We start from the raw sequence: 113371 nt of genomic DNA, 5'->3' as shown, positions 1-113371 counted from the left end.
CCTGGCGTCTGCCCGAGATACTCGGGGAGTTGCTGCGGGCCGACGACTCCCGATGGGTCTACGGGGCCGAGCCCGGACGTCCGCGCTCGGACGCCGAGGGAGAGCTTCCCGACCCCACCCTGCTCGTCGTCCCCGTGGCCGCCCGCCGGGCGATCCGGCTCCGCCGCTCGGGGCTGCCCTTCACCCTGACCGAGGCGGCCCGCGCGGCCGCGCTCGTACGGCTCGCGCAACCGCCGGCCGAGGTCGCGCCCGACGGACCCCTGCGGCTCGCCGACGGAGCCGAGGTGCTGATCAGGCCGCTCACCTCGCTCTACCGGGAGGCGCTTCGCGACCTGCACGAGCGCTGCTCGCCCGAGACGCGGCGGTTCCGCTACTTCACGGCCATGCCGACGCTCCCGCCCCGGGTGTTCGACCGGCTCTGCGACCGCAGCCGCGGTCACTCGTTAGTGGCCGGGCACGACGGTCAGGTGGTCGCGGTCGCCTCCCTGATGTTCACCCCCGACCCGGGCATCGCGGAGATCGCATTCCTGGTCGAGGACAGATGGCAGGGTCGCGGGATCGGCACCGCGATGGCCCGCATGATCATGCAGGAGGCGCGCGACCTGGGGTTCGCGGAGGTCCGGGCGAGCCTGCTGTCCGACAACGCCCGCATGCGCAGGCTTCTGACCTCCCTCGGCGCCACGCTCACCCACACCGACGACCCCGGTGTGATCGAGGCGCGGATCGCCGTGGGTGTGATGGCGGCTTCTCCGAGCTGAGCCGTCACAGGTGATCCATCCTGGCTCGGCGAGGCTCAGGGAACGCCGGGCCAGGATGATCACTCAGAGGAGCCGGGAGGGCCGGGGTCCGGCGGCGCGCCCATCGCGTCCAGGCGACGCTCAATGCGGTCCACGGCCTCCTGCAGCCGGTCGATCCTGGACACCAGCGAAGGCCACGGGGCCGGGAAGGCGCCGGAGTGGCCGCCCGCCTCGCGCTGGCTCCGGGTCTCCTCGACGACCTTCCGCCGGACGCGGTCGAAGTCCGTGCCCCGCTCGGTGAGCACCTGGACGCCGGCCCCGCCGCCCTCCCGGATGAGGCCCAGCAGGATGTGCTCGGTGCCGATGTAGTTGTGCCGGAGGTTCAGGGCTTCGCGGAGCGAGAGTTCAAGGATCTTCTTGGCCCGCGGGGTGAAGGGGATGTGCTCGTCGGGTCCCGGGGACGGCCCCGTGCCGACCAGCCGCCTCACGTCCTCACGCAGCGCCTCGAGCTCGACGCCCTCCTCATGGAGGATCTTGGCGGCGAGGCCCTCGCCCTCGTGGACGAGGCCGAGCAGCACGTGTTCGGACCCGATGTAGCGGTGGTCCAGCATCCTCGCCTCCTCCTGGGCGAGAAGCACGGCTCGGCGGGCTCGGTCGGTGAAACGCTCGAACACGGGAGGCCTCCGTCGTTGGGCGGTGCTTCCACTATGCGTCAGGACGGTCCCGCGGCGGCGGTGCGAACCGCGGGAGAATGCCGTTCCAACGCGCGGCGAGGAGAGTCGGTGGACGTGCGGCGCGGCGGAGGGTACAGGTGGAGCCATGGATCTCGACGCGGCAGCCGACCGGTTGTACGGCCTCGCCCCCGGCGAGTTCGTCGCCACCCGGGACGCGCTGGCCAAGGAGGCCAAGACGGCCGGCGACGCGGCGCTCTCCCGTCAGATCTCCGCACTGCGCCGTCCCACAGTCGTCGGCTGGGCCGTCAACCAGGCCTCGCGACGTCATCCGGCGGAGCTGGACGAGCTCCTCGGCGTGGGCGGGCGCCTCCGCGAGGCCTGGCGGAGGCAGGACGCCGAGGCGCTGGCCGCCCTCACCCAGGAGCGGTCGGCGGCGACGTCCCGGCTCGCCCGCCTGATCAGGCAGGACGCCGAGGCGGCCGGGCAGCCGCTCGCGGGCGCGGCCGGCACCGAGATCGAGCAGACGCTGGACGCGGCGGTCGTCGACGAGACCGCGTCCGAGCAGGTGCGGGAGGGGCGCCTGGTCCGCGGGCTGAGCTACAGCGGGTTCGCCCCGGCGCCGGTGCTCAGACCGGTGCGGACGGCGGAGAAGGCCGCCGAGGCGGGGGCGTCCCCCCGCGGGCGGCGGGCGGCAACGCCCGCGGGCGAACGGGACGGGGGCGACGGCGAGGCCGCCAGGGAGAGGGCCGCGAGGCAGAAGGCCGAGCGTGAGCGCCGGGAGCGGGAGAAGGCGGCGGCGCAGGCCCGCGAAGCGGCGGCGCGGGCCGAGGAGGGCCTGTCCTCCTGGGAGGCCGAGTTCGCGGAAGCCGTACAGGAACACGACCGGCTGGCGGAGGAGGTGGCCGAGCTCTCCGGCAGGCTCGCGGCGGCGAAGGACGGCCAGGGCGCCGCCCGGCACCGGCTCGACGTCGCCAGGCGGGAGGAGGGCCGTTCCCGGCGGGCGGCGGAGTCCGCGCGCCTGCGAGCGGACCGGGCTGAGGCGGCGCTCGGTGACGTGCCGCCCACCGGCGGCTGAACCACGCGAAGCGATTCAAGTAGGCCGAGGTCATCGGAATGGCGCTGGCTTCGTATCCGCTTCGAGGCGGACAGGCCGAGCCCCGTCGGCTACCCTGAGTTCGACTAGTGGACCCAGAAGGTCGGGAGAACATCTTGGACTGGCGGCCCACCGCGTGCGTGCTCTGCGCGTGCAACTGCGGCATCGAGATCAAACTGGACGGCCGGCGATTCGAGCGGATCCGAGGCGACAAGGCGCACCCCTCGTCGCAGGGCTACACCTGCGAGAAGCCGCTCCGCCTCGATCACTACCAGAACGGCCGCGACCGGCTGACCCACCCGCTGCGAAGGCGCCCGGACGGCTCGTTCGAACAGGTCGACTGGGACACGGCCATCAGGGAGGTCGCCGCCGGATTCGCCGCCGTCAGGGACGCGCACGGCGGCGAGACGATCTTCTATTACGGCGGGGGCGGCCAGGGGAACCACCTGGGCGGCTCCTACTCGGGAGCGTTCATGCGCACACTGGGGGCGCGCCACCGGTCGAACGCCCTCGCGCAGGAGAAGACGGGGCTGTTCTGGGTCGCCGACCGCATGCTCGGCACCATCACGACCGGAGACCTCGACCACTGCGACGTCGCCCTGTTCGTCGGCAAGAACCCCTGGCAGTCCCACGGCGTGCCACGTGCCAGGCCGACCCTCCGCGAGATCTCCCGCGACCCGGACCGGTCCCTGATCGTGATCGACCCGCGCCGCACCGAGACCGCCGAACTGGCCGACATCCACCTCGCCGTACGCCCCGGGACGGACGCGTGGCTGCTCGCCGCCATGGCGGGCGTGCTGGTCCAGGAGGACCTGATCGCGCACCGGTGGCTGGAGGAACACGCCGTCGAGAGCGAGCGGGTGATCGACGCGTTGCGGCGGGTGCCGATCTCGGAGTACTCCGCCACGGCGGGGGTGGAGGAAAGGCTGGTCCGCGACGCCGCCCGCCGCATCGCCGCCGCGCGCGGCGTGGCCCTGCACGAGGACCTCGGCGTCCAGATGTCGCTGCACTCGACCGTCACCAGCTATCTCGACCTCCTGCTGATGGTCCTGACGGGCAACGTCGGCCGCCGGGGCACGAACAACCCCCCGATCCTTTTCGGCCCCCTGGTCACCTACTCCCACTGGGGACGAGGCCGTGACCGCGTCAGCCCCGTCGTGGGAGCGCGCGTCATCTCCGGCCTGGTGCCCACCAACGTGATCGCCGAGGAGATCCTCACCGACCATCCCCGGCGATACCGCGCCATGCTGGTCGAGTCCGCCAACCCGGTCCACTCGGTGGCGGACTCGCCCAGGATGCGGGACGCCCTGGACGCCCTCGACCTCCTCGTCGTGATCGACGTCGCGATGACCGAGACGGCGCGGCGGGCCGACTACGTGCTGCCCGCGCCGACGCAGTTCGAGAAGTGGGAGGCCACGTTCTTCAATCTGGAGACGCCGGACAACTACTTCCACCTGCGCCGCCCGGTGCTCGACCCGCCCCCCGACGCGGACCTGCTGCCGGAGCCGGAGATGTACGCCCGCCTGTGCGAGGCCCTCGGCGTCGTCCCCGACCTGGCCCCCCTGCGCGAGGCCCTCGCCGAGGGGGACAGGACCGCCTTCTCCGCCGCGTTCCTCGGGATGCTGGCCGACCCCGCACTCGCCAAGATCGCCTCCGTCCTGCTCTACCGCAGTCTCGGGCCGACGTTGCCGGACGGGGCGGCCGCCGCGGCCTCGCTGTGGCCGCTGGCCCACAAACTCGCGGCCGCGCACCCGGAATCCGTACGGCGGGCGGGCATCGAGGGGGAGGGACCGCAACTGGGCGAGCACCTGTTCGACGCGATCCTCGCGAGCCCCTCGGGCCTGGTCTTCAGCAAGGACGCGCCGGACGACGGGCTGGGCCGCCTCGGCACTCCGGACAAGAAGATCCACCTGACGATCCCGGAACTGGTGGAGGAGATCGAGAACCTCGGCGCCGGCCCCGCAGCGGATCCCGAGTTCCCCTTCGTGCTGTCGGCGGGTGAGCGCCGCGCCTTCACCGCCAACACGATCTTCCGTGACCCGGCCTGGCGCAAGCGTGATCCGTCGGGAACCCTGCGCATCAGCCCGGCCGACGCGGCGCGCCTCGGGCTGACCGGCGGCGCGATGGCACGCGTGACGACCCGCACGGGCAGCGTCGAGGTGCCCGTCGAGATCCACGACGGCCTGCAGCCTGGTCATGTCTCCCTGCCCAACGGGCTCGGCCTCTCCTACCCCGGGCCGGACGGCGCCCCGGTCGTGACCGGCGCCGCCCCCAACGAGCTGACGGCCGCCGGGGATCGTGACCCCTACGCCGGAACGCCCTGGCACAAACACGTGCCCGCGCGGGTGGAGGCCGTCACGATCTGAACCGGCCGAGTATCCCCCGTGCGGGGGAGGCGGTTCCCGTCGTGAGGGGAGTCGCGGCAGGCGGCCCGTGGCGATCGTGAGAGGTGCACGTCCCACCTCCCACGAAAGGACCTCGTCATGTCGACTCCCTCCATCAGTCCGTCCGACTCGGCCTCTCGGCCGCCGTCCGCCGTCGCGGGAGGCCGGCCTCCCGACGGGAGCACGGCGCCGGGGCCTGCGCGCCGAGCCGGGTGGGTCGGCCACGCCGCCGTCGCCTGGACGGCGGCCTACGGCGTCGTCGCGCTCGTCTGGACGCTGACCGGCCGCGGATACCCCTTCGGGCATGCGGGCGTCCTGCGTGTCATCACGCCAGAGGTGGGTGCGCCTCTGCTCGCGGCCACCTTGCTGGCCGCCGCCGTCGCGGCCCTGGCCATGGCCGGACGGCACGCCGTACGGCTGAGCGGCGTGCCGCGGGCGCTCCTCGCGGGCTTCGGCTACCTGGTGGCCGCCGTGCTGCTGGCGGTGGTGCCGAGCTCGAACGCGCTGGCGCTGACCGGATACGCGCCCATGCTGATCCTCGGCGCGCCCTTCGGCTGGCCGCCGGACGTCGACTACTCGCGCGTCCTGTCCTGGACGATGGCCAACGAGATCTGGTGCATGGCCGGCGGCTACCTGCTCTGGTTCGCGGTGCTGTCCTGGCAGCGCCGCAGCCGCGGAGCCTGCGTCCGGTGCGGCCGTCGCGCGGGCACGGACGACCACGCGCGCATCGTCGCCTGGGGCCGCCGGGCGACTCTGGTCGCCGTCGTGGTGCCGCTGCTCTACGCGGCGAGCCGCCTGTCCTGGCTGGCGGGCGTCCCTCTCGGAATCAGCGACGAGATGTTGCGGTCGCTTCGCGACAGCGGAGGCGTCTGGGCCGGTGCCGGCCTCGGGGCGTTCGCCGTCGTCGGGGCGATCCTGACCCTCGGGCTGATCCAGCGCTGGGGCGAGGTGTTCCCGCGCTGGATGATCGGCCTGGCCGGGCGGCGGGTGCCGATCAGGCTCGCGGTGATCCCGGCGCTCTACGTCGCGCCCATCGCCGTCTCCGCGGGGCTGGACATCGCGACCTCGTCCACGATCTGGAACGTCGACGGATACAGCCCGTTCCTGGTCGTCACGCACCTGTTGTGGCCGCTGTGGGGGGTCGCGCTCGCGTTCGCCGCCCACGCCTACCACCTGCGGCGCCGGGGGGCCTGCACCGCCTGCGTGCAGGGGACCCCTCAGCCCGCGGGGCTGACGAACCCGGACTCGTAGGCGGTGATGACCGCCTGGGTGCGGTCACGGGCGCCGAGTTTGGCGAGGACGTTGCCCACATGCGTCTTGACGGTCTCCGTTCCCACCACGAGCGCCGCGGCGATCTCGGCGTTCGACAGCCCGGCCGCCATCAGCCGCAGGATCTCGGCCTCGCGCTCGGTCAGGCGGGCCCGGCGGAGCCGGTCACCGGCCGGCCCGCCGGAGCCGTAGGCGGCGGCCAGTCGGCGGATCGCCGCGGGGAAGACGACGGACTCCCCGCCCGCGAGCACCCTGATCGCCTGGACCACCTCGGCCGGCCGGGTGCGCTTGAGCACGAAGCCGCTCGCGCCCGCGCGCAGCGCCTCGTAGACGTAGTCGTCGTTCTCGAAGGTGGTGATGACCAGCACCTTCGGCGGCTCGCCCGACGAGGCCAGCAACCGGCGGGTCGCCTCGATGCCGTCGATGGCGGGCATCCGCACGTCCATCAGCAACACGTCGGGCCGGGTGCGGGCGACCATCGCCGGCACCTCGGCCCCGTCGGTGGCCTCACCTACCACCTCGAGGTCGGGCTGCGCGTTCACGACGACCCGCAGCCCGACCCGGATCAGCTCCTCGTCGTCGGCGATCGCCACCCTGATCGTCATGGCCGCTCTCCCGTCGGCAGTCGCACCGTCACCCGCCACCGCTCCTCCTCCGGCCCGGCCGTCATGGCGCCGCCGAGCAGGCGCACCCGTTCGCGCATCCCGTCCAGCCCCCGGCCGCCCTGTCTCGGTCGCTCGGCTCCCGTGAGCGGATTGGCCACGTCGATGACGAGCAGCCGGTCGCCGACGGTGATCCGCACCACCACCGGAACCCGGCCCGCGTGCCGCAGCGCGTTCGTCAGGCTCTCCTGGACGATGCGATAGCCCTCCCGGGACACGGTCGCGGGCAGGCCGTCCAGCGGGCCCTCGACCGATGTGCGCACCTCCACCCCCGTGCCGCGCGAATGGGCCACCAGCCTGTCGAGGTCGGCCAGCCGGTGAAGCGGCGCACGCTGCGCGGCCTCGCCGTCGCGGAGCATCCCGAGCAGGCGGTCGAGGTCCTCGGCCGCGGCGCGCCCGGTGTCCTCGATCGCGGCGAGGGCACGGCGCGTGAACTCCGGATCCTCGTCGAGCACCTCCCGCGCGGCAGCGGCCTGCACGGTCGTCACCGTCAGCGCGTGACCGATGGAGTCGTGCAGCTCGCGGGCCAGGCGGTTGCGTTCGGCGAGCCGTACGGCATGGGCCTCCAGGGCGGCGATCCGCTCGGCCGGCGACGGCCCGAGCAGCACCGGGGCCATGATCGCGGCGAGCGCCCCGAGCCCCGCCACGGCGTAGCCGACACAGACGATCATCGCGGCCCCGAGCAGCGCCAGCCATCCCGAGTCGTGCTCGTCCAGCGGGCCGATCCGGAGGCCGGCGAGCGACTCGCCGCCGATGCCGAGGCGCTGCCCGATGAAGAGCACGGCCGTCGTCAGGGGGATGAGCAGCAGCACCGCCACCAGCCCGCCGATCGCGAGATGCAGCGTGAACCACAACGCCGCACGCAGCCTTGTGTCCCGCGCCTCCCGTACGGGCTCGGTCGTCGCGGGAGGGTCGGGAAGGGGCACGCCGAGCAGTGAGCGGGCCGCCACGATCTCCAGCGCGCGTGTGCCCCGCAGGAACGGCGGCACCGAAGCGATCACGAGCGCGACGGCGAGCACGAGCAGGGCCAGCGGCAGGGGCACCTGCGGAGAGGTGAGCAACTGCGCGAACGCCGCCCCCACCAGCACGTACGGCAACAGCAGCACGGCCCCGAGCAGCAGATGGACGCCGCGCCGGTAGGTCGTGCCGCTGACGAGCGGGCCGACCGACCGGCGGATCCTCACGCGAGTCATTCTGGCCGACACCGCGACGGCCGCGGCAGGCCCGGACTCAGCGGTTGCCGGTCTGGTTGTTGAGCTGCGCCACCGCGGTCTGGAAGTCGCCCACCCACTCCGAGGTCTCCTCAGCGGTTATGAGCGAGATATCGGACATGAACGACCTGAGTAGCTCAAGGTATTCGTGGACCGTCGACCGGCCGGGGCCGATGGCGTCACGGGCGTTCATCGCGGCCCAGTCGAGCTGGAACTCCACGAGCCGGTGCTGGATCCGCTGCGCGGTCACCATGTCGCGCATCCAGCCGGAGGACAGGCCCAGGAAGTGGTCGAAGGCGACGCACACCCCGGCGGCGGCCAGCAGCACGTACCCCCAGGCGAGACTTCCGTCCGAGCTGCCCGCGGTCGCCGCCAGAGGCTGGAGCGCACCCGCCGCTCCGAGCAGGATGGCGAGCCCGCGCAGGATCTGTGACGGGAGGCGCTTGCGTGCCCGGTCCTCGAGGTACCACTCGGCGTTGGCGATCGCCCGGGCCTCGGCGCCGGCGTACATCCGGCGCAGAGCCTCCTCAGGGGCGCGCCACTCCTCCGGTGTCAGGAGAGGGAACGGGGGGACGTCCCGCCGTCCACGGCGATTTCCGGCGCTCGCGGGCGCCGGTCTCGCGGGGCCGGGGCGCCGATCAGTCTCCGGTCGCGGCTCGGAGGGCCGGTCTCCGGTGGGCGTGGGCTCGTCGGGCATGGTCACTCGTCTCCCGCGGCAGGGCCGCCACAGCCGTGCCGGAGGGGGGTCGCACCGGCGGGGCAATCATAGGCGCAACCTCAGGCGAGGCGCCCATCATGGCATTGACCTGCATGAATGAGAGTCGGACGCCCGTGGGCAGACGTTCGTTTGAACGTGCCTCTGCCAGCCTGGATGGACGGGGGTGATGACGTGGACGGGATCGCCGACATGGGAGGCACCGCGGGATGGGGTCCCGTTCATCCGCCGCGCGCCGGGGAGCCGGTCTTCGCGGAGCCCTGGCAGGGCCGGGCGTTCGCCCTGGGCCTCTACTCCATCCGGGTCGCCGGATGGAACGTGGACGCGTTCAGGCACGCGACGGAGCGTCTCGACCGCTCCGCCTATCTGGACGACGGCTACTACGGCCGCTGGCTCAACTCCACCGAACTGGTGCTCACCGAGAGCGCGATCCTGGCACCGGGCGCGATCGACGCCCGGGCCCGCAACCTGCGTGGAGAGCACGTCGAGGAGCCGCCGATCCCCGAACCCGCCAGGCCCGGCTACCTCCCCTCCGCCGAGGGCTCGCTGCGTACCGTGGACGTCCCACCGGCGTTCGCCGTGGGTGAGCGGGTGCGGGCCAAGGACATGTCACCGCCCGGGCACACCAGGCTGCCGCGCTACGCGCGCGGACACACCGGAGTCGTCGAGGTCGTCCAGCCTGCCGCCGTGCTGCCGGACACGAACGCCCACTTCCTGGGTGAGAACCCGCAGCACGTCTACTCGGTGCGGTTCGACTCACGTGAGTTGTGGGGGGCCACCGCCGAGCCCTTCGCCGTCACCCTCGACCTGTTCGAGAGCTACCTGGAGAAGATCCCATGACGGGCAACGGATCCGGCGAACGCCTTCCTCCGGCACTGCGGACCGAGGCACTCGAGCAGTTGCTCACCGAGCGGGGCCTGGTCGACCCGGCCGCGGTGGACAGGCTCATCACCCAGTACGAGACCAACGTGGGCCCGCTCAACGGCGCGAAGGTGGTCGCCAGGGCGTGGACCGACCCGGAGTACCGCCGGCGGCTGCTCGACGACGGCACGGCCGCCATCGGGGAGCTGGGCTTCGGCGGACTGCAGACCGAGTGCCTCGTCGTCGTGGAGAACACCCCGACGACCCACAACGTGGTGGTCTGCACGCTGTGCTCGTGCTACCCCTGGGCGGTGCTCGGCCTGCCGCCGAGCTGGTACAAGGATCCCGCCTATCGTGCGCGGATGGTGCGGGAGCCGCGCACGGTCCTGTCCGAGATGGGCCTCGACCTCGGCGACGACGTGCGGATCACCGTACGGGACTCCAGCAGCGAGGTGCGCTGGATGGTGCTGCCCGAACGTCCCGCCGGGACCGAGGACATGTCCGAGGAACAGCTCGTGCCCCTGGTCACCCGGGACGCGATGGTGGGCGTCGCCAAGGTGGAGGCGCCGTGACCGCCCCGCTGGACACCGAGGGCCCGGCCGCGCCGCCGCGCTCCAACGGCGAGCTCGTGTTCACCGAGCCGTGGCAGAGCCGCGCCTTCGGCATCGCGGTCGCCCTGCACGAGGCGGGGGCGTTCGCATGGCCGCGGTTCCAGGCGTCGCTGATCGAACGGATCGCGGCCTGGCAGGCCATGCCCGGCGACCAGCCCTGGAACTACTACCGGCACTGGCTCGGCGCGCTGGAGGACGTGCTCGCCGGGAGCGGCACCGTGCTCCCCGGCGAGGTGACCGAGCGGGCGCACCGGCTGGCCGACCGGCCGGCTGGGCATGACCACCCGGCCGGCCACGGTCACGGCCACTGATCCCCTGGGCAGGGGCGCACGGGCCCGACGCACGGGCCCGTCGCGTATGTCAGGGAGAGGCGATGCGGCCCAGGGTGGGCGGGATCTTGGCGGCGGACCCCCGGTCGAGCAGGAAGAGCGTGCCGTGCCGGCCCCTCGCGCCGGCCGCGGGGACCTGCATCGGGCCCGCGGTCGACAGCGCCAGGTGGACGGCCTGCGCCTTCTCCGCGCCGCCCGCTACGACCCACACCTCACGCGCGGCCTCGATGGCCGGGAACGTGAGCGAGATCCGGGTGGGCGGCGGCTTGGGCGAGCCGTGCACCGCGACGACCGAGCGCTCCTTCTCGTAGAGCGCCGGCTGGCCGGGGAACAGCGAGGCCACGTGGCCGTCGGGGCCCATCCCGAGCAGCAGCAGGTCGAACGACGGCACCGGGCCGTGGTCCTCCGGCCTGGCCGCCTTCGCGAGCTCGACGGCGTACGCCTCGGCCGCCTCCTCGGGGGTCAGGCCGGAGTCCGGGCCGGGCATCGGGTGGACGCGGTCCGGGTCGACGTCGACGTGGTCCAGCAGGGCCTGACGGGCACCCGTCTCGTTGCGCTCGGGGTGGCCGTCGGGAAGGAAACGTTCGTCGCCCCACCAGATGTCCAGCGCCCGCCAGTCGATCGCGTCGCGGGCGGCGGTCGCCGCCACGGCCGCGAGCGTCGCGACGCCGACGGTGCCGCCGGTCAGCACCACGTGGGCGGAACCACGCGCCGCCTGGGTGTCCACCACCCGGGTGATCAGCCGGGCGGCGGCGGCCTGGGCCAGCACCTCGGCGTCGCGGTGGACGATGACAGTGGGAACGCTCATGACGATTTCTCTTTCACGTGCGTGGTGGCCGGGGAGCCCACGTGGGGCTCCCCGGCCCGCGGGTCAGTGGACGGACGTCTTCGCCAGCTGCTTGATCGCCGACATGTAGGTCTCGTCGGGGTCCAGCCGCCGGAGTTCCTCGGCGAGCAGCTCCGAGGTGGGCCTGCGGGTCAGGGCGACCCGCCGGTCCGGCTGACCGGGCTTCGACAACGTCGCCAGGCGGGCGTCGGACCTGGTCACCTTGAGCTCCTCGCCGTTCGCGACGGTGAGGCGCACCGCCGTGAGGCCGGGGCCGGGCGACTCCGCGACCTCCACGGGGGCGTCCAGCCGCTGCGACAACCACGCCGCGAGCAGCGGCGCGCTGGGGTTGCCGGCGGCGGCCTCGACGACTCCCGACTCGACCTTCCCGACCGGCTGGTCGAAGGCCGCGGCGAGCAGGCTCCGCCACGGTGTCAGCCGGGTCCAGGCGAGGTCGGTGTCTCCGGGGACATAACCCTGGAGCCTCGAGGTGATGGCCGAGACCGAGTCCCGCGACGCCCGGGCGTCGGTGATGCGCCGGCTGGCGAGCTGGCCGACGGAGTCCTTCGCGGGAACCGCGGGGGAGTCGCCCGGCCACCAGACGACCACCGGGGTGTCGGTGAGCAGCAACGGCGTGATGACCGAGTCGGCGTGACCGGTCAGCTTGCCGTACAGGCGCAGCAGCACGATCTCACCGGGAGAGGACTCGCCCACCCTGATCTCGGCGTCGAGCCTGTTCGCCTCGGCCGGGTCGCGGTTGATCACGACGAGTATGCGCGAAGGATGCTCCCGCGCCGCCTCGGTCGCCGCCCGGACCGCGTCGTACTGCCCGGCCTCGTCGACGACCATCACCAGCGTCAGCACCATGCCGACCGCGGGCGCGCCCATCTGGTGCCGGAGCCGGGTCAGCGTCGAGGAGATCTTCGACGCCGTCGTCTCTGTCAGGTTGAAGGTCGTCAACGTGCGCTCCGCTCGTTCAGCGTTCCTGCCGGATGGCCGGCCGTCCTCCGGTTCACATCCGCCTCCAGGCGCGCCCGTCCCTGGCCAGCATGGCGTCGGCCGAGGCGGGGCCCCAGCCGCCGGAGGCGTAGGCCTCGGGCCGGCCGTGCTCGGCCCAGTACTGCTCGACCGGATCCATGATCATCCAGGAGAGCTCGACCTCCCGCTGGTGCGGGAAGAGCGGCGGGTCGCCGATCATGACGTCGAGGAGCAGCCGCTCGTAGGCCTCGGGCGAGGACTCCATGAACGACTCGCCGTAGGCGAAGTCCATGCTGACGTCCCTGACCTCCATCGCGGTGCCCGGCACCTTGGACCCGAACCTGACGGTGATGCCCTCGTCCGGCTGGACCCTGATGACCAGGGCGTTCTGCCCGAGGATCTCCGTGTCGTCCTTGCTGAACGGCAGGTGCGGCGCACGCTGGAACACCACGGCGACCTCGGTCATGCGGCGGCTGAGCCGCTTGCCGGTGCGCAGGTAGAACGGAACGCCCGCCCAGCGGCGATTGGCCACCTCCAGCCGCATCGCCGCGTAGGTCTCGGTGATCGACTCCGGCGGGATGCCGTCCTCGTCGAGGTAACCCACGACCGGCTGGCCGCCCTGCCAGCCCGCCGCGTACTGGCCGCGCGCGGTGCCGGTGCCCAGGTCGGCGGGGAGCTGGACCGCCCGCAGGACCTTCTCCTTCTCCCGGCGCAGCGCGTCGGCGTCGAAGGAGATCGGATCCTCCATCGCGACCAGCGCGAGGAGCTGGAGCAGGTGGTTCTGGATCACGTCCCTGGCGGCGCCGATGCCGTCGTAGTAGCCCGCGCGGCCGCCGATGCCGATGTCCTCGGCCATCGTGATCTGGATGTGGTCGACGTAACCGCGGTTCCAGATCGGCTCGTAGAGCGTGTTGGCGAACCGGAGCGCCAGGATGTTCTGGACGGTCTCCTTGCCCAGGTAGTGGTCGATCCGGAAGACCGACTCCTCGGGGAAGACCGCGTTGGTGATCGCGTTGAGCTCACGGGCGCTCTGCAGGTCGTGGCCGAACGGCTTCTCGATGACCACGCGACGCCACGACCCCTCCGGGGCCTTGGCGAGGTCGGTCCGCTTGAGCTGCTCGATCACCGTGGGGAAGAACTTCGGCGGCACGGACAGGTAGAAGGCGTAGTTGCCGCCCGTTCCCCGCGTCTGGTCGATCTCCTTGAGCATCATCGCCAGCACGTCGAACGCGCCGTCGTCGTCGAACTCGCCGGGGCAGAAGTGGATGCCCTCGCGGATCTGCTTCCAGACCTCCTCGCGGAACGGCGTACGCGCGTGCTCCTTGACGGCCTCATAGGTGACCTGGGCGAAGTCCTCGTGCGCCCAGTCACGGCGGGCGAAGCCCACCAGGGAGAACCCGGGCGGCAGGAGCCCACGGTTGCCCAGGTCGTAGATCGCGGGGAGCAGTTTGCGCTTCGCGAGGTCGCCGGTCACGCCGAACAGCACGAGCACGTGCGGTCCGGCCACGCGGGGGAGCCGCTTGTCGCGGGGGTCGCGAAGGGGATTGAAGGCGATCGCCTCCTCGGTGGTGGCGACCGTCGCCACCTGGGCCGCGATCGCGGTCGAATGCTCGACCGGCGCCGCCGGATCGGTCGTGGGGGCCTCTGCTGTCACTGGTACCTCCGGCTCGGCGGTCTCCGCCGGCCCTGTCGGCTCGGTCATGGAGCCACCTCCCTGGCGATTCCTTCGCCACTTGCGCATCGCATGGTCAGAGCTCCTCTGCCACCGAGAGAAGATGCCTGACGCCGGCGATCCGGTCGGTCAGATGCAGACGTACGGCGGGGCGGTTCCTGGAGGTCAGCGCGCGAAGGTCGCCGAGCGCCTGGGCGAGCTGCAGCCTGCCCAGCGTGTACGGCCTGCCCGGCACCTGGACGTCGTCCGTGACCGCCCCCGTGATCTGGAGGAACGCGCCCACGCCGGGCCCGCCCTTGTGGAACTGGCCGGTCGAGTGGAGGAAACGCGGCCCCCAGCCGAACGTGACCGGACGGTCCGTACGGTAGTCGAGCAGAGCGCGGAGCGTGGCGACGTCGGCGCCCGCCCACTGCTCGGCCATCTCCTCGAACGAGGCGTCCCCGACCGTGGCCGCGTCGAACGCCGCCTCCCGGTCCAGGTAGGCCATGATCGCGAGATATCCGCGGTCGGGCACGGCCCGCAGAGCCCACGTCAGCACGTCCGCCAGGTTCTTCGGGTTGCCCTGCAGGTCGCCGTAGACCTCGACCGGGCCGTCCGTGAGGATCGGCGTCCCGGTGGGCAGCGGCCCGTCCCCCGCCTCCGCGAGGATCGCGGCGGTGTTCTCCTTCGACTCGGCCACGTTCGGCTGGTCGAAGGGGTCGATGCCCAGCACGCGGCCCGCCACCGCGGTGGCGTACTCCCACACGAGGAACTGGGCGCCGAGCGGCCCGTCGACGCTGTGCGCGCCGTCGCGGCCGATGTTCACGGTGTACTGGTCGTCGCCCTCGGCCGCCTCGGCTCCGACCACCGGCAGGATGCCCCGGCCCTGCTTGCCGGTCGACTCGGCGATCAACTGCTCGATCCAGTCGGGCAACCCGTTGATCTCCGACAGCGTGTCGAGCAGGATCAGCTTGTCGCGGCCCGCCCGGTGCTCCGCGCCGAGGAGGGCGCCCAGGTCGAGGCCGGGGTTGCCTTCGGCCCGCGAGAGCAGGGGGCCGACGGCTGCGGCGTCGTCGAGGAGCTTGTCGACCTGCACGCCGGCGAGCGCGCTGGGGACCAGGCCGAAGGCGCTCAGAGCGCTGTAGCGGCCGCCCACGTTCGGGTCGGCGAGGATGACCTGGTACCCCGACTCGATCGCCGTCTGCTCAAGCGGGGAGCCGGGGTCGGTGACCACGACGATCCGGTCCGCCGGGTCGATCCCGGCGTCCCGGAAGGCCTGCTCGTAGATCCTTCTGTGGCTGTCGGTCTCGACCGTGCCGCCGCTCTTGCTGGAGACCACCAGGAGCGTCCGCTCGAGCCGGTCGTCGAGAGCCCGCCGCACCTGGTGCGGGTCGGTCGTGTCGAGGACCGTCAGCGGCACGTCCTCGGTGGCGCAGATGACCTCGGGGGCGAGCGACGAACCGCCCATGCCCGCCAGGACGACGTGGTCGAGGCCCTGCGCCCGGGCGCGCTCGACCAGATTCGCTATTTCGGGGAGGAGCTCCCTGCTGGTCAGGGGGAGGTTGAGCCAGCCGAGCCGAATTCTCGCGTCGGCCTGGCTCGTCGCCCCCCACAGCGAGGGATCGCCCGCGGCGAGCGCCGCGGGCACCCCCTCGGCGGCCAGCTCCTCGCTGACCGCCCGTACGGCATCGGCCTCGTGGCCGATGCTCACCTCGATGGACATCGCCTGTTCAGGCCTTCCGGAGCTCGGAGTCGACCGTCTCGAGGAGCTCGTTCCAGGAGGTCTCGAACTTCTGGACGCCCTCGTCCTCGAGGACCTTGACGACGTCGTCGTAGTCGATCCCGGCGTCCTTCAGCGCGGCCATGACGTTCCAGGCCTGCTCGTAGAACGGCCGGATCGTGTCGCCCGAGATCTTGCCGTGGTCCGCAGCCGAGTCCAGCGTCTTCTCCGGCATCGTGTTGACGATGCCCGCGGTCACGAGCTGGTCGACGTACAGCGTGTCGGGGTAGTCGGGGTTCTTGACCCCGGTCGAGGCCCAGAGCGGACGCTGCGGACGGGCGCCGGCGGCGCGCAGGGCCTGCCAGCGCGGCGAGCCCATGACCTCCTCGAAGGCGGCGAACGCGAGCCGGGCGTTGGCGACGCCAGCCTGGCCCTTCAGCGCGAGCGCCTCCGGCGTGCCGAGCTTGTCCAGCCGGGCGTCGATCTCGGTGTCGACCCGGCTGACGAAGAACGACGCGACCGACTCGATGCCGGCGAGGTTGTGCCCGTTGGCCCGCGCCTGCTCCAGGCCGGTCAGCCAGGCGTCCATGACCGCGCGGTACCGCTCGAGGGAGAAGATCAGCGTGACGTTGACGCTGATGCCCTCCGACAGGGCCTGGGTGATGGCGGGGAGGCCCTCGACCGTCGCGGGGATCTTGATGTGCACGTTGGGCCGGTCGACCATCCACCACAGGGCGCGGGCCTCGGCGATCGTCGGCTCGGTCTTGCGCGCCAGGCGGGGGTCGACCTCGATGGAGACGCGGCCGTCCACGCCGTTGGTGGCGTCGTAGACCGGCTTCAGCACGTCGGCGGCCCAGCGGATGTCGAAGGTGGTGATGGCGCGCACCGCCTCCTCGACCGACACGCCGCGTACGGCGAGGTCGCGCAGCTGGACGTTGTAGGCGTCGCCCTTGCTCAGCGCGCCGGCGAAGATCGTCGGGTTGGACGTGACGCCCGTCACGGCCTTGTCGCGGATCAGGGCGGCCAGGTTGCCGGTGCGCAGGCGCTCCCGGCTGATGTCGTCCAGCCAGATGGAGACGCCGGCGTCGACGAGCCGCTTCAGGTTCTCACTCATCTGTCTCATCCCTCAGTTTCCGGTCGTCTCGCCCTTGTCAGCCCCGGTCTTGGCCAGGCTGGCCTTGGCGGCGGCCACCAGTCGCTCGGCGGTCAGGCCGAACTGCTCGTAAATCGTCTTGTACGGCGCGGATGCGCCGAAGTGCTCCAAACTGAGCACTTCCCCCGCATCACCGACGAACTCGCGCCAGCCCAGCGAGATTCCCGCTTCGACGGCCGCCCTTGCGCGGACCGCCGGAGGCAGAACGGTCTGCCGGTAGGCGTCGTCCTGTTCCTGGAACCACTCGACGCACGGCATCGAGACGACGCGCGTAGCGATGCCCTCGGACTCGAGGACGCCCCGGGCCTCGACGGCGATCTCGACCTCGCTGCCGGTGGCGATCAGGACGACCTCAGGCTGCCCGTTGGAGGCGTCCTGGAGGACGTACCCACCCCGCGCGACCTTGTCCGCGTCGGCGGTGCCCTCGTAGACCGGGAGGTTCTGCCGGGTGAGCGCGAGGGCCGCGGGGCGGTCGTCGTGCTCCAGGATCACCTTCCACGCCGCGGCGGTCTCGTTGGCGTCGGCCGGGCGCACCACGTCGAGGCCGGGGATCGCGCGCAGCGCCCACAGGTGCTCGATGGGCTGGTGGGTCGGGCCGTCCTCGCCGAGGCCGATCGAGTCGTGCGTCCAGACGTAGGTCACCGGCAGCTTCATCAGCGCGGCCAGCCGTACGGCGGGGCGCATGTAGTCGCTGAAGACCAGGAACGTGCCGCCGTAGGGGCGCGTGCCGTTGTGCAGCGCGATGCCGTTGAGGATGGCGCCCATCCCGTGCTCGCGGATGCCGAAGTGCAGCGTGCGGCCGTAGGGGTTGCCGGGGAACTCCTTGGTCTGCCGGTCCGAGGGGATGAAGGAGGGCTCGCCCTTCATCGTGGTGTTGTTGGACTCGGCCAGGTCGGCGGAACCGCCCCAGAGCTCGGGGAGGACCGGCGCCAGCGCGTTCAGCACCTCGCCGGACGCCTTGCGCGTGGCGACGGAGGAGCCCACCTCGAAGGCCGGCAGCGCCTTGTCCCAGCCGGCGGGCAGCTTGCGGTGGGAGATCCGGTCGAACAGCTCGGCACGCTCGGGGCTGTTCTCACGCCAGCTCTGGTAGCCCTTCTCCCAGCCGGCGTGGGCCTCGCGGCCCCTGGCGACGACCTCGCGGGCGTGCTCGAGCACCTCGGCGGGGACGTCGAAGTGCTTGTCCGGGTCCATGCCCATGACCTGCTTGGTGGCGGCCACCTCGGCCGCGCCGAGCGCGGAGCCGTGGATCTTGCCGGTGTTCTGCTTGTTCGGCGCGGGCCAGCCGATGATCGTGCGCAGCCTGATGATCGACGGCTTGCCGGTCTCCGCGCGGGCCGCCTCGAGCGCCGCGTACAGCGCGGGGACGTCCTCGTCGTAGTCGCCGGTCTTCAGCCAGTCGACGTTCTGGACGTGCCAGCCGTACGCCTCGTAGCGCTTGAGGACGTCCTCGGACAGGGCGATGTCGGTGTCGTCCTCGATCGAGATCTGGTTGGCGTCGAAGATCACCGCGAGGTTGCCGAGCCGCTGGTGGCCGGCGATCGAGGCGACCTCGTGGTTGATGCCCTCCTCGATGTCGCCCTCGGAGGCGATGCACCAGATGTGGTGGTCGAACGGCGACTCGGTCGCGGGGGCGTCCGGGTCGAACAGGCCGCGCTCGCGGCGGGCGGCCATCGCCATGCCCACGGCGTTGCCGAAGCCCTGCCCGAGCGGCCCGGTGGTCGTCTCAACTCCGGCGGTGTGACCGTGCTCGGGGTGACCCGGGGTCAGGCTGCCCCACTGGCGCAGGGACTTCAGGTCGTCGAGCGTCAGGCCGTAGCCCGACAGGTACAGCTGGATGTAAAGGGTCAGGCTGCTGTGCCCGGCGGACAGGACGAACCTGTCACGACCGGCCCACTGCGGGTCGGACGGGTCGTGGCGCATGACTCGCTGGAAAAGAAGATAGGCGGCGGGGGCGAGGCTCATCGCGGTGCCGGGGTGGCCCGAGCCCGCCTTCTCCACCGCGTCCATCGCCAAGGCGCGGACCACGTCGACAGCCTGCCGATCCAGGTCGCTCCACTCAAGGCTTTCGCTGCTCAACTGCTCGATTCCCCTCTTGTCATTGGCGCTGGTTGTGGCGATCCCGCCCACACGGGGACCCTAGTGGGTCAGCTGTGGTGCCGTTCGGCAGCCCCTCGGTCGGCCGCGGGGCACCTGAGCAGCGAGGCCTCCGGGTGTCGGGTCGAGGTGGGGTTTCGGCCCCAGTTCCTGGACCACCGGTCTCCCCGACTACAGTGATTGCTCAACTGCCGGGGTGCTGCCCGGAGATCCGCTCTAATCAGAGGTTACGCGTTGACCCCGCATGTGTTGGAAGCGCCTTGACGCTGCTGACGAACAAGCAAACGATGGCCCCGCCGGGAACCGCCGCGACGGCCGCCGCCGCCACGACCACCCGTACCCTCGGGGCGGTCATCAAGGCGTACGTGGCGCTCACCAAGCCCCGGATCATCGAGCTGCTCCTGATCACGACCCTGCCGGTGATGTTCCTCGCGGCGCGGGGTCTGCCCCCGCTGTGGACGGCCACGGCGACGATGGTCTTCGGCACGCTCTCGGCGGGCAGTGCGAACGTCCTGAACTGCTACATCGACAGGGACATCGACAAGACCATGCGGCGCACGCGCCGCAGGCCGCTCGCCAAGGCCGACGTCACCCCGCGGGGCGCGCTGATCTTCGGCATCGTCCTCGGCGTCCTGTCCACCCTCGGCCTCGGCCTCACGGTGAACTGGGTGGCCGCGGGGCTCTCCCTGGCGGCGATCCTGTTCTACGTCTTCGTCTACTCGATGATCCTCAAGCGGCGGACGTCGCAGAACATCGTGTGGGGCGGCATCGCGGGCTGCATGCCGGTGCTGATCGGCTGGTCCGGGATCACCGGCGGCCTGTCCTGGGCGCCTCTGGTGCTGTTCGGCGTCGTCTTCTTCTGGACGCCGCCGCACACGTGGACCCTCGCCATGCGCTACCGCGAGGACTACGCGGCCGCCCACGTGCCGATGTTGCCCGTCGTGGCCACCGAACGCCAGGTCGTGCGGCAGACCATCGCCTACACGTGGGCGACCGTGCTGTGCTCGCTGCTGCTGTGGCCTGTGGCGAAGACCACTCTGCTCTATCCGGCGGTGGCCCTGGTCCTCGGTGCCGGGTGCCTGTGGGAGGTGTACCGCCTGCTCGGCCGGCTGAACGCCGGCAAGACGGGCGTCGACCTGCGGCCGATGCGGTTCTTCCACTGGTCGAACATCTACCTGGCCCTGCTCTTCCTCGCCGTCGCGGTCGACGCGCTGCTCGTCTGACCATCCGGTTCCCGCCGGGCGTCCAGGCGGCGGCGCGGCGGGTTCCGCGGGCCGGCGGGTTCCGCACGGCTCAGGAAGGCGGCTCCGCACGGCTCAGCCGTACAGGTCGGCGACGTTGTCCCGCGGGGCCGGTTCGAGATCTCCCGCCGGCCCGCGCGCGAAGGATCGCAGCAGGTTCTCCGTCACCGTCGTGACGAAGCACCGCGTCCGCCGGTCCATGCCGTGCGCCACGGGACTGTCGCGGGTGCCGGCCATCAGCGCCTCCGCCCATCGCATCGTCCCCGAGGCGAAGACCCCGGCCCCGCTCGGCGCGGTGTAGTAGGCCGAGTCGGCGAAACTCGGCCTCCTCCCGCACATCAGGGGCGAGTGGGAGAGGATCTCCAGCGGCCGCGGGGTCGGCACGCCCGGGTTCACCCGGTCGTACTCCACGCCCACCAGATGGGGGAACGCGTCGCCGTACACGGCTCCCGTGCCCGCGAACAGCCAGTGATCCGGGGCGGTGACCACATAGGGCGCGTCCACGGGGAAGCCGTCGTAGTAGACGCCGACGAGCGACGACTCGGGATCGGGCATCGGCTCGGCCCGGAAGTCCGCCGTCACCAGTTCCGGGTTCACGGCGTACACGGGATCGAGGCCTGCGTCCGTCTTGTAGCAGACCATCCGGCGGCCGTCCCTCTCCAGCCGGACGCGGCGGTAACACGTGTTGGCCCCGAGGAACGCGAGGTTCGTGCCGGCGTCCCTCGCGGTCGTGACTCGACGGCGCATCTCGGGCGTCCAGTACTCGTCGTGGCCGAGGAAGAAGACCGCCCTGGCGCCCGCCAGGGCCTGATGGCGGTCGAGGTCGACCCCGGTGGTGTACGCGAGGTCGACGCCCAGCCGCTCGGCCAGCGCCACGACGGCCCGTTCGTGGACGAGGAACTTCGCCATGCCCGTCCGGTCGTACGGACGGTCGAAGCTGACGGCCAGCGAGCGGGCGTCGTAGCGGCCGCCCTCGCCGAGATAGAGGCTGCGGCCTCCCCAGCCGTTGTAGGCCTGCCAGGTGGCGGCGGCGTGGACCAGCAGGATCTTCCCGGCCACGCTCGCCGAGCGGATGATCAGGGGGACGTACCGCTGGGCCCCGCCGGCGGCGTCCAGGCGCAGGAGGTAGGCGCCCTCGGGCCAGCCGTCCGTGGGCACGGTGGCGGATCGCGGCCACGCGGCGGTGACGGTCCGGGTGAGCGGGTCCAGGCCGGCGGGGGCGTGCACCCGGCCGCGGATCCAGCCGGATCTCCAGACCCTGCGTGCGAGGGCTCCGCCGTACCAGCCCATCCGATACGCGGTGACGCGGAAACCCTCGGCGACGGTCGACACGTGGAGGCCGACCGGCTCTCCGGGGAGCACACTCACCTTGTCGCAGTAGCCGTCGACGGCGCCCGCCAGGCCGTACGAGGTGAGCCGCCAGCCGGGGTCGCCGGGAAGGAGCCGTTCGGGCAGGGGAGGCGGATCCAGCGGCAGAGCCGGTGGCACGGTGGGTGCGGCGGACGCGGTCGGCGAGGGGGCCGGGGGGCCGGGGACGGGCGCTCGTGGGCCGGCGCACCCGCCCACGGATCCCGCGACGGCCGCGGCGCCCGCCACCAGGAGGAACCGGCGCCTGCCGAGGCCGTCCTGAGGTGCCTCGCCCATCATCCCCACCTGCTCGAACCCGACATCGCGCTGGCGAAAATATCGCGGCGCCCCGGGGCGTGGGCTGCGCGTGAGGTCTGCTGTCCACCCGTTTCGTGGAAAGGCATGGCTTCCCGATGCGGGGATCTCCCGGGGGCCGGAGGGGACAGGACGTGCGTGTTCGGTTACAGTCGCGGAATGGCGAGCCTTGATCCCCGCGCGGTGCTGAAGGACCGCCCATCGGCAGGCCTGATCATCGGCCTGGTAATCGCGGGGATCTGTGCCCTGGTGTCGTTCTCCTTCGACATCCTGAACGGTGATCCGGTCCAGTTCACCCTCGCCCTCGGGCTCGCGGTCGCACCCGTTCCGCTGCTGCTCGCGGGCGTGCTCGCCCTGGACCGCATGGAACCGGAGCCGCGAACCACGCTGATCTTCGCGTTCGCGTGGGGCGCGGGCATCGCCGTCCTGCTCGCCGGCATCCTCAACTCGCTCAACCTGCTCTATTTAGAGCGCCAACTCGGCGACACGACCAGCGCGCGGAACCTGGTCGCCACGTTCGGCGCGCCGCCGGTCGAGGAGACGCTCAAGGGCCTGGTCCTCCTGGGGTTACTCCGGTTCCGGCGGCAGGAGCTGGACGGACCGACCGACGGCATCATCTACGCGAGCATGGTCGGCCTCGGCTTCGCGATGTCGGAGAACGTCAGCTACTACCTGGCCGCGCTGGACCAGAACGGCCCCCAGGGGCTGGCCGCCACGCTGGTGCTGCGCGGGGTGCTCTCCCCGTTCGCGCATCCCCTGTTCACGTCGCTGATCGGAATCTCGGTGGCGTACGCGGCCAACCGCAGGGGCGCGCCCGCGACCATCATGATCATCGCCGGATGGATCGGGGCCATGGCCCTGCACGGCATCTGGAACGGCTTCGCCTCCTTCGGCGGGTTCGGCGGGCTCGCGATCGCCTACCTGATCCTGATGGTCATCCTGGTGATCGAGATCACGGTGATCGTCAGGGACAGGAAGCGCATCGTCGGGCTGATCAACCACTACCTGCCGCCGTACGAGCACAACGGCCTGGTCAACCAGGCGGACATCTACATGTTGTCGTCGCTGCGGCGGCGCAGGCACGCGCGAACCTGGGCCAGGGCGCTCGGCGGCAAGGCCGGCGCCCGGGCCATGAGCGACTACCAGCTGGCCGCCACCGAGCTCGGCCTGCTCCATGAGCGCGCGGCCCGCGGCGGCGTCGACGAGGAGTCGTTCCGGGGCACCCAGCGCTCACTCGCCGACCTGATGGCTTACGCCCGCCTGTCGTTCCCGATGCCCGAGCGGCACCAGGCCAGAGCGGCGAAGGGAGTGCCGCCACCCGGTTACGCGCCGGGCGCGCCCGCTCCCGGGCAACCCCCTCCCGGGCAACCGCCGAGGACCCCCGGGTACGGTCCCGGCGGATTCCCGCCAGGCGGTCCCGGATCGGGATACGGCCCCCCGGGCTACGGTCCCGGCGGCACCTCTTCGTCTCCGCCCGGATACGACCACGGCGGCCACGGGTCGGGCCCGCCCGGATTCTGACCGCTCAGCGCGCGAGCGCGTCGTCCAGGGCGCTCTCGCGGGGACCGAGGAACCGGGGCGAGGAGTTCAGGACCAGGCTGTTCAGCAGCGCCTTGGCGGCCGCGGGGATCTCCCTGGCGGCGTACACGGCCGTCTCCAGCGGCCAGTCGCGGCTCGAGTCGTCGCCCACGCCGAACGTCTCCATCCCCGCCGTACGGCACAGCGCCACCGCCCGGGGGAGATGGAACTCCTGGGTCACCACGATGAGGCGGGTCGCGCCGAAGATCTTGTTGGCCCGGACACAGGAGTCCCAGGTGTCGAACCCGGCGTAGTCCAGGGCGATCTTCGTGACCGGGATCCCCCGGGTGACGAGGTAGTCGCGCATCACGGTCGGCTCGTCGTATCCGGCCCGGCTGTTGTCGCCTGACACGAGGATCGCCCTGATCTTGCCGGTCTGGTAGAGCCGGGCCGCCAGGTCAAGCCGGCTGCGCAACATCGGTGTCGGCCTGTCGCCGCCGATGCCCGCTCCGAGCACGAGCGCCGCGGGCATCACGGGCACCGAGTCGATCCAGTCCGCGCCGGGGCGCGCGACCACCCGATGGGGCGCGCTGTCCAGCCAGGCCCAGGTGATGGGGGCCAGCGAGAGCAGGCTCAGGACCACGACGATCTGGAAGGCCGTGCGCTGCGTCGCGCGAGACCACGGGGGGCGTGGCAGGCGGATCATTTGTGGTGGGTCAGGCGTTCGCGGCGTGGGGGAGAGCCCGGTCGGGCGCGGGCGCGTCCAGCGTCCCACGCGATCGCATGAGGAACACCACGCGCAGGGTCGCGATCCACACCAGGGTCGCGCCCAGCACGTGCAGGCCCACCATGAGGGCGGGGACGGCCAGGAAGTACTGGATGTAGCCGATCACGCCCTGGGCCAGTTCGACGCCCAGAAGCACCAGCGCACCCCGTCTGGCGCGGCCCGGCGAGTCGGTCACGTGGAGCGCGAACAGCAGCGCGAACGTCAGCCCGACCACGATCCAGACGACGTCGGTGTGCAACCGCACCATGCTCTCGATGTCGAAGTCGAAGCGTGAGGCCCTCTCGTCGCCCGAGTGGGGGCCGGTGCCGGTGACCACGACGCCGACGACGATCAGGACGAACACCGCGGCGGTGAGGAAGAAGCCCAGCGTCCTGATGTCCCGGTGGACCAGCCGATGCGGTCGCGCGTCGCCCTCGCCGGATCGGGCGTACAGGGTGAACGCCGCGGCGATCATGCCGATCGACAGGATGAAGTGCACACTGACCGTCACAGGATTGAGCAGCGTGCGGACCACCACGCCGCCCCAGAGCGCCTGGACGACGACCCCGATCGGCTGGAGCGCGGCCAGCCGTACGAGGACCGGGCGGGCCCCGTCTCCGCCGGGCCGCGCGAGCCGTACGGCGGCCAGGAAGCAGCCGATCGCGACGGCGAGCACCAGGAAGGTGATCAGGCGGTTGCCGAACTCGATGGCCATGTTGATGGGGGAGTGGTCGTCGTGCGGGACCGGGACGAAGCTGTCCGGAGTGCAGCGCGGCCAGGTGGGGCAGCCGAGGCCTGATCCGGTCAGCCGCACTGCGGCGCCGGTGACGGCGATGCCCGCGTTGACCACGACCGCCGCCAGGGCCCAGCGCCGCATCGTGGCGGCGGTGGAGAACCAGAACGAGCGATAGAAGGCGATCGCATGAGGGCGAAGCCGGTCAACTAGGCGGGTCACGGCAATCATCGTAGGCGGCGCGGGGGGTGGTGTCCCCTTCGACCCTGATCCTCCTATAGCAAGGGGATCTGAATTGATTTCGGGTTACGGAGATGTCAGGACCGGGCCCGGGTGGCGCCGATCGACGCCGCGACGACGCAGCCGATCGCGGCCCACTCGTGGACCTTCAGCACCTCGCCGAGGACGAAGAGCCCGACCAGCGCGGCGACGGCGGGCTCCAGGCTCATCAGGATGCCGAAGACCTGCTTCGGCATCCGCCGCAGCGCCTCGAGTTCGAGCGTGTAGGGGATGGCGGACGACAACAGGCCGACCCCGGCGCCCACGAGCAGGATGTGGGGATCGAGCAGGCCGGTCCCGCCCGAGGCGACGCCGATGGGCGTGGTGACGATCGTGGCCACGATCAGGGCGAAGGACAGCCCGCTGGCGCCGGGGAACCTGGCGCCGGTGGCCGACGACAGGACGATGTAGCCGGCCCAGAAGGCGCCGGCGAGCACGCCGAAGCCGATGCCCGCCCAGTTCGCGCCGCCGTCCTGGCTCCAGGGTGCGAGAAGGATCACACCCGCCGCGGCCAGGGCGACCCAGACCAGGTCGAGGAGGCGGCGGGAGGAGACCACGGCGAGGGTGAGCGGGCCGATGAACTCGATGGCGACCGCGATCCCGATGGGCAGGCGGGCGAGCGCCTCGTAGAACGAGAGGTTCATCAGGCCGAGACTGACCCCGAAGGCGACGGCGACGCCGAGGTCACGCCGGGTCAGCCCGCGCACCTTGGGCCGGGCGATGGCGAGCAGGATGACCGCGCCGATGGCGATCCTGAGGAACACCACGGCGGACGGGGCAAGCTGGTCGAACAGGTTCTTGGCCAGGCCGGCGCCGACCTGGACCGACAGGATCGCCAGGAGCACCAGCCCGGAGGGCGGGATCGCGTCCGACGTCGTGCGCAGCGCCCTCGCCGCCCTCATCCGGTACGGCTCGGGGGCCCCGGACAGGGAATCAGCGGTCATGCGGGCAACTCCCGAGCCAGGAAGAATGATTTACCGCCCAAAAATGGACAACCAGCACTATGCCAGACCCCGAATCGCCCACCCCGACCACACCGGGTGTGATCATGCACACATTCGGCGACGTACGCTCCCACCTGGGCGGACATCGAGCGTGATCATGCACGGGTTCGAGAGGGCCCGCCCTGACCTGGGCAGACGCCACCCGTGATCATGCGATGAAGGAGGGACTACTCCCAGCGGAACGTGCGGGCGGCCAGTCCCAGGCCGGCCACGGTCCAGCAGAGCAGGACGATCACGGGACCCGTGGGGAAGCCCGCGCCGTTCTCGAGCACCGACCGCATGCCCTGCGTGAGTGCCGTGATCGGCAGCAGCTCCAGGACGGGCTGGATGCCCTCGGGGAACTTGGTGAGCGGGAACACGACGCCGCCGAGCCCGAGCAGCACGAGGTAGACGAGGTTCGCCCCCGCCAGGGTGGCCTCGGCCCGGAGCGTCCCCGCCATGAGCAGGGCGAGCCCGCTGAACGCCGCCGTCCCGAGCAGGACCAGCAGGATCACCCACAGCGGGTCGCCGTGCGGCGACCATCCCAGGGCCAGGGCGACGGCGCCGATCACCACGACCTGCACGATCTCCACCGCGACGACCGCACAGGTCTTGGCGAGCAGCAGCCCCGCTCTGGACAGGGGAGTCGCGCCGAGCCGCTTCAGCACGCCGTACCGCCGCTCGAACCCGGTCGCGATGGCCTGCCCGGTGAAGGCGGTGGACATCACGGCGAGCGCGAGGATTCCAGGGGTGATGAAGCCGATCCGGGACCCGTCGACGTCGATCAGCGCGGCCTGGGAGAAGCCCACCAGAAGCAGGACGGGGATGATCAGCGTGAGCAGCAGTTGCTCGCCGTTGCGGAGCATCGCCCGGGCCTCGGCGCCCGCCTGGGCGAGGACCATCCGGGGCAGCGGCGCGGCCCCGGGCCTGGGGCTGAAGTCGAGCGTCGTCATCGCAGCTCCCTGCCGGTCAGTTCGAGGAAGACGTCCTCCAGCGTGCGGCGCTCGATGCTCAGGTCCTCGGCGGTGACGCCCTCCGTGGCGCACCAGGCGGTGACCGTGGCCAGCAGTTGGGGCCCGACCTGGCCCTCGATGATGTAGTGCCCCGCGGGCGACTCCTTGGCCGCGCTCCCGGGCGGCAGCGCGCTGAGCAGCTCGTCGAGGTTGAGACCGGGCCGCGCGCGGAAGCGGAGCTGGCGTTCCGCCCCCGTCAGCGTCGCGGGGCTGCCCTCGGCGACCACCCGTCCGTGATCGATGACCACCACGTGGTCGGACAGCTTCTCCGCCTCGTCCATGTGATGGGTGGTCAGCACGACGGACACGCCCGCGTCGCGGAGCCCCGTCACCACGTCCCAGCACGCGTGCCGCGCCTGCGGGTCGAGGCCGGCCGTCGGCTCGTCGAGGAAGACCAGTTCCGGCCGTCCGATGACGGCCGCCGCGAGCGAGAGCCGCTGCTGCTGCCCGCCGGACAGCCGCCTGTACGGCGTGCGCGCGTGTTCGGTGAGACCCAGGAGGTCGAGGAGGGCCCCGGGATCGAGGGGGTGGGCGTAGAAGCGGGAGACCACCCGGAGCCACTCGCCGGCCCGGGCGGCGGGAGGGACTCCTCCGGCCTGGGGCATCACGCCGAGGCGTGGCCGCAGCGTGGGGTCGGCCGGGTCGAGCCCCAGCACGCGCACCGTTCCCGCGTCGAGACGGCGGTATCCCTCGCAGATTTCGATGGTGGAGGTCTTGCCCGCGCCGTTCGGGCCCAGGATCGCCGTCACCTCGCCGCGTCCGCAGGCCATGGTCAGGCCGTCCACGGCGGTCGTCCGTCCGTACCGCTTGATCAGCCCACTGATCTCGACGGCCGCTCCGGCGCCAGAGGCGCTGCCACCCGCCCGCACGTCACGGGCCTCCCCTCAGCGAGATGAACCATCGGGGCCGGCCGGAAACCGGTCCGCCCGCATGGTCGTCGATTCGAACCGGCCGTGCCGATTCCCAACGAGTCTAGGGAGCGAGACGGCCGGTCCGGCCGGGGGATGGCCGTCCCGCGGCCGAAACACGGCCGAAGGCTGAGACACCGCCGGTGGACATCCGCCCCATTATGATCGCGTACCACTCCCGCCGATGATCTACGGGCGGGCGGCCGCGAACGGCCTCCACGGTACGTCTTCGCAGGTTAGGTAAGCCTTACCTGCGTGAGAAATTGCATTCTTCTTGTCTTTCCCTTGGTTTGTCGTCCGGGAAGGAATTACGGCACACTGATGTTGTGAAATACGTGCCTGGAAGGATGAACACCGAGGAGACCGCGGTGCCGCGGCCTTCCGTGGTGCCCTCCGCGCGTACGCAGCCCCATACTTCCACCCCCGGTACGCCGCAGGCGAACGAGGGGGCGGGGAGTGCCGTGCACCTGGGGCCCGGTGTGTCCGCCCAGATCACGGCCGAGCGCGGCACGCGTGCCCGGGTCGCGAGGCTGATCCTGGAGCACGGCCCGGTGACCGCGGCGTCCCTGGGGGAGAGGCTCGGGCTCACCCCCGCGGCGGTCCGCCGTCACCTCGACGCGCTGCTCGCCGACGGCATGATCGAGCCCCGTACGGCCCGGCCGCGCGGCCAGCGGGGAAGAGGCAGGCCGGCCAAGCTGTTCGCCATCACCGACGACGGTCGCAGCGCCTTCGTGCACGCCTACGACGACCTCGCAGGCAGCGCATTGCGCTTCCTGGCCGAGCGGCTGGGCGGCGAGGCGGTGTCGGAGTTCGCGCAGGCGCAGTTCTCGGGCCTGGTGAGCAGGCTCGAGCAGCTGATGCGCGAGGCGCCCGCCGACCAGCGGGTCCGCGTGCTGGCCGAGGCGCTGTCCGCCGAGGGCTACGCGGCGTCGTCGACGAAGACGGGGCAGGGCGGGGAGCAGCTCTGCCAGCACCACTGCCCGGTGGCGCACGTCGCCGCCGCGTTCCCACAGTTGTGCGAGGCCGAGACGGAGGCCTTCGGGCAGCTGCTCGGCACACCGGTGCAGAGACTGGCCACCATCGCGAACGGCGACGGTGTCTGCACCACCCATGTGAGTTCCCACGCGCTGGCCGCACGGCAGGCGCCAACCCAGATAACGAGCACATCGACGAGCAAGGAGTCCGGCAGGTGACTGTCACCGACCGCCCGGAGCTGGAAGGCCTCGGGAATTACAAGTTCGGCTGGGCCGACTCGGACGCGGCGGGAGCCGCGGCCCGGCGTGGCCTGTCCGAAGAGGTCGTCCGCGACATCTCCGCGCTCAAGAACGAGCCGGAGTGGATGCTCGACCTTCGCCTCAAGGGCCTTCGGCTGTTCGGTAAGAAGCCCATGCCCACGTGGGGTTCCGACCTCACCGGCATCGACTTCGACAACATCAAGTACTTCGTGCGCTCGACCGAGAAGCAGGCGGCCTCGTGGGACGAGCTGCCGGCCGACATCAAGAGCACCTACGACAAGCTCGGCATCCCGGAGGCGGAGAAGCAGCGCCTGATCGCCGGGGTCGCGGCCCAGTACGAGTCCGAGGTCGTCTATCACAAGATCCGTGAGGACCTCGAGGAGAAGGGTGTCATCTTCGTCGACACCGACACCGGCCTGAAGGAGCACGAGGAGCTCTTCAAGGAGTACTTCGGTTCGGTGATCCCGGTGGGCGACAACAAGTTCGCCTCGCTGAACACCGCCACCTGGTCGGGCGGCTCGTTCATCTACGTGCCGCCGAACGTGAACGTCGAGATCCCGCTGCAGGCCTACTTCCGGATCAACACCGAGAACATGGGCCAGTTCGAGCGGACCCTGATCATCGTGGACGAGAACTCCTACGTCCACTACGTCGAGGGCTGCACCGCGCCGATCTACTCGTCCGACTCGCTGCACTCCGCGGTCGTCGAGATCATCGTGAAGAAGGGCGCCCGCTGCCGTTACACGACCATCCAGAACTGGTCGAACAACGTCTACAACCTGGTCACCAAGCGCGCCGTGGCGTACGAGGGCGCGACCATGGAGTGGATCGACGGCAACATCGGCTCCAAGGTCACGATGAAGTACCCGGCGGTCTACCTCATGGGCGAGCACGCCAAGGGCGAGACCCTGTCGGTCGCCTTCGCCGGTGAGGGCCAGCACCAGGACGCGGGCGCCAAGATGGTGCACCTCGCGCCGAAGACCTCCTCGACGATCATCTCCAAGTCCGTCGCGCGCGGCGGCGGCCGGACGTCCTACCGCGGTCTCGTGCAGATCGAGGAGGGCGCGGCCGGCTCGGCGTCGACCGTGAAGTGCGACGCCCTGCTCGTCGACCAGATCAGCCGCTCGGACACCTACCCGTACGTCGACGTCCGCGAGGACGACGTGTCGATGGGCCACGAGGCCACGGTCTCGAAGGTGTCGGAGGACCAGCTGTTCTACCTGATGAGCCGCGGCATGAACGAGGACGAGGCGATGGCGATGATCGTCCGCGGCTTCGTCGAGCCGATCGCCCGCGAACTCCCGATGGAGTACGCGCTTGAGCTGAACCGCCTGATCGAGCTGCAGATGGAAGGAGCCGTCGGCTGATGGGTCTGGAGACCAAGCCGCTGTCGACGCTGCACGAGCGGTCGTCGTACAACGTGGCCGACTTCGCCGTGCCGACCGGCCGTGAGGAGGAGTGGCGGTTCACCCCGCTCTCCCGTCTCAAGGGCCTGCACAACGGCACGGCGGCCGCCTCGGGCACCGTCGACGTCACCGTCGACGCCGCCCCCGAGGTGACCGTCGAGACCGTGGGCCGCGACGACGCCCGGGTCGGCAAGGCGTACGTGCCCGCCGACCGGATCAGCGCGCAGGCCTACGCGTCGTTCGAGAAGGCGACGGTCATCACCGTCCCGCGCGAGGTGGTCGCCTCGCGGCCGACGGTGATCACCCTTCGCGGCGCCGGCGGCGGAGCCGCGTACGGCCACATCGTGGTCAGGCTCGAGGCGATGGCGGAGGCCGTCGTGGTCCTGGACCACGGGGGCAGCGCGGTGTACGCCGACAACGTCGAGTTCGTCGTCGGAGACGGCGCGACGCTGAAGGTCGTCAGCCTGCAGGACTGGGACGACGACGCCGTCCACGTCTCGCACCACCACGCCCAGCTCGCCAAGGACGCGACGTTCCGCTCGTTCGTGGTGACGCTCGGAGGCGACCTCGTACGGCTGTCGCCCTCGGTGGCCTACACCGCGCCGGGCGGCGACGCCGACCTGACCGGGCTCTACTTCGTGGACGCCGGGCAGCACCTGGAGCACCGTCTCCTCGTCGAGCACACGGTTCCGAACTGCCGCAGCAACGTGACCTACAAGGGCGCGCTGCAGGGTGAGGACGCCCACGCGGTCTGGATCGGCGATGTGATCATCCGGGCCGAGGCCGAGGGCACCGACACCTACGAGCTCAACCGGAACCTCATCCTCACCGACGGCGCCCGCGCCGACTCGGTGCCCAACCTGGAGATCCTCACCGGAGAGGTCGCCGGCGCCGGACACGCGTCCGCCTCGGGCCGCCTCGACGACGAGCACATCTTCTACCTGCAGGCCAGGGGCATCCCGTTCGACGAGGCGCGCCGCCTGGTCATCCACGGATTCTTCGCCCAGTTGCTCGAGAAGATCGAGGTCGAGGAGATCCGCGCGCGCGTCCTCGCCGCCGTCGAGGCGGAGCTGACGCGATGACCGAGGTCCGCGAGCAGTGGGAGAAGGTCTGCCGGGTCGGCGACATCCCCGACGAGGGCGCCCTCGGCGTGGAGGTCGACGACGTCCCGGTGGCCATCGTGCGCACCGGCGAGGAGGTCTTCGCCCTGCACGACGTCTGCTCGCACGCCGAGGTCAAGCTCAGCGAGGGGGAGGTCTACGACCACACCCTCGAGTGCTGGCTGCACGGCTCCTGCTTCGACCTGCGGACGGGAAAGCCCACCGGCCCTCCCGCCACCAAGCCCGTGAACGTCTACCGAGTAAAGATCGAAGGCGACGACGTGTACGTCTCGCTCTCGAAGGAGTAATCAAGTGCCCACCCTTGAGATTCGTGACCTGCACGTCGCCGTCGGCGACAAGGAGATCCTGCGCGGCGTCGACCTGACCGTCCGGTCGGGAGAGACCCACGCCATCATGGGGCCCAACGGCTCCGGCAAGTCGACCCTCGCCTACGCGCTGGCGGGTCATCCGAAATACACCATCACGTCCGGAACGGTCCTGCTCGACGGTGAGGACCTGCTCGAGATGAAGGTCGACGAGCGTGCCCGGGCCGGCCTCTTCCTGGCCATGCAGTACCCCGTCGAGGTGCCGGGCGTCAGCGTGTCCAACTTCCTGCGTTCCGCGATCACCGCGGTCCGCGGCGAGGCGCCCAAGCTGCGCGAGTTCGCCAAGGACCTGAAGGCGGGCATGGACGCGCTGTCCATCGACTCCGCGTTCGCCCAGCGCAACACCAACGAGGGCTTCTCCGGTGGTGAGAAGAAGCGGCACGAGATCCTCCAGCTCGAGCTGCTCAAGCCGAAGATCGCCATCCTCGACGAGACCGACTCCGGCCTCGACGTCGACGCCCTGCGGGTCGTCTCCGAGGGCATCAACCGCTTCCGCGGTCTCGACGGCGAGGGCGAGGGCGCGGGCGCGGGCGCCGACACCGGCGTGCTGCTGATCACCCACTACACCCGCATCCTGCGGTACGTGAAGCCGGACTTCGTCCACGTCTTCGCCGGCGGCCGGATCGTGGAGGAGGGCGGCCCCGAGCTCGCGGAGAAGCTGGAGAACGAGGGCTACGAGGCGTACACGAAGGCGTCCGCCTGATGAACGGTGCGGCTCCCTTCGACGTGGAGAGGATCAGGAAGGACTTCCCGATCCTGTCCCGTGAGCTGCCCGGCGGCCGCCCGCTGGTCTATCTCGACTCCGGAAACAGCTCGCAGAAGCCCACGCAGGTCATCGAGACCATGCGTGAGCACCTGGCGCAGCACTACGGCAACGTCGGCCGCGCCCTGCACGCCCTGGGCAGCGAGTCCACCGAAGCCTACGAGGGCGCCCGGGACAAGATCGCCGCCTTCATCGGCGCGCCGTCGCGCGACGAGGTGATCTTCACCAAGAACGCCTCCGAGAGCATCAACCTCGTGGCGTACGCCTTCGGCAACCCGGTCAACACCGACGAGCGGTTCAAGGTCGGCCCCGGCGACGAGATCGTCATCAGCGAGATGGAGCACCACTCCAACATCGTTCCGTGGCAGCTGCTCGCGCAGCGCACCGGCGCGACGTTGCGCTGGTTCCCCGTGACCGACGAGGGCCGTCTCGACATCGACCGTCTCGACGAGCTGGTCAACGAGCGAACGAAGATCGTCTCGATCGTGCACCAGTCGAACGTGCTGGGCACGGTCAACTCGGAGTCGCCGATCCTGGCCAGGGTCCGCGAGGTCGGCGCGCTGATGATGCTCGACGCCTCGCAGTCGGTGCCGCACCAGCCGGTCGACGTGGCCGAGCTCGGCGTCGACTTCGTGGCCTTCACCGGGCACAAGATGGTCGGGCCTTCCGGCATCGGCGTCCTGTGGGGCCGCAAGGAGCTGCTCGACGCGATGCCGCCGTTCCTGGGCGGCGGCGAGATGATCGAGGCGGTCTGGATGGACCACTCGACCTACGCGCCGGTGCCGCACAAGTTCGAGGCGGGCACGCCCCCGATCGTCGAGGCCGTCGGCCTCGGCGCGGCGGTGGACTACCTCACCTCCATCGGCATGGAGGAGATCAAGCGGCACGAGAAGGAACTGACCGGGTACGCACTTGAGGCGTTGCAGGAGATTCCCGGGCTCAGGATCATCGGGCCGCGCACCGTGGTGGCCCGCGGCGGAACGGTCTCGTTCACGCTGGAGGGGATCCATCCGCACGACGTGGGGCAGATCCTCGACGACGTGTACGGCATCGCGGTACGGGTAGGCCATCACTGCGCCCGCCCGCTGCATCTCCGGTTCGGAATTCCAGCGACCACGCGGGCGTCTTTCTACCTGTACAACACGACGGCCGAGATCGACGCACTGGTCCGCGGCCTCCACCACGTGCAGAAGGTGTTCGGCTAGAACCATGATCGCTGAAAGCATGTACCAGGAGCTGATCCTGGAGCACTATAAGCACCCTCAGGGCAGGGGGCTGCGAGAGCCGTACGACGCCGAGGTCCACCACGTGAACCCGACCTGTGGTGACGAGGTCACCATGCGGGTCAAGCTGGGCGACGGCGGCAAGGTCCTCGACGTGTCCTACGACGGTCAGGGCTGTTCGATCAGCCAGGCCGCGGCGTCCGTGCTGCACGAGCTCACCACGGGGTCGACCGTCGCGGAGACCCTGTCCGTGGTCGACGAGTTCACCCGGCTGATGCAGGGCCGTGGTCAGGTCGAGGCCGACGAGGACGTGCTCGGCGACGCGGTGGCCTTCGCCGGCGTGGCGAAGTTCCCCGCCCGGGTCAAGTGCGCCCTGCTGGCCTGGATGGCCTACAAGGACGCCCTGGTGAGGAGCCAGGCGTGACCTGCCCTACCGTCGCCGGTCGCGTCACCCGAGGCGGGTGGCGCGCGGGCGCGGGCGTTCCCCAAGGTTGTGAAGGCGGTGGCCCTGCACGGGGTGCGGGCGGGCCGCGAGGTGAGGAGACGACGTGAGCAAGCCGACAGAGACGCCGACGAGCCCGGCTCCGGCGTACGACGGGGATACCTCCCCTGACGACGTCATGGAGGCGCTGAAGGACGTCGTGGACCCCGAACTCGGGATCAACGTCGTCGACCTCGGCCTGATCTACGGGCTGAACCTCGACTCCGCGGGTGAGGGCGAGCGCCCGATCGCGACGATCGACATGACGCTGACGAGCGCGGCCTGCCCGCTGACCGACGTCATCGAGGACCAGGCCAACTCGGCTCTGGCCGACCTGGTCTCCAATGTTGTGATCAACTGGGTGTGGCTGCCGCCGTGGGGTCCCGACAAGATCACCGACGAGGGACGTGACCAGCTGCGCATGCTGGGGTTCAACGTCTGATCGTCCGTCCGGCCGTCCGGTGAGAGCCGGGCGGCCCGGCGGGGTTCCCGGGAGATCCGCGTGTCCCCAGAGGCTTCCGGGAATGATGTAAGCTAATGAGTAGTTGGTGCTTTTCTGATGGTTTCGTTGCTTTTTGTGGCCTCCCTGCCAGGTGCAACGGAACCGGGCGTCCGTGCGGCTCTCGCAGAGAGTCGGCACTTCTGCGGGGACGCCGGCACCACTGATGATCGTGAGTAGATCCTGTCCAGGGTAGACTCGCGGAAAGATCGCAGCGTTGGATCACCAGACGCGACGACCGCGTGACGCTGCCGAACGGCACGAGACCCTGCGTGCCGAGGACTGATGACCGGAAGAGCCGGACGTCACGTCCGCCCGGGAGAGAACTCCCGGAGTTCCGCCGAGTGGGATTCGCTCCCTCACGTCCTGATCGAGGCACGGCACCGCCGTGCTTGCCATGGCACGTCCTTTCGCAGAAGTGACGCGCCCCGTGTTCCGACACGTCACCTTCGACGAAAGGCACGCTTTCGTGACCATGCTCGACCCCGGCCTGCCCGCGAACCTCGACACCGAGGAGGCGACGGCCGACTTCGCCCAGCTCGGGTTGCCCAAGCCGCTCGTGGCGGGGCTGGCCCGGCAGGGCATCACCGCGCCGTTCCCCATTCAGCGCGCGGCCATTCCCGACATCCTCGCCGGTCGCGACGTCCTCGGCCGCGGCCAGACCGGCTCCGGCAAGACACTCGCCTTCGGCCTGCCCACCATGACCCGGATCGCCGGCGAGCGGGCGCTCCCGAGGCGGCCCCGCGCCATCATCCTCGTCCCCACCCGTGAGCTGGCCCTTCAGGTGGCCGACTCGCTCGAACCGCTCGGCCGCGGCCTGTCGCTGCGGATCAAGACGGTCGTGGGCGGCATGTCCATGGGCCGGCAGATCGAGGCGCTGCGCCGCGGCGTCGAGATCATCGTCGCCACGCCCGGACGGCTGACCGACCTCATGGAGCAGGGGGAGTGCTCCCTTGAGGACATCGAGGTCAGCGTCCTCGACGAGGCCGACCACATGTGCGACCTCGGGTTCTACCCGGTCGTGAGCTCGATTCTCGCCAAGACGCCCGCCCACGGCCAGCGGCTGCTGTTCTCCGCCACGCTGGACGGCGACGTCGACAAGCTCGTGCGGGCGTTCCTCACCGACCCGATCACCCACTCCCTCGACCCAGCGACCTCGTCGGTCGAGACCATGGAGCACCATCTGGTCCAGGTCCACCGGGACGACAAGGTCGACGTGACGGCCGAGATCGCCAGCCGGGAGGGCCGGACGATCCTGTTCGTCCGGACCCAGCACGGCGTCGACCGGGTCGTGAAGCAGCTGGCCCGCGTCGGAGTCCGGGCCGGCGGCCTGCACGGCGGCAAGCGGCAGAACCAGCGGACCCGGATCCTGAGCGAGTTCCGCGAGGGCAACATCAAGGTCCTGGTCTGCACCGACGTGGCCGCCCGCGGCATCCACGTGGACGACGTCAGCCTCGTGCTGCACGTCGACCCGCCGGCCGACCACAAGAGCTACCTGCACCGCGGCGGCCGTACGGCCCGGGCGGGCGAGCGGGGCAGCGTCCTGACGCTGGTCATGCCGAACGAGCGCCGCTCGACCGAGCAGATGGCCCGCCGGGCGGGCATCAACCCGTCCCGGCACCGGGTGACACCCGGCGACCCCGTGCTGGCGGAGATCGCCGGCGCCCGCCGTCCCAGCGGCGAGGCGATCCCCGTGTGGGAGCCGGACGTGCGCAAGCCGCTGCGTCCCAAGCCGGACCACGCGGGCGGCGACCGCCGTTCGCGCCGGTTCGGCGACCGCAGGGACGGTCGTTCCGGTGAGTCCAGGCCGCCGCGGCGGCGGGACGAGTCGGCCGGCACCGTGAGCGAGATCCGCGGCCGGTTCCGCGACAGGCCGTCGGAGGGCCGCGGGGAGCGGCGCGACGACCGGCCGGTCGAGCGCCGTGAGGAGCCCCGCGGCGACCGCGGGACATCCCGTGGCGATCACGGCGGAGCTCGTGGTGAGCGTGGCGGATTCCGTGGCGACCGCCGCCCCCCTCGCCGTGATCATGCAGGGACTCGGGAACTGGGCCGCTGAGCTGCTCCGTTCTTGATGGTGATCATGCACAGGTTCGGGCGATGAAGTTCTGAGCAGGCCGTTCACGGTTTGTGATCATGCGCGAATTCGTGTTTCGCAGCCCTGAGCTGCCGATTCGCTGAACGTGATCATGCAGGTGGAGAATCCCTGCATGATCACGTTTTGCGTTTCCGCCGGTCGCAAGGGTGATCGCCGAGCCTGTGCATGATCACAAACCGGGTCGTCCCCATGATCACCCCAAGGGGAGGGTGGGGATGCGGCGCGCCCCGGGCGGGACTGACCTGGATGCGGCCGTGCGGCGGATAGTCTGGACGGGCACGCCCGACGATCCGAGAGAGATCATGAAGACGTTCGAAGAGCTGTACGCCGAGCTGGCAGAGAAGGCGCGGACCCGTCCTCCGGGCTCCGGGACCGTCGCAGCCCTGGACGCCGGTGTCCATGCCATCGGCAAGAAGATCGTGGAGGAGGCCGCCGAGAGCTGGATGGCGGCCGAGCACGAGTCGGCCGACCGGGCTGCCGAGGAGATCTCGCAGCTGCTCTACCACGTCCAGGTCCTCATGCTGGCGCGGGGCATCGGGCTCGACCAGGTCTACAAGCATCTGTAGCCGCGTGATCGCGGCCACCTGCTCGTGACCTCGTCAATCCGATCCCGAAAGGTTCATCGCACGCCATGCTGCGTCTCGCCGTACCGAACAAGGGCGCGCTCACCGATGCCGCCCAGACCATCCTGAAGGAGGCCGGATACCGGCCGCGGAGGGATTCCAAGGAACTCGTGGTCGTCGACCCCGAGAACTCGATCGAGCTGTTCTTCCTGCGCCCCCGCGACATCGCCGTGTACGTCGGCGAGGGCACCCTCGACGCGGGCATCACCGGCCGCGACATGCTGTTCGACTCCGGGGCCCCGGCGGAGGAGGTCGTGCCGCTGGGCTTCGGCCGGTCGACGTTCCGGTTCGCCTCGACCCCCGCGACCTACACCAGCGTCGACGAACTGGCGGGGCTGCGGATCGCCACGTCGTACGCGGGCCTGCTGGGCAAGTACCTCGCCGACCGGGGCGTCGACGCCCGGGTGATCAAGCTGGACGGCGCCGTGGAGACCGCCATCCGGCTGGGCGTCGCCGACGCGGTCGCCGACGTGGTCGAGACGGGCACCACGCTGCGCAACGTCGGTCTGGAGGTCTTCGGCGAGCCGATCGCCCACTCCGAGGCCGTCGTGATCAAGCAGTCGGGCGCGGCGGAGACCAACGGCTTCCAGCAGCTGATCCGGCGGCTGCAGGGCGTGCTCGTCGCCCGCGACTTCGTGATGATCGACTACGACATCCGGGTCGAGCGCATCGACGAGGCCATCGCGATCACGCCGGGAATGGAGGGCCCGACGGTCTCCCCGCTGCACCGTGAGGGGTGGGTCGCCGTCCGCGCCATGATCCCGCGCAAGGGCCACCAGCAGGTGATGGACCAGCTCTGGGAGATCGGGGCCAAGGCCATCCTGATCACCGCCATCTTCGCCGCGCGGCTCTGACCGGGTCGCGGCGGAGCGGATCGCCGCCGAGGACCCGTTCGTCCGGGCAGGTGTGGCGGAATACGCCATCGTCACGATCGAGCCCGGCCGTGCACATCCTGCTCTGGCCGGGCTGCTCGCGGGCGACGACTGACTGCGGCGAAGGTCCCGGTCGCGGCAGACCGTGTGACCGTCCGGTGTCAGACGTCGGTCGCCGGACGTCCGGTGGTGGACCCCAATTGGAGGGCGGCCGGGATCCGGGTGTGGGGAACCGCCGGGGGCCGTCCGTCAATCAGCCGCATGAGCGCCTCCATCGCGGCCGCGCCCAGGCCGGCCGGGTCGAACCGCAGAGTCGTGATCTCCGGGGCTCCGAGCCCCAGGGCGGCGAGGTCGTCCGCACTGGCCACGCTGATCTGTTCCGGAACGCGCACGCCGACGTTGTGCAACTGGTACACCGCCCCAAGCGCCAGGAGGCTGTTGTAGGCCACGACCGCGGTCGCCCGCCGGTCGAGGATCCCCTGGACGGCCTCGGCCCCCGCGCGGAACGTCGGCGGCAGCGGGCCGATGACGATGAGCTCGCCGTTCGGTCCGAGTGATTCCCGGAGGGCGTCGCACCGCAGGCGGTCCATCCACGATCCTTCGGGGCCGGACAGATAGGCGACGCGGCGGTGTCCGTCGGCCTTCAGCATGCCCGTCAGGTCGCGGAGACCCGCGGGCGTATCGATGATCACGGACGTCAGTCCGGGCACGACCCGCTCGGCGATGACGGCGGGGGTGGTGGCGCCGAACTCGAGCAGGTCGGCGTCGCCACCTCGCGGCGCGACGATGATGAAGCCGTCGACCTGCCCGGAGAGCCGGGTCAGCACCTCGGCCTCGCGCCTGGCCGACCCCTCGGTGACCACGACGGTCAGGTGCCGGTCGGCCGCCTCGGCGGCCTGCTGAGCCCCCGCGATGATGGGAGCGAAGAACGGGTTGCTCAGCGTGGGCACGCACATGGCAACCAGGCCGGTCTTTCCCGATGTCAGGGCGCGTGCCGCTGGATTCACATGGAAACCGAGCCGTTGCACCGCTTCGAGGACCCGGCTCCGGGTCTCGGACGCCACCAGATCGGGACGGCTCAATGCCCGGGACGCCGTCGACATCGAGACCCCCGCCGCACGAGCGACATCGGCCAAACGCGTCATGTGACCCTCTCTCCCGGCTGTCAGAAGTGGCGCGTCCCCATCTTCCCGGTGCTTCAGCCCGCTCGCGCACTCAGCCGCGAGGCGATTTGTCCATGTTTACACAGTCTTAATGAGATATGCGCCGTCTCGAATTGACCCTGGTTCGCGGAGTTCACTAGGGTACTGCAAGCGCTTGCAAAGCCCTGACCTCTATGTTTCCATGCCGGAAAGGACGAGCGTGTCACGTCGGAACGCCGTGCTGTTACTGGTACCGGGCCTCGCACTCCTGCTGTTCGGCTTCCTGGTGCCCGCCGTCATGATGCTGCTGCATCCCCCGGACACGCCCGCTCTCGACGTCGGGCACCGGCTGGCCCAGATGCTCGCCGACCCCTTCATGCTGGGGATCATCTGGCGCACCCTCAGGATCGGGCTGATCGTCACCGCCGTGTGCCTGCTGCTCGGGTTCCCCGTCGCCTATCTGCTCTCCCGGTCGACGTCTCGCTGGTCGGGCCTCCTGCTCGCGCTGGCGATATTCCCGCTGCTGCTCAGCAACGTCGTGCGCACCTACGGCTGGCTGGTCGTGCTGGGCAGCAAGGGCGTGATCGCGCAGGCACTGACCGGGCTCGGAATCACCGACCATCCGCCGCAACTCCTCTACACGGAGACGGCGGTCGTGGCCGGGCTGGTGCAGCTCTTCCTGCCGCTGGCGATCGTCTCGTGCTATTCGTCGTTGTCCGGCATCGAGGCGAGGCTGGAGGACGCCGCCCGAGGGCTCGGCGCGAGCCGGACGGCGACCTTCCGCCTCGTCCTCCTCCCGCTCGCCATGCCCGGAGCGGTGGTGGGCGCGACGCTCGTCTTCGCCGGCGCGGCCACGGCGTACACCACACCGGTGCTGCTCGGCGGCACCCGGCAGACGATGCTCTCCCTTCAGCTCTTCAACTACTCCAGCGTGACGATCGACTGGGCAGGAGCCTCCGCCGTGGCACTCCTCATGACCGCCCTGGTCTTCGCCGTCGCGGGCGCGTCGGCGTGGGCGGGCCGAAGGCGGGTGACCGCGTGAGCCGCGCAGGACGGAGCCTGCGGCCCGCCCGCGAGCGCCGCCCGGTGCTCACGGTGCTGGCCGTCGCCGCCTACCTCATCATGCTCGGCCCGGCGCTGTTCGTCGTCGCCGTCGCCTTCACCTCGGGCAGCACGATCACGTTCCCGCCGGAGGGATTCTCCCTGCGCTGGTTCGGGGCCGCCGCGTCCTACCGCCCGTTCCTCGACGGCCTGGGGACGAGCGCGCTCGTCGCAACGGCGGCCACCGTGATCGCGCTGGCGGTCGGCATCCCGGCCACCCTGGCCGTCCACCGGGGCAGACTGCCCGGGCGGGCCGTCGTCCAGAACCTCTTCCTGAGCCCGATCGTGCTTCCCGAACTCGTGCTCGGGCTGGCGCTCTACCAGCAGCTCATGGTGGGGCTGGGGGTCACGGCCTCGGGTGTGCTGCTGATCGGCCACACCATCCTGCTTCTGCCGTACGCAGTGCGGGTGACGGGGGCGTCGCTCGCACTCGCCGATCCGGCGCTGGAGGAGGCCGCCCGGGGGCTGGGCGCGGGGCCGGTCACCACGTTCTTCCGGGTCACGCTCCCGGTTCTGCGTCCGGGCATCGCCGCCGCCGCCGTCCTCGGGTTCGTGACGTCGTTCAACAACGTGCCGTTGTCGCTGCTGCTTCAGGGGCCGGGCACCGAGACCCTGCCGGTGGCCATGTTGCAGTACGTGCAGACCTCCTACGACCCGGTGGTCGCCGCGGTGTCGGTGGTGTTGCTGCTGGCGGCCGTCGTGGTGGCCGTCGTGGCCGAGCGGCTGGTCGGATTCAACAAGATCTTCGGAGGGATCGGATCATGAGAGACGGCTCCGACGCTGTCGTCCGGCTCGCGAAGGTTTCCCGGCACTTCGGTGACGTGGCAGCCGTCGACGGCGTCGATCTGGAGGTGCCGGCAGGCTCGCTCACCGCGCTGCTCGGCCCGAGCGGCTGCGGGAAGACGACCACTCTGCGGATGATCGCCGGGTACGAACACCCAACCGCGGGCCAGATCTTCATCGACGGCCGTGACGCCACGGGGCTGGCGCCGGAGAAACGCAACATCGGCATGGTCTTCCAGTCGTACGCCCTGTTCCCGCATCTCACCGTGGCGAAGAACGTGGGCTTCGGCCTGAAGGTGCGCGGCGTCGCCCGCGAGGAGATCCGCAGGCGGGCGCACGAGGCGCTGGAGCTGGTCGGGCTGTCCGAACTGTCCGGCCGCCGCCCCCGTGAATTGTCCGGCGGCCAGCAGCAGCGGGTCGCCCTGGCCCGCGCGATCGCGATCCGTCCTTCCGTGCTCCTGCTGGACGAGCCGCTGTCCAATCTGGACGCGCGACTGCGTGTCCAGATGCGCGCGGAACTCGCCCGGATCCAGCGAGAGAGCGGAATCACCACGATCCTCGTCACGCACGACCAGGAGGAGGCACTCCAACTGGCCGACCAGATGGTGATCCTGGACTCCGGCCGAGTCGCCCAGGCCGGTCACCCGCGGAAGATCTTCCCCGCGCCCGCCAACCGGTTCGTCGCGACGTTCCTGGGCTACGAGAACTTCCTCACCCTGCCGGGACGGGGTCTGGTGACCATCCGTCCCGAGCACGTGGCGGTATTACCCGAATCGGGAACCGCCCCGGACGGCGGGCAGTCCCGGCCCGGCACGATCTCACGGATCACCTACCGCGGAACCGACTCGCTCGTGACCCTCGACGTCGAGGGCGACACCATCCTCGCCGCCGCGTCGGACCCGGACCTGCACGAAGGCTCCCGCGTCCGGACGTTCTTCCCCGACGACCGCGTCGTCCCGCTCGCCTCCTAGGCCCCCGCCCCCTCACAGACGGAGAACCAACCATGAAACGCCTCGCGATCGCCGCCCTCACCGCAGGCCTCGGCCTCGCCGCCGCAGGCTGCAGCAGCACCCCGGACGCCTCCGAGCACGCCATCACCGTCAGCACGTTCTCATTCGGCACCGAGCAGTTCAACCAGGTGGTGGTCCAGCCGTTCGAGAAGGCCACCGGCATCAAGGTGCAGGTCGAGACCGGCAACAACGCCGACCGGCTGGCCAAGCTGCAGGTCAACAAGGCCCACCCGACCGTCGACGTCATGCTCATCTCCGACTACTTCGCCGCACTGGGGGAGAAGCAGGGCCTGTTCGACAAGATCGACGCCGCCGCGGTGCCGAATCTGTCCAAGATCTACGACTTCGCCAAGAGCACGGACGGGTACGGCCCGGCCTACACGTTCCAACTGCTCGGCGAGCTCTACCGCACCGACGGGATCACCGATCCGCAGAAGGCGGCGGACTGGAAGACGCTGTGGGACGGCGGTTACAAGGGCAAGATCGCGGTGCCGGACATGGCGCCGACGGCCGGTCAGCTGTTCCTGTCCGCCACGTCCGACGTGTTCGGCTCGGGCCCCGGCGACGTCGAGAGCGGCTTCTCCAACCTCACGCAGCTCGCTCCCAACGTGCTGAAGTTCTACACGAGCACCACGGAGGTCACCAGCCTGCTCGATCGGGGGGAGGTCGTCGCCGCGCCCGCGCTCGACTCCTTCGCCGTCGACCTGGTCAAGGCCGGCAAACCCATCGCGTGGGCCGTACCGGCCAAGGGCCGTTACATGGCGACGAACGAGGCGCAGGTCGTGAAGGGAACGGCCCACAAGGCCGACGCGGAGAAGTTCATCGACTTCCTGCTCAGCGCCGATGTGCAGTCGAAGGCCGCGGCCGCCTACTACGACAAGCCGGTCAACAAGGACGCGACCGTGCCCGATGTCCTGACCAAGGTCGCGGGTGACGCCGCCAAGGACCCGGTCGCGGCCGGCTACACCACGCTGGACATGGCTCCGATCGTGGCCAACCGTACGCAGTGGGTCGAGCGTTACGCCCGGGAAGTGTCCAGCAAGTGACGCACACGAAGCCGGGGGAGCGGATCCCCGTCGTCATCGACTGCGACCCCGGCATCGATGACGCCCTGGCCCTCTACCTGGCCTTCGCGTCGCCCGAGCTGAACGTCCTCGCCGTGTCCGCCGTCGCGGGCAACGTCGGAGTGGAACGGGCGGCCGACAACGCCGCCCGGCTCCTCGACCATCTCGCAGTGCCCTCCGACGTGCCGCTCTACGCGGGGGCGGGGGCGCCGCTCGCCGGTTCCGAACGGGTTCCGGACGAGCCCGTCCACGGTCCCGGCGGGCTCGGGGGCGTCGTGTTCGCCGAGGCGGCCCGCCAGACCGCTCCGGGACACGCGGCCGACGCGCTCGCCGGGCTCCTGCGCGACCGGCCCGGTGAGATCACCGTGATCGCCCTCGGCCCCCTGACCACCATCGCGACGATGCTTCGCCGCCATCCGGACGTCGCCGGCGCCATCGGCGAGCTGGTGATCATGGGAGGCGCCGTCTTCGTGCAGGGCAATGTGACACCGGCGGCGGAGTTCAACTTCTACGCAGACCCCGAGGCGGCCCACGAGGTGCTCGCCTCCGGGGTGCCCATCCGGTTGGTCGGCCTGGACGTTACGCGCGCCGCGCTGGTCCCCGCCGAGATCGCCGATGAACTGGCCGCGGCCCCGACGCCGGTGAGGGAGGCGGGCCGGATGCTGGCCCACCTCGCCGGTGTGTACGCCGCCCGCTTCGGCGTGGCCGCCGCCCCGGTGCACGACGCCCTGGCGGTCGCCGCGGTCGTCCGGCCCGGACTGCTGGACTACACCCCGGGATCGGCGGCGGTCGAGCGCGTCGGGGAGATCACCCGAGGCGCCGTCGTGGCCGACATCCGCGGTGTCACGGGGCGCCCGGCCACGATCCGTTTCGCCACCGGCGTGGACGCGGACGGCTTCGTACGGCTTCTGTCTTCGCGGATCGCCCGTCACACGCCGGGCCGGTCCATCCCCGTCGAGTCTCCTGTGGAGCGTGCATGACCGCCCTCGGCCCGGTCGACCTCGTCATCCGTGGTGGGCGGGTGGCCTCCGTACAGACCGGCGAACTGTTCGCGGCGGAGGTGGCCGTCACCGCCGGGCTGATCCGCGCGGTGCTTCCACCGGGAACACCCGTGACGGCGGCACAGGAGATCGACGCGGACGGGCGGATCGTCGTGCCCGGATTCGTCGACGCCCACATGCACATCGAGTCGGCGCTCATCACCCCGGGGGAGTTCGCCCGCATCGCGCTGGCCCGCGGGACGACCACCGTTCTGGCCGACCCGCACGAGATCGTCAACGTCGCGGGGCGGGACGCCATGGCGTGGATGATCGAACAGGGCCGGCGCAGCCCGATGACGATGCGCTGGGCGGTGCCGTCGTGCGTGCCCGCGCTCGAGGGGTTCGAGACCGCCGGCGCGACGTTGACCGCCGACGACATCGACACGATGCTCTCCTGGGACGGTGTGACCACGCTCGGCGAGGTCATGGACTACCGCGCGGTCGTCTCCGGCGAGCCTCGCATGCGTGACATCATCTCGGCCGCACGCCGCCACGGCGTACGGCTCGACGGGCACTGCCCGAACCTGTCCGGCGCCGACCTCAACGCCTACATGTGGGCCGGCATCGACTCCGACCACACCAAGAACACGCCGGAGGTCCTGCGGGAGAAGGCCCGGCTGGGCATGTTGCCCATGCTTCAGGAGAAGAGCCTGACCTCCGAAGTGGTGGACGTCCTGCTCTCGCTGCCCGTGCTGCCGGAGTTCTGCGTCGTGACCGACGATCTTGTGGCCGACGCGATCCTCGACCGCGGGCACCTCGATCACGTGGCGAGGGTCGCGATCCGGCGCGGACTGCCGCCGTGGTCGGTGTTGCGTGCTCTCACCCTGCATCCCGCCCGGCGGCTCGGGTTGGCCGACCGCGGCGTCGTCGCCCCCGGGCTGCGCGCCGATCTCGTGCTCGTCGACTCGCTCGAACTGCTGCACCCGGCGCTCGTGATCGCGGAGGGAGTCGTCGTCGGACGAGACGGCGTCTACACGGGCCCCGAGATCCCGGTCGCGGCCAACCCGTTCGCGGGGTCGGTGCACCTGGCCCCGCTCGAGGAGATCCCCTGGAGTGTGGACCTGCCGGACGGCGATCACACTTTCCGTGCGATCCGCGTCAACGGGGTCGACACCTACACGGTCCCCGACGAGGTGGTGCTGCCGGTCCGCGACGGCGTCGTGGAGTGGGCCGGCCGTACCGCCGTGGCCGTCGTCATCGAACGGCATCGGTCCACCGGTAACCGGACATTCGTCCCCATCGTGGGGTTCGACCTCGAGGAGGGCGGATTCGCCACGACGTACGCGCACGACAGTCACAACCTGACGCTGCTCGGCACCTCGCCGGAGCATCTTGTGCGTGCTGCCAATCACGTCATCGGGTTCGGCGGCGGCATGGCGCTGGAACGGCCTGGGCATTCCGTCGTTGCGTTGCCGCTGCCGGTGGGTGGAGTCATGTCGGACCAGCCGGCGGAGAGGGTGGCGCGCCAGACGGGTGAGCTGCGGGCCGCGCTGATCGATTGGGGATGGGCGAACGCCAACCCCTTCATGAGCGTGTCGACGCTCGGCCTTCCGGTGTCGCCCGAGCTGAAGGTGACGGACCAGGGTCTGGTCCGGGTCGTCGAGCGGGCCTGGGAGCCGCAGTTGGTCGGCGGGACGCGGATCCCGTAGGCGCACGCGCGGGACCGCCTCAGGGCGGCCCGCGGCGCGGGCCTGAGGCCTGGCGGACCTGGTCGCGGGGTGACGCCGACCGCAGGAGCCGCAGGACCGCCGCGCCCGCCAGGTACATGACCAGAGCAGGCGTCGGCAACCCGAACACGGTCGGAGCGGTGCTCGGCGACAGGCTGTTGCCGAGGAGGGCGACGACGACGCCGGCGAACCCCGCCAGGGCGAGTGCGAGGCGCGTCGCCGGGTGAGCCGCCAGGGCGAGCCCGGGACGCGTCGCCCGACCCGGGAGTTGCTGGACGGCCCGCCGGGCGGCGCGGACCTCGATCGGCCCGAAGACGGCGACCAGGGGTGCCAGGGCGAGACAGCACAACATCAGCAGGGGGACGCGCCAGGCGAACCAGCCCGCGGAACCGGCCGCGTACGCGGGAAGGATCCCGGCGAGATGGAGGGCGAAGACCGCCAGGACCGCCGCGGTGACGTGCCAGAGGAAGATCGTCAAGATCACGGTGTTGACGGCGACGACCGCCGTCCACGGCCCGGTACGGCGCAGCCACCGGGCGGCCCGGTCCCGCAGCAGCAGCACGATGCCGATCTGGGCGGCCGCCACGGCGAGCAGGGCCAGGCTCGGGGGAGACATGTTGTGCAGCCGCTCGCCCGGCACGTTGAGCATGCTGACCGGATACGGGCCCACGAGGGTGAGCAGCAGCAGCGCGCCGACTCCACCGAGCAGCAGCGGCGCAGCCACGCGGGGACGGGCGGGCAGGAGCCCGTCCCGCCAGGCGAATCCCATCTGGTAGACGGCCAGCCAGCCGAACAGGTGGCTGCCCAGGCTCAACGACTGCGCGCCGAGGAGCCGGGCGACGTCGCCCGAAGCGACGAGACAGACCAGCACCACCGGGACCCACAGCCCGAACCGCCGGTGCAGGGCGTACGTCAAAGGCGTCAGCACAACGAGGACCAGGTAGACCACGAGGAACCACAGCGGAATCGAGGTGAACCACACCACCAGGCGCACCCGGGCGGGATCGGCGCCGAGCAGGTGGGCGGCGAACGCGCCCCCGGCCATCACAACGATCAGGGCCGTGGTCGGCCGGACCAGTCGCCCGCCGCGGTTGAGCAGCCACCCGGCCGTGTCCCCGCCACGCTCGCGGTGCCTGGTCAGCGAGACCGCGTTGGCGTAGCCGCCGACGAAGCAGAAGACCGGCACCACCTGGAAGAGCCAGGTGAGCGGGTGAGCCCACGGCAGGTCGGGCAGCGCCGACCTGCCCACGAGCTCGCCGTGCTCGTCGTAGCCGACCACCGTAACCAGCCAGTGCCCCAGGACCACGGCCAGGATCGACAGCCCCCGCAGCAGGTCGGCGAACCGCTCCCGTGACGGCGGCGTCTGCTCGGCGAGCCGGCGGATCCCTCGCAGCGCGGCGCCCATGTCGTCCATGTCCTCCAGGGCACCCTCGGGTCGATGGGTGCCATCGGTTCCCTACCCCGCGCTCACGGGCGTCCATCGGGAGGGGGCCCGGCCGGCGCGTCCGCACCGCTCGCGAGGACCCCGGTGGATCAGCTCGTGGCCGCCAGTCGCAGGTCGGCGGCCGCCTGGCGGAGGTGCGACACCGCGAGACCGGGAAGGTCGAGGCCGTGCGTGGAGATGCCGACGGCCAGGCAGGCGCCTCTGCCGCCGTACGGGACCGCCACGCCGGCGCACGCCACGGTGGCGCGGAACTGCCCGTGCTCCTCCACGAGCTCACCCGGATTGAGGCCGGACAACTCCGCCTCGAGGTCCTCGGGACGCGTCGGCGTGGTGGAGGTGAACGGGCGCATGCCGTACTCGGCCAGGATGCGCCGCCGCGTGCCGGGGGAGAGCGTGAGGAGCAGCGCCTTGCCGAGCGCCGTCGCGTGGGGAGCGGTCTCAAGCCCGGCCTGCAGGTCCTCCAGCCAGGGAGAGCGGGGTCCCTCGGCCACGTCGAGGACGAACAGCCGTCCATGGGAGAGCCGGGCGAGATAAGCGGTGTGCCCGGTCACCGAGGCCAGATGGTGCAGCACGGACGAGGCCCGGGGCGGCCGGTGGAATGCGCCGATCAGCTCGTGGAACCGTTCGGCGATCTGCGGGCCGATGGTGTACTCGCCGCTCGGGCACCGGGTGAGGTAGCCCTCGTAGGAGAGCGTCCGGACGAGGTGGTAGGTCGTTGACAGGTTGAGCTCGCAACGGCGGGCGAGCGCCTTCACCGTCAGCGGCCGTTCGGACCGGGTGACCTGCTCAAGCACGCGCAGAGCGCGGGAGACACTGCGGATCAGGTCGCTGGGCGCTGTGTCGGCCATCCTCACAGCATGTCCCGGCCCGGTAGCGCAAGGAATACCCGTGATGTGCGCCATCTGAAATCCCGCGGCTACCGCCCGGCGCAGCCCCGTCACACGATGGGGCCATGTCGCAGATCCCCCCATGGGCCAGTGAGGCGCTCGCCGAGGTGTTCGATCCGTGCTGCAAGGAGAAGGGCATCTCGGTCGTGGAGATGGGCCTGGTCAGGTCCGTCGAGGTCACGGACGGCCGGGCCCGGGTCGAGTTGCTGCTGACGTCGGGCTGGTGCCCCTTCGCCGCCCGGGTGCTCACCGAGGTGCGCGAGAAGATCGCCGCTCAGCCCGGCGTCGAGGACGCCGAGGTCGAGGTCGTCTGGGACGAGGCGTGGACGGTCGACCGGCTCTCCCCGCGCGCCGCGCGAATCCTGCGTTTCCTGCCGCCCCCCTCGACGGTCCGGGACCGGGAGGCGTACATCCTGGAGGAACTGTCATGATCGACGACGCGTTCGTGTTCGACAGTGTCGCGCACGTGTTCAACTTCGAGGCCAAGAACGCCTTCGGCAAGCCGGGCGAGATGTTCTCCAACCATCTCTACGCCTTCCACAACGCCCTCACCCCGGACGGGGAGACCAAGCTGCCGCCGGAGGAGTTCCTGCGGCAGTGGACGGTCGAGGACATCCGGCGGATGGTGTACGAGGAGTCCGACACCGACATGCTCGTGGCGATGCCCCTGCCGCTCACCGACCTGTACCACGACGGGCTCTCCCCGTGGACGGAGTGCGCGGACCTCGCCGCGCGGGACCCCGACAGGACCGTCTTCTGGGGAACGGTCAACCCGCTCGAGGGCCGCAAGGCGCTCGACCTGATGGAGCGCCAGGTCGGGGAGTTCGGCGCCCGGGCGTTCAAGCTGTACAACGTCCGCTACGACTACGGCTCGCCGTACCCGTGGCGGATGGACGACCCGCGCATCGCCTTCCCGATCTTCGAGAAGGCGCAGGAGCTCGGCGTGAACCTCATCGGCGTGCACAAGGGCGTCCCCCTCGGCCCCCAGCCGATCGAGCACACCCAGACCTGGGACATGGACGGCGCCGCGGCCAACTTCCCCGACGTCAACTTCGTCATCTTCCACGTCGGCCTGCCGTTCCTGGACGAGACCTGCTGGCAGCTCATCCGCTACCCCAACCTGTACGCGTCGCTGGCCGCGACGATCAACTTCGTCGTCCGGGCGCCCAGGATGTTCGCCGAGATCATGGGCAAGCTGCTGTTCTGGTGCGGGGAAGACAAGATCATCTACGGGTCGGAGGCCCCGATCTTCCATCCGCAGTGGGCGCTGCGCGCGTTCAAGGACTTCCAGATCCCCCAGGACCTCTGTGACGGGTACGGCTACCCCCAGCTCACCGAGCAGGCCAAGCGCAAGATCCTCGGGGAGAACCTGCTCAGGCTCCACGGCATGGACGTCGAGGACGCCAGGGCCAGGCTCGGCCGCTGAGACCCGTTCCCGGGCGGGGCCGGCTCAGGCGCTGAAGGAAAGTGCCGGTCAGGTCACCCGGGGACGCGAAGTTCCGCGGCGACCGCGGGTTCGCCCGCGGCCAGGGCCCCGAGGCCGCGGATGAACAACTCCAGATGGCGGCGCGCGAGCTCGTGCTTCGCCTCAGCCGGGAGCGGGCCGGGGAGAGGCCGGGCGATCCGAACGAGCATCATCCCGACGTCCTCGAAGGTGACGTCATGGGGAAGCGCGCCCGCCGTCCGGGCCCGATCGAGGATGCTCCGCACGAGGCGGGCGGACTTCTCCCGCACGGGACCGAGTTCGGGGTCGTTCCCGAGGTCGACCACGTCCATCAGGGCGGGCAGCACCGCGGACACGCGCAGCTCGAGGGCCTCGCGCAGGTAGCGCGCGAGCGCGTCGAACGGGTCGGTCTCCTGCTCCGCGGCGGCGTGCGCCGCCGCGACCGTCCTGGTCAGCGCGTCCAGTGCCAGCGCGTGCAGCAGGGCCTCCCGGTCGGGGAACCGGCGGTACAACGTGCCGATGCCCACTCCCGCACGGCGGGCGACCTCGTCGAGGGGAACGTCGGGGCCGCGCTCGGCCACGAGATCCCGTGCGGCGAGCAGGATCTGCTCCTGGTTGCGCCGGGCATCGGCCCGCATCGGCCTGGCCATCGTCGCGCCCCTTCCGGTGTTGGGAACAGCATACCTATGAAGCGGAGAAAAATGCTCCACTTCGCCTTGCCGGACATCGGCTGCCGTGTCACAGTTAATCGGAGGTTTTTTCTCCGCTTGGCCGTGAACGTAGTCGTTCCAGGAGAGCAAGGAGAGTTTCATGAGCCGGCAGCAGGTTCTCGATCTCGTCGACCGCTGGGCCCAGGCCGAGTTGCACGGTGACGTCGCCGCCTACGACGACCTCCTCACCGTGGATTTCGCGGGAATCGGTCCCGTGGGGTTCGTCCTCGGCGGGCGGCAGTGGGCCGGCCGTCATCAGGGGCCCCTGGAGAACCACCACTTCGCGATCCTTGAGCCACAGGTCAGGTTCTACGGCGACACCGCGGTCGTGTCGGGAGTCCAGGACCAGCGCACCACCGCCATGGGGCGCGACACCAGCGGCTCGTTCAGGCTCACCCTCGTGGCCGTACGGCAGGACGAGCGCTGGCTGATCGCCAACATCCAGCTCAGCGGGCCGCTCCAGGACCCCGGGGCGCCGCCGCCCTTCGCCCGCGACGCTCACGTGGCCGGGGACGGACTCCCGGTCCGGCCGACGATCTCCAGGGAGGAGTTGCGGTCCGCGATCGACACGGGCGCCGTGACCGTCGTGGACGGGTTGCCCGAGCCGGCCTACCGGCGCAGGCATCTGCCCGGAGCCCTGAACCTCACCGCCGAGGACGCGGAGAAGTCGGCGAACGATCTGCTGCCCGACCGGTCGGCCCCGATCGTCGCCTACTCGACCGACGTCGCCTGCACGCGGGGTCCCGGCCTCGTCGCGGAGTTGAAGCGGCTCGGCTACCGCGACGTGCGCCTGTACGCCGAGGGGATCGAGGACTGGGCCGGGTCGGGTCTGCCCGTGGAGAGTTCCCCGGCCTGAGCGTACGGCCCGGCCGCAGAGGCCCACACGGGTCGTCCGACAGGTGATTCACCCGGCGTCTGACAAATGTCATCCCGAAGCCCGGACGCTCGGCACTGATGATCTACCGGAAGCATGCCTAGCGTTGACCTCATGAACGCCATCGCCTTCAACGGCGTCACCAAGAAATACGGCGAAGTCGTCGCCGTGGACGGGCTCACGCTGGACATCCCCGTGGGGAGCACCGTCGCGCTCCTCGGCCCGAACGGCGCGGGCAAGTCGACCTCCATCAACATGCTGCTCGGACTGCTCCGCCCGACCAGCGGCGACATCAAGGTGTTCGGGAACGGGCCGGACGAGGCGGTCACCCGCGGGGACATCGGCGCGATGCTCCAGGAGGGCTCGCTGATCCCCGAGCTGACGGTCAGGGAGTCCGTCGACTTCATCCGCCGGCTCTATCCCGACCCGCTGCCCCTGGACGAGGTGCTGCGGATGGCCGAGCTGACCGACCTCGCGGGACGGAGGGCGGACAAGCTGTCCGGCGGCCAGACGCAGCGGGTGCGCTTCGCCCTGGCCATCGCCGGGGGTCCCAAGCTCCTCCTGCTGGACGAGCCGACGGCCGCGATGGACGTCGAGTCGCGCCGGTCGTTCTGGGACAACATGCGGGCCTACGCGGCCCAGGGCCGGACGATCCTGTTCGCCACCCACTACCTGGAGGAGGCGGACCAGAACTCCGACCGGGTCGTGGTCGTCGCCCGCGGCAAGGTCGTCGCCGACGGCACCGCCGCGGAGATCAAGGCGGGGGTGGCGGGGCACACGGTGAGCTTCCGGCTCGGTCTCCAGTCGGCCGCCGGGCTGGACGCCCTGCCCGGGGTGTCCGCCGTGGAGATCCAGACGGACCGCGTCACGGTCAGGACCGGGGATCCTGACGCCACCGTCGACGCGCTCTACCGCAAGACCACCCTCGACGTGCGCGACCTCCAGATCCACGGGGCCGATCTTGAGGACGCCTTCCTCGCTCTCACCAAGGAGTCATGACCATGGCGCACTATCTGAGGATCGAACTGCTCCGCATGGTCCGCAACAAGCGGTACATCATCTTCGTGATCGCCTTCCCCGTGATCTTCTACCTCCTCTACTCCAACCTCTGGGGGGACCAGGTAGACGAGACGACGGGGGTCAAGGGCGCGGTGGTCCTGATGGTCTCCATGGCGGCGTACGGCGCGCTCGCCGCGTCGATCATGTCGAGCGCGGTGCCGTGGGCGCAGGAGCGGCACAGCGGCTGGCTGCGCCAGCTCCAGATCACCCCGCTGCCCGGCTGGGCGATCATCTGCACCAAGCTGATCGCGTCCATGGTGCTGGTGTTGCCGTCCCTGCTGCTCGTGGGGCTGGCGGCGGTGCTGACGCAGGACGTGTCGCTCCCGGCGGGCGAATGGGCCGGGCTCATCGGCTCCCTATGGGTCGGGACGATCCCCTTCATCGCGCTCGGCCTGACGATCGGCTCGCTCCTGCCGCCGGACACGGCGCAGCCCGTCGCCATGATCGGGATGTTCGGGCTGGCCCTGCTCGGTGGCCTGTGGTTCCCTGTTGAGGTCATGCCGTCCGCCATGAAGTCGATCGCCCAGGTGCTGCCCTCCTACGATTACGCGAGCATCGGCTGGAAGATCGTCGCGGGAGACACGCCGGAGGCCTCCGCCGTCTTCGGGATCGTCGGCTGGGCGGTCGTGCTCGGCGTCCTCGCCGTCTTCGCCTACCGCCGGGCGACGGTCCGCGCCTGACCGAGGGCGGGGACGCGGTGGGAACAGGGACAGGAGGCCGAAGGATGGGCTGGTTCAGCCGCACCTTCACGTTCGGCGCGATGGACGGCAGGTCGGCGCGGTGGCGACGGTTGATCGGCGTCATGTTCGGCCTGGTCTACCTGTGTTATCCGGTGGTCGACATCGTCAGCGGCAAGGTGCCGTGGGACGAGGCCCGCTGGCAGCTCGTCGCGCTGGCGGCCTTCGTGGCCACCTACATGACGACGGTGCTGACGGCGGCCGACGACGAGGACGAGCGCAACCCGCTCACCCTGCCCCTCCTCGGCCTCCTCACGCTGATGGCCGCCGCCTACCCGCTCGTCTTCGGCCCGGGCTGGCTCGCCCTGCCGATCTACGTGTCCGTCGTCTTCTCGATGGGGCTGCGCCCGCGACTGGCCCTGCCCGCCCTCGGTGGCATGGTGGCCATCGTGATCGTGGACGGCCTGATCAAGAAGGCCGACGGAGGCACGCTCACGCTGCTCGTGATGGAGGTGCTGACGCTCGGCCTGCTGTTCATGGGAGTGCGCAACACCCGGCTGCTCGTCATCCAGGTCCGGCAGGCGCAGAGCGAGGTCGCCAGGCTGGCGGCCAACGAGGAGCGCCTGCGGATCGCCCGTGACCTGCACGACCTGCTCGGCCACAGCCTGTCCCTCATCGTGCTGAAGAGCGAACTCGCCCGCAGGCTCGCCGAGCAGGGCTCCGACCGGGCGGCCGGGGAGATGGCCGACATCGAGTCCGTGGCCAGGCAGGCGCTGGTCGAGGTGCGCGAGGCCGTGACCGGATACCGTCAGCGCTGCCTCTCCGAGGAGATCGACGGCGCCAGGTCCGCACTGGCCGCGGCGGGAGTCGAGCTGACCGTGCGCACGTCGGGCACCCCGGTGCCCGACCCCCTGGACGGACTGCTCGGCTGGGCCGTCCGCGAGGCGGCAACGAACGTCGTACGGCACGCCCGGGCGACGCGTTGCGAGATCACCCTGACGTACGGCGAGGCCGGCGCGCTGCTGGAGGTCGCCGACAACGGCGTGGCCGGACCGTACCAGCCCGGCAGCGGTCTGACGGGTCTGGCCGAGCGGGTGGGCGCGGCCGGCGGCTCCGTCGAGGTGGATTCCGCCGCCGCGGGATTCCGCATTCGGATCACCGTCCCGCGCCACCCCGCGAAGCCGGTGGCGGGCCGGACCGTCGCCGTCTGAGCGATAGGTTGGCCACGTGATCCGGGTGATACTGGCGGAGGACCAGACCATGATCCGGGGAGCCCTCGCCTCCCTGCTGAGCCTCGAGCCCGACATCGACGTGGTCGGGGAGGCCGCGACCGGCGACGAAGCCGTCGCGGTGGCCGCGGTCACGAGGCCCGACGTGGCGCTGCTCGACATCGAGATGCCCGGCAAGGACGGCATCACCGCGGCGGGGGAGATACGCCGCGAGGTCCCCGAGTGCCACGTGATGATCCTCACCACGTTCGCCCGGCCCGGCTACCTGCGGCGGGCCATGGAGGCCGGGGCGTCGGCCTTCCTCGTCAAGGACAGTCCCGCGCGCGAGCTGGCCGCCGCCATCAGGCGCGTCCTGTCGGGCGAGCGCGTCATCGACCCCGGGCTCGCCGCCGCCGCTCTCAGCGCGGGCCCGAATCCGCTGTCCCCGCGCGAGCGGGAGGTTCTGAGCGCCGCGGTCGACGGCTCGACGATCAACGACATCGCCGCGCGGCTGCACCTGTCCGAGGGGACCGTCCGCAACTACCTGTCGTCGGCGATTCAGAAGACGTCGGCGCGCAACCGGATGGAGGCGGTGCAGAAGGCTCAGGACCAGGGCTGGCTCTGACCCTCCAGCCCCGTCCCGGGCGGAACCGCGGCGCTCCGCCTCAGCGCTCCGGCTCGGCGGCGGGCCTCAGCGGCCCGCCTGCGACTCGGCGACGTGACGGATCAGGTCGCCGACCCTGACGATCCCCATGCACCTGCCGACCTCGTCCACGACCACGAGATCGTCGTACACCCGGGCGTTGTCACGCCCCGCCACCTGCATGGCGGCTATCGCGGGCGTGGTCTTCGGCACCACCTTGGCCGAGTCGGCGAGCCGGTGAGCCGGCTTCCTGGCGTGCAGCGCGTGGCCGTACGCCCCGGCCATGAACAGCAGGAAGCGGCTGCGGTCGATGCTGCCGTGCGGCCGCTGGTACTCGTCGACCAGGATGACGCTGGTGATGGAGGGCTCGGAGCTGAGCACGGACATCACGTCCTCGGCCGTGGACTCCATCGGGATGGTCACGGCGGGGAGCAGGAACTCCTGCACCCGGGGACCCAGCATCGCGGCGGCCGGCGTCGTCTCGGGGAGGGGCAGGGGCACGTGGACGCGGCTGTGGCCGAGGGAGGGCCGCCAGTCCGACGGGGCGAGCAGCGGGCCCTGCGCCAGCCGGATGCCCCAGCCGCGCACCGCGCCCAGCTGGGTCTCGTCGCGGACGCCCGGCGCCAGGACGTGCGCCCCGATGGCCTTGGCGAACGTCACCAGCGACTCGGCGAGCCCGCCCCTGCGGGGGTCGCGCGGCCCGCGCTCGACCACGTCCGGCGAAATGAGGATCACGTACGGCGAGGCGTCCGCGACCAGCTCGAGCGGGACGTAGGAGGAGCCGAGACCGCCGAACGCGATCAGGTAGCCGACGGCGCGCAGGCCTTCGATACCGGACAGGAGGTAGCGCCGGTCGCCGGGGGAGACGTCTCCCTCGATGACCAGGATCACCTCGCGGCTGCGCCGGTTGGTCACGCGCAGCGCCTCGTGGAGTGTCGCCAGCCCCGCGGAGCCGCCGAGCACGGCGGAGACCGGGATGGGGAGCAGGAGGGGAAGGAGCGCGTCCTCCTGTGCGGCGGCGTTGACGCCGTTTACCGTCGCGGCGATGCCGGAGGCGGGACCGCCGAGCGTGCTCGCGATCACCTCGACCGCGATGACGCCGCCGGTGTCGAGGTCGATGACCGGGATGAAGTGCGGCCGGCCCGGGGTGCCGGGGATGTCGAACCCCGGCATCTCGAACCCGGGCGCGACGGCCCCGGAGGTACGGCCGGAGGGCGGGACGTCCGTGGTGGGTGCGGCCGCGCCGTACGGGCGGGTTCCGGGATCCGTGGAGGGGCCGGGACCGTAGGAGCGGGTTCCGGGATCCGTCGAGGGACCGGCGCCGTACGGACGCGTCCCGGGGTCCATGTGAGGACCGCCGTAGGAGCGCGATCCCGGGTCTGTGGAGGGGCCGGGGCCGTACGGGGATGATCCGGGGTCCGCGGAAGGGCCCGGGCCGTACGGGCGGGACATCGACTCCGCCGCGGAAGGGGCGGCGCCGTACGGGCGAGCCCCCGGGTCCATGGCAGGACCGGGGGCGTAGGGGCGCGATCCCGGGTCTGTGGAGGGACCGGGGCCGTATGGGCGAGATGCGGGATCCGGTGCGGAAGGGGCCGCGCCGTAGGGGCGGCCGGGCGCAGACGCGTCCACACCGGGCGCGGGCGCCCGGTGGCTTCCGGACGTCGAGGCGTCTGGAGCGGTCTGGGCCTGTGGCATGGCAGGCGGAGCCGCCGAAGTTGAGGGGACCGACACGTACTGAATTGTCAGCCTTACTCAGCGGTCACATCAGCCACTAGCGGCAGAATTCACCCATATTTCCCCGGATGTTGAGATCTTTACTTGCGGGTGCAACCGGGAGTCGTCGTGCCTGGTGAGAACCGGCAGCCCCAAGTATGGCGGGTAATCTCTGCTGTCATGACGGCACGGCCGGCCGCGGGCGGCGGACGATGGGTGACGGTCGCGCCCGAGCGGCTCGCCGGGTGGATCCGGGGCTTCGCGGAGCGGCACGGCGCCGTCGAGGCGACCTCCGGTCCCGACCTGGTGCGTTTCGCCGCCGCGGACGGTTCGGCGGCCGAGTGTCATGTCCCCTTTCCCCCTCTGGACCTCCGCGACGTCCCGGGCGACGGTGCCGGTGGGCAGGAGGACGCGGCGGGCGCGCTCGTCGCGCACGCCCGCAGGAGCCGCACGGTCGGCGTCCTGCTCGTCCGCCTCGGGGGCTACGCGGCCGGGGTGTTCGAGGGCGAGCGTCTGGTGACGTCGAAGGTGGGATCGCGGCTCGTCCACGGGCGCAGCGCCGCCGGAGGCTGGTCGCAGCAGCGCTTCGCCAGGCGCAGGGAGAAGCAGTCGTCGGAGGCTCTGGCGGCCGCCGCCGACGTGGCGGCCCGCGTGCTCGTTCCGCGCGCGGAGGGGCTCGACGCCGTCGTGCTCGGCGGCGATCGGAGGGCGGTCGAGGAGTTGCGCGGGGACAGGCGGCTCGCGCCGCTGTTCGCGCTCGAGGCCGGCGCCTTCCTGGCGGTCCCCGACCCGAAACTGGCGGTCCTCGAAGGCACGCCCGCGTTGTTCCGCGCGGTGCGGATCCGGGTGCTCGATCCGGAGGGCTGAGGTCTCCGCTCCCGGTGGCGGGCCGCGCTCGCGGCCGTCCTCGCCACCCCTCGCCGTCCGTCCTCGCCGTTCACGACGGCGTGGTCCCGGGAGCCCGCAGGGTCACGAGCAGGTGCCTCATGCATCCCTGCCCCTACAATGACGGGTATGCGCGCTCCCGACTGATCGACATCCCGCCGATCCTGACCCCATCTTCCCGGGAGTGTTCCCCAGATCATGATTATCGCGACTGACATCGAACTGCGCGCCGGATCCCGGCTGCTCATAGAAAGCGCGTCGTTCCGGGTGAACCCCGGAGACAAGATCGGCCTCGTCGGCCGCAACGGCGCCGGCAAGACCACCCTCACCAAGGTGCTCGCGGGCGAGGGCATCCCCGCCGAGGGCACGGTGACGATCGCAGGCAGCGTCGGCTACCTGCCGCAGGACCCCCGCGCGGGTGACATCCAGGTGCTCGCCCGCGACCGCATCCTGTCCGCCCGGGGCCTGGACGAGGTGCTCCGCGAGCTCCGCGAGGCCGAGAAGGGGATGGCGGCCGAGGACACCCGCGTCCGGGACAAGGCGGTGCGCGCCTACGGACGGCTGGAGGACCGCCTGCACGTGCTCGGAGGCTACGCCGCCGAGGCGGAGGCGTCGTCGATCGCCTCGAGCCTCGGCCTGCCCGACCGCGTGCTCGGACAGCCTCTGGCGACCCTGTCAGGAGGGCAGCGCAGGCGGGTCGAACTCGCCCGCATCCTGTTCAGCGGAGCGGAGACTCTCCTGCTCGACGAGCCCACAAACCACCTCGATGCGGACTCGATCGGGTGGCTTCGTGATTTTTTGCGCTCCCACCAGGGCGGCTTGGTCGTCATCAGCCACGATGTCAACCTTCTTGAAGCGACGGTAAACCGGGTCCTGCACCTCGACGCCAACCGCTGCGTCATCGACACCTACAACGTCGGCTGGAAGGCCTATCTCGCCCAGCGGGAGACCGACGAGAAGCGCCGCAAGCGGGAGCGGGCCAACGCGGAGAAGCAGGCGTCGGTGCTGCTTTCGCAGGCCGACCGCATGCGGGCCAAGGCCACCAAGGCCAAGGCGGCGCAGGACATGGAGCGCCGGGCCCGCCGCATGCTGGCCGGCGTCGAGACCGTCCGGCGCAGCGACCGCGTGGCCAAGCTGCGCTTCCCCGAGCCCGCCCCCTGCGGCAAGACGCCGCTGACCGCGCACGGCCTGTCCAAGTCCTACGGCTCGCTCGAGGTGTTCACCGACGTCGACGCGGCCGTGGACCGCGGCTCACGGGTCGTCATCCTGGGCCTCAACGGAGCCGGCAAGACCACGCTGCTGCGCATCCTGGCGGGCATCGAGAAGCCGGACACGGGCGAGGTGCGGCCCGGCCACGGCCTGCGGGTCGGCTATTACGCCCAGGAGCACGAGACGCTCGACGGGAACCGCACGGTCCTGGAGAACATGCGCTCGGCGGGCCCCGATCTCGCCGACGTCGACCTGCGTAAGGTGCTCGGCTCGTTCCTGTTCACCGGTGACGACGTGGACAAGCCCGCGGGCGTGTTGTCGGGCGGCGAGAAGACGCGGCTGGCCCTGGCGACACTGGTGCTGTCGAGCGCCAACGTGCTGCTCCTCGACGAGCCCACCAACAACCTCGACCCCGCCTCCCGGGAGCAGGTTCTGGAGGCGCTGAGCTCCTTTGTGGGGGCGATCGTGCTGGTCACGCATGATGAGGGTGCCGTGGAGGCGTTGCGCCCGGATCGGGTGATCCTGCTCCCCGACGGGGTGGAAGACGCGTGGAGCGACGAATTTTCCGATCTTGTGGCACTTGCCTGATCTTAATTTGAGCGGGTAGGGATCTTTTCCCATGGAGTAGGTAGCCGATCGCGCCGAAATGACTGATCATGGCCTAAGTAACGCTGCGGAAGTCTGGCACTACAGGAGGTACTCGTGGCTGAGACTCTGAAGAAAGGCACCCGGGTGACCGGAGCCGACCGCGAAAAGCTGGCCGGTGATCTCAAGAAGCGCTACTCCGCGGGTGAGAGCATCCGCGCCCTGGCCGCTTCCACCGGTCGGTCGTACGGGTTCATCCACCGCATCCTCAGCGAGTCCGGCGTGACTCTGCGCGGACGCGGCGGGGCCACCCGAGGCAAGTCCAAGCGCTAGAGATCCGCCTCACAACGCGCGACCGCAGCCGCTCGTTCCCATAGCCGAAGCGGTCGCGTCCGCTGACCGAACGATGTTCGGTAAGCTCGACGCGGCCGTGGGAGAAGAGGGCGAGCCACGCACGGACGGGACGCCGCACCGGACCGGCCGTGCGAGGCGACGCCGCCTCGAGGGGAGCAGGGAACAGGCGATGGCGGAAGCGGATCTTGGGGGGAACAGGGAGCCGGCCCGTACGGCACACGGCGATCGGGGCACGGTCCTCGATCCCGGTGACACCGCCGGGGGGAGCGGCTCGCCTGGCACGGAGACGATTTCGGCGGCTGAGCTGGCTGAGATCGGGCTGCGCTTCGAGGTGGACGGCGAGATCGCGACGATCGTTCTGGACCGGCCCGGCAAGCGGAACGCTCAGACGTCCGCCACGTGGTCGGCACTGGCCCGGATCGGGGAGAACCTGCCGGAGCAGGTAAGAGTCGTCGTGGTCCGAGGTGAGGGGCCGTCCTTCTCGGCGGGGCTCGACCTGAGCATGTTCACGCCGGGGGGAACCCCCCGGCAGGATTCGCTGGCGACCGTCGCCGCACTCGACGACGACGGGTTCCAGCGGCAGGTCGCGGAATACCAGCGCGGCTTCCTCTGGCTGCGCCGACCCGACATCGTGTCCATCGCCGCGGTTCAGGGCCACGCCATCGGTGCGGGCTTCCAGCTGGCCCTGTCGTGCGATCTGAGGATCGTCGCGGACGACGTGAAGTTCTGCATGAAGGAGCCCGCTCTCGGGCTGGTCCCCGATCTGACGGGTACCAAGCCGCTTGTGGAGCTCGTCGGCGTGCCGCGTGCGATCGAGATCTGCCTGACCGCGCGCACCGTCGGCGCGGCCGAGGCCGTACAGCTCGGTCTGGCCGAGATGGCCGTGCCGGGGGACGAGCTGGCGCAGGCCGTACAGGATCTGGCGGCGGCGCTGCTGGCGACCGACCGTGCGGCGGCGACGGCGACCAAGCGGCTCCTGCAGGGGGCGCCAGGGCGGACGCTCGAGGAGCAGTCCGCCGCCGAGCGCGCCGAGCAGGCGGCGCGAATCAGAGCATTGTTCGCCTCCAGCTGATGAGGGAATCGGAGGTGACCTTCCCGGTGCTTCAGCAGCGGGAGGTACGAAACGTATGGCGATGAGTGGTGGCTACGGACCGCAGGTGATGCGGTCTCTCCGGCGCGACAGCTCGGTCGTGAAGGAGCGGATCGCCCCTGGGACGGTTCGCCGGATCGCGCGCTACGCGAGCCCGTTCAAGAGGCAGATCGTCGGGTTCCTGGCCCTCGTCGTCGTCGACGCCGTGATCGTGATCGCCAACCCGCTGCTGATGAAGGCGATCATCGACGACGGCATCGTCCCCAAGCGGGCCGACGTGGTGTTGTGGCTGGCCGGCGCCATCGGCGCGCTCGCCGTCGTCGACGCCGGGCTGGGCCTGGTCCAGCGGTGGTTCTCCGCGCGGATCGGCGAGGGCCTGATCTACAACCTGCGCACCGAGGTCTTCGACCACGTGCAGCGCATGCCGGTGGCGTTCTTCATGCGCGCCCAGACCGGCGCTCTGGTCTCCCGGCTGAACAGCGACGTCATCGGGGCCCAGCGGGCGCTCACGACCACGCTGTCGTCCGTGGTCTCCAACGTGGTGAGCCTGGTGATGGTGCTCGGCGCCATGCTCGTGCTCTCGTGGCAGATCACGGTGGTCGCGCTCGTCCTGCTGCCGATCTTCATCTTCCCCGCGAAGTGGGTCGGCCGCCGGATGTCCAAGCTCACGCGGGAGCAGATGCAACTCGACGCGGAGATGAGCTCGGTCATGACCGAGCGCTTCAACGTCGCCGGCGCCATGGTCGCCAAGCTGTACGGCAGGCCGGAGGACGAGGCCGCGCACTTCGGGCAGCGGGCCGGCCGCGTCAGGGACGTGGGCGTCATCGTCGCGATGTACGGCGCGGTGTTCAGGATCGCGCTCGGGCTGGTCGCCGCGCTCGCCACCGCGCTCGTCTACGGTCTCGGCGGCCAGCTTGCGGTGTCGGGCGTCTTCGCGCTCGGCACGCTGGTGGCGATGTCGTCCCTGCTCATGCGGCTCTACGGGCCGCTGACGAGCCTGTCCAACGTCCACGTGGACGTGATGACGGCGCTGGTGAGCTTCGACCGGGTCTTCGAGGTCCTCGACCTCAAGCCGATGGTCGCGGAACGGCCCGGCGCCCAGGCGATCCCGGACGGGCCGGTGACGATCGAGTTCGACGACGTGAGGTTCCGCTACCCCGCGGCCTCGGAGGTGTCGCTGGCGTCCCTCGAGTCGGTGGCCCGGCCGGACACCGGCCCCTCCCAGGAGGTGCTCAAGGGCGTCACGTTCACCGCGAAGCCCGGCCAGCTCGTGGCGCTGGTGGGGCATTCTGGGGCCGGCAAGACCACGCTGACCTCGCTCGTCTCCCGGCTCTACGACGTCGACGAGGGCGCCGTCCGGATCAACGGCACGGACGTCCGCGACGCCACCCTGGCGAGCATCAGGGACACCGTGGGCGTCGTCATGCAGGACGCCCACCTGTTCCACGACACGATCGAGAGCAACCTCCGCTATGCCCGGCCGGAGGCCACCGAGGAGGAGATCTGGGAGGCGCTCCGCGCGGCGCAGATCTTCGACCTGGTCAGCGGCCTTCCCGAAGGGCTGGAGACGGTCGTGGGCGACCGGGGCTACCGGTTGTCGGGAGGGGAGAAGCAGCGGATCGCCCTGGCCAGGCTCCTGCTGAAGGCGCCCAGGGTCGTGGTCCTCGACGAGGCCACCGCCCACCTCGACTCCGAGTCCGAGGCCGCCGTGCAGAAGGCGCTGAAGTCGGCCCTGCACGGGAGGACCTCGCTGGTGATCGCCCACCGGCTGTCCACGATCCGCGAGGCCGACGTCATCCTCGTGATCGAGGACGGGACGATCGTCGAGCGCGGTGACCACGACTCGCTGCTCGAGCGGGGCGGCGCCTACGCCGAGCTGTACCGCACCCAGTTCACCGGCAGCCCGGACCTCACAGGTAGCCCAGGCGCGTGAGCTCCTCGCGGGCGACCTTCTCGACGAGTTCGACGTCCGCGGGGGTCAGTGCCGTGCGCCATCTACCCGGCTTGGGCGCGGCCGTGCCGTACAGGGCGATGGTGGAGATCCTGGTCTCCAGGAACTCCGACACGGTCTTGCTCGTCTCCGCGGGGGATTCGAGCATGTCCTCGTAGCGCAGGGTCAGCAACTGCTCCCTGGGCACCTCCCTGCGCAGCGCGGCGCTGAGCCGTACGGCGCCGCGCCAGCGCAGGGCACACTTGCCCGCGGGGGGCATGGCGTTCCACTTGTCGCGATGCTCCGCCGACTTGACGCCGAGGAACGGGTTGGGGAACTCCGCGTCCTCGCTGAGCATGTGGGGCTTGAACCAGGTCATGGAGGCCGGGTCGTCGAGCATGTCGGCGACGACGTCGCGGCCGTCCCTGATGATCTGGATGAGCCTGGCGTCGGTGAAGGCCTGGAGCAGCACGGGGGAGCTGTAGAGGAGATCGGGGCTGGCGTCTCCGAACCTGTTGATGTTCGCCGTGCCGACGCAGGGGCCCGCACCGACGAGGCCGCCCGCCTCACGGCAAGTCGCGGTGCACTCCGCGCAGGCTCCGGGCACCACCTGCCAGGCCTCGGCGAGCACGTCGCGGATCACGGTCGGCGCCCCGCCGCTGCGCGCGATCGACGGCCTGCGCGCGAACGCGTAGACCACCCGGGCGACGGGCCCGCGGCCCATCGTCAGGTGGAATCCAGGTGATCGTTTCAGGGCACGGCCGAGGAGGCCCGCTCCGGAGTGCGGGGCGGCGACCACGAACACCGGCTGGCGGACCTTCACGCCGTTGACCACGAGAATGTGCGTCGGAGGTCGCATAGGTACGGCTAAGTCTGACACCCTTTGGGGGGTGAAAGGACGCATCCCGGCCAGGGCGGACGATGACGCCTCGATAACGGTCCCGTACCTGCCCCTGCCTGCGCGAACGCACCGATCTTCGGCCGCCCTCCGCCGGGGCCGCGGAGACACCCGTGGCTAGGCCGCCCAGGCGGCTGCGGCGGGGCGACGCCGTCGTCCTGGTGGCGCCCTCCGGCCCCGTCGACCCCGAGCGGCTGGCCCGGGGCACGCGGGTGCTGACCGGGCTCGGCCTCGAGGTGAGGACGCCGCGCCACCTGCTGGACAGGCAGGGGTATCTGGCCGGCCCCGACGCCACGCGGGCGGCCGATCTCCAGGAGGCGTGGTGCGACCCGGACGTGGCCGCGGTGATCTGCGCCCGGGGCGGTTACGGGGCGACGCGGCTGCTCGACCTGCTCGACTGGGACGCGATGGCCGAGGCGGAGCCCAAGATCCTGCTCGGTTCCAGCGACATCACCGCGTTGCACCGGGCCTTCGGCCGAAGGCTCGGGGTCTCGACGCTTTTCGGCCCCATGCCCGCCGCCGCGACGATGGGGGACGAGCCCGGTCCCGAGCCGGTGACCCTCGCCCATCTCAGGGGCACGCTGTTCGAGGACGGGATCGTGGCGCCCGTGACCGGCACCGCGTCGATCGGGGCGCAGGGCCGGGTGACGGGCCCCGTGACGGGCGGCAACCTCACCCTGCTCGCCGCACTGGCCGGCACGCCGTACGCCATGGGCGCCCAGGGCCGCATCGTCCTGCTCGAGGACGTGGACGAGGAGCCCTACCGGATCGACCGCATGCTGACGCAACTGCTCCAGGCGGGCTGTCTCGACGGCGCGCTGGGCTTCGTGCTCGGGTCGTGGGTGGGCTGCGGAGACCCGATTCCTGTGCTGGCGGAACGGCTCGCGCCCCTCGGCGTTCCCGTCATCGCGGGCCTTCCCATCGGACATGGATCACCACAGTTCGGTGTGTGGCTGGAGACAGATGGGGTTATTGATACCAAATCGTGCTCTCTGACTGGCATGTTCCGCTATCCGGACAGGGCACCCTGAAAGCCGCCTGGAATCATCCGGGCAGCGGTGGAGGGATGGTGCATTGCGACTCTTGCGGCGACTGCTGGGCCGGACGCAACCTGATCTCCCCGCGTCGAGATCGCCGGAGGATGCCGATCTCGACTCCCTCCTCGCGCTGGTCGCCGAGACGATGGGGTTCACCTGCGTCTTCGCCGACGACGGGACCTCGCTGACGCTGGGCGCCACGGACGAGACCCCGGAGAGCGGGCGCGTGGTCAACCTCGTGGGACTGCGCAGGGAGGCAGCGCGGCGTGCCCGCGAGGACTGGCCGATGCTCGTCTCGGAACACCTGGCCCACGCCGTGTCCGGCGAGCCGTTCGACGCCTGCAACCTCGCGCCCATCCGGCCGCTGCTGCGCACGAGGGTCCACGCCGCGGACGACCCGGCCATCCCCGACCCCTCGCGGATCATCGGCCGCCACCTGAGCGCCGACCTGATCGAGGTGCTCACCATCGGCGCCCGGCCGGTCCGCCCCGAGGAGGCGTTCTGCTGGCCGATCCCCCCGGGTGAGGCCCTGGACCTCGCGCTGGACAACGCGCTCGCGGACGAGCGGCCCACGACCGAATGGCTCGACCTCGGCGGCACCCGGGTGTCGCTCCTGACCGCGCCGAGCGCCGCCGCGCACCTGCGCCGCCTGGCCGACCACGTGCTCGTGCCGTCCGACGGCGCGCTCGCCGTGCTCCCGCACCGGGGGGCGGTGGCCGTCCACCCGGTGGCCGGAATCGGCGTCGTGCGGGCCATCGAGCGGCTCAGGCTGTTCGCCCAGCGTGAGTTCGAGACCAGGGACGACGGGATCAGCCCGCACGTCTACTGGTGGCACCGCAGCAGGCTGACCCGCATCCAGGCCGACCTGATCACCCATGACGGCCAGACCCGCCTGGTCGTGGCGCCGCCCCCGGAGTTCGCCCGGCTGCTCGCCAGGATCGCGGGATCGTCCGGCTGACCGTGCGTGACCGGTGACCGCCCGCAGGGGTGATCACGACTTCACACCGTACGGCTCGCTCGCGGCCCGTCCAGCGCCCAAGAGATGATCTTGGCGGGTGTGATCCTGATGATCTCCCGCGAGAAGTACGGCAGGGGCGGCTCGTGGTCCGTCAGCGCCACCGCCGAGCCCCGGATCTCGATGCCGCGGGGCGCCCACGGGTCGATCGTCGCCAGGTCGTCAACGACGAACGCGACCGTGCTGCCCTGCTGGACGTTCCTGAACTTCTTCGACGTCCCCAGCGCGTGCCCTCCGATGACGATCGTGCCGGTGCCGGCGTCGACGAAGAAGTTGGTCGGGTTGTTCTGCACCTGCCCGTCGGGCGAGACGGTGGCCAGCCGTCCGATGCGCTGCGTGGCCAGGTAGTCGAGTTCTGCTCGGGTGAAGATCATGCCCGTCAGCGTGAAACGTTGACGTCGGCGTCAGTCAAGCCGGTCGCCGCGCCCGGCCGGCGAGCCGGACGCCGCGACCGCGCGCGTCAGGCCGGCAGGGTGACCTCTCGGCCGAAGTGGCGCGCGAAGAACCGGACCGCACTGTCGGCCTCGAACCTGGGCAGTTCCTTGTGCCTGCCCGCGTTGGCGTGCAACGTCTTCTCCTTCGAGGCGAAGGCGTCGAACAGCGCGAGACCGGCCTCGCGCGGGATGTGCTCGTCATCCCACTGCATGTCGAACTCGATCGGGATGGTGATCCGCTTCGCCTTCTCGGCCAGGACGTCAGGCCAGTGCTGGCCGAAGACCGCGGCCGTGATCCTGGGTTCGATCGCCACAAGCGGCACCCCGATCGCGGTGCCCATGTTGATGCCGAAGTAGCCGACCGGCCCGTCGGCGCCGATCTCAGGAAGTTCCTGGAGGGCGTCCAGGGTCGCCTGCCACTCGGGCACGGCGATCTCCGCCAAATATGCGTTGTAGCGCACGACGATCGGGCCTTCCGGCTCGCCCGCCGCCCTCGCCTCGAACAGCGCGGCGATCTCCTGCTCGTCGTGCTCCGTGCGCGGCCGGTCGCCGTGACCGGGCGCGTCGATGACGGCGACGTGGAAACCACAGCCGGTCACCAGGCGGTGTGCCCGGCCCGCCATCGCCGGATGCTTCTTGTGGTTGCCGCCACCGTGGCCCATCAGCACCAGGGGTGCGCGGACGGCGCCGGAAGCCGGCGACCAGAGAACTCCGGGGACGTCGCCCACGGTGAAGTCGCGTTCGATCATGCCGTTCGACGGCGACTCGGCGGTGAACTGCAGAGAGTGCATGGGTGTTGCCTTTCGGGGAGTGCCTTGGTTTCGCGGCGCTCCCGGCGACACCTACGTCAATCGCCCGACCGTGACGACAGGGGGAGCACCCACGTGGATACAGCGTTCATGGGTCTCACCTCCTCGGGCGGTGTCGCGGTCGGCTGCAAGCTACCAGACCGACCGCGATCCCGTACAACCCTTTTTCCCGCCATGTGATCACAATTCCGGACAGCCCTGGCTTCCAGACAGGCCCTAGCTGAGCGCCTGGGCCGTGCGGACCAGGTGGATGTGGGTGAACGCCTGCGGGAAGTTGCCGAGCTGGCGCCGCTCGACCGGGTCGTACTCCTCGGCGAGCAGGCCGACGTCGTTGCACAGCGCGAGCAGCCGCTCGAACAACTCCCGGGCCTCGTCCTTGCGGCCGACCAGCGCGAGCGCCTCGGCCAGCCAGAAGCTGCAGGCGAGGAACGCGCCCTCGGCGCCGGGGAGGCCGTCGACGTGGTTGCTGTCGGCGATCGGATAACGCAACACGAAGCCGTCGGGCATCAGCTCGCGCTCGATCGCTTCGATCGTTCCGGTCACCCGGGGGTCCTCCGGCGGGAGGAAGCCGACGATCGGGATCAGGAGCAGCGCGGCGTCGAGCTCGCGTGAGCCGTACGACTGGGTGAAGGTGCCGCGCTCGGGATCGAAGCCCTTCTCGCAGACCTCGGCGTGGATCCGGTCGCGCATGGCCCGCCAGCGGTCGACCGGGCCCGTACGGCCGAGCTCCTCCACGATCCGCACCATGCGGTCCGCCGCCACCCAGGCCATGACCTTGGAATGGACGAAGTGCCGCCGCGGCCCGCGGACCTCCCACAGGCCCTCGTCCGGCTGGTCCCAGCTGCGTTCGAGGAAGTCGAGCAGCTTGCGGACGATGGACCAGGCGTGGTCGTCGGGCGGCAGGCCCTTCTTGCGGGCCTGGTAGAGGCAGTTGACGACCTCCCCGTAGACGTCGAGCTGGAGCTGGTCGGCCGCGCCGTTGCCGATCCGCACCGGCCTGGAGTCCTCGTAGCCCCGCAGCCAGCCCAGCGTGAGCTCGGGGAGCCGCCTCTCGCCCGCCACGCCGTACATGACCTGAAGGTCCTCCGGGCGGCCCGCGACGGCGCGCAGCAACCAGTCGCGCCAGGCTCCGGCCTCGCCGATGTACCCCGCGTCGGTCAGCGCGTCGAGCGTCATGGCGGCGTCGCGGAGCCAGCAGTAGCGGTAGTCCCAGTTGCGGATCCCGCCGATGTGCTCGGGCAGCGAGGTCGTGGGCGCGGCGACGATGCCGCCGGTCGGGCCGTACGTGAGCGCCTTGAGGGTGATGAGCGAGCGGACGACCTCGTCGCGCCAGGGGCCCGTATAGCCGCACTGGGAGACCCAGTCCTCCCAGATCAGCCTGGTCTCGCAGAGCTCCTCGACGGCGTCGATGGGTTCCGGCCGCGGCTGGTGGGACGGGTGCCAGGTGAACACGAAGGGGAGCTGCTCGCCGGCGGTGACCGTGAAGACTCCGGTGTGCCGGTATCCGCCGCCCTTCAGCTGGACGGGGGTGTGGATCCAGACGGAGTCGGGTCCGCCGATGGCGTGGAGGTCGCCGTCGGTGCGGCGGACCCACGGGACCATCCGCCCGTAGTCGAACCTGATGCGGATCTCGGCGGTCATCTCCACGGTCCCCGAGACGCCTTCCACGATCCTGACCAGATCGGGGTTGGCGTGGCGGGGCGGCATGAAGTCGATGACCTTGACGGTGCCCGTGGGGGTCTCCCACAGGGTCTCGAGGATCAGCGTGTCCTTCACGTACTGCCGCCGGGTCGCCGTACGCCCTTCCGAGGGGGCCAGCCGCCAGAAGCCGTTGGACTCGTCGCCGAGGAGTTTCGCGAAACAGGAGGGGGAGTCGAAGCGGGGGAGGCAGAGCCAGTCGATCGATCCGTCGCGGCCGACGAGGGCGGCTGACTGCATGTCCCCGATGAGGGCGTAGTCCTCGATCAGCATGCGGGCCAGGCTACCCGGCGGGCCGCCACATCTTCATGAACACCTGAGTGAGAGGCCCGATGGTGACGGCGAAGACGACGGTTCCGATGCCGACGGTCCCGCCGAGGAGCCAGCCCGCCGCGAGCACCGTGAGTTCGATCAGGGTGCGGGCGACCCGGACGGAAAGGCCCAGTTTGGCCAGCCCCGTCATCAGTCCGTCGCGAGGGCCCGGGCCGAAGCCCGCGTTGATGTAGAGGCCGCCCGCCGCGGCGACCAGGACGATCCCGCCGAGGAGGAACGCCCACTCGACGACGAGGTGGGACGGCGGGGAGACGCGCCACATGACGAGGTCGGCGCAGCTTCCCACGATCAGGACGTTGCTGATCGTGCCGAGGCCGGGCCGCTGCCGCAACGGGATCCACAGGAGCAGTACGAGGGCGCCGACCAGGTTGATGCAGAACCCCATCGACCAGCCGGTGCGGAAGGACAGGCCCTGATGGAAGACCTCCCAGGGGTCGAGCCCGAGCCCGGACTGCACGAGCAGCCCGATGCCTGCGCCGTAGACGACGAGCCCGGCGTACAGGCGGACGAGCCTGGACGAGAGGGAAGTTGACCGTGGTAGCGAGATCTCCGTCATAGTGGTTTCCATCTTTCGGGCCAATTGCTTGCAAATAAAGAGCCAATCAGGAAAAGTGGCCTTATGGACCGGTATCTTAGTGCGTCCCAGCTGGCGAGACTCGTCGAGGTCCCGTCCGGCGCCCGGCCGTACTACAAGGCGCTGGCGGGAGCCGTACGCGGGCTGATCCTGGACGGGCGGCTGCCGGTGAAGGTGCGCGTCCCCGCCGAGCGGCACCTCGCCGAGGCCCTCGGAGTCAGCCGGACCACCGTGACTACGGCGTACGACCGGCTACGCGCGGACGGCTACCTGGAGAGCCGGCAGGGATCGGGGAGCTGGACCACGCTTCCCGGACCGGCCGCACTCGGGCTGGAGAACCCGTGGGTCGCCGCGCCGGACGACGACGGCCTGCTTCCGCTGCACAGCGCGGCACCGTCCGCGACCGGCCTCCTCGGCGAGGCGATCGCCGAGGCGGGGCAGGCCTATCACCGCTACACCCTGGGGACGGGCTACGACCCGGTCGGCCTGGTCACGCTGCGGGAGGCCATCGCCGACAGGTACTGCAGCCGGGGCCTCGCCACCCGGCCTGACCAGATCATCGTCACCACCGGCGCGCAACAGGCCATCCACCTGCTCATGACGCTGCTGTCCGGGCCGGGGGACCCGGTGCTGATCGAGTCGCCCACCTACCCGCACATCCTCGACGTCGCCCGCATGCGCGGGGCACGCCTGGTACCCGTCGGCATCCCCGCGGACGGCTGGCACATGGACCTGCTCACCAGCGCGATGCGGCAGTCGGCCGCGCGGCTCGCCTACGTCATCCCGGACTTCCACAATCCGACCGGCCACCTGATGCCGGACGGCGACCGGGCGGAGCTCGTGGCGGCCGCCCGGCGGTACGACACGACCCTGCTCGTCGACGAGACGTGGGTGGAGCTCGCCATCGACGACGTCGGCGCCCGGGCTCCGCTGGCCTCGTTCGACACGGACGGCCGGGTGATCGGCATCGGCTCCGCGTCCAAGCTGTGGTGGGGCGGCCTGCGGATCGGCTGGATCCGGGGCACGGCCGCGCTGGTGCGCCGCCTCGCCGTGCTGCGGGCCGCGGTGGACATCGCGAGCGCGGTCTTCGACCAGCTCGTCGTCGCCGCCCTGTTCGGCCGCATGGAGGAGACGCGTGCCGAGCGCCGCCGCACCCTGGGAGCGTCCCGCGAGGCGCTCGTGGCGGCCTTACGCGAGGAGTTGCCCTCCTGGAGCTACACGGTGCCGGCGGGGGGCGGCTCGTTGTGGGTGCGGCTCGGCGCGCCGGTCGCGACGTCCGTGGTGGAGGCCGCGGCCTCCAACGGCGTACGGCTCGCGCCCGGCGCGTGGTTCGGCGTGGAGGGGACGCTGGAGCGCTACCTGCGGCTGCCGTTCACCCAGCCGCCCGCGGTGCTCGAGGACGCGATCCGCCGCATCGCGGCACCACCGGGCGAGTACGGCCACCGCCCGGCGACGTCGCTCACCCCTACCCTGTGACCGGCGCGGGCCGGGACTCGCCCTCGCCCATCAGCGCGCGGATCCGGCGGACGAAGAGCAACATGGCGACGCCCGCGACGATGGCGGCCAGGGCGAGACCCAGGTAGTAGGCGGGCATGGGGATCACCTTCGTCAGCCGATAGGTCTGGCCACCGACCGCGTCGCCCAGGGAGATCGCCAGATACCAGACGCCCATCATCTGGTTCTCGAACGCGCGTGGCGCGAGCTTGTTGGTGACCGACAGGCCGGCGGGTGACAGGAACAGCTCGCCGATCGTCTGGATCAGGTACACCGAGATCAGCCACATGATCGACACGCGTACGCCGCCCGAGGCGATGCCGGACGCGACGGACATGACGACGAAGCTGAGCCCGACGAGCAGCAGCGCCACGGCGAACTTGAGCGGGGCGCTGACCCTGTCCCCGGCCTTCAGGAAGGCCTCGGCGAACACCGGGGCCAGGAAGATGATGGCGAGGGAGTTGACGTTGTTGATCCAGCCGGGCGGGACGTGGAAGCCCATGACGTCGAGCTGGGTGTTGTTCTGCGCGAAGAGGGTGAGGGCGCTGCCCGACTGGTCGTAGATGAACCAGAAGACGGCCGCGCCGAGGAAGAGCCACACGTAGGCCGACAGCCGGGTGCGTTCGTCCGGCGTGATCTCACGCGAACGGAAGAGGAAGATGAAGTAGATCACGGGGACGAGGGCCGTGCCGATCGCGAGGACCAGGGAGAACCTGTCGATCGTGAAGGTGCCGCTGATGCCCCACAGGGCCAGCAGGGCCGCGACGGAGGGCAGGGAGATCGACAGGATGGCGCGGAAGCGGCGCCTTTCCTCGGGCGTCAGCCGGTGGTCGGGCTCCTCGCCCACGCCTCCCAGGTGCCTGCGGCCCAGGATGTACTGCGTGAGGCCGACGGCCATGCCGATGGCGGCGGTGCCGAACGCCAGGTGCCACCGGTCGCCCTGCTGCAGCCACGGGACGGCCAGGATCCCCACGAAGGCGCCGAGGTTGATCCCCAGGTAGAAGATCGTGTAGCCGGAGTCGCGGCGGGCGTCGTCCTCGTGCCGGTACAGCTCGCCGACCAGCGCCGCGATGTTCGGCTTGAGCATGCCGCTGCCGAGGGCGACCAGGACGAGCCCCAGCCACACGCACGCCCCGCCGATCGGGATCGACAGGCTGACATGGCCGGCCATGATGACGATCGCGCCGTACAGGACGGTCCTGCGGGGGCCGAACAGCCGGTCGGCCATCCAGCCGCCGGCCAGCGCCAGCAGGTAGACGGAGGCGATGTAGACGCCGTACACGCCGACCGCGGTCGTCTCCGACAGGCCCATGCCGCCGCGGATCGCCGGAGCCGACAGGAACAGCACGAGGACGGAGCGCATGCCGTAGTAGCTGAAGCGCTCCCACATTTCTGTGCCGAACAAGGTGGCCAGGCCACGCGGATGGCCGAAAAAGGTCTTCCCCCGCACGGGCGGCTGTGTCATGCGTTCTCCCCCGATTCCGCAGTGCCCACAGCACGTTACCCCCAAACAGGATGTTCTTTGCGTTTTAGTTGATTTCTATGCCAAACCATCACTTAAGGCATGAATGTGAGTAAACGACTGAGCCTTTTGAATGCTCATGTGCCTGGCGTGACACGTTGGTGATCGCCGGGTGGTCGCCAGGTGATCAGTGGTGATCATGCACAGATTCGCAGATCGGGCTCTGACCGGCGCCTCTCCTTGTTGTGATCATGCACAGGTTCGGAGAAGTAAGCCCTGGCCTGTGGTTATGGCGCTTGTGATCATGCAATGGAGTGGTGTGGGCCGAGGCGGTGGCTTGTCGTGTCGCGGAGGTGTCATTCGTCTTCAAGGACGTACGGCCCGAGCGATTGAGGCGTATCTGATTACGCCACGTGGTCGGGGCAGCCGGTGGCCGGATGCGCGAAGTCGTGCATGATCACGGAAGGCCAAGGCGCAGGCAGTCGCTGGTCTCGCCGAACCTGCGCATGATCACGCATGGAGTTTGGGCCGCTTGACGACCATGATCCCGAATGTGTGCATGATCACGGCCGGGGGGTTGGGGCGTACGGGCGGGTTTTGCTCGTTGGGGTGTGTGTCAGGGGCGGGGGGATTACCTCCGGCTGCGTACGGTCACTGGCCATGATGAGACGTTTGATTGCGACGCCTATCCTCGGAATGGCGGTTACGTTGGCGGCCGGTTCGGCCCCCGCGGCCGCCGACGAACTGGCCATCAGGTCCATCACGGTCAAGCCGGGAACCCCCGTCGTGGGGCCGACGGGTGCGGTCAAGGTGGTGATCGAGGTGATGGCGCGGGGGGCGACGGCCGTCTCCGTTCTCCTCGAGCCCGGCCGTACCGGACCGGTGACCCCGAGCGGTCCCAGAACTCCACCGTCACCAGGAGTGCAGCCGCCCGCCAATCCCGGTACCCCGGGCAACGTCGTGCCGGGAGTCCCCGCCCAGCCTCCCGCCCATGGCCAGTTCCCGGCTCAGGCTCCGGCGCAGGCCCCAGCGCAACCTGCGGCACAAGCTCCCGCGCAACCTCCGGCCCAGTTCCCGGCGCAGGCCCCCGCGCCCGCGCAGGCCTCCTCGCAGGTTCCCGCGCAGGTGAAGGCGCCCGTTCCTGCTCAGCCGCAGGTTCAGGCGCAGGTCCCGTCTCAGGTTCCTGGGCAGGTGAAGGCACCTGTTGCCGCTCAGGTTCCGGCGAAAGTGCCCGCGCCCGTGCCGGCTCAGGCTCCTGCCAAGATCCCCGCGCCGTTGCCCGCTCAGACGTCCGGCCACGTCCCTGCCCAGGTGAAGGCTCCTATGCCGACTCAGGCTCCGACGGCCAAGGTCCCTGCGCCCACGCAGGCTTTGGGCGCCCCGGCGGCAGCGCCGGCGGCGGGTGCTCCGGCCGCCGCGAACGCCCACACCATCCCGCATGGACCCATGCGTGCGATGTCCGCGTCGGTCCCCGGCGCAGGCAACGACCGGTCCGAATGGGAGACCTGGCTCTTCCTGCCGGAGAAGCCGCTGTCCAGGTGGTACCCCAGCGGTCAGTGGACGGTCACGGCCACGGCCCGGAACGCACAGGGGAACGTCGTCAATTACCGGACGATCTTCTTTCTGAAGCGGCAGACCACGCTCGAAGGGGTGAACGTCCTCCGCAGCGTCAACAACCAGGTCCGCATCACCGGGACCCTGCTGCGCGTCGACCCGCTCGGCCGGGTGGACTACCGGCCGTTCGCGGGGCAGTCGGTGTCACTGGCCTTCCGGCCCGCCGGTTCGGGGGTGTGGCGCACGATGGGTACGGCCGTGACCGACAAGAACGGCTGGTTCAGCAGCCGGCTTCGCGGAATGGGCGACGGCGTCTGGCGCGCGGAATATGCGGGTACCGGTCACTACGCAGGTGACATCAGTCTGGATAAGCATCCATAAATCGCGACAAAGCGTCGTTCATCCTGGATAGTACTTATCGGGTGGACTTGTTCTAGCAGCGGATTCGTGCCCGGCTCCTACCACGGAGCCGGGCATTTTCCGTTGGTCGCACAATTTCCAGACCTGTACGGCTTTCGCCGATAAGACTGGCGATTAAAGGTAATAGATGGAGTGGAGAGGGCAACCGAAAACGATGTCCGGCGTCCATATTGAGTGAGCTCGGGCCGTCACGGTCCCGGGCGTCGGGGACAAGGAAGCGTGAGTGAACCGCTGGTGATTCGTCTGCTGCTCGCCGAGGACATGCATCTGATCCGGAAGGCTCTGATCGCGCTGCTCTCCTGTGAGGACGACCTCGAGGTGGTCGCCGAGACCGCGAGAGGCGAGGAGATCGTCAGGCTCGCCTGTCTGCGCCGGCCGGACGTCGCCCTGCTCGACATCGGGATGCCCGGGGTCGACGGACTGACCGCGGCCTCGGAACTGCACCGGCGATTACCCACCTGCAAGACGGTGATCCTCACCGGGCTCGGCACCCCGCTCGCCCTGCGCCGGTCGCTGGACGCCAACGTACGGGGCTTTATCGTCAAGGACGCCGAACCCGGGCACGTTGTCGACTGCATCCGCCGCGTGTACGCCGGCGAGCGTGTGGTCGACCCCGAGCTCGCGGCGGCCGCGCTCGACACGGACGGCAACCCGCTGACGGCTCGCGAGCTGGACATCCTGGAGATCGCCGCAGCAGGAGCCACGGTCGGCGAGATAGCCGAGCGGCTTTCGCTTTCCCATGGAACGGTCCGGAACTACCTGTCGCGCATTCTCGCCAAGCTCGGCGCCCGATCACGCGTGGAGGCGATTCAGATCGCCTCGGAATCGGGCTGGTTGTGGCCGGCGAACGGGCGTGAGATCGGCATCCTCCGCCAGCGCCCCAGGCGCTGACCCGGTGGGGCGGAGTGCCCGTCGAACCGAAAGAAGCCGTGGATATCGGCCCACGCGACGAACCGCGCATGATCACGATTGGCGTTCTCCCTGGTCACGCGTGTTGATCGCGAGTCTGTGCATGATCACGCCAAGGGAACGGGCAGGTGGGAGGGCGTGATCACGAACCTGTGCATGATCACGGCCAGGGGGGCGTGGTCACGGCAAGGGGTGCGTGGTCACGGCCAGGGGGGCGTGGTCATGGGCGGGGGGAGGGGGTGGGGATCCCTTGGGGCAGGCGGTGATCCACCCATAGGCCGACGAGGTCGGCGTAGAGCGGCGAGGCGCCGACCAGGTCCTCGTGCGTTCCGACCAGCACGCGGGTGCCGTCCATGACCAGGACGCGGCGGGCACGCAGCGCGGACGAGATCCGGTGGGCGACGACGATCAGCGTCCCGCCCCTCGCGGCGAACGCGGCCTCGGCTCTGGCCTCGGCGGCGGCGTCGAGATGGCAGGTCGCCTCGTCGAGCACGACCAGCCGCGCGGGGGACAGATAGGTCCTGGCCAGCGCGATCAGCTGCCGCTCTCCGGCGGACAGCTCGGCCGGATCGATCTCGGTGTCGTAGCCGTCGAACCGCTGGGCCAGGCCGGCCAGCCCGAAGGCCGCGACAGCCTCGTCGACGGCCTCGGCCGGCGCCTCGGGGGTGAGGTAGGTGAGGTTCTCCGCGAGGCTTCCGTGGAAGACGTAGGCCTCCTGCGGGATCAGCGCGCGTACCGCCTCGTGCGTCTCGTTCGCGGGGACGCCGCCGACCAGCACCGAGCCCTCCGTGGGGCGCAGCACCCCGGCGACGAGCCCGGCGAGGGTGGACTTGCCGATCCCGCTCGGCCCCACGACCGCGAGGTGGTCGCCTTCCGGCACGACGAGATCCAGACCGTCGATCACCGGCTCCGCTTTGGGCCCGTACGCGAAGGCGACCCCCGTCAGCTCCAGTCGCGTGCCCTCGGGACGCCGCCGCGGCCCGCCCGACTCCGGCGGGCCCTGGTCGCCGAGGATCCGCTCCAGAGTGACGGCCAGCCGTACCCCGCTGACGCCGAGCCCCTGGACGAGCCCGGACAGCGCGGGAGTGAGCGACTGCATGACGTACGTGAGGGCCCCGAGCACCACTCCCGCCGTCAGACCCCGGCCGAGCAGCCACGGTGTCCCCGCGAGCAGCAGGAGGATCGGCAGCCAGCCGCCCACGGCGAGCGACAACGTCCGGGTGGCCGTGACCCTGGCCAGCGATCTGGCGGCCCGGGCCTGGTCGCCGATCTGGCGGCCCACGGTGGCGGCGACGCGGACCTCCGCCCCGCAGGCCGAGACGTCGCGCAGTCCGCCCGCCATGACGGCAACCGCCGAGGCGGTCCGCTCGTCGGCCACGATGAAGTCCCGCTGCCGCCGGGCCAGCGCGGGCAGGGACGCGAGGAACAGGCCCAGGCCGAGCAGCACGGGGGGCAACACGAGCGGCACCACCTCCGGGGCGAGCGTCATCATGCCGATCGCGACGCTGACCAGGGTGAACACGAACGACCTGACCACGGTGATGATCGCCCCGAGCGCGTCCCTCGCGAGCTCGACCTGATGGTTCATCCTGGCCACCGCCGCGGCGTCGCCGTCACGCCCCGCGCGCAACGCGCCGGAGACCACGCGGGTCAGCAGGTCGTCGCGGAAGGGCTCGACCACCGCCGCGATGTTCAACAGGATCTGGCGGGCCGCGACGGCGGCCAGCAGCCAGGCGGCGGCCAGCAGGGCGAGCCAGGCGAGTCCCGTCCCGGGACGCCCCGCCGCGAACCCGTCGTCCACGGCCCTCGCCACCGCGTGACCTCCCGCGAACGCGGGCACCACCTCGGCCAGTGACCAGGCGCTCAGCCGGACGATCCGGTACGGCTCCCGCGACAACGACCGGCGAAGGAAGATCCACACGAGCCCGCCACTCATGTGGCCCCCTGGAAGACCGCCCGGTAGTCCGGGTCGGCCCACAGCGACTCATGCGTGCCGTGTGCGCGCACACGCCCGTTCTCCAGCCAGACGACCTGGTCGGCCCGGGCCGCGGTGGCGACCCGGTGGGCGACGACCAGGCGGGTCCGGTCCGCGAGCCTGCCGGTGAGCGCGCGGCTGACCTGGCGCTCGGTGAGGGTGTCGAGGCTCGACATGGCGTCGTCGAGGATGAGGAGGCGCTCGGCCTGGGCGAACGCCCGGGCGAGGCCGACGCGCTGGGCCTGGCCGCCCGACATCGGCGCCGCCGCCGTCGGCGTGGCGTATCCCCGGGGCAGGCGGCGGATGAACACGTCGGCGCACGCGTCCTGCGCCGCCTCCTGGACCCGGGCGGCGTCCGGCCACCGCTGCCCGAAGGCGACGGCGTCACCGACGGTCGCGCCGAGCAGGACCGGACGCTCGAACGCGTACCCGACCGCGCGGCGCAGCTGATCACGCCCGATCTCCGGCAGTGGAACACCGTCGAGCAGCACCGACCCCCAGTCCGGGTCGACCAGTCTGCCCGCCACCGCCGCGAGCGACGACTTGCCCGAGCCCGACCGGCCGACGACCGCCACGCAGCACCCGCCGGGGACCACCAGATCGATGTCGCTCAGCAGAGGCGTGCCGTTCGCCCGGACGGTGACCCTGCGGAACTCCAGCCGCCCGCGCCCTCCGGCCGGCGGGCGGGAGCCGTACGAAAGGGGCCGCTCCGCCAGCAGACGTTCGAGGCGGTGGGCGGCCGACCGGGCGCGGGCGAGCCGGCCCGCGTAGCCGATCGCCGAGCCGAGGCCCGCGCCGAGCACGGCGTAGCGGGCTCCGGCGAGCAGTTCGCCGACGGTGAGGGCGCCGCTCGCGAGCCTGAGCCCGCCGACGGCGAGCACCGCCGTCTCCAGCAGCGGGATCACCACGGCCGCCTGCACACCCGCACGCGCGTGGAGCCGCCACAGCGCCAGCCCGTGTGAGCGGAGCCGGGGGAGCGGCAGGAGGACGCGGCGCACCTCCTGCTCCTGGGTGCCCGCCGCCGTGATCGTGCTCGCACCCGCGAGGGCGCCGACGAGCCGGGCCGCGATTTCGCCCTGAGCCTGCTGGTAGCCGCCCGCGGCCGCCGTCGTCTTGCGCATGAACGCCCGGACGACGCCGACGATGGCGAGCAGACCCGCGACGAGCGTCACCGCCAGCCACGGATCGATGAGGGCGAGGGCGACCACGCTCCCGGCGGAGGGGATGACCAGCGACGCGGCCGTGACGACGGACTCGGGCGCGCGTGCGGCCTCCTCCACGTTCACCCCCGCGCGGGTCACCAGGTCCCCGGTCGTGAAACGCCTGGTCATGGCCGCCCCGACGGCGAGGATGTGGCCGACGACGCGGCGGCGCAGCCACAGCGCCGCGTGCGCCCCGCTCGCGCCGGACGACAGGACGCCGAGCGCGTCACAGGCAACGAGGAAGACCACGAGGAGCACGGTCGCGGGCAGCCACCCGTGGCCGTCCGGCGTGGCCCCCGTCAGGGTGTCGAGCGTGCGGCCGAGCGCCATCGGGAGGAACAGCTCCGCGACGGAGCCGGCCAGCGCGGTGGCGGTGAGGAGCCACAGCCACCGGCCGCTGTGCCTGGCGGCCGTGCTGATCAGCGCGTCCGCCGCTCGTGAGGACATCGGCCCCTCCCTGGACCTTGGACCTCCCCGAACCGGCATGAGGCCTCGGCTCGGAGGGTCCCGGAGAAACGAGAGCCTGGGCGGCCGCGAGGGCCGCCCAGACCTGTCGTGCTAAATCGTCACCGCCCGCAGAGCAGGCTGAGGCTGCTGTTCTCGTGCGGGGTGCAGGCCAGCAGGCTCAGGTTGCTGCCGCCGCCTCCACCGTGACCGCCGCCGTGACCACCGGGGGTCTCGAGCGTCTGAAGGTCGAGAAGTGCCATTACGAACACCTCCTTCCACTACTCGTCGGGATGGTGGACCCGGCGGGCTCACGCAGGGGCCCCTGCGCCTTACGCCTTCCGGGGGGCTTGAAGAAGGGGAGGCGCACCGGCTCGTCGTGCAGCACGGCGCCGAGCGCGAACAGCACTCCGGCACTCCCCGTTGCGAAATCCATCGACAACCGGAGCAACTGGGCTCCGGGGAAGGCGAGGCCGTTCCTGTAGGGCAGCTCATGCCAGGCCAGGCGTGAGATCTGCCGCGCGGCCGCGTCCCGCCGGCCCTCCATCCCGAGGCAGGCGATCATGCCTGCGCGCCCGGCGAACAGGCCCGGCTGGATGAAGTACGACAGGGTGGTGACGGGGCGCATGGCCTCCATCGCCTCGGCGAACCGCTCGTCCCGCCTGTGTGAGAGATAGCGGGCCAGGACCAGGCCGATGCCGGCCGACCCCTCGTCGAGGTAGGGGTTGGTCCGCCAGCCCTGCTGCACGTGGAGCTGGCCGTCGTCCCTGCGGACACAGCGCCTGAGGTCCTGCCGCAGCGCGGTCGCCGCCAGGTCGAGCAGGCTCATGTCGCCGGTCCGCTCGTAGGCGTGCAGGAACATGAGGGCGGGCCCGGCCGAGCCGTACATCAGGCCGGCGTGCGGGTGGACGCCGCCGCTGATCTCGGGCACGTCGCCGGGGCCCCCGAGCCGGTCCGCCACCACCTCGACCATGTCGAACGCCTGGTCGCCGAACGCCGCCTCGCCGGTGACGTCCTGGAGATGGAGCAGGTTCAGCGCGATCCCGGCGATGCCGCGATACAGGCTCAGGTCGAGGTGCTCCCAGCCCTGCCCCGCGCAGACCTCGGCCACGTCGAGCGCGTCCTCACTGCGGCCGAGCGCCTCGAGCGCGTAGGCGACGCCGTGCAGCCCGTTGTAGAACCCGATGCCCGCCGCCGGGTCCTTGGCCCGTTCGACCAGCCAGTCCTCGTGGTCGGGGAAGCGCCCTGCGCCCGTGACCGCGAGCGCGTGCAGCACGCCGGCGGCTCCGTTGGCGAGGCTGACGCCTCCACCCGGCTGGAACTGGACGATGTCTCCGGGGAACAGCCGGTCGCCGCGGCCGGGCGTCGCGCTCGCCAGGATCGCCCTGGTGACGGACTCCCTGATCGCCGGCCAGCTGTTCGCCAGCATGCTCGCGGGAGGCGCGGGCGGCTCGTGGCCCACGATCGTCCGTACGGCGGCCGTGATCAGCCCGGGGGAGACCGGGAACGTCTCCGTGACCAGCCGGCCCAGGTCGACGGCCTTCGGCCGGTGGAGCGGCAACATCATCGTGGCCATCGGGGCGAACATGCCGAGGTGTAGGCAGGCGAGCGCGTACGCGTCCGCATCCACGCCCGTGCGGCCCGGCGGCGGGACGAACCCGGGGTTGGCCAGCGTGGGCCGTTTGCGGTCGGCCGCCAGAGAGGAGACCTCGAAGTCGATGAGCACCACGCGCTCCCCGTCGACGAGGACGTTGAACGGGTGCAGGTCGCCGAACACCACGCCCCGCTCGTGCAGGGCCGCCAGCGCCCTGCGCACCTCGGCGAGCATGTCGACCGCCCACCGGGTGTAGCCGGCGAGGGCGTCGTCGTCCTCGTCCGAACTTGTCAGCGGGTGCTTCTGCGCGATGAGCCGGCTCAGGGTCGTGCCGTCCACGTGCTCCTGGACGAGGAAGTGGTGCTCCCCGAGGGTGAAGTAGTCGCGCAGGGCGGGCACCACGTCCAGCCCGGCCAGCCGATCCATGATCTCGGCCTCGTGCCGGAGACGGGTGACCGCGTCCCGGCCGGCGGTGTCCAGTCCCGCGTGCGGACGCGCCTCCTTGAGCACGACGCGCTCGCCCGTGCGGACGTCGGTCCCGAGGTAGACGCCGCCCCCGTTGGAGAAGTGCAGCACGCTGTCCACCCGGTACGGCAGGCCCTCCATGGTGACGGAGTTCCTGGCGGCCAGATGCGGTTCGAGGAACCCGGGGAGCGTCACCCACGGCGGGAGGACGAAGGCGGGCCCGCGGACGTCGGGAACGAGTTCGCCTTCGGGGTTCTCGATCGCGAGCACCCGCTCGCCGCCGTCCGTCACGCAATACCGTTCGGCGAAGCCGCCGTACCGCACGAACAGCGGGCCGGCGCCGTAGCGCAGGTCGCTCAAGATGTACGGCCCCGCGACGCCCTCGAGGATCTCCGCGAGGTCCTTGAGTACGAGCTCCAGCTGGACCTCGTCGACCGGGTAGATCGTCACGAGCTTGCCGCTGGAGTCGCGGCCGGCGTACTTCGAGTTCCGCATCATCATCACGCGCCGGCCGCGCAGGAACTTGAACGCCAGACCGTGGGTGACGCAGTAGTCCCACACCGCCGCGAGCACCTGCTCGGCCTGATCGAGACACGACGAGACGTGGATCTTCCATCCCTGCTGCGGCAGCCGTCCGCGGGACGGCGCGTAGTGCGACCAGGTGTCCGTCGCCACATGTGCCCAGCCGTCGGGAAGGGCACGGCCGGCGACGGCGAAGTCCGGGTGCTCGGCGCGTTTGCGGTCGAGCGTGTCATAAAAGAAAGGATCCGCGAAGCAATAATTCTCGTACGTGTTAATCACAAGATTTCCCCTTAGGCCGATCGCTTCAAAGAATTCCGGAATTAAGGGGTTGGGCCAAGTTACGTGAGTCAACACCTGCATAGGTGTCCGTCATGCGGCCACCCGTGATTCTGGTCATGGGACATCGCATGACGAACCCATGGACGGGCCGGACGCATGCGTGTGGAATCGGCCGAACTCACAGGTGACGGGCCGAGGCGGCCTGGCTTCCGGAGAGTGGCGGGACCGGTCCGGGCAGGTCAGCGGGAGGAACGCGTGGGGAGCTCCGTCACCAGCCGGAACCAGCCGTCCAGGTCGAGGATCGTGCTGACCGTGCCGTCGAGGGCGGCCGCGCGGACGCGCAGGCTGTCGATGCCGGTGCCGCTCCGCGGGCGGGTCATGGGCTCCACGCCGTCGTTGGCGACGGTGAGGGTGACCGACCGGCCCGTCGGCCGCATCTCGATGAGGCAGCGACGTGCGTCGCTGTGCCGGAGCACGTTGGTCACCGCCTCGCGCACCGTGACCGCGAAGAAGGCGCCGGCGTCGGGGGCGAGCGCGACGTCCGCCACCTGAAGAGTGCAGTCGACGCCGCGCGCGGTGAGGACGGCCCTGGCGTCGGCGATCTCCGACCAGAGGGAGATCTCCTGGTAGGACCGGGTCACGTTGCGGATGTCGGTCGCCGCCCTGCGGACGGACTCGATCACGTTGGCCAGGGCCGGCCGCACGGGGGAGTTCTCGTCGGCGAGGCGGTAGGCGAGCTCGCCCTGGAGGGAGGCCAGCCAGAGGCGGCTGCCGACCAGGTCGTGCACGTCGCGGCCGAGCTGTTCACGCGCCTCGGCCGCGGCCTTGCGCAGGGCTTCGCCGTCCGGACGGCGGGACCGTCGTGAACGGCAGGCGAGCACGGCGAGGGCGGCGCACACGAGGCAGATCGTCACGGCGGCGAGGGCGAGCACGGCGGAGCTGGGCAAGTGAAGATCCTCCAGTCATCCTCGCCAGAGGACCGGCCTCGCTTTCGAATGCACCGCCAGATCATCGCATGAAAGTCGATAAATATGGCGACTTAATGCGGATCGAATTGCGTTCTATTCGCGGCGTGCCGGATGGATGCCGGAATCGTCGCGATGCGCGTGATTCGGTTGACGAGGATAGAGAATTCCGCCCGCTTGCGGCGGCGAATCTGGGGTCTCAGGATCCCCCTCTCTCGATGGGACCACCTGTCGGTCCGGCCACCGTGTCGATGGACAGCGCCGGGATCGCCTCCTGTTTCCTGGTGAGGTTCGCGAGTTCCTCCGGCGGCTCCGCGCCGTCCCGCACGGCCATGACATAGGCCTTCGCCTCTCGCGGTCCCAGCTGCGGGGCATGCTTGCGCAGGTGGCGCATCGCGGCCATGGCCCCCTCGGAGCGCGTGAGCTCCCGGACGGCCGTGGCCAGCGGATCAGGCGGTCGGACGTCCTTGATCTGCTGAACGTACAGAGCCTCCCAGTCCTCACTCACGTACGTGGTGACGGGGATGTGGTGGATGCTCCCGTCCTGCCGGTCCACCAGGTAAGGGCCGTGGCCCGCCAGCATGTGCTCCAAGTCGCGGCCGCGGACGTACTCCACCGACTGCCAGAAGACCAGCCAGCCGAGGGCGTGTTCCTCCACGTGGAGGACGGCGAGTTCAGGCATCCACGGCGACCGCTGCCGCATCGGCGACAGCAGCGCCTCGACCAGTTCGACGGCCCGATCCTCGGTGATCTCGCCCTCACCATTCACCGCGACGCGGACCGGCCGCACGGCGGTTAACCGGGACTCTCAGGCGAGGGCTCGTACGGCGGCGCCGAAGAGCGCGGGCATCCGCTGCGCCGCAGGGACGACGAGACGCGCGGACCCCTGGTGACGGCGGGCCGCGAGGAGGGCGGCGGTCAGCAGCCGGTGGCGCAGGGATATGCGGCGCCAGGCCTGCTCGTAGGCCTCGGGCCGCCCCGCCCGCAGGCAGCGGACCAGAGCCTGCGACGACAACACCGCCAGCGACAGGCCCTCGCCGGTGAGGGCGTCCATGTAGCCCGCCGCGTCCCCGACCAGCAGCACCCGCCCGGCCACCCGGGACCGTACGCGCTGGAGCAGGGGCCCCGCACCGCGCACCGGGGTCGCCGCGGGGCAGTCCAGGCGGGCCCGCAGATCGGGGAACTCCGACAGGTGCTCGTCGTAGGCCCGGCGCCGGGAGCTCAGCACGGCCACGCCGACGAGGTCGTCGCCCACCGGGGTGACGTACGCCTCGCCTCCGGGGGCCCAGTGCACCTCCACGAAGTCGGTCCACGGGGCCGTCCGGTAATGGCGGCGCAGGCCGTACCTCCGGAGGCGGGAAGGGGGCGGATCCAGTCCGAGCATCGCCCGGATGGGGGAGTGCAGCCCGTCGGCGGCGACCAGCCACCGCGCGCTCACGGTACGGTCGCTCACTGAGGCGAGCACAGATCCGGTCTCCTGGCTGACGCCGTCCACGTGGCCGGGGACGACGCGCACGCCGAGACTCTCCGCGCGTTCGGCGAGCGCCGCGTGCAGGACCGTACGCCGCACGCCGACACCGAGGCCGTCGTGGAAGGCCGCCTGGGCGCGGTGGCTGCCGTCGAGGTAGCGGATCCCGCGGAACGGCCTGCCCGCCATGAGGACGCCCATCGACCGGAGCGCGGCGGCTCCCGTCGGCATCAGCCCCTCGCCGCAGGCCTTGTCCACGGGGCCGGCCCGTGGTTCCACCACGACCGCCTCCATCCCGGCCAGTGCGGCGTTGATCGCGGTCGCGAGCCCGGCCGGGCCGCCGCCCGCGACGAGTACGTCGATCATCCAGGCGCCCCCTCCTGCGATCGGGAGCCCGAGGCCGCCGCGGCGGAGAGCCGGTCCATGAGGGACTCCTCGCAGCGGATCCGCACGACCATGAGGGCCGCGTTCAGCACGGTGAAGACGGCCGCCGTCAGCCACGCGGTGTGAACCAGCGGCAGCGCCGCCCCCTCGACCGCCACCGCCACGTAGTTCGGATGGCGCAGCCACGCCAGCCGGTACGGCCCGCGGGCCACCAGCGGCAGACCGGGCACCACGATGACCTCGGTGTTCCACTGGCGCCCGAGAGTGGCGATGCACCACCAGCGCAGGCCCTGGGCCGCCAGGACCAGGACCAGCATGGGCCAGCCGAGCGCGGGAACGAACGGCCGGTCGGCCAGCCACACCTCCAGCAGGCATCCGAACAGCAGCCCCGTGTGGAGGGCGACCATCCAGGGATAGTGGCCGCGTCCGGCGACGACGCCGCCTCGGGCGAGGCTCCAGCGGGCGTTGCGGCGGGCCACGACCAGTTCGGCGAGGCGTTCCACCGCGACGAGGACGACGAGTAATGCGTACCAGGTCGACACGTGCGGGACCTCCCTGTCCTACCAGCGCAGCAGGACGAGCTCGGAGCAGAAGCCGGGGCCCATGGCGATCAGCAGCCCCGGGGTGCCGGGCGGCGGCGGGCGGAGGGCGAGGGTGTCCCTGAGCACGTGCAGGACCGAGGACGAGGACAGGTTCCCGATCGCGTCCAGCGACCGCCAGGTCATGTCGAGCGCCCCGGTCGGCAGTTCGAGCGTGTCCGCCACGGCCTCGAGGACCTTCGGCCCGCCCGGATGGCACACCCAGGCCGTCATGTCCGGTGCGGTCAGCCCGTGGCCGCCGAGGAAGGCGGTCACGTCGTCGGCGAGGTAGGTCCGCACGACGTCGGGCACACCGGCGTCCAGCACGACCTTGAAGCCGGAGTCGCGGACGTCCCAGCCCATCACCCGCTGGGAGGACGGGTAGAGCCGGCTGCGGGTGGCCACGACCGTGGGCCCCTGGGCTGTGGTGCTCTGCGGGTGAGGGGCGGCGGGGCTCTGCGGGTTCGGAGCGGTTGGTCTCTCGGCGGTGGGCCTGTCGTCGCCGACGGCGACGACCGCCGCGGCGCCGTCTCCGAACAGCGCGCTCGCCACCAGGTTGGCGATCGAGCCGTCCTCCCGCTGGAGCGTGAGTGAGCACAGTTCCACCGAGAGCAGGACGGCCACATGACCGGGCCAGCCGCGCAGGTAGTCGTGCAGGCGGGCGATCCCCGCCGCGCCGGCCACGCAGCCGAGGCCGAAGACGGGGATCCGCTTCACGTCCGGGCGCAGGCCGAGGCGGCCCGCGAGCCGCGCGTCGATGGAGGGGGCCGCGATGCCGGTCACGGACGTGCACATGATCATGTCGACGTCGTCCGGGGTGAGACCCGCCGCGTCGAGTGCGCCCGCGACCGCCTGGGCCCCGAGTTCGACGGCCGCCTCGATGAACAGGTCGTTCGCCATGCCGAACCCGTCGAGCTCGCCGTACTGGTCGAGGGGGAGCACGAGATTGCGATGCGAGACGCGGGCGCTGCCGTGGAGCCGGTCGAGCAGTCTGCGGTCGGCGCCGTCGGGGAGGCAGACCTTGGCGAAGACGTCGGTGATCTCCGCCTGCGGATACCTGTTCGGGGGAAGGACTCCGTGGACGGCGGCGATTCGCGTCATATCCAATTCCCCCGGGGTAGCGAAAGATTCGGCATATCTCTTTTGCCCGCCAAGAGCGTCCCCATGCCGATCACCCCCGCCCCCTCGTGGGGTGATCATGCACAGGCTCGCGGCCATGCCCGCTGACCAGCCCCTTCCCTTGCCGTGATCATGCACATCTTCGTCAAGAGCCCCCGTGACCTGCCCTCCACCTGCTCGTGATCATGCACGGATTCGCGTTCATGCCCGCTCACCTGCCAATACTCACTCCGTGATCATGCACGCTTTCGGTCGCGCACGGTCTGGCCCGCGCATATGCCGTTCGTGATCATGCAGCGACGCGGCCCGTCAGACGCCCACACCGACTCCGGACCCGAGGAGGAGGCCGACATCGACGGCCGCACACCCGATGGCCGCGGCGAAGGGGACCCTCGGTGACAGGCCGGCGAGAGCCGTACCCGCGACGCCGAACACGGAGGCCGCGGCCAGCGCGGCCCACGCGACAGAACCCGGCGGCCCGGCAGGCGCGAACACGAGCAGTGCCGACGCCCCGAGCAGGGGAACCGGGATCAACGTGCGGACACGGGACGGCCCCAGACGTTGCGGCCAGCCGCGGACTCCGACGGCGACGTCCTGTGCGATGTCGGGCAGGACGTTCGCGAGATGCGCCCCGAGCCCGAGCGCAGCCGCCGCGGCGACCGCCCACCACGCCGGCCACGGCCCTCCGGGGAGCCCGGTCGTCACGAAGATCGGCAGGCTGCCGAATCCCACGACGTACGGCGCCCAGGACAACACGGTCGCCTTCAGCCGGAGGTTGTACGCCCACGCTCCCGCGACGGCGACGAGGTGGACGGCACCGGCGAGCAGGCCGCAGGCGAACGAGAGCGGCACGCAGAGGGCGAACGCGGAGATCGCGGACACGTACACCGTCTTCACGCCGACCAGTCCGGCGACGATGGGCTTCTCGGCACGAGCGGCGGCGGTGTCACGGGCCGCGTCGACGGCGTCGTTGCACCAGCCCACTGAGAGTTGACCGGTGAGAATGGCGGCCGCCACCAGGACGCTGCCCGAGGTGTCATGTCCGGCGGCCACAGCAAGGGCGGTGACCAGCGCGGTGACGGCCACGGTCGGCCCGGGGTGACAGGACTTCGCGAGACCGCTCAGCGCCCCCGTCAGGGAGCCGCGCCCCATCGTCACCACCAGAGCCTAACTCCGGCGTGGATCATCATGGGGCCAGGCGTGATCTGCATGATCACGCGGTGTGTCCGCCCTGGTCGTACGGCACGGCGACGAATCCGTGCATGATCACGGCCAGGGTTTCCGCCGGTCGGGCCGTACGCGGCCGAAAGCGTGCATGATCACGGGGTGAGTATCGGCAGGTGAGCGGGCATGAACGCGAATCTGTGCATGATCACGCGGCGGGGGTGGGCAGGTCGGCGGGTACTTCCGCGAATCCGTGCATGATCACGGCTAAGGGGGTGGGTCACGGCTGAGGGGGTGGGTCACGGCTAAGGGGGGATCATGGCGATCTGTCGGGTGATCGTGACACCTCTGTGATCTCCTCGGGCGTAGGGTCGGCGAAGCGCACAAGGTGATCTATCCGATTGTTTCGCGTAACGGGCCACGCGATGGTGTCGCATCAGGGGGAGGCAGATGATGCCCCAACCAGCCCTGTCCTGCCAGTCGCTCGCCTGCCGGGCCGGCGGCAGGGAAGTGGTGAAGGACCTGTCGCTGGAGGTCATGCCCGGCGAACGGGTCGCGATCATGGGACCTTCCGGCTCAGGGAAGACGACCCTGCTCACGACGCTCGGCGGGCTCATCCCGCCGTCCGCCGGACGGGTCCTCGTCGGCTCGGTTCCCCTCGACGGGCAGCCGTCCCTGCGCAGGAACCTCACCCTGGTCTTCCAGTCGTACGGACTCGTCTCGCTGCTGACCGCCGCGGAGAACATCGAGGTGGCCCTGCGGGCGGCCGGCCGCCCGCCGCGGGAGGCGATCGCGGAGGCGGCGGACGTCCTGGGACGCATGCGGCTCACCCCCTACGCGGACCACCTGATCGAGGAGCTGTCCGGAGGCCAGCAACAACGCGTGGCGGTGGCCCGGGCCCTCGCTCTGGCGCCCGGCGTCATCCTCGCCGACGAGCCGACGGCCGAGCAGGACAAGGTCAACCGCATGCTGGTCCTCGAGGCGCTGATGGCGGCTCCCGCCGCGCTCGTGATCGCCACACACGACCCCGAGGTGGCCGAGCGCTGCGACCGGGTCGTGGAACTGCGGTCGACGGCAGGTGTCCGATGACACCGGCGGTGCGCTGCGACGGCGTCGTGCAGATCTACAAGACCAAGGAGATCGAGGTCGTCGCCCTGCGCGACATCGACCTGGTCATCGAGGAGGGGGAGAGCGTCGCGTTCCTCGGGCCGTCGGGCGCGGGCAAGTCGACGCTGCTGTGGCTGCTCGCCGGGCTGCTGCGGCCGAGCGCCGGCCGTCTGTGGCTGGGCACCACCGAGATCGGCAAGCTGGGACCGCGCGCCCTGGACCGGCTCAGGGCCGCGGACATCGGAGTGGTCCTGCAGAACCCGGCGCGCAACCTCATCCCCTACGCCACCGCCGTCCAGAACGTGACCTTCGCCCAGCGTGCCGTCGGACGGCGCGGCAGGAGGCCGGCGGGCGACCTGCTCGACCGGGTCGGGCTGACCGGGGTCCGCGACAAGCCGGCCGGGCGGTTGTCCGGGGGAGAGCAGCAGCGGCTGGCCGTCGCGGTCGCCCTGGCCAACCGGCCGCGACTGCTGCTGGCCGACGAGCCGACGAGCCAGCTCGACGCCGCCACCGGCCAGGCCGTGATCGAGCTCATCAGGGACCTCGGGGAGACGTCCGTGGTGGTGACGCACGACGTCAGGGTGAGCGAGGCCACCGGCCGCACGGTCACGATCAGGGACGGCAGGATCGGCGCCGAGGGCAGAGGCGGAGAGGACTTCGTGGTGATCGGAAGGGAGGGCGCCGTCCAGTTGCCGCCCGAATATCACGAGCTGCTGCCTCCGGGTTCCATGGCGCGGGTGGAGCCGCTTCCCGACGGCGTCGTCCTGAGGCGGGCCGAGCCGTGATCCTCCGCGGACTGTGGCGGCGCCGCTGGTTGTCGCTGATCGTGCTCGTCGTCGCGATCCTCCCCGTGGTCGCCGGGTCGCTCGGCCCGATGTACACCGACGCCGCCCGCACCACGCTCCTGCGTGAGACGCTCGACCACGCGCTCCTCGATCACCGCGGCTGGCGCGTCACCTCCGTGACGGACACCGCGGGCAGGCTGGTGGAGCACGTCAGGGCGCCCTTCCTCCTTCCGCCCATCCAGGGGGCGGAGCTGCTCAGCCCCAACGACAAGGCCACCAAGACCTACCCCCTGATGTGGGTCGACGGTCAGTGCGACCACGTGAGGCTGCTCGAGGGCCGGTGCCCGGAGGCGGCCAACGAGATCATGGTCACCGGCGCGTCGGGCCTGAAGGTCGGCGGGACCGTCAAACTCCGCCTGCTGCGCGAGTCCGGCTCCGACGACGCGCGGCTCACCCCTTTGCGCGTGGTCGGCGTCTACGAGACCGACGCCGCCGACCCCATCTGGTACGGCAGGAGCCTGTTCCCGCAGACGGCCGGGGTCACCGAGGGCAACGGCGACCCTCTCCTCACCGTGCCGGACACGCAGGCGAAGTCCGTGGTGGCGACGGGTGGCGTCGTCGGCGTCCCCGGTGAGTCGTGGGTCAGCAGTGCCATCGTCTACATCGACCCGCAGAAGATCACCGGCGACGGCCTCGCGCTGCTGGAGTCCATCCAGGCCGAACTGCGCGGCCTCGGGCAGAGCCGGCAGACCACGACCGTCTTCAGCTACATGGACGACACGCTGGCAGCCGTCCACCGGCATCTCGACTCCCTGTCGGTGCCGACGACCCTGGTGACGCTCCAGCTCGTGGCCCTCGGCTGGCTCCTGTTGTTCCTCACCGTCCGCGACCTCGTCGCCGCCCGTGCGCAGGAGATCGCACTGGCCAGGCTGCGCGGCCTGCCCACCCTGCGGATCTGGGCGTTCGGCCTGTCCGAGCCCGCGTTCCTCCTGCTCGCGGCGCTGCCTCTCGGGCTCGCCGCGAGCTTCGCGGTGGTCCAGCGGATGAGCGAGACGCTCCTCCGTAAGGATCTGGAGGTCACCGTCGACGGCTTCACCGTCCTGTGCGGCGTGGCCGCCGTCTTCGGCGGCCTGCTGGCCACGGCGCTGGCCGCCAGGCAGACGGTGACGCAGCCCGTCGTCGAGCAGTGGCGGCGCACGCCCCGCGCGCATCGCCGCGCCTGGGTCGTCGACGGGGTGGTGCTCGCGATCACCGCGGTGGGGCTCGCGGAGCTGGTCGCGGGAGGCGCCATCACCGACACGACGGGCCAGCGCGCGAGCGCCCTCGTCGCACCGGGCCTGCTCGCGGTGGCGCTCGCCATGATCGCCAGACGGATCCTGCCGCTCGCCTGCCGCGCCCTGTTCCGGTTCACCCGGACCCGCGGGAACATCGGCGCCTTCCTCGCCATGCGCCAGATCGCGCGCGGCTCGGCCACGGCGAGCTCGGTGGTCGTGCTCGCCGCGGGCCTCGGGCTCGCGGTCTTCGCGGTCGCGGCCTGGTCGGTGACCTCGCGCAACTACCAGGAGGTCGCGCGCGTCCACAACGGCGCCGAGACCGTCTTCGTCGTTGCCAGAACCGACACGGAGACGCTGAGGAAGATCTCCGCGGCCATCCCGGGCACGGCCCCCGTCATCGTGACACCCGGTCCTCCGGCGACGCTCGCCACCGACCCCGCCCTCTTCGCCGCGGTCGCGCTCTGGCGGCCGTCGTACGGGAACGACCAGGAACTGAGCCGGCTGGTGGCGAAACTCTCCCCTTCTGCGCCGCCGCCCAGGGTGATGTTGTCCGGCGACCGGATCCGCGCCCACATCACCACTCCGCCGTTGCCGGAAGGCTGGAGCGCCATCCTCTACGCCGATTTCCGGGTCGCCGGCGAGACCAGACCTGCGTCGATCCCGCTCGCCAGGCCGGACGCGCGGACCACGGTGCACGAGTGGGGGCTGCCGCGCGGCTGCCTCACCGCACCGTGCGAGCTGCGCGGCCTGCGCATGGAGGTGATGGGGGACACCGGCACGAACTTCGAGGACCGGCCGAGCGGCAGTGCGCTCCTCACGAAGCTCGAGATGCGGCGCGACGGCCGGTGGACCACCGTCGACGCCGGGCTCGACGACCCGACCAGGTGGACGTCGACCTCATCGACCGCGGACGGCGGGCTCCCCCTGTCCTTCGACCCGAACTTCAGCGAGAGCAGGCCGGACACCTTCCCCGACCCCATGCCCGGGCTGTCGTCGGGAACGGCGGCGGGCCAGAAGCTGCCGGGCCTGGACGACGTCTATTTCTCCGGTTACGAGTCGGTCGCCACGACCCGGGCCCTTCCTGGACTGAACGCCCCCGGGGTCGTCGTGGACCTGGAGACGGCCGACCGGGTCGCCTACGGCTACTCCCCGAAGACCGAGTTCCAGATCTGGGCGGCCCCCGGCCGCGGGGACGAGGTGCGCGACGCGCTGCGCAGGGACGGCGTCCCCGTCCTCGGCATGCGGACGCTGGACGATCTCGTCGCCGGCTACACGAGTCAGGGACCCGGCCTGGCGCTGCTCCTGCTCATCATCTCGGCGGGCGTCGCCGCCCTGCTCGCGCTCGGCCGGGCCGTGCTGGCCCTCCACGCGGCCGCGCGGCGGCGCACGTACGAGATGGCGGCCCTCGAGGCCGCGGGCGCCCGCGTGCGGCCGTTGCGGGTGGCGCTGCTGCTGGAGCAGACGATCACGTTGTCGTGGGGAGCGCTGACCGGGATACTCGCCGGCCTGGTCGCGGCCTGGGCCGCGCTGCCGCGGGTGCCCGAGTTCGCCGAGACCCCCGTGACGCCTCCGCTGGACTACTCGCTGGTGCCCGTTCCCGTCATCGCCGTGGCCTGCGCCGTGCTCGTCCTCAGCCTGGTCGCCGCCGCCGTGACGTCGGAGCTCCTGCTGCGCGGCGTCCAAGTCGACCAGCTCCGCGAGGCGCCCGCCTGACGCACCTCGGCGCCGCCCGATACGGTCGTGTTCGTGACCGTCGCCCGTTCGATTCTGCTCTTCGTCGTCGCGGCCGTCGCCGAGATCGGCGGTGCGTGGCTGGTCTGGCAGGGGTGGCGGGAACACCGCGGCCCCTGGTGGATCGCCGCGGGCGTCATGGCCCTCGCCGCGTACGGCTTCGTCGCGACATTCCAGCCGGAGGCTCATTTCGGGCGGGTGCTGGCCGCCTACGGCGGCGTGTTCGTCGCCGGCTCGCTGGCGTGGGGGATGGTGGCCGACGGGTTCCGTCCCACCGTCTGGGACATCGTCGGCGCCGCCATCTGCCTGGTCGGTGTGGGCGTCATCATGTACGCACCCCACAATTGATCACGATGGGATAGTTTGCCGGTGACCCTGGCGGCACGTCCCCCTGGAGCTCCCCATGGCACGTTCGGCGCCCGACGTGACCGTCCCCGACCTCACGGGAAGGCGCGCGGTGATCACGGGGGCGAACAGCGGCCTCGGGCTCGGGCTGACGCGCCGTTTCGCCGAGGCGGGAGCCGAGGTCGTCCTCGCCGTCAGGAACCGCGCGAAGGGCGCAGCCGCGGTCGAGGAGGTGCGTACGGCGGTGCCGGACGCGCGGCTGACGATCCGCCACCTCGACCTGACCTCCCTCAAGACCGTGGCGGCCTTCGGCGCCGAACTGGCGGCCGAAGGCCGGCCGATCGACTTCCTGATCAACAACGCCGGCGTCATGGCGCTGCCGAGGCGCGGCGTGACCGAGGACGGCTTCGAGACGCAGTTCGGCGGCAACCACCTCGGGCACTTCGCGCTGACCGGGCACCTGCTGCCGTTACTGCGAGCCGCGCAGTCGCCCCGCGTGACCACGGTCAGCAGCATCTCCACCTGGTGGGGCCGGCTCAACTTCGGCGACCTGCAGAGCGAGAGATACCGGCCGCAGCGTGCCTACGGCGGCTCCAAGATCGCGAACCTGCTGTTCGCCCGGGAGCTCCACCGACGCAGCGAAGAGGCCGGGTGGGGCGTCCTCAGCAACGCCGCCCATCCAGGTGCGACGATCACCAACCTGCAGTTCACCGGCCCCACGCACGGCGGCGCCGCCGTCACGCGCACGCGCCTGATGTACGGCCTCCTGTACCGGATCCCCGGACTGTGGCAGCAGGTGCCCACCGGAATCCTGCCGATCCTGCACGCCGCCGTCAGCCCGGACGCGAGAGGGGGCGCCTACTACGGCCCGGACGGGTTCTGCGGGCTCACCGGCGGACCGGCCGAGGGCAGAGCGCCCAGGCGCGCCCTGGACGACGCGGCCGCCGCGCGACTGTGGGAGGTCTCCGAGAAGCTCACCGGAGTCGCCTACCCCGCGGTCGGCTGATCTTCAGGCGAGCAGCGAGAGCCCGCGCACGAGGCGGTCGACGGTCTTGCGGGGGCCGACGACGCTGACCGCGCAGTAGTCCAGCTCGTCGGCGTCCGCGGCGGACATCCGCTCGAGGAATCCGTCGTAGACGCGGACGAGCTGGGCGAGGCCCGGCATGTCGGCCACGAACACCCCCTGCGAGGCGGCCGCCTCGGCCCTGATCTCCGCGATCCGGGACGACGACGCGGCGAGGATCGTGCACCCCGCCCAGGGAAGGCCGGGATGGAGGTCTCCGGTCGCGTCCTTCGCGTCCGGGCCGAGGAGCCCCGGCACCCCGGCCGCCGTGGCCGCCGCGACGCAAACGGCGGCGTTGACGATCCGGCCCGCCGGCAACGCCTCGGCGACGACGACCACCCACTTCAGCCGGGACGAGCGGGTCGGCTCTCCCGTCAGGATCTCCTCCGGCGCGTATCCGATCGCCGGCGCCGCATCGTTCATGCCAGCTCGCTCCCTTGCTGATATACGGAATCCGGGCATCAGGGTAGGCATAAGTCCAGCTCTAGCCAATGGCATCCGTACTAAATTCGGTTAGGCTGCCGATATGGCTGACCTGGACGAACTAGATACGGCGATCCTGCGGGAACTGCAGCACGACGCACGGCGCACCAACCGCGACGTCGCCGCCGCCGTGGGGGTGTCGCCGACCACGGCGCTCGACCGGACGCGGGCCCTGCGCGAGCGAGGCGTCATCCGGGGGGCGACGCTCGACGTCGACCTCGCGGAGATCGGGCGCCCGGTCCAGGCGCTGATCGCCGTGCGGATCCGCCCGCCATCGCGGCGCGCCATCGAGGCATTCCGCAACTGGGTCCGCGGTCTGCCCGAGACGATCGGCGTCTTCGTGGTGTCGGGGACGGAGGACTTCCTGATCCACGTCGCCGTCCCCGGCAACGACAGCCTGTACGCGTTCGTCATCGACAGGCTCACCGAACGGCCCGAGGTGGCGGACGTGCGCACCAGCATCGTCTACGAGCACCTCCGGGTTCCCGTCGTCGCACCGGCGCGGCCGGCCGGGCTCAGGTGACCGGGATCCCCGCGCGCTCGGCGACGACGTCGTCCGCGTCCGTGCCGTAGGCCAGATCGCGCTGCGCCCGCAGCGCCGACAACCTCTCCTGGAGGGCCGCCTCGATCGCCTCGTAGGCGCCGCCGCCGAGCGTGAGCCGCCGCGGCGCCGGGCTCGTCTCGACCGAGTCGGCGACGGCACGGGCGATCTTGCGCGGGTCGCCCGCGACGGCCCTGCGCAGGAGGTCCGGGTCCACGCCACCGCCAAGCATGCCGCGGATCCGGCCCACGACGCCTGTGCCGTACGCGTCGATCGGGTCGGCGACCGCGAGGTTGCGGTTGAAGCCCGTCCGCGCTCCGCCGGGCTCGACGAGCGTGACCTCGACGCCGAACGGCGCGAGCTCGATGGCGACCGACTCGAAGAAGCCCTCGACGCCGAACTTGGTCGCGTTGTACACGCTCATGCCGGGATCGGGGACCTGCCCGCCGGAGCTGGACATCTGCACGATCCGCCCGCCGCCCTGCGCCCGCAGGTACGGCAGGGCCGCCCGGGTGAGCCGGATCGCGCCGAGCAGGTTGACCTCGATCTGGCGGCGCAGAAGGTCGTCCGGCACCTCCTCGGCCGCGCCGAGCACGCCGAACCCGGCGTTGGAGACGACCACGTCGATCCGGCCGAAGGCGGCGAACGCCTCCCCGACCACGCGGTGGATCTCGGAGGCGTCGGCCACGTCGAGGCGCGCCGTCCATAGGCGGTCGCCGTACCGGGCCGCGAGCGGTTCAAACGCGGTTATGGTGCGGCCGGTGGCCGCCACACGCTCACCTCTGGCGAGCAGGAGCGTGGTGAGCTCGTATCCCAATCCCGATGCCGCGCCGGTGATGAACCAGGTCCTGGATGTCATGTCCGTGCCCCTTCGCACAATGTAGTCACTGTCTAGAATCTAGCCAGTGTCTAGAAATGTAGTCAATGGCTAGACCCGGAGTAGGTTGTGGGGCATGGCACAGACCCCGCGCTACCACCACGGCAACCTGCGCGCCGAGCTGCTCGTCTCCGCCGAGCGCAAGCTGGAGGCGGCCGGCGTCCAGGGGCTGTCCCTGCGGGAGCTGGCCCGCGAGATCGGCGTGAGCCACGGCGCGCCCCGTCAGCACTTCCCTGACAAGCAGGCGCTGCTGGACGCGCTGGCCGTCCTGGGCCTGGAGCGGCTCGGACGCGAGCTGGACGCGGCCCTGGGCGAGGCGCGGGGCCCGTTCGCCGACCGGCTGCTCGCGTTCGTGCGCGCCTACGTCAGGTTCGCGACCGCGCATCCGGCGCTGCTGGCGCTGATGTTCGCGCGCAAGGACCGTCCCGACGTCCCTGAACTCCTGGAGGCCGGCGAGCGGGCGTTCGCGGCGCCGGTCGCGCTCATCGCCGGGGCGCAGGCGGCCGGGGAGATCGACGGCGCCGACCCCGACCGGGTCGCGATGGCGCTGCTGGCCACCATTCAGGGCCTTGCCGCGATCATCACCGGCGGCATGATCGGCGACCGGTCCGCCGACGTGGTCGTCTCCGGCACGGTCGAAACCCTCCTGCGCGGTCTGGCGCCCGCGACCTGAAGGGTGTGCCGCGACAGCCCTTCACGACAGACGGACCGCGGCGGACGCCTACGCGGATCTGATCCGCGCCGACTGAACGGCGTCTCCTTTACGGAATTCCGCGAACGCGGCCCACAGGACGGCTGCGAGAGCGAGCGCCATCAGTGCCGCCAGAAGTTTGAATTCCAGGGGCACCACGTCGCCCCGGACCAGGCTGACCCCCAGGAATGGCAGATAGGCCAGGAATGAGGACGTCTGCACTGCGATCGGAATTGACCACAGTCGTCGCGGCAAATAGAACGCGGCGATCACGGTGAGCACGTCAGCCAGGTAAAAGTACCGCTCGTGCATCGACGGCAGGAGGAACGGCAGAAGGATGGCCGACGTCGTGGCCATCAGCACGATCCGGAGCGGAGTCGGCTCCACCCGCTTGACCACGATGGCGGCGGTCAGAGCGATCACCACCACGCCGGTCAGCAGGATGCCTGACGTGCGCAGAACGTCCGCATAGGCGCCCGGCGTCACCCATTGGTACAGGGAGGGCGCGTTGAGGGTGAGTTGCTGGTAGGTCTCCGTCTGCCGCGAATAGACGGTGAGGAGCCTTTCAGGTGAGGCGCCCAGAAGCAGTGCCGGCATATCGAGCGCCAGATAAACCGCGGGGACGGCCGTCAGGGTCCGCCATGGCAGGCGCTTGAGCAGGGCCAGGACGAGCAGGAGGGGAAGGATGAAAACGGCCTGCAGTTTGAACGCCAGGGCGAGGCCGAAGAACGCGCACGCCCACCAGGGGCGGTCCCGGATCAGGAAGTAGACCCCACCCAACGCGAAAGCGGTGTAGATCGAGTCGGACTGCCCCCACAGCGCGCTGTTCATGGCCACCGTCGGCAGGAACAGCACAACGGCTCCCGCCACGAACGGCTGCCAGGAATCCGGGTGGCGGAGTTTTACGATCCGATAGGAGAAGAACGCCAGCAGCAGGTCGAACGCCACCGAGATCAGCTTGATTCCGGTCAGCGCGCCTATCGGCAGGTGGGTCAGCGCCGCCATCAGGTAGAGATATGGAGCGTTGTAATCCGAGAAGCCGTGACTCCCGAAGCCATCTGCGATCGCACTGAATCCACCATGGTGATAAATGTAGTCATACCACCGTTTCAGGTGGACGATGTAATCCGCCGACTGGAAATCGAACATGACGACTCGTACAGCCAGCGCCGTGAGGACGACACCAGTCACCACCACGGTCCTGCTGACTGTTTTTGCCCGCCCGGTGGCGAAATGGCCTCGTACTGCCGTGGGCCGCGGGACGGACGTCATTCCTCTCGACATAACCCTGCCTCCAGGTCGATTCGTGCATCGAGAAATATGACACGTCCCCTCACGCGAGGGTGGGATCACGAGGCGTCAGCGATGTAACCGCATTGAATCAATTGTGGCCTTTGGTGCCTTCTTTATTTCTCGACCGACCTCAAAGCGGAAATCGCCGCCTTCGCCGTCCGCTCGGAGTCGCTGTCGCGCAGCGGATCGAGTCGCTGCCGCAAAGCCCGCCGCGGGGCGGAGGACGAGTTCAGTGGGCAGGGCTCTGTAAAACCGCTGGTCGCAGCGTCGTGGCGGCTTCTTGGCGCGTGAAGGTGTGGCTTAACGTCGGAAAAGCCGCACCGGGCCGACCGGCGCGGCCTTTCGACGTTGTGATCAAGGAGAGCGTCATGCGACTGAGCGCGCGGAACAAGATCCCCGCCCGGGTGACCGCCATAACCCACGGAGAGGCCACCGCGAACGTCGAACTGGACGCCGGCGGAGTGCGCCTGGTGGCCTCGATCACCGTGGAGGCCGCCAGGGAACTCGGACTGGCCCGGGGCGGTCAGGTGATCGCGATGGTCAAGGCCTCCGACGTGATGCTCGCGGTGGAGGACTGACCTCGGGCGGGTGGTGCGAGGTCGCCCTCGGCCCGCGCCACCCGTACGGTCGGTACAGCACGGGAGAGGGCGGATCCGGCGGTCGGCTGTCGCAGATGCAATGCTAACAACCTGATCACCCTTGCTCCTGCGCGCACTTCTGCCGATTGAAACTTGTATTTCCGAAGGTATGGTGACTGCCGTGACCACGTTCCGGATCAGCGAAGCCGCCGCGCTGCTCGGCGTCAGCGCGGACACCGTCCGGCGCTGGGTCGACGCGGGCCGTCTGCCCGCGCAGCGCGACGATCACGGCCACCGGATGGTGGACGGCGCGGATCTGGCCTCGTTCGCCCGCGCCCAGATCGACACGGAGGACGGCTTGGGGCTGTCGTCGGCACGCAACCGCTTCCGCGGGATCGTGACCGAGGTGATCAGGGACGCGGTGATGGCTCAGGTGGAGATCGCCGCCGGACCGTTCCGGGTGGTCTCGCTCATGAGCCGGCAGGCGGCCGACGAGCTCGGCCTCGAGGTCGGCGCCGTGGCCATCGCGGTCATCAAATCCACCAACGTCGTCGTGGAGATCCCCGACCACGCGCGTACCTGACCCATGAAGGAGTTCCCGTGCTCAGGCGTCTTACCCGGTGGGCCGTCGCGGCCCCCGTCGCTTTAGCGCTCGTCTCGGGCCTGTCGGCCTGCGGATCCGACGAGCCGGGCACCACGGCGTCGGCGTCCCCCGCCGCCTCGTCGGCTGCGTCGTCGTCGGCGCTGACCGTATTCGCGGCCGCCTCCCTCACCGAGACCTTCACCGAACTCGGGAAGACCTTCGAGGCGGCCAACCCGGGCGTGAAGGTGACGTTCAACTTCGGCTCGAGCGCCACCCTGGCGCAGCAGATCACGCAGGGCGCCCCCGCCGACGTGTTCGCCGCGGCCAGCCCGGCCACGATGAAGACCGTCACCGACGCCTCGATGGCCGCCGCGCCGACCACGTTCGTCCGCAACAAGCTGGAGATCGCGGTGCCGCCGGACAACCCCGCCAAGGTCGACGAGCTGAAGGACCTCGCCGACGCCAAGGTCAAGGTGGCGCTGTGCGCCGAGCAGGTGCCGTGCGGCGCCGCCGCGATCAAGGCGCTGGACGCCGCGGGGCTGAAGGTCACCCCCGTCACGCTGGAGCAGGACGTCAAGGCCACGCTGACCAAGGTCGAACTCGGCGAGGTCGACGCCGCGCTCGTCTACAAGACCGACGTGCTGTCCGCCGGCGGCAAGGTCACGGGCATCGACTTCCCCGAGGCCGACAAGGCGATCAACGACTACCCGATCGCGCCCCTGTCCAAGGCCCCCGCACCGGATCTGGCCAAGAAGTTCGTCGACCTGGTGCTCTCGCAGCAGGGCAAGGACGTGCTGGTCAAGGCCGGGTTCGAAGCCGCCTGACCTGACGTGACACGACTGTTCCCGCTCCGACGACGGAGCCCGCGCGACAGGCCGGGGGCCGGGCGCGTCCCCTGGACGCTCATGCTGCTCGCCGTGTTGGGCATGGCCTTCCTGGTCCTGCCCCTGGCCGGGCTCCTCGTCCGGGCTCCGTGGTCGACGATGCCGGAGCGGCTGGCCGAGCCGCAGGTCCTTGAGGCCCTGCGGCTGTCACTGGTCACCGCGACCATCGCAACGGCCGTCTGCCTGGTGCTGGGTGTGCCGCTCGCGTGGCTGCTGGCGCGCGTGTCCTTCCCCGGCAGGCGGCTGGTGCGCGCGCTGGTCACCATCCCTCTCGTCCTGCCGCCCGTCGTCGGCGGCGTCGCACTGCTGCTGGTCCTCGGCCGGCGCGGGCTGATCGGTCAGTGGCTCGAGTCGGCCTTCGGCTTCTCCCTGCCTTTCACGACGGCCGGGGTCGTGGTCGCCGAGGCGTTCGTCGCGATGCCCTTCCTGGTCATCAGCGTGGAGGGAGCGCTGCGCGCGGCCGACCTGCGGTATGAGGAGGCCGCCGCCACGCTGGGGGCCTCACGCTGGGTCGTCTTCCGGCGGGTGACCATGCCGCTCATCGCGCCGGGGATCGTGGCCGGCGCCGTGTTGTGCTGGGCCCGCGCCCTCGGGGAGTTCGGCGCCACGATCACCTTCGCGGGGAACTTCCCCGGCCGCACGCAGACCATGCCCCTCGCCGTCTACCTCGCGCTGGAGACCGAACCGGATGCCGCGATCGTCCTCAGCCTGCTCCTGCTCCTCGTGTCGGTGGCGATCCTGGCCGGGCTGCGCGATCGGTGGGTGACCAGCGCGTGAGCGGCAGCGAGCAGGATCCGGGTAACGGCCGGCCGCGCCTGGAGGCCCACCTGGTCGTCGAACGTCCCCGGTTCCGCCTGGACGTCGAGCTGGCCGCGGACGCGGGCCAGGTCATCGCGCTGCTCGGCCCCAACGGCGCGGGTAAGACGACGGCGCTGCGCGCGCTCGCCGGCCTCACGCCGCTCTCCGGCGGGCACATCACCCTGGATGGCCGTGCCCTGAACAGCGTGCCGGTCGAGCGCCGCCCTATCGGCGTCGTCTTCCAGGACTATCTGCTCTTCCCGCACCTGTCCGCGCTCGACAACGTCGCCTTCGGCCCCCGGTGCCAGGGGGCGTCGAAGCACGAGGCCCGCCGTACGGCCGGCGCGTGGCTGGAACGGGTCGGCCTCGCGGAGCACGCCGCGGCCAGGCCCCGCCAGCTGTCCGGCGGCCAGGCGCAGCGGGTCGCCCTCGCGCGGGCCCTGGCGGTCGAGCCGCGGCTGCTGCTTCTGGACGAGCCCCTGGCCGCGCTCGACGCCCACACCCGCCTGGAGATCCGGTCGCGGCTGCGGCGCCATCTCGGTGACTTCGACGGCGCCACGATCCTGGTCACCCACGACCCGCTGGACGCGATGGTGCTGGCCGACCACCTCGTCGTCATCGAGAACGGCGCGGTGGTGCAGCAGGGGCCGCCCGCCGAGGTGGCGCGCAGGCCGCGCACCGACTACGTCGCCCGCCTGGTCGGGCTCAACCTCTACCGAGGAGCGGCGGACGAGCAGCAGGTCACCGTCGGCGACGTGATCTTCAGCGTCACCGAGCGGATCCACGGCCCGGTCTTCATCGCCTTCCCGCCCTCCGCCGTGGCGCTCTTCCGCACCCGCCCGGACGGGACCCCGCGCAACCTCTGGCAGGCCGCGATCGAGGGCATCGAGCGCCACGGCGACAACGTCCGCGTCCACCTCGAAGGCCCGATCGCGGCGGCCGCCGACATCACCCCCGCAGCCGTGGCCGACCTCGACCTGACGGCGGGGCAGCAGGTCTGGGCGGCGGTCAAGGCCACGGAGACCCACGCCTACCCCGCCTGACCCTTTGGGGTCACGCGTGCGGGCTGTCGCGGGCCCACAGCAGGTCGTCGGCGCTGACGCGCACCTCGACGACCTCGCTCACGTGCCGGCCCCCGCACCGGTCGCCGGGCACCACGAGATGCGGCCCGTGCTCGCCGAGGTCACGGCCGTCCATGTGCAGCCCGAGCACGGCCGGGACGTTGCCGAACTCGGGGTCGATCTCACCCCAGGACAACACCGCCCGATGCCCGTCACGCCCGAGGACGGAGATGAGGAACCGCAGGCGGTCCTTGCGCTCGGCGGGATCGAAGTCCGGTTCCGCCGCCCGGAGCACGTCCAGGAGCAGCGGGCCCGCGAAGCGGTGCCGCCTGACCCCCGACTTGCGGCACAGGAATCCGACCTCGACGTCGCGGCCTGGCAGCGCCCGCAGGTCGGTGACATCGATCATCCGGGGGGCGCGCAGGTCGCCCGCCAGCCGTACCTGCCCGGCGAGAGTGCCGGGAGCGCCGATCGAAGCCGGTCGCATGCCGCCTCCTTCTCGCACGGATGCCCGGCCGTCCGGTCGCGTGGACACGGACGGCCCACAGCCGCCGGGTCAACCTGGCGGGCAGGTCATGTTCTTACCCGCATCTTCTAAAGTAACCACCTAAATCGGGGTGTAGATGCGATATCCAATCGAGGAAACACCTCGCATCCGCGTATTCCCATGACCGGCCCGGTCTCAGGCGGTGGGGGACTGGTCGGCGAGCCGGCTCAGCCACTCCCGGAGCATGGTCACCTCACCCGCGCTCAGCGCGGCCGTACCGCCTTCGAGCGCGGCCGACAGTGTGACGGCCAGAGTCCTGATCGTGGGCATGGCGTTCTCATCCGGAGGCGTGGAGGCGTCGTCGATGAGCGCGGCGATGAGTGCCTCACGCACCTGGTGAGAGGTACCGAGATCGGCCTCGCCGTCCGGCCGGGAGATGAGGCTGAGCGTGACGCCGACGTTGGCGGCCGCGATCTGGCGGGCGGCCTCCGCGGGGCTGACGCGGAGCCGGCCCTCGCGGGCCACGGCGGTGAGCAGGTCGAGCAGCATGGCCTCCGCGCGGGAGGTCAGCGTGCAGGGGACTCCGGGCTCGATCTGGCCGTAGAGCAGGACGTAGAACGAGGGGTGGTCCAGGCCGTACCTGACGTGGTCGTCCCAGCCCTGGCGGACGCGCTCGACAGGGTCGCCGCCCGGCTCGCCGTCCCCGGTGTCGCCGGGTTCGCCGCCTCGGATGTACTGGGTGAAGCCGTAGTTGACCACCGCGTCGAGCAGCCCCTGCTTGCTGCCGAAGTGGTGGTAGAGCGTGGGCGCCTGCACCCCCGCACGTTCGCAGACGGCCCGGGTGGAGACCGTCCCGCCCGGAGACTCGTGCAGAAGTTGCGCGGCTGCGAGCAGGAGCCGGTCGCGCGTCACGCTCGGCTTGGGGCGGGCATTCATGTAACGAATATAGCGCTACAGGTGCTACATTCCGGCCTGTAGTGCTCGTATCGGTTGTGATCGCGCGCGAGAACGGTCATGACCGGCAACGATTCAAGGAGCCGACCATGGGGTCACCGTCCCTGCCCGAACCCGTCGCCGCCTACCTGCGTGCCAAGCGCTCCCATGACAGCGAGGCTCTGGTGGCCACGCTCACCGAGGACGCGCTGATCACCGACGACGGCAGGCGATATCAGGGGGCGGACGCGGTCCGCGCGTGGAACGACGAGGCGAGCAAGAAGGTCCGCGCGACCTACGAGGTCAAGGACGTGGCGGACGACGACGGCCGGACGCTGGTCACGGTCGAGGTCGGCGGAGACTTCCCCGGCAGCCCCGTCGTGCTGAGGTTCGACTTCACCGTCGACGGTGACAAGATCTCCGCGTTGACCATCGCACCGTGACCCGCACCGTGACCACGACGGCATCGGGGGAGATGTGCGCGCCTCCGCGACGCTGGAGGGCACCCGGCGCCGCGGAGGGGGGACCGGTTCTCAGCCGGCCGAGATGCGCAGCCGGATCGTGCGGGCCTCGGGGCGGAGCGCGAACTCGGGCCACACGTCCGGCCCGCAGGCCCGTGAGCCGAGCCCGTGCTGGGCGGCGTCGACGATCAGGTGGCTCGTCTCCGAACGCGGAAGCTCGAACGGGTGACCGGCCCGTGCGATCTGCTGCGGCGTGTGGCGGCTGAGCGTGAAACCGGGGCGACGTCCGCGCGTGTCCGGGAACGCCACGATGCGCAGCACCTCGGCGCCTGCGCTCGTCAGCGTGAGGTCGCGCACCTGCGAGCGGTGCCCGGTCTCCTGGGGCCGCGCGTAGTCCACGCCGAGGTCGTCGATCGTGGCGGAGAAACGGCCGGTGCGCGCCGCGCGGAGGCTGTCGGGGTAGGACTCGAGCGGGCCGAGGCCGAACCAGTCGGCTCCGTCGACGGGAGCCCCGCCGTCGGGCAGGTCGAACCGGATCCCGATCCGGGGCCACACCGTGCGCCAGCCCCTCGAGGGCTCGATCTCCACACGCAGCTCGAGTTCGCCGCCCACGAGCGACCAGACGGACTCCACGATCACCGACAGGGCGGAGTTCGCCGCGGAGACCTTCGAAATCGTCCGCAGGGCTCCTGCGGTCTGCTCGACGGACAGCAGCCGCGTGGTCAGCCGGTCGAGACCGTCGCGCCGCCACAGCTCGGCGTTGGAGACGCCGGGGACGCTGGCGTCGCTCCCGTCGACCTCCTCGGTCGCGCCCTTGTCGTTGTCGGTCGGCGCGCGGAACAGCTCCAGCCGCGGGCCCGCCACATCGCGGCCGGCCAGGCGCACGAGGGATCCGCCGACGAACTCGGCAATGCCCAGCGTCAGCGTTCCCCCGGAAGGCCGCCAGCCGGACTCGCGCCTGACCTCGGGCACGGGACGGGACGCCGACCGGTCCAGCTGGGCGGTCGCGATCACGTGCCCTTCGCCCGCCCACGCGGCCGGGGCCGCCAGCACCGCGTCGACCGTGAGCCAGGTCTCCGCGTCCGGCGCCACCGGGATCCGCGGAAGCGGCACACGCGCCGACTCGCCCGCCGCGAGGACGGGGACCTCCATCTCCCCGGAGTCCACGAGCGTGCCTTCGTGCTCGGCCCGCCAGATGAAGCGCAGGTCGGAGGTGTCAGCCGAGTGCCGCAGGTTGGTGATCGCGACGTCGTCGCCGTCGAAGGCGAAACGCACCGGCTGCACGACCGCCTTGAACTCGTGGAGGCCGGGAGTCGGGACGTCGCTGCTCAGCACCATCCCGTCCATCACGAAGTTGCCGTCGTGGACGACCTCTCCGAAGTCGCCGCCGTACGCGTAGTAGGGCGTGCCGTCCGGGGTCGTCGTGAGGATGCCGTGGTCGCGCCATTCCCAGACGAAGCCGCCGTGCAGCCGCGGATACCGGTGCACGAGCGCCTCGTACTGGTCGAGCGCCCCGGGCCCGTTGCCCATCGCGTGGGTGTACTCGCAGAGCAGGAACGGCTTGGTGCGCTGCCGGGCGCCCTGCGCGGGAGTGCAGCCCATGAGGGGCGCGCGTGAGCCGTCGGTCCCGATCTGCTCGGTCTCGGGCACCGACGCGTACATGCGCGAGTAGACGTCGGTGTATTCGCCCGCGTAGTCGCCCTCGTAGTGCACGGGCCGGCCGGTGTCACGGGCGTGGACCCACGCCGACATCGCGGCGAGGTTGGCGCCGGTGCCCGCTTCGTTGCCGAGCGACCAGATCACGATGCTGGGGTGGTTCTTGTCCCTTTCGACGGTGCGCCGGATCCGGTCCAGGTACGCCTCGCGCCACGCCGGGTCGTCACTGGGATTGCCGGCCCAGCCCACGTCGCCGAAGCCGTGCGTCTCGAGATCGCACTCGAGGATCACCCAGAAACCGAGTTCGTCGGCGAGATCGAGCAGCCGCGGATGCGGCGGGTAGTGACTGGTGCGGATCGCGTTCACGTTGAACCGCTTCATGCGGGCCAGGTCCTCGCGGGCGTGCGCCTCGTCGAAGACGCGGCCGCGCTCTGGGTGTGCCTCATGGCGGTTCATCCCGTGGAACACGACACGGCGGCCGTTGACCAGGAACCGGTCGCCGCGGATCTCGACCGTGCGGAACCCCGCCCGCAGGGCGATGCTCTCCGCGGCCGTCGACACGGTGACGTCGTACAGGCGCGGCCGCTCGGCCGACCACGGCTCCACGTCGCCGACCGCGAGCGGGACCACGTCGGCCGCCGTCGCCCAGACCTGCTCGACGCCGAGTTCGGGGATGCGCAGGGTGACCGGGAACGCCTCGGCACCGGCGGTGATCTCCGCGTCGATCCGTCCGCGCCCGTTCTCGAACCCGGTGCGCAGCCAGACGTCCTCGATGCCTCCGGCCGGCCGTGCGATCAGGGTGACGTCGCGGAAGACGCCCGGCAGCCACCACTGGTCCTGGTCCTCGAGATAGCTGGCCGCCGACCACTGGTGCACGCGTACGGCGACGACGTTGTCGCCCGGCCGTACGGACGACGTCACGTCGAACTCGTGGGCCAGCCGGCTGCCGCTCGCGCTGCCGATCTCGTCGCCGTTCACCCACACCTTGAAGACGGACTCGACGCCGTCGAACCGCAGCACGATCCGCTCGGCGTCCGACCAGTCGGCGGGCACGTCGAAGTGACGGCGATGATCGCCGGTGGGGTTCTCATCCGGGACGTACGGAGGGTCGATCGGGAACGGGTACTGCACGTTCGTGTAGATCGGCCGGCCGTAGGCGCCGTCACCCTGGAGCACCCAGTGGGAGGGCACCGGGATGCCGTCCCAGCCGCTGTCGTCGAAGTCCGCGGCCGCGAACTCCTCCGTCGCCGGCGCCGTCGGCGACAGGCGGAAACGCCAGAGCCCGTTCAGCGAAAGCGAGGGGGCGTCGGAGTGAAGCCACGAACGCGCGGCGCGCAGCGCGCCACTCCCGGGTGCGGTGTCCGTGACGTACGCGGAGCGGTGAGAGAGCACGAGGTCACAACACTTTCTTGAGGGCGGAAATTCTCCGGCCGCCTCCGCCGGGCCGAGTGGTCGGGGGCTGAACCGCCCGCGATCATCGGCGTCGCGCGGAGACGACATCCGGGTGCCTAGCGGACCACGACCGTCCGGATCTCCCACGGGCCGAGGGCGAGCTCGAGCCCGTCCACCGCCGCCGTCGAGGAGAGCGGACGGCCGAGCAGGTCGACCGTGGTGGCCTCGGTGAACGCGCCGGTCACCCGGACGGCGGACCCGGTGTCGTTCATCGCGGCCAGCCGCACCTCGGTGCCGGCGCCGCGGTCGCCGGCGACGCGGCGGATGCTCGAGACGAGGACGTCCGCACCCTCGACCCGTATGCCGGCCGCGTCGGCGGGCAGCTGCCCCGCGGCGGGCGCGGTCCCGCGGACGACCAGCACGTCGTTGCGGAACTCCTCGGCGAGAGCGACCGCGTTCGCGCCCTGCCAGCCGGTCGCCGAGGGCACGACGGCGAAGCGGTTGGCGATGCGCATGCCGAGATCCTGCGCGCCCGGCGCGGGGATCTCGGACGCCGCCGGCTCGTCGCGGTACGGATGGATGTTGACGCTGATCGAGCCGATCGCCCGCAGCAGAGTGACGGCGAGCTCGGAGCCCTCGCCGACGAGCTCGTACTCCGTGGAGTGGTCGAGCAGCACGTTGGCGGCGCCGGCCGACACGAACGTGCTCGCGGGGTAGGTCGGGATCGGGTATTCGCCCCAGCCGCCCTCGGCGGTGAGCCCGCGCTCGGTGACGGCGAACTGGCCGGCGGCCGCGGACACGGCGGCCGGCTCGGGCAGCGGCACGTGGAAGCGCAGCCGGTGGTCGGCGGACCGGTTCAGGAACGACGTGGACACACGCACGAACGGCTCGCCCGCCCGCACCTCCACGAGCGTCTCCACCGGAGTCGGCACGGTCTGGGCGGTGCGGAGGTCGCGATCGGAGCTGAGCGCGGCGGGCCATTCGTAGACGCGGGTGATCCGCATCCTCGACCGCAGCGGGCCGTCCTCGAGGAGCTCGACGGCGACCTCCGCCGGCTCCGACACGAGCACGTCGTTCGCCGGCGGCGCGTAGTTGTAGCTGTCGCCGCGGTCACCGCCGTCGACGAGGCGGCCGACTCCGCGCAGCACGGTGCCGTCCGGCCCGGTCACGTCCAGGGTGCCGTCGGCGGCCACCGCGACCTCGACCAGCCCGTTCGCAAGCGCGCGGGCCGTAGCCGTCGCAGGGGCGAGCGCGGCCGGCAGCGTGGCCGCCCGGTCGCCCGGCTCGACTCGGAAGCTCGCGAGCCCGGAGGCAGGGACGTTCACGGGCACGAGGGCGGTGGCGCGCGCCTCCTCGAGCGTCAGCACCCGCCACTCGCCCGGATGGGCGGCGGCCGCCGCGGCCACCTCCCTGCGCAGGATCAGCAGGTCGAACGGGCCGCTGGTCGGCACTTCGGCGAGGTGGAAGACGAGTGACCCCGGGGTGAGCTCGTAGTGGTCGATCAGACGGCCGAAGAGCTCGCGGCGGTGGATGCGGCGCAGCACCCGCTCGAGCTGCGAGGCGTCCATGCGCTCGTCGCTGAGCACGGTCGGGGCCTCGGAGATCAGCTGCACGGGATGCGCCGAGCCGTCCGCGTCGGTCGCGACCAGCGAGGTCCCCTCGGGCGGAGCCACGACGTCCACCTCGACCAGCGCCGTCCGCGGCGACGGCAGCGGGTTGGCGACCAGGTAGCCGTCGCTCGGCACCAGCGCGGCGGGCTCGGCGAGGGCCGCGTCCCGCACCGCACGCGCCGCCTGCGCGGCCTCGGCGAGACGTGCCTCGACCTGGTCGGAGGTCTCGTCCGTGCCGGAGCCGACGACCGAGTCGTGCGCGGACGACTCGATGATCTTGTGCCACGCGAGCGTGAGGAACGGCGAGTCGTCGCGCCGGGACCACAGGGCGTTCACCCGCTCGGCGTGGTCGACGGTGCGCTCGGCGACGGCCATCCGCTGCTTGAGCCCGAGCCGCACCGAGAGCACGCCGGGGAGGATGTTGCCGCGGACGTGGCTGCGCAGCTCGCCGGTGACGACCGCGGAGACCTCGTCGCGCACGTGCTTGCGGATGTACTCGTCGAGGGTCGCGATCGTGATGGCACGCTCGTCGCTCGACGCGCGGCGCAGCCAGGCCGCCAGGCGCGGGTCGGGCGCGTTGTGGTCGGTCCCCGCCATCGCGAGCACGGGGTCGTTCCCCCAGCGCTCGGCCGTCATCTCCGCGTACTCGCCGAGCGCGCGCCCGATCTGGTCGGGCACGAGCAGCACGTCGAGGCCGTTGTCGTAGCCGTCGAAGAGGAACTCGGTGCGCACCTCCGAGCCGTCGGGAGCCCGCCACCGGAAGGCGTGGCCGTCGACGGAGCCGGGGACGCCCCGCCACAGCGCCGCATGCTCGAGCCCGGCGCGGGCCAGGATCTGCGGCATCTGCGCTACGTGGCCGAACATGTCAGGCAGGTAGCCGATGGGCATCGAGCCGCCGAGCTTCGCCGCGGCCGCCCATCCCATCTGCAGGTTGCGCACGATGGTCTCGCCCGAGCAGAGGAACTCGTCGAGCAGGATCAGCCACGGCCCGATCGCGAGCTGCCCCCGCGCGACCAGGGCCGCGACTCGATCGCGGTTTTCCGGCCGCATCTCCAGGTAGTCCTCGATCGCGGCCATCTGCCCGTCGACGGTGAACCGGAAGTCCGGGTCCGCCTCGGCCGTCTCCAGGACGGTGTCGAGGGCGGTGACCAGGCGGTGCCGGAACACCTGGAAAGGCTCATACCATTCCCGGTCCCAGTGGAAATGGGGCACGAAGACGGCGGAGTTCTGCATGGAGAGTGGGACCTTCTGTCGTTAGGAGAGGCAGGGGCGGGGGAGCGGAGTCACTTGATGGAACCGGCGGCGAGTCCGGTGCGCCAGAACCGCTGGAGGAGGATGAACACGATGATCACGGGCACGATCGAGATCAGCGCGCCGGTGATCACGGACTCCTGGAGGAGCGAGACCCTGGCGGTCTGGCCGTTCCACTCGAAGAGGCCGAGCGTGATCGGGAACAGCGACTCCTTCTGCAGCATGACCATCGGCAGGAAGAAGTTGTTCCAGATGCCGACGAACTGGAACAGGAAGATGGTCACCAGCGCCGGCGTCATCAGCTTGAGCGAGACCGAGAAGAACGTGCGGAACTCGCCTGCGCCGTCCAGGCGCGCCGACTCGAGGATCTCGTCGGGGACGGCGGCGGACGTGAAGACGCGGGCGAGGTACACGCCGAACGGGCTGACGATGCTGGGCAGGAACACCGCCAGGTAGGTGTTGACGATCCCCGTCGCCGAGAACAGCAGGAACAGCGGGAGCGCCAGCGCGGTCGTGGGCACGAGGACGCCGCCGAGGATGACGGAGAACAGGAACTCGCGGCCCCTGAACTTGAACTTGGCGAGCGCGTAGCCGCACAGCGCGGAGATCAGGGTTCCGACCGCCGCGCCCAGCACCGCGTAGATCACGCTGTTCAGCGCCCACCGCCCGAAGATGCCGTCGCTGCGGCCGAACAGCGTGCTCAGGTTCTCGAACAGGTTGAAGTGCGAGAACGCCAGGCCGAAGGTGGAGGCGAGGTCACCCTGCGGTTTCGTCGCCGCGACGATCAGGAAGTAGATCGGCAGCAGGAAGTAGATCGCCAGCAGGAACATCAGCGCCAGGGCGGCCGTACGGCTGAAGAGGCTTTCCCGGATCGGGGTCTGGTTGTTCACAGTCCGGCCTTCTTCGAGGTCAGTCGCATGAACCCGAAGCTCAAGACGAAGGTGATGACGGCGATGACCACGGAGATCGCCGCTGCCTGCTGGTAGTTGTTCCCGGAGGCCACGGCGTACGCGAGCATGTTCGGCGTGAACGTGCTCGAGATGTTCGACGAGATCTGCCGCAACACGGCCGGCTCGGCGTAGAGCTGCAGCGTGCCGATGATCGAGAACACCGTGGTGAGAACGATCGACGGAGCGATGATCGGGACCTTGATCCGCCACGCGATCGACCAATTGCTCGCACCGTCGAGCTTGGCGGCCTCGTAGAGCTCCTGCGGGATCGCCTGCAGGGCCGAGTACATGATCAGCATGTTGTACCCGGTCCAGAGCCACGTGGAGACGTTCGCCGCCGACCACAACACGGCGCCGGGACCGAGGAAGTCGGGCTGGAGGCCGACGGCCTTCAGCACGTCGACGACCGGGCTGAGCTGGGGCGAGTAGAGGAACGACCACATGATCGCGGCGATGACGCCCGGCACGGCGTACGGCATGAACGCCGCGATGCGGAAGAACGACTTGAGCTTCAGCAGGGGCGTGTCGAGCAGCAGCGCCATGGTCAGCGCGATGAACAGCATGACTGGCACCTGCACGATGCCGAACAGGCCGATGCGCCCGATGCTGGCCCAGAACTCGCCGTTCTGGAACACCTGCGCGTACTGCTCGAAGCCGCCGAAGGTCGTGTACGACGTGCCGTACTGGCCGCCGGTGCGGCGCACGACCATGAAGCTCTGCCCGATCGCGTAGCCGATCGGCACCAGGTAGAACAGCACGAACGGGAGGAAGAACGGGGTCAGGAACGCGACGATGACGCCCATCCGGGGGCCGCCGCCGTTGAGACGGCGGCGACCCCCGGTCGCGGGCACCACGCGGGTCGCGCGGGTTGCGATGTCAGTCATGCTGCGGTCAGTTGCCCGCCACAGCGGGGATCGCCTGGTCCTTCATCGACTTCAGCGCGGTCGCCTGGGCTGCCGAGATCGCGTCGGCGAGCGTGCCGTCGCCGGCCGCCGCCTTGGCCATCGCGTCCTGCAGCGCCAGGTTCACCGTCTTCTGGGTGGGCCCCCAGGTGAAGCTGGTGTCGATGTTCTTGGACGAGTCGGCGAAGACATCGAAGATCTTCTCGTTGTTGTAGTACTCGACGCCCGCGGAGAGCGCGGGAAGCGACGAACCGGCGAGCGCCGCCGGGTAGAGGCCGCCCAGCTTGTTCTCCAGCGCCAGAGCCTCGGGGTCGGAGTTCAGCCAGGTGTTGAACTTGACCGACTCGTACAGGTGCTTGTTGCCCTTCATGAACGCGACGGTGGAGCCGCCCCAGTCGCCGGACGCGGCGCTCGTGCCCCACGTCGGCATCGGGACGATTGACCACTTGCCCTTCTGGTCGGGCAGGTTGTCGCGGAACATGCTGTAGCCCCAGGCGGCGCCGACATAGCTGGCGACCTGGTTCTTCTGGTACGCGGCGTACATCGGGGTCGAGCCGTTGGCGAGGTCGGTGCGGACGAGCTTGGCGTCGATCAGCTTCTGCCAGTACTCGGCGACCTGCTTGCTCTGGTCGGACTCGACGGTGACGTGCCAGTTGTCGCCGGAGTAGTTGTACATCTTGGCGCTGTTCTGCCAGAGGAGCCCGTTGAACCACTCGGCGTTGTTCGGGTCGAAGAACGTGATGCTGAGGTTGGGGTCCGCGTCGTGCAGCTTCTGTGCGTCGGCCGCGTACTCGTCCCAGGTCTTGGGGATGTCGAGGTGGTGCTTGTCGAAGATGTCGGTGCGCACGAACAGGGCCATCGGGCCGGTGTCCTGCGGCAGGGCGAACACGCCCGTGTCGCCGAAGCTGGTCTGCGACCAGGTCCACGGCACGAACTTCGATTTGGCCGCGGTGGCGTCCGCGCAGGCCGAGACGTCCACGAAGGCGTCCTGGGTGCGCAGGAAGGGGAGCTCGTCGTAGCCGACCTGAGCGAGCTCGGGCGCGCTGCCCGCCTTGAGGGCGTTGCCGATGGTGCCGTACTGGTCGTTGGAGATGTTCTTCATCTCCACCTGGATGTTCGGGTTGTTCTTGTTCCAGAGGGCGACGACCTGGTCCATGCCCGGAACCGTGTTCCAGTACTGCAGGGTGACCTTGCCCTTCGAGGGCTCACAGGGGGCCGCCGCGGCCGTACCGCCCGACGACGGCTCGGGCGACGAACACGCGGAGAGTGCGGCGAAGCCGGCCACCGCCGCGACGACGGCACCCGCGACGCGGATGCGCATGACTGTGTTGCTCATTTTTTCCTTCTGGCTAGCGACGGCGCTAGACGGATCGGCGTTGAGCCCTCAGGCAAGGGGGCCGGGATGCCGTCTGGTTGTCATGGGCAGGACGCTGGGGGTGACGGCTCACGCGTCGAGCGCCATGGCGGGTTAGCAAATCATATTTCCTAATTGCCCGCAATACCTTTGTACGGACAAAGGTAGTTCTGGTCATTCCGCCGCGAGCAACAGGGCTGACGGCCTCGGGG

102 protein-coding genes and 1 pseudogene (1 of these 103 cut by a window edge) are annotated in these 113371 nt (G+C 70.8%); 56 read left to right on the top strand and 47 right to left on the bottom strand.

Annotated elements, in window-relative coordinates; genetic code table 11:
- A protein-coding gene (locus Pka01_RS29600) for a GNAT family N-acetyltransferase (RefSeq protein WP_203886196.1) crosses the window boundary here: on the top strand, positions 1-758 show its 3' portion. 292 nt of this gene lie to the left of the window's left edge; 758 of the gene's 1050 nt are visible here — the last part of the coding sequence; the start codon falls outside the window, past its left edge; its stop codon occupies positions 756-758.
- Between the two features lie 203 nt (positions 759-961).
- Here Pka01_RS29600 and Pka01_RS29595 read toward each other — a convergent pair.
- Positions 962-1411 (bottom strand): annotated as a pseudogene (locus Pka01_RS29595) (Clp protease N-terminal domain-containing protein); the annotation flags it as partial.
- A gap of 145 nt (positions 1412-1556) precedes the next feature.
- Between Pka01_RS29595 and Pka01_RS29590 the strand changes: the two are divergent.
- The 3 genes from Pka01_RS29590 to Pka01_RS29580 all read left to right on the top strand — a co-directional run bounded on the left by Pka01_RS29590 (position 1557) and on the right by Pka01_RS29580 (position 6139).
- Positions 1557-2486, top strand: a complete 930-nt coding sequence (locus Pka01_RS29590) for a hypothetical protein (protein WP_203886194.1) — start codon at positions 1557-1559, stop codon at positions 2484-2486.
- Positions 2487-2620: 134 nt separating this feature from the next.
- Positions 2621-4870: a molybdopterin-dependent oxidoreductase gene (locus Pka01_RS29585; protein ID WP_239115526.1), complete on the top strand. Its 2250-nt coding sequence runs from the start codon at positions 2621-2623 to the stop codon at positions 4868-4870.
- 117 nt (positions 4871-4987) lie between these two features.
- Positions 4988-6139: a hypothetical protein gene (locus Pka01_RS29580; RefSeq protein WP_203886193.1), complete on the top strand. Its 1152-nt coding sequence runs from the start codon at positions 4988-4990 to the stop codon at positions 6137-6139.
- Here the strand turns inward: Pka01_RS29580 and Pka01_RS29575 are convergent.
- Genes Pka01_RS29575 through Pka01_RS29565 form a run of 3 tightly spaced genes read right to left on the bottom strand, consistent with a single transcriptional unit; the run spans position 6106 to position 8727 of the window.
- Positions 6106-6762 (bottom strand): response regulator, encoded by a 657-nt coding sequence (locus tag Pka01_RS29575; RefSeq protein WP_203886192.1) that lies wholly within the window; start codon positions 6760-6762, stop codon positions 6106-6108. The two genes, Pka01_RS29580 and Pka01_RS29575, sit on opposite strands and share 34 nt — an antisense overlap.
- Complete coding sequence (locus Pka01_RS29570; RefSeq protein WP_203886191.1) at positions 6759-8003, bottom strand: sensor histidine kinase; 1245 nt, start codon at positions 8001-8003, stop codon at positions 6759-6761. Before Pka01_RS29570 ends, Pka01_RS29575 begins: the two co-directional genes overlap by 4 nt.
- 46 nt (positions 8004-8049) lie before the next feature.
- Positions 8050-8727 (bottom strand): SLATT domain-containing protein, encoded by a 678-nt coding sequence (locus Pka01_RS29565; RefSeq protein WP_203886190.1) that lies wholly within the window; start codon positions 8725-8727, stop codon positions 8050-8052.
- 192 nt (positions 8728-8919) lie between these two features.
- Between Pka01_RS29565 and nthB the strand changes: the two genes are divergently transcribed.
- From nthB to Pka01_RS29550, 3 genes are read left to right on the top strand one after another with little or no spacing between them, the layout of a single operon-like run.
- On the top strand, positions 8920-9585 hold the full coding sequence (nthB, locus tag Pka01_RS29560) for a nitrile hydratase subunit beta (protein WP_203886189.1): 666 nt from the start codon (positions 8920-8922) through the stop codon (positions 9583-9585).
- Positions 9582-10178 carry a nitrile hydratase subunit alpha gene (gene nthA / locus Pka01_RS29555; RefSeq protein ID WP_203886188.1) on the top strand — a complete coding sequence of 199 codons (597 nt, stop codon included), beginning with the start codon at positions 9582-9584 and terminating at the stop codon, positions 10176-10178. The genes nthB and nthA overlap by 4 nt, the downstream gene beginning before the upstream one ends.
- A complete protein-coding gene (locus Pka01_RS29550) occupies positions 10175-10528 on the top strand; it encodes a nitrile hydratase accessory protein (RefSeq protein WP_203886187.1) in 354 nt (117 codons plus the stop codon). Before nthA ends, Pka01_RS29550 begins: the two co-directional genes overlap by 4 nt.
- A 49-nt stretch (positions 10529-10577) precedes the next feature.
- Here the strand turns inward: Pka01_RS29550 and pgl are convergent, their stop codons facing one another.
- The 6 genes from pgl to tkt form a co-directional block, all read right to left on the bottom strand.
- On the bottom strand, positions 10578-11354 hold the full coding sequence (gene pgl, locus Pka01_RS29545) for a 6-phosphogluconolactonase (RefSeq protein ID WP_203886186.1): 777 nt from the start codon (positions 11352-11354) through the stop codon (positions 10578-10580).
- Positions 11355-11417: 63 nt separating this feature from the next.
- Positions 11418-12332 carry a glucose-6-phosphate dehydrogenase assembly protein OpcA gene (gene opcA, locus Pka01_RS29540; RefSeq protein WP_203886185.1) on the bottom strand — a complete coding sequence of 305 codons (915 nt, stop codon included), beginning with the start codon at positions 12330-12332 and terminating at the stop codon, positions 11418-11420.
- 52 nt (positions 12333-12384) lie between these two features.
- Positions 12385-14052 (bottom strand): glucose-6-phosphate dehydrogenase, encoded by a 1668-nt coding sequence (gene zwf / locus Pka01_RS29535; protein ID WP_203886184.1) that lies wholly within the window; start codon positions 14050-14052, stop codon positions 12385-12387.
- Between the two features lie 46 nt (positions 14053-14098).
- On the bottom strand, positions 14099-15724 hold the full coding sequence (locus Pka01_RS29530; RefSeq protein ID WP_203886183.1) for a phosphoglucose isomerase-related protein: 1626 nt from the start codon (positions 15722-15724) through the stop codon (positions 14099-14101).
- Between the two features lie 7 nt (positions 15725-15731).
- Entirely contained in the window at positions 15732-16835 is a 1104-nt protein-coding gene (tal, locus tag Pka01_RS29525; protein WP_203886182.1) for a transaldolase, read from the bottom strand.
- 12 nt (positions 16836-16847) lie between these two features.
- Complete coding sequence (gene tkt / locus Pka01_RS29520) at positions 16848-18881, bottom strand: transketolase (protein ID WP_373318195.1); 2034 nt, start codon at positions 18879-18881, stop codon at positions 16848-16850.
- A gap of 347 nt (positions 18882-19228) precedes the next feature.
- On the opposite strand from tkt, the gene Pka01_RS29515 reads away from it, so the two are divergent.
- Complete coding sequence (locus tag Pka01_RS29515; RefSeq protein WP_373318193.1) at positions 19229-20191, top strand: heme o synthase; 963 nt, start codon at positions 19229-19231, stop codon at positions 20189-20191.
- A gap of 93 nt (positions 20192-20284) precedes the next feature.
- Here Pka01_RS29515 and Pka01_RS29510 read toward each other — a convergent pair whose 3' ends face one another.
- Complete coding sequence (locus Pka01_RS29510) at positions 20285-21853, bottom strand: N,N-dimethylformamidase beta subunit family domain-containing protein (RefSeq protein WP_203886181.1); 1569 nt, start codon at positions 21851-21853, stop codon at positions 20285-20287.
- Positions 21854-22030: 177 nt separating this feature from the next.
- Between Pka01_RS29510 and Pka01_RS29505 the strand changes: the two genes are divergently transcribed.
- Positions 22031-23392 (top strand): PrsW family intramembrane metalloprotease, encoded by a 1362-nt coding sequence (locus Pka01_RS29505; RefSeq protein WP_203886180.1) that lies wholly within the window; start codon positions 22031-22033, stop codon positions 23390-23392.
- A gap of 4 nt (positions 23393-23396) precedes the next feature.
- Here Pka01_RS29505 and Pka01_RS29500 read toward each other — a convergent pair whose 3' ends face one another.
- The 5 genes from Pka01_RS29500 to Pka01_RS29480 form a co-directional block, all read right to left on the bottom strand.
- Entirely contained in the window at positions 23397-24095 is a 699-nt protein-coding gene (locus Pka01_RS29500; RefSeq protein ID WP_203886179.1) for a SanA/YdcF family protein, read from the bottom strand.
- Between the two features lie 10 nt (positions 24096-24105).
- Positions 24106-25110, bottom strand: a complete 1005-nt coding sequence (locus tag Pka01_RS29495) for a COX15/CtaA family protein (RefSeq protein WP_373318192.1) — start codon at positions 25108-25110, stop codon at positions 24106-24108.
- Positions 25111-25205: 95 nt separating this feature from the next.
- Positions 25206-26111, bottom strand: a complete 906-nt coding sequence (locus Pka01_RS29490) for an EamA family transporter (protein WP_203886177.1) — start codon at positions 26109-26111, stop codon at positions 25206-25208.
- Positions 26112-26338: 227 nt separating this feature from the next.
- Positions 26339-27103, bottom strand: a complete 765-nt coding sequence (locus Pka01_RS29485) for an ABC transporter permease (RefSeq protein WP_203886176.1) — start codon at positions 27101-27103, stop codon at positions 26339-26341.
- Positions 27100-28032: an ABC transporter ATP-binding protein gene (locus Pka01_RS29480; protein WP_203886175.1), complete on the bottom strand. Its 933-nt coding sequence runs from the start codon at positions 28030-28032 to the stop codon at positions 27100-27102. The genes Pka01_RS29485 and Pka01_RS29480 overlap by 4 nt, the downstream gene beginning before the upstream one ends.
- A 365-nt stretch (positions 28033-28397) precedes the next feature.
- Between Pka01_RS29480 and Pka01_RS29475 the strand changes: the two genes are divergently transcribed.
- From Pka01_RS29475 to hisG, 11 genes are all read left to right on the top strand, one after another.
- Positions 28398-29264, top strand: a complete 867-nt coding sequence (locus Pka01_RS29475) for a helix-turn-helix transcriptional regulator (RefSeq protein WP_239115524.1) — start codon at positions 28398-28400, stop codon at positions 29262-29264.
- Entirely contained in the window at positions 29261-30673 is a 1413-nt protein-coding gene (gene sufB, locus Pka01_RS29470) for a Fe-S cluster assembly protein SufB (protein WP_203886174.1), read from the top strand. Before Pka01_RS29475 ends, sufB begins: the two co-directional genes overlap by 4 nt.
- Positions 30673-31794, top strand: a complete 1122-nt coding sequence (sufD, locus tag Pka01_RS29465; RefSeq protein ID WP_203886173.1) for a Fe-S cluster assembly protein SufD — start codon at positions 30673-30675, stop codon at positions 31792-31794. The genes sufB and sufD overlap by 1 nt, the downstream gene beginning before the upstream one ends.
- The gene (locus tag Pka01_RS29460) at positions 31791-32120 is read left to right on the top strand and encodes a non-heme iron oxygenase ferredoxin subunit (protein WP_203886172.1); all 330 of its coding nucleotides are present in this window, start codon (positions 31791-31793) and stop codon (positions 32118-32120) included. The genes sufD and Pka01_RS29460 overlap by 4 nt, the downstream gene beginning before the upstream one ends.
- 4 nt (positions 32121-32124) lie before the next feature.
- Positions 32125-32901, top strand: coding sequence for a Fe-S cluster assembly ATPase SufC (sufC, locus tag Pka01_RS29455; RefSeq protein ID WP_203886171.1), 777 nt, complete (start codon positions 32125-32127; stop codon positions 32899-32901).
- Complete coding sequence (locus Pka01_RS29450) at positions 32901-34166, top strand: cysteine desulfurase (RefSeq protein WP_203886170.1); 1266 nt, start codon at positions 32901-32903, stop codon at positions 34164-34166. The genes sufC and Pka01_RS29450 overlap by 1 nt, the downstream gene beginning before the upstream one ends.
- 4 nt (positions 34167-34170) lie before the next feature.
- Positions 34171-34608, top strand: a complete 438-nt coding sequence (gene sufU, locus Pka01_RS29445) for a Fe-S cluster assembly sulfur transfer protein SufU (RefSeq protein WP_203886169.1) — start codon at positions 34171-34173, stop codon at positions 34606-34608.
- A gap of 124 nt (positions 34609-34732) precedes the next feature.
- A complete protein-coding gene (locus tag Pka01_RS29440; RefSeq protein WP_239115523.1) occupies positions 34733-35107 on the top strand; it encodes a metal-sulfur cluster assembly factor in 375 nt (124 codons plus the stop codon).
- Positions 35108-35594: 487 nt separating this feature from the next.
- Positions 35595-37220 (top strand): DEAD/DEAH box helicase, encoded by a 1626-nt coding sequence (locus Pka01_RS29435; RefSeq protein ID WP_308442296.1) that lies wholly within the window; start codon positions 35595-35597, stop codon positions 37218-37220.
- A gap of 341 nt (positions 37221-37561) precedes the next feature.
- The gene (locus Pka01_RS29430) at positions 37562-37825 is read left to right on the top strand and encodes a phosphoribosyl-ATP diphosphatase (protein WP_203886168.1); all 264 of its coding nucleotides are present in this window, start codon (positions 37562-37564) and stop codon (positions 37823-37825) included.
- 65 nt (positions 37826-37890) lie between these two features.
- Positions 37891-38736: an ATP phosphoribosyltransferase gene (hisG, locus tag Pka01_RS29425; RefSeq protein ID WP_203886167.1), complete on the top strand. Its 846-nt coding sequence runs from the start codon at positions 37891-37893 to the stop codon at positions 38734-38736.
- Positions 38737-38915: 179 nt separating this feature from the next.
- Here hisG and Pka01_RS29420 read toward each other — a convergent pair whose 3' ends face one another.
- Positions 38916-39899 carry a LacI family DNA-binding transcriptional regulator gene (locus tag Pka01_RS29420; protein WP_203886166.1) on the bottom strand — a complete coding sequence of 328 codons (984 nt, stop codon included), beginning with the start codon at positions 39897-39899 and terminating at the stop codon, positions 38916-38918.
- A 217-nt stretch (positions 39900-40116) separates the two neighbouring features.
- Here Pka01_RS29420 and Pka01_RS29415 point away from each other — a divergent pair, with 217 nt between their 5' ends.
- From Pka01_RS29415 to Pka01_RS29390, 6 genes are read left to right on the top strand one after another with little or no spacing between them, the layout of a single operon-like run.
- Positions 40117-40938 carry an ABC transporter permease gene (locus tag Pka01_RS29415; RefSeq protein ID WP_239115521.1) on the top strand — a complete coding sequence of 274 codons (822 nt, stop codon included), beginning with the start codon at positions 40117-40119 and terminating at the stop codon, positions 40936-40938.
- On the top strand, positions 40935-41762 hold the full coding sequence (locus tag Pka01_RS29410; protein WP_239115518.1) for an ABC transporter permease: 828 nt from the start codon (positions 40935-40937) through the stop codon (positions 41760-41762). Before Pka01_RS29415 ends, Pka01_RS29410 begins: the two co-directional genes overlap by 4 nt.
- Positions 41759-42751 carry an ABC transporter ATP-binding protein gene (locus tag Pka01_RS29405; protein ID WP_203886165.1) on the top strand — a complete coding sequence of 331 codons (993 nt, stop codon included), beginning with the start codon at positions 41759-41761 and terminating at the stop codon, positions 42749-42751. Before Pka01_RS29410 ends, Pka01_RS29405 begins: the two co-directional genes overlap by 4 nt.
- Positions 42752-42783: 32 nt before the next feature.
- Positions 42784-43836 carry an ABC transporter substrate-binding protein gene (locus Pka01_RS29400; protein ID WP_203886164.1) on the top strand — a complete coding sequence of 351 codons (1053 nt, stop codon included), beginning with the start codon at positions 42784-42786 and terminating at the stop codon, positions 43834-43836.
- Positions 43833-44834, top strand: a complete 1002-nt coding sequence (locus Pka01_RS29395) for a nucleoside hydrolase (protein WP_239115516.1) — start codon at positions 43833-43835, stop codon at positions 44832-44834. Before Pka01_RS29400 ends, Pka01_RS29395 begins: the two co-directional genes overlap by 4 nt.
- Positions 44831-46543, top strand: a complete 1713-nt coding sequence (locus Pka01_RS29390) for an adenine deaminase (protein ID WP_203886163.1) — start codon at positions 44831-44833, stop codon at positions 46541-46543. The genes Pka01_RS29395 and Pka01_RS29390 overlap by 4 nt, the downstream gene beginning before the upstream one ends.
- A 19-nt stretch (positions 46544-46562) precedes the next feature.
- Here Pka01_RS29390 and Pka01_RS29385 read toward each other — a convergent pair whose 3' ends face one another.
- Positions 46563-47975, bottom strand: coding sequence for an acyltransferase family protein (locus tag Pka01_RS29385; protein ID WP_239115514.1), 1413 nt, complete (start codon positions 47973-47975; stop codon positions 46563-46565).
- Positions 47976-48094: 119 nt separating this feature from the next.
- Positions 48095-48853, bottom strand: coding sequence for an IclR family transcriptional regulator (locus Pka01_RS29380; RefSeq protein WP_203886162.1), 759 nt, complete (start codon positions 48851-48853; stop codon positions 48095-48097).
- Between the two features lie 104 nt (positions 48854-48957).
- Between Pka01_RS29380 and Pka01_RS29375 the strand changes: the two genes are divergently transcribed.
- Together Pka01_RS29375 and Pka01_RS29370 are read left to right on the top strand one after the other, a co-directional pair.
- Positions 48958-49323 carry a metal-sulfur cluster assembly factor gene (locus tag Pka01_RS29375; RefSeq protein ID WP_203886161.1) on the top strand — a complete coding sequence of 122 codons (366 nt, stop codon included), beginning with the start codon at positions 48958-48960 and terminating at the stop codon, positions 49321-49323.
- Complete coding sequence (locus Pka01_RS29370) at positions 49320-50318, top strand: amidohydrolase family protein (RefSeq protein WP_203886160.1); 999 nt, start codon at positions 49320-49322, stop codon at positions 50316-50318. The genes Pka01_RS29375 and Pka01_RS29370 overlap by 4 nt, the downstream gene beginning before the upstream one ends.
- A 53-nt stretch (positions 50319-50371) precedes the next feature.
- Here the strand turns inward: Pka01_RS29370 and Pka01_RS29365 are convergent, their stop codons facing one another.
- Positions 50372-50986, bottom strand: coding sequence for a TetR/AcrR family transcriptional regulator (locus Pka01_RS29365; protein WP_239115512.1), 615 nt, complete (start codon positions 50984-50986; stop codon positions 50372-50374).
- 160 nt (positions 50987-51146) lie between these two features.
- On the opposite strand from Pka01_RS29365, the gene Pka01_RS29360 reads away from it, so the two are divergent.
- The 5 genes from Pka01_RS29360 to Pka01_RS29340 all read left to right on the top strand — a co-directional run bounded on the left by Pka01_RS29360 (position 51147) and on the right by Pka01_RS29340 (position 55489).
- On the top strand, positions 51147-51902 hold the full coding sequence (locus tag Pka01_RS29360) for a DUF4440 domain-containing protein (RefSeq protein ID WP_203886159.1): 756 nt from the start codon (positions 51147-51149) through the stop codon (positions 51900-51902).
- 132 nt (positions 51903-52034) lie between these two features.
- Positions 52035-52919, top strand: coding sequence for an ABC transporter ATP-binding protein (locus Pka01_RS29355; protein ID WP_203886158.1), 885 nt, complete (start codon positions 52035-52037; stop codon positions 52917-52919).
- A gap of 2 nt (positions 52920-52921) precedes the next feature.
- A complete protein-coding gene (locus Pka01_RS29350) occupies positions 52922-53659 on the top strand; it encodes an ABC transporter permease (RefSeq protein ID WP_203886157.1) in 738 nt (245 codons plus the stop codon).
- Between the two features lie 44 nt (positions 53660-53703).
- Positions 53704-54867: a sensor histidine kinase gene (locus Pka01_RS29345; RefSeq protein WP_203886156.1), complete on the top strand. Its 1164-nt coding sequence runs from the start codon at positions 53704-53706 to the stop codon at positions 54865-54867.
- 16 nt (positions 54868-54883) lie between these two features.
- Positions 54884-55489 carry a response regulator transcription factor gene (locus Pka01_RS29340; protein WP_203886155.1) on the top strand — a complete coding sequence of 202 codons (606 nt, stop codon included), beginning with the start codon at positions 54884-54886 and terminating at the stop codon, positions 55487-55489.
- Between the two features lie 66 nt (positions 55490-55555).
- Here Pka01_RS29340 and Pka01_RS29335 read toward each other — a convergent pair whose 3' ends face one another.
- Positions 55556-56854, bottom strand: a complete 1299-nt coding sequence (locus Pka01_RS29335; RefSeq protein ID WP_239115510.1) for an EAL domain-containing protein — start codon at positions 56852-56854, stop codon at positions 55556-55558.
- A 546-nt stretch (positions 56855-57400) separates the two neighbouring features.
- On the opposite strand from Pka01_RS29335, the gene Pka01_RS29330 reads away from it, so the two are divergent.
- The 5 genes from Pka01_RS29330 to Pka01_RS29310 all read left to right on the top strand — a co-directional run bounded on the left by Pka01_RS29330 (position 57401) and on the right by Pka01_RS29310 (position 63276).
- On the top strand, positions 57401-58087 hold the full coding sequence (locus Pka01_RS29330) for an acVLRF1 family peptidyl-tRNA hydrolase (protein ID WP_203886154.1): 687 nt from the start codon (positions 57401-57403) through the stop codon (positions 58085-58087).
- 216 nt (positions 58088-58303) lie between these two features.
- Complete coding sequence (locus tag Pka01_RS29325; protein ID WP_203886153.1) at positions 58304-59902, top strand: ABC-F family ATP-binding cassette domain-containing protein; 1599 nt, start codon at positions 58304-58306, stop codon at positions 59900-59902.
- Between the two features lie 114 nt (positions 59903-60016).
- On the top strand, positions 60017-60232 hold the full coding sequence (locus Pka01_RS29320) for a helix-turn-helix domain-containing protein (protein WP_203886152.1): 216 nt from the start codon (positions 60017-60019) through the stop codon (positions 60230-60232).
- A gap of 190 nt (positions 60233-60422) precedes the next feature.
- On the top strand, positions 60423-61325 hold the full coding sequence (locus Pka01_RS29315) for an enoyl-CoA hydratase/isomerase family protein (RefSeq protein WP_203886151.1): 903 nt from the start codon (positions 60423-60425) through the stop codon (positions 61323-61325).
- 55 nt (positions 61326-61380) lie between these two features.
- Positions 61381-63276, top strand: a complete 1896-nt coding sequence (locus Pka01_RS29310; protein WP_203886150.1) for an ABC transporter ATP-binding protein — start codon at positions 61381-61383, stop codon at positions 63274-63276.
- Here the strand turns inward: Pka01_RS29310 and Pka01_RS29305 are convergent.
- Complete coding sequence (locus tag Pka01_RS29305) at positions 63254-64132, bottom strand: sulfotransferase family protein (protein ID WP_203886149.1); 879 nt, start codon at positions 64130-64132, stop codon at positions 63254-63256. The genes Pka01_RS29310 and Pka01_RS29305 overlap by 23 nt on opposite strands.
- Positions 64133-64284: 152 nt before the next feature.
- On the opposite strand from Pka01_RS29305, the gene Pka01_RS29300 reads away from it, so the two are divergent.
- Positions 64285-65202, top strand: coding sequence for a S66 peptidase family protein (locus Pka01_RS29300; RefSeq protein WP_203886148.1), 918 nt, complete (start codon positions 64285-64287; stop codon positions 65200-65202).
- Positions 65203-65245: 43 nt separating this feature from the next.
- A complete protein-coding gene (locus Pka01_RS29295; RefSeq protein ID WP_239115506.1) occupies positions 65246-66166 on the top strand; it encodes a hypothetical protein in 921 nt (306 codons plus the stop codon).
- A gap of 41 nt (positions 66167-66207) precedes the next feature.
- Here the strand turns inward: Pka01_RS29295 and Pka01_RS29290 are convergent, their stop codons facing one another.
- From Pka01_RS29290 to yczE, 4 genes are all read right to left on the bottom strand, one after another.
- On the bottom strand, positions 66208-66597 hold the full coding sequence (locus Pka01_RS29290; protein WP_203886147.1) for a PPOX class F420-dependent oxidoreductase: 390 nt from the start codon (positions 66595-66597) through the stop codon (positions 66208-66210).
- An 86-nt stretch (positions 66598-66683) separates the two neighbouring features.
- Entirely contained in the window at positions 66684-67448 is a 765-nt protein-coding gene (locus Pka01_RS29285) for an alpha/beta hydrolase family protein (protein WP_203886146.1), read from the bottom strand.
- A 234-nt stretch (positions 67449-67682) separates the two neighbouring features.
- On the bottom strand, positions 67683-69437 hold the full coding sequence (locus tag Pka01_RS29280) for a glycoside hydrolase family 15 protein (protein WP_203886145.1): 1755 nt from the start codon (positions 69435-69437) through the stop codon (positions 67683-67685).
- 10 nt (positions 69438-69447) lie between these two features.
- Positions 69448-70053, bottom strand: a complete 606-nt coding sequence (gene yczE, locus Pka01_RS29275) for a membrane protein YczE (protein WP_203886144.1) — start codon at positions 70051-70053, stop codon at positions 69448-69450.
- A gap of 63 nt (positions 70054-70116) precedes the next feature.
- Here yczE and yczR point away from each other — a divergent pair, with 63 nt between their 5' ends.
- Positions 70117-71547, top strand: coding sequence for a MocR-like transcription factor YczR (gene yczR / locus Pka01_RS29270; protein WP_203886143.1), 1431 nt, complete (start codon positions 70117-70119; stop codon positions 71545-71547).
- On the opposite strand, the gene Pka01_RS29265 is transcribed toward yczR, so the two are convergent.
- Positions 71537-73030: a peptide MFS transporter gene (locus Pka01_RS29265; protein WP_203886142.1), complete on the bottom strand. Its 1494-nt coding sequence runs from the start codon at positions 73028-73030 to the stop codon at positions 71537-71539. The genes yczR and Pka01_RS29265 overlap by 11 nt on opposite strands.
- Positions 73031-73723: 693 nt before the next feature.
- Here Pka01_RS29265 and Pka01_RS29260 point away from each other — a divergent pair.
- Both Pka01_RS29260 and Pka01_RS29255 read left to right on the top strand, forming a co-directional pair.
- A complete protein-coding gene (locus tag Pka01_RS29260) occupies positions 73724-74962 on the top strand; it encodes a hypothetical protein (RefSeq protein ID WP_203886141.1) in 1239 nt (412 codons plus the stop codon).
- A gap of 258 nt (positions 74963-75220) precedes the next feature.
- A complete protein-coding gene (locus Pka01_RS29255) occupies positions 75221-75892 on the top strand; it encodes a response regulator transcription factor (RefSeq protein ID WP_308442293.1) in 672 nt (223 codons plus the stop codon).
- Positions 75893-76130: 238 nt separating this feature from the next.
- Here the strand turns inward: Pka01_RS29255 and Pka01_RS29250 are convergent, their stop codons facing one another.
- From Pka01_RS29250 to Pka01_RS29205, 10 genes are all read right to left on the bottom strand, one after another.
- Positions 76131-77846 carry an ATP-binding cassette domain-containing protein gene (locus tag Pka01_RS29250; RefSeq protein WP_203886140.1) on the bottom strand — a complete coding sequence of 572 codons (1716 nt, stop codon included), beginning with the start codon at positions 77844-77846 and terminating at the stop codon, positions 76131-76133.
- Complete coding sequence (locus Pka01_RS29245) at positions 77843-79534, bottom strand: ABC transporter ATP-binding protein (RefSeq protein WP_203886139.1); 1692 nt, start codon at positions 79532-79534, stop codon at positions 77843-77845. The genes Pka01_RS29250 and Pka01_RS29245 overlap by 4 nt, the downstream gene beginning before the upstream one ends.
- A 119-nt stretch (positions 79535-79653) precedes the next feature.
- Positions 79654-79794 carry a SapB/AmfS family lanthipeptide gene (locus tag Pka01_RS29240; RefSeq protein ID WP_203886138.1) on the bottom strand — a complete coding sequence of 47 codons (141 nt, stop codon included), beginning with the start codon at positions 79792-79794 and terminating at the stop codon, positions 79654-79656.
- Positions 79794-82391 carry a class III lanthionine synthetase LanKC gene (lanKC, locus tag Pka01_RS29235; protein ID WP_203886137.1) on the bottom strand — a complete coding sequence of 866 codons (2598 nt, stop codon included), beginning with the start codon at positions 82389-82391 and terminating at the stop codon, positions 79794-79796. Before lanKC ends, Pka01_RS29240 begins: the two co-directional genes overlap by 1 nt.
- A gap of 239 nt (positions 82392-82630) precedes the next feature.
- Positions 82631-83338 carry a sensor histidine kinase gene (locus tag Pka01_RS29230; RefSeq protein ID WP_203886136.1) on the bottom strand — a complete coding sequence of 236 codons (708 nt, stop codon included), beginning with the start codon at positions 83336-83338 and terminating at the stop codon, positions 82631-82633.
- A 217-nt stretch (positions 83339-83555) separates the two neighbouring features.
- Entirely contained in the window at positions 83556-84146 is a 591-nt protein-coding gene (locus tag Pka01_RS29225) for a YrhB domain-containing protein (protein ID WP_203886135.1), read from the bottom strand.
- Between the two features lie 18 nt (positions 84147-84164).
- On the bottom strand, positions 84165-85190 hold the full coding sequence (locus Pka01_RS29220) for an NAD(P)/FAD-dependent oxidoreductase (protein ID WP_203886134.1): 1026 nt from the start codon (positions 85188-85190) through the stop codon (positions 84165-84167).
- Positions 85187-85750 carry an isoprenylcysteine carboxyl methyltransferase family protein gene (locus Pka01_RS29215; RefSeq protein ID WP_203886133.1) on the bottom strand — a complete coding sequence of 188 codons (564 nt, stop codon included), beginning with the start codon at positions 85748-85750 and terminating at the stop codon, positions 85187-85189. The genes Pka01_RS29220 and Pka01_RS29215 overlap by 4 nt, the downstream gene beginning before the upstream one ends.
- Positions 85751-85768: 18 nt before the next feature.
- On the bottom strand, positions 85769-86887 hold the full coding sequence (locus Pka01_RS29210) for a type III polyketide synthase (RefSeq protein ID WP_203886132.1): 1119 nt from the start codon (positions 86885-86887) through the stop codon (positions 85769-85771).
- A gap of 327 nt (positions 86888-87214) precedes the next feature.
- Entirely contained in the window at positions 87215-88057 is an 843-nt protein-coding gene (locus Pka01_RS29205; protein WP_203886234.1) for a UbiA family prenyltransferase, read from the bottom strand.
- A gap of 462 nt (positions 88058-88519) precedes the next feature.
- Here Pka01_RS29205 and Pka01_RS29200 point away from each other — a divergent pair, with 462 nt between their 5' ends.
- The 5 genes from Pka01_RS29200 to Pka01_RS29180 are packed head-to-tail and all read left to right on the top strand — an operon-like array spanning position 88520 to position 94317.
- Positions 88520-89158, top strand: a complete 639-nt coding sequence (locus Pka01_RS29200) for an ABC transporter ATP-binding protein (protein WP_203886131.1) — start codon at positions 88520-88522, stop codon at positions 89156-89158.
- The gene (locus Pka01_RS29195; protein WP_203886130.1) at positions 89155-89961 is read left to right on the top strand and encodes an ABC transporter ATP-binding protein; all 807 of its coding nucleotides are present in this window, start codon (positions 89155-89157) and stop codon (positions 89959-89961) included. Before Pka01_RS29200 ends, Pka01_RS29195 begins: the two co-directional genes overlap by 4 nt.
- Positions 89958-92948, top strand: coding sequence for an FtsX-like permease family protein (locus Pka01_RS29190; RefSeq protein WP_203886129.1), 2991 nt, complete (start codon positions 89958-89960; stop codon positions 92946-92948). Before Pka01_RS29195 ends, Pka01_RS29190 begins: the two co-directional genes overlap by 4 nt.
- 33 nt (positions 92949-92981) lie before the next feature.
- Entirely contained in the window at positions 92982-93314 is a 333-nt protein-coding gene (locus Pka01_RS29185; RefSeq protein WP_203886128.1) for a YnfA family protein, read from the top strand.
- A 55-nt stretch (positions 93315-93369) separates the two neighbouring features.
- Positions 93370-94317 carry an SDR family oxidoreductase gene (locus Pka01_RS29180; protein ID WP_203886127.1) on the top strand — a complete coding sequence of 316 codons (948 nt, stop codon included), beginning with the start codon at positions 93370-93372 and terminating at the stop codon, positions 94315-94317.
- A 3-nt stretch (positions 94318-94320) separates the two neighbouring features.
- Here the strand turns inward: Pka01_RS29180 and Pka01_RS29175 are convergent, their stop codons facing one another.
- Positions 94321-94797: a DUF2000 domain-containing protein gene (locus tag Pka01_RS29175; RefSeq protein ID WP_203886126.1), complete on the bottom strand. Its 477-nt coding sequence runs from the start codon at positions 94795-94797 to the stop codon at positions 94321-94323.
- A 103-nt stretch (positions 94798-94900) separates the two neighbouring features.
- On the opposite strand from Pka01_RS29175, the gene Pka01_RS29170 reads away from it, so the two are divergent.
- Complete coding sequence (locus Pka01_RS29170; RefSeq protein WP_203886125.1) at positions 94901-95380, top strand: Lrp/AsnC family transcriptional regulator; 480 nt, start codon at positions 94901-94903, stop codon at positions 95378-95380.
- Here Pka01_RS29170 and Pka01_RS29165 read toward each other — a convergent pair.
- Complete coding sequence (locus Pka01_RS29165) at positions 95373-96257, bottom strand: SDR family oxidoreductase (RefSeq protein WP_203886124.1); 885 nt, start codon at positions 96255-96257, stop codon at positions 95373-95375. The two genes, Pka01_RS29170 and Pka01_RS29165, sit on opposite strands and share 8 nt — an antisense overlap.
- Positions 96258-96351: 94 nt before the next feature.
- Between Pka01_RS29165 and Pka01_RS29160 the strand changes: the two genes are divergently transcribed.
- Positions 96352-96948 carry a TetR/AcrR family transcriptional regulator gene (locus Pka01_RS29160; RefSeq protein WP_203886123.1) on the top strand — a complete coding sequence of 199 codons (597 nt, stop codon included), beginning with the start codon at positions 96352-96354 and terminating at the stop codon, positions 96946-96948.
- Positions 96949-96996: 48 nt separating this feature from the next.
- Here Pka01_RS29160 and Pka01_RS29155 read toward each other — a convergent pair whose 3' ends face one another.
- Positions 96997-98157, bottom strand: coding sequence for a glycosyltransferase 87 family protein (locus Pka01_RS29155; protein ID WP_203886122.1), 1161 nt, complete (start codon positions 98155-98157; stop codon positions 96997-96999).
- 470 nt (positions 98158-98627) lie between these two features.
- Here Pka01_RS29155 and Pka01_RS29150 point away from each other — a divergent pair, with 470 nt between their 5' ends.
- The 5 genes from Pka01_RS29150 (at position 98628) to Pka01_RS29130 (ending at position 102145) form a co-directional block, all read left to right on the top strand.
- Positions 98628-98837, top strand: a complete 210-nt coding sequence (locus Pka01_RS29150) for a TOBE domain-containing protein (RefSeq protein WP_203886121.1) — start codon at positions 98628-98630, stop codon at positions 98835-98837.
- Between the two features lie 181 nt (positions 98838-99018).
- Positions 99019-99420, top strand: a complete 402-nt coding sequence (locus Pka01_RS29145; RefSeq protein WP_203886120.1) for a TOBE domain-containing protein — start codon at positions 99019-99021, stop codon at positions 99418-99420.
- Positions 99421-99437: 17 nt separating this feature from the next.
- The gene (gene modA, locus Pka01_RS29140) at positions 99438-100244 is read left to right on the top strand and encodes a molybdate ABC transporter substrate-binding protein (protein WP_203886119.1); all 807 of its coding nucleotides are present in this window, start codon (positions 99438-99440) and stop codon (positions 100242-100244) included.
- A gap of 81 nt (positions 100245-100325) precedes the next feature.
- Positions 100326-101081: an ABC transporter permease gene (locus Pka01_RS29135; protein WP_203886233.1), complete on the top strand. Its 756-nt coding sequence runs from the start codon at positions 100326-100328 to the stop codon at positions 101079-101081.
- On the top strand, positions 101078-102145 hold the full coding sequence (locus tag Pka01_RS29130) for an ABC transporter ATP-binding protein (RefSeq protein WP_203886118.1): 1068 nt from the start codon (positions 101078-101080) through the stop codon (positions 102143-102145). The genes Pka01_RS29135 and Pka01_RS29130 overlap by 4 nt, the downstream gene beginning before the upstream one ends.
- Before the next feature lie 10 nt (positions 102146-102155).
- Here the strand turns inward: Pka01_RS29130 and Pka01_RS29125 are convergent, their stop codons facing one another.
- Positions 102156-102650 (bottom strand): molybdopterin-binding protein, encoded by a 495-nt coding sequence (locus tag Pka01_RS29125; RefSeq protein WP_203886117.1) that lies wholly within the window; start codon positions 102648-102650, stop codon positions 102156-102158.
- Between the two features lie 195 nt (positions 102651-102845).
- Positions 102846-103586, bottom strand: coding sequence for a TetR/AcrR family transcriptional regulator (locus tag Pka01_RS29120; RefSeq protein WP_203886116.1), 741 nt, complete (start codon positions 103584-103586; stop codon positions 102846-102848).
- A 107-nt stretch (positions 103587-103693) separates the two neighbouring features.
- On the opposite strand from Pka01_RS29120, the gene Pka01_RS29115 reads away from it, so the two are divergent.
- Positions 103694-104026: a nuclear transport factor 2 family protein gene (locus tag Pka01_RS29115; protein WP_203886115.1), complete on the top strand. Its 333-nt coding sequence runs from the start codon at positions 103694-103696 to the stop codon at positions 104024-104026.
- Positions 104027-104116: 90 nt separating this feature from the next.
- Here Pka01_RS29115 and Pka01_RS29110 read toward each other — a convergent pair whose 3' ends face one another.
- From Pka01_RS29110 to Pka01_RS29090, 5 genes are all read right to left on the bottom strand, one after another.
- Positions 104117-107092 (bottom strand): glycoside hydrolase family 2 TIM barrel-domain containing protein, encoded by a 2976-nt coding sequence (locus tag Pka01_RS29110; protein WP_239115504.1) that lies wholly within the window; start codon positions 107090-107092, stop codon positions 104117-104119.
- 116 nt (positions 107093-107208) lie between these two features.
- Positions 107209-109935 (bottom strand): glycoside hydrolase family 38 N-terminal domain-containing protein, encoded by a 2727-nt coding sequence (locus Pka01_RS29105; protein WP_203886113.1) that lies wholly within the window; start codon positions 109933-109935, stop codon positions 107209-107211.
- Between the two features lie 50 nt (positions 109936-109985).
- Positions 109986-110843: a carbohydrate ABC transporter permease gene (locus tag Pka01_RS29100; RefSeq protein WP_203886112.1), complete on the bottom strand. Its 858-nt coding sequence runs from the start codon at positions 110841-110843 to the stop codon at positions 109986-109988.
- Positions 110840-111787, bottom strand: a complete 948-nt coding sequence (locus tag Pka01_RS29095) for a carbohydrate ABC transporter permease (RefSeq protein WP_239115502.1) — start codon at positions 111785-111787, stop codon at positions 110840-110842. Before Pka01_RS29095 ends, Pka01_RS29100 begins: the two co-directional genes overlap by 4 nt.
- 7 nt (positions 111788-111794) lie before the next feature.
- Positions 111795-113141, bottom strand: a complete 1347-nt coding sequence (locus tag Pka01_RS29090) for an ABC transporter substrate-binding protein (protein ID WP_203886111.1) — start codon at positions 113139-113141, stop codon at positions 111795-111797.
- Between the last annotated feature and the right edge of the window lie 230 nt (positions 113142-113371).

Origin of the sequence: Planotetraspora kaengkrachanensis, assembly GCF_016862895.1 — a bacterium.
In the GTDB taxonomy this organism is placed as follows: domain Bacteria; phylum Actinomycetota; class Actinomycetes; order Streptosporangiales; family Streptosporangiaceae; genus Planotetraspora; species Planotetraspora kaengkrachanensis.
The sequence above is the reverse complement of the archived record's forward strand: the minus strand, read 5'-3'. Positions and strand labels throughout refer to the sequence as shown.

What these genes read in the sequence shown, in the direction of transcription:
- Pka01_RS29565 (WP_203886190.1), bottom strand. Translation starts at nt 8,727, where the DNA reads ATGCCCGACGAGCCCACGCCCACCGGAGACCGGCCCTCCGAGCCGCGA.
- nthA (WP_203886188.1), top strand. Translation starts at nt 9,582, where the DNA reads ATGACGGGCAACGGATCCGGCGAACGCCTTCCTCCGGCACTGCGGACC.
- Pka01_RS29120 (WP_203886116.1), bottom strand. Translation starts at nt 103,586, where the DNA reads ATGAATGCCCGCCCCAAGCCGAGCGTGACGCGCGACCGGCTCCTGCTC.
- Pka01_RS29160 (WP_203886123.1), top strand. Translation starts at nt 96,352, where the DNA reads ATGGCACAGACCCCGCGCTACCACCACGGCAACCTGCGCGCCGAGCTG.
- Pka01_RS29240 (WP_203886138.1), bottom strand. Translation starts at nt 79,794, where the DNA reads ATGGCACTTCTCGACCTTCAGACGCTCGAGACCCCCGGTGGTCACGGC.
- Pka01_RS29250 (WP_203886140.1), bottom strand. Translation starts at nt 77,846, where the DNA reads ATGAGTGGCGGGCTCGTGTGGATCTTCCTTCGCCGGTCGTTGTCGCGG.
- Pka01_RS29590 (WP_203886194.1), top strand. Translation starts at nt 1,557, where the DNA reads ATGGATCTCGACGCGGCAGCCGACCGGTTGTACGGCCTCGCCCCCGGC.
- Pka01_RS29220 (WP_203886134.1), bottom strand. Translation starts at nt 85,190, where the DNA reads ATGATCGACGTACTCGTCGCGGGCGGCGGCCCGGCCGGGCTCGCGACC.
- Pka01_RS29450 (WP_203886170.1), top strand. Translation starts at nt 32,901, where the DNA reads ATGAACGGTGCGGCTCCCTTCGACGTGGAGAGGATCAGGAAGGACTTC.
- Pka01_RS29150 (WP_203886121.1), top strand. Translation starts at nt 98,628, where the DNA reads ATGCGACTGAGCGCGCGGAACAAGATCCCCGCCCGGGTGACCGCCATA.
- Pka01_RS29485 (WP_203886176.1), bottom strand. Translation starts at nt 27,103, where the DNA reads ATGACGACGCTCGACTTCAGCCCCAGGCCCGGGGCCGCGCCGCTGCCC.
- Pka01_RS29280 (WP_203886145.1), bottom strand. Translation starts at nt 69,437, where the DNA reads ATGCTGATCGAGGACTACGCCCTCATCGGGGACATGCAGTCAGCCGCC.
- Pka01_RS29490 (WP_203886177.1), bottom strand. Translation starts at nt 26,111, where the DNA reads ATGACCGCTGATTCCCTGTCCGGGGCCCCCGAGCCGTACCGGATGAGG.
- Pka01_RS29370 (WP_203886160.1), top strand. Translation starts at nt 49,320, where the DNA reads ATGATCGACGACGCGTTCGTGTTCGACAGTGTCGCGCACGTGTTCAAC.
- Pka01_RS29375 (WP_203886161.1), top strand. Translation starts at nt 48,958, where the DNA reads ATGTCGCAGATCCCCCCATGGGCCAGTGAGGCGCTCGCCGAGGTGTTC.
- Pka01_RS29430 (WP_203886168.1), top strand. Translation starts at nt 37,562, where the DNA reads ATGAAGACGTTCGAAGAGCTGTACGCCGAGCTGGCAGAGAAGGCGCGG.
- Pka01_RS29170 (WP_203886125.1), top strand. Translation starts at nt 94,901, where the DNA reads ATGGCTGACCTGGACGAACTAGATACGGCGATCCTGCGGGAACTGCAG.
- Pka01_RS29165 (WP_203886124.1), bottom strand. Translation starts at nt 96,257, where the DNA reads ATGACATCCAGGACCTGGTTCATCACCGGCGCGGCATCGGGATTGGGA.
- Pka01_RS29580 (WP_203886193.1), top strand. Translation starts at nt 4,988, where the DNA reads ATGTCGACTCCCTCCATCAGTCCGTCCGACTCGGCCTCTCGGCCGCCG.
- Pka01_RS29195 (WP_203886130.1), top strand. Translation starts at nt 89,155, where the DNA reads ATGACACCGGCGGTGCGCTGCGACGGCGTCGTGCAGATCTACAAGACC.
- Pka01_RS29505 (WP_203886180.1), top strand. Translation starts at nt 22,031, where the DNA reads ATGGCGAGCCTTGATCCCCGCGCGGTGCTGAAGGACCGCCCATCGGCA.
- Pka01_RS29335 (WP_239115510.1), bottom strand. Translation starts at nt 56,854, where the DNA reads ATGGACCCCGGGACGCGTCCGTACGGCGCCGGTCCCTCGACGGATCCC.
- Pka01_RS29125 (WP_203886117.1), bottom strand. Translation starts at nt 102,650, where the DNA reads ATGCGACCGGCTTCGATCGGCGCTCCCGGCACTCTCGCCGGGCAGGTA.
- Pka01_RS29420 (WP_203886166.1), bottom strand. Translation starts at nt 39,899, where the DNA reads ATGACGCGTTTGGCCGATGTCGCTCGTGCGGCGGGGGTCTCGATGTCG.
- Pka01_RS29245 (WP_203886139.1), bottom strand. Translation starts at nt 79,534, where the DNA reads ATGTCCTCACGAGCGGCGGACGCGCTGATCAGCACGGCCGCCAGGCAC.
- Pka01_RS29380 (WP_203886162.1), bottom strand. Translation starts at nt 48,853, where the DNA reads ATGGCCGACACAGCGCCCAGCGACCTGATCCGCAGTGTCTCCCGCGCT.
- Pka01_RS29315 (WP_203886151.1), top strand. Translation starts at nt 60,423, where the DNA reads ATGGCGGAAGCGGATCTTGGGGGGAACAGGGAGCCGGCCCGTACGGCA.
- Pka01_RS29180 (WP_203886127.1), top strand. Translation starts at nt 93,370, where the DNA reads ATGGCACGTTCGGCGCCCGACGTGACCGTCCCCGACCTCACGGGAAGG.
- Pka01_RS29265 (WP_203886142.1), bottom strand. Translation starts at nt 73,030, where the DNA reads ATGACACAGCCGCCCGTGCGGGGGAAGACCTTTTTCGGCCATCCGCGT.
- yczR (WP_203886143.1), top strand. Translation starts at nt 70,117, where the DNA reads ATGGACCGGTATCTTAGTGCGTCCCAGCTGGCGAGACTCGTCGAGGTC.
- hisG (WP_203886167.1), top strand. Translation starts at nt 37,891, where the DNA reads ATGCTGCGTCTCGCCGTACCGAACAAGGGCGCGCTCACCGATGCCGCC.
- Pka01_RS29400 (WP_203886164.1), top strand. Translation starts at nt 42,784, where the DNA reads ATGAAACGCCTCGCGATCGCCGCCCTCACCGCAGGCCTCGGCCTCGCC.
- Pka01_RS29135 (WP_203886233.1), top strand. Translation starts at nt 100,326, where the DNA reads ATGCTGCTCGCCGTGTTGGGCATGGCCTTCCTGGTCCTGCCCCTGGCC.
- Pka01_RS29460 (WP_203886172.1), top strand. Translation starts at nt 31,791, where the DNA reads ATGACCGAGGTCCGCGAGCAGTGGGAGAAGGTCTGCCGGGTCGGCGAC.
- Pka01_RS29105 (WP_203886113.1), bottom strand. Translation starts at nt 109,935, where the DNA reads ATGCAGAACTCCGCCGTCTTCGTGCCCCATTTCCACTGGGACCGGGAA.
- Pka01_RS29350 (WP_203886157.1), top strand. Translation starts at nt 52,922, where the DNA reads ATGGCGCACTATCTGAGGATCGAACTGCTCCGCATGGTCCGCAACAAG.
- Pka01_RS29210 (WP_203886132.1), bottom strand. Translation starts at nt 86,887, where the DNA reads ATGACGCGAATCGCCGCCGTCCACGGAGTCCTTCCCCCGAACAGGTAT.
- sufU (WP_203886169.1), top strand. Translation starts at nt 34,171, where the DNA reads ATGATCGCTGAAAGCATGTACCAGGAGCTGATCCTGGAGCACTATAAG.
- tal (WP_203886182.1), bottom strand. Translation starts at nt 16,835, where the DNA reads ATGAGTGAGAACCTGAAGCGGCTCGTCGACGCCGGCGTCTCCATCTGG.
- Pka01_RS29305 (WP_203886149.1), bottom strand. Translation starts at nt 64,132, where the DNA reads ATGCGACCTCCGACGCACATTCTCGTGGTCAACGGCGTGAAGGTCCGC.
- Pka01_RS29115 (WP_203886115.1), top strand. Translation starts at nt 103,694, where the DNA reads ATGGGGTCACCGTCCCTGCCCGAACCCGTCGCCGCCTACCTGCGTGCC.
- sufD (WP_203886173.1), top strand. Translation starts at nt 30,673, where the DNA reads ATGGGTCTGGAGACCAAGCCGCTGTCGACGCTGCACGAGCGGTCGTCG.
- Pka01_RS29200 (WP_203886131.1), top strand. Translation starts at nt 88,520, where the DNA reads ATGATGCCCCAACCAGCCCTGTCCTGCCAGTCGCTCGCCTGCCGGGCC.
- Pka01_RS29260 (WP_203886141.1), top strand. Translation starts at nt 73,724, where the DNA reads ATGGCGGTTACGTTGGCGGCCGGTTCGGCCCCCGCGGCCGCCGACGAA.
- Pka01_RS29090 (WP_203886111.1), bottom strand. Translation starts at nt 113,141, where the DNA reads ATGAGCAACACAGTCATGCGCATCCGCGTCGCGGGTGCCGTCGTCGCG.
- zwf (WP_203886184.1), bottom strand. Translation starts at nt 14,052, where the DNA reads ATGACCGAGCCGACAGGGCCGGCGGAGACCGCCGAGCCGGAGGTACCA.
- Pka01_RS29285 (WP_203886146.1), bottom strand. Translation starts at nt 67,448, where the DNA reads ATGCACTCTCTGCAGTTCACCGCCGAGTCGCCGTCGAACGGCATGATC.
- Pka01_RS29345 (WP_203886156.1), top strand. Translation starts at nt 53,704, where the DNA reads ATGGGCTGGTTCAGCCGCACCTTCACGTTCGGCGCGATGGACGGCAGG.
- pgl (WP_203886186.1), bottom strand. Translation starts at nt 11,354, where the DNA reads ATGAGCGTTCCCACTGTCATCGTCCACCGCGACGCCGAGGTGCTGGCC.
- Pka01_RS29325 (WP_203886153.1), top strand. Translation starts at nt 58,304, where the DNA reads ATGATTATCGCGACTGACATCGAACTGCGCGCCGGATCCCGGCTGCTC.
- Pka01_RS29290 (WP_203886147.1), bottom strand. Translation starts at nt 66,597, where the DNA reads ATGATCTTCACCCGAGCAGAACTCGACTACCTGGCCACGCAGCGCATC.
- Pka01_RS29500 (WP_203886179.1), bottom strand. Translation starts at nt 24,095, where the DNA reads ATGATCCGCCTGCCACGCCCCCCGTGGTCTCGCGCGACGCAGCGCACG.
- Pka01_RS29530 (WP_203886183.1), bottom strand. Translation starts at nt 15,724, where the DNA reads ATGTCCATCGAGGTGAGCATCGGCCACGAGGCCGATGCCGTACGGGCG.
- Pka01_RS29385 (WP_239115514.1), bottom strand. Translation starts at nt 47,975, where the DNA reads ATGGACGACATGGGCGCCGCGCTGCGAGGGATCCGCCGGCTCGCCGAG.
- Pka01_RS29575 (WP_203886192.1), bottom strand. Translation starts at nt 6,762, where the DNA reads ATGACGATCAGGGTGGCGATCGCCGACGACGAGGAGCTGATCCGGGTC.
- Pka01_RS29365 (WP_239115512.1), bottom strand. Translation starts at nt 50,986, where the DNA reads ATGGCCAGGCCGATGCGGGCCGATGCCCGGCGCAACCAGGAGCAGATC.
- Pka01_RS29095 (WP_239115502.1), bottom strand. Translation starts at nt 111,787, where the DNA reads ATGACTGACATCGCAACCCGCGCGACCCGCGTGGTGCCCGCGACCGGG.
- yczE (WP_203886144.1), bottom strand. Translation starts at nt 70,053, where the DNA reads ATGACGGAGATCTCGCTACCACGGTCAACTTCCCTCTCGTCCAGGCTC.
- Pka01_RS29205 (WP_203886234.1), bottom strand. Translation starts at nt 88,057, where the DNA reads ATGGGGCGCGGCTCCCTGACGGGGGCGCTGAGCGGTCTCGCGAAGTCC.
- Pka01_RS29360 (WP_203886159.1), top strand. Translation starts at nt 51,147, where the DNA reads ATGAGCCGGCAGCAGGTTCTCGATCTCGTCGACCGCTGGGCCCAGGCC.
- Pka01_RS29330 (WP_203886154.1), top strand. Translation starts at nt 57,401, where the DNA reads ATGACGGCACGGCCGGCCGCGGGCGGCGGACGATGGGTGACGGTCGCG.
- Pka01_RS29355 (WP_203886158.1), top strand. Translation starts at nt 52,035, where the DNA reads ATGAACGCCATCGCCTTCAACGGCGTCACCAAGAAATACGGCGAAGTC.
- tkt (WP_373318195.1), bottom strand. Translation starts at nt 18,881, where the DNA reads ATGGACGCGGTGGAGAAGGCGGGCTCGGGCCACCCCGGCACCGCGATG.
- Pka01_RS29390 (WP_203886163.1), top strand. Translation starts at nt 44,831, where the DNA reads ATGACCGCCCTCGGCCCGGTCGACCTCGTCATCCGTGGTGGGCGGGTG.
- Pka01_RS29405 (WP_203886165.1), top strand. Translation starts at nt 41,759, where the DNA reads ATGAGAGACGGCTCCGACGCTGTCGTCCGGCTCGCGAAGGTTTCCCGG.
- Pka01_RS29310 (WP_203886150.1), top strand. Translation starts at nt 61,381, where the DNA reads ATGGCGATGAGTGGTGGCTACGGACCGCAGGTGATGCGGTCTCTCCGG.
- Pka01_RS29175 (WP_203886126.1), bottom strand. Translation starts at nt 94,797, where the DNA reads ATGAACGATGCGGCGCCGGCGATCGGATACGCGCCGGAGGAGATCCTG.
- Pka01_RS29510 (WP_203886181.1), bottom strand. Translation starts at nt 21,853, where the DNA reads ATGGGCGAGGCACCTCAGGACGGCCTCGGCAGGCGCCGGTTCCTCCTG.